At 66.7% G+C, this 85288-nt stretch carries 76 protein-coding genes and 1 pseudogene (1 of these 77 only partly in view); 35 read left to right on the top strand and 42 right to left on the bottom strand.

What is annotated here, in order from left to right; genetic code table 11:
* Positions 1 to 119: 119 nt before the first annotated feature.
* From arfA to leuS, 4 genes are all read right to left on the bottom strand, one after another.
* Positions 120 to 281, bottom strand: a complete 162-nt coding sequence (gene arfA / locus OGL92_RS13520) for an alternative ribosome rescue factor ArfA (RefSeq protein WP_263144210.1) — start codon at positions 279 to 281, stop codon at positions 120 to 122.
* A 79-nt stretch (positions 282 to 360) separates the two neighbouring features.
* Positions 361 to 1401 carry a DNA polymerase III subunit delta gene (gene holA / locus OGL92_RS13515; RefSeq protein WP_263144209.1) on the bottom strand — a complete coding sequence of 347 codons (1041 nt, stop codon included), beginning with the start codon at positions 1399 to 1401 and terminating at the stop codon, positions 361 to 363.
* Positions 1402 to 1441: 40 nt separating this feature from the next.
* Positions 1442 to 2053 carry an LPS assembly lipoprotein LptE gene (gene lptE, locus OGL92_RS13510; protein ID WP_263144208.1) on the bottom strand — a complete coding sequence of 204 codons (612 nt, stop codon included), beginning with the start codon at positions 2051 to 2053 and terminating at the stop codon, positions 1442 to 1444.
* A gap of 88 nt (positions 2054 to 2141) precedes the next feature.
* Positions 2142 to 4763, bottom strand: coding sequence for a leucine--tRNA ligase (gene leuS / locus OGL92_RS13505; protein ID WP_263144206.1), 2622 nt, complete (start codon positions 4761 to 4763; stop codon positions 2142 to 2144).
* 189 nt (positions 4764 to 4952) lie between these two features.
* Here leuS and OGL92_RS13500 point away from each other — a divergent pair.
* Both OGL92_RS13500 and OGL92_RS13495 read left to right on the top strand, forming a co-directional pair.
* A pseudogene (locus OGL92_RS13500) lies at positions 4953 to 5174 on the top strand (hypothetical protein); the annotation flags it as partial.
* A 200-nt stretch (positions 5175 to 5374) separates the two neighbouring features.
* Positions 5375 to 6133, top strand: coding sequence for a YdcF family protein (locus tag OGL92_RS13495; RefSeq protein WP_263144204.1), 759 nt, complete (start codon positions 5375 to 5377; stop codon positions 6131 to 6133).
* Positions 6134 to 6151: 18 nt separating this feature from the next.
* Here OGL92_RS13495 and lnt read toward each other — a convergent pair whose 3' ends face one another.
* The 5 genes from lnt to miaB form a co-directional block, all read right to left on the bottom strand.
* Positions 6152 to 7672 (bottom strand): apolipoprotein N-acyltransferase, encoded by a 1521-nt coding sequence (gene lnt / locus OGL92_RS13490; RefSeq protein ID WP_263144203.1) that lies wholly within the window; start codon positions 7670 to 7672, stop codon positions 6152 to 6154.
* Between the two features lie 120 nt (positions 7673 to 7792).
* Positions 7793 to 8635: an HlyC/CorC family transporter gene (locus OGL92_RS13485; RefSeq protein ID WP_263144201.1), complete on the bottom strand. Its 843-nt coding sequence runs from the start codon at positions 8633 to 8635 to the stop codon at positions 7793 to 7795.
* A 92-nt stretch (positions 8636 to 8727) separates the two neighbouring features.
* Entirely contained in the window at positions 8728 to 9189 is a 462-nt protein-coding gene (ybeY, locus tag OGL92_RS13480) for an rRNA maturation RNase YbeY (protein ID WP_263144200.1), read from the bottom strand.
* Positions 9182 to 10213 (bottom strand): PhoH family protein, encoded by a 1032-nt coding sequence (locus OGL92_RS13475; protein WP_263144199.1) that lies wholly within the window; start codon positions 10211 to 10213, stop codon positions 9182 to 9184. The genes ybeY and OGL92_RS13475 overlap by 8 nt, the downstream gene beginning before the upstream one ends.
* 100 nt (positions 10214 to 10313) lie before the next feature.
* Complete coding sequence (gene miaB / locus OGL92_RS13470) at positions 10314 to 11654, bottom strand: tRNA (N6-isopentenyl adenosine(37)-C2)-methylthiotransferase MiaB (protein ID WP_263144198.1); 1341 nt, start codon at positions 11652 to 11654, stop codon at positions 10314 to 10316.
* 215 nt (positions 11655 to 11869) lie between these two features.
* Here miaB and OGL92_RS13465 point away from each other — a divergent pair, with 215 nt between their 5' ends.
* A complete protein-coding gene (locus tag OGL92_RS13465) occupies positions 11870 to 12199 on the top strand; it encodes a DUF1820 family protein (RefSeq protein WP_263144197.1) in 330 nt (109 codons plus the stop codon).
* Between the two features lie 211 nt (positions 12200 to 12410).
* Here the strand turns inward: OGL92_RS13465 and OGL92_RS13460 are convergent, their stop codons facing one another.
* From OGL92_RS13460 to OGL92_RS13445, 4 genes are all read right to left on the bottom strand, one after another.
* Positions 12411 to 12953, bottom strand: a complete 543-nt coding sequence (locus OGL92_RS13460; RefSeq protein WP_263144195.1) for a tetratricopeptide repeat protein — start codon at positions 12951 to 12953, stop codon at positions 12411 to 12413.
* A gap of 261 nt (positions 12954 to 13214) precedes the next feature.
* Complete coding sequence (gene hemL / locus OGL92_RS13455; RefSeq protein ID WP_263144193.1) at positions 13215 to 14501, bottom strand: glutamate-1-semialdehyde 2,1-aminomutase; 1287 nt, start codon at positions 14499 to 14501, stop codon at positions 13215 to 13217.
* Between the two features lie 76 nt (positions 14502 to 14577).
* Positions 14578 to 15207, bottom strand: coding sequence for a thiamine phosphate synthase (thiE, locus tag OGL92_RS13450; RefSeq protein WP_263144192.1), 630 nt, complete (start codon positions 15205 to 15207; stop codon positions 14578 to 14580).
* 10 nt (positions 15208 to 15217) lie between these two features.
* Complete coding sequence (locus OGL92_RS13445; protein ID WP_263144190.1) at positions 15218 to 16015, bottom strand: hydroxymethylpyrimidine/phosphomethylpyrimidine kinase; 798 nt, start codon at positions 16013 to 16015, stop codon at positions 15218 to 15220.
* Between the two features lie 296 nt (positions 16016 to 16311).
* Here OGL92_RS13445 and OGL92_RS13440 point away from each other — a divergent pair, with 296 nt between their 5' ends.
* From OGL92_RS13440 to OGL92_RS13430, 3 genes are all read left to right on the top strand, one after another.
* Positions 16312 to 16965 carry a TetR/AcrR family transcriptional regulator gene (locus OGL92_RS13440; RefSeq protein WP_263144188.1) on the top strand — a complete coding sequence of 218 codons (654 nt, stop codon included), beginning with the start codon at positions 16312 to 16314 and terminating at the stop codon, positions 16963 to 16965.
* On the top strand, positions 16962 to 18632 hold the full coding sequence (locus OGL92_RS13435; RefSeq protein WP_263144186.1) for an acyl-CoA dehydrogenase family protein: 1671 nt from the start codon (positions 16962 to 16964) through the stop codon (positions 18630 to 18632). The genes OGL92_RS13440 and OGL92_RS13435 overlap by 4 nt, the downstream gene beginning before the upstream one ends.
* A 570-nt stretch (positions 18633 to 19202) precedes the next feature.
* Positions 19203 to 20162, top strand: coding sequence for a hypothetical protein (locus OGL92_RS13430; RefSeq protein WP_263144184.1), 960 nt, complete (start codon positions 19203 to 19205; stop codon positions 20160 to 20162).
* A 1-nt stretch (position 20163) separates the two neighbouring features.
* Here the strand turns inward: OGL92_RS13430 and OGL92_RS13425 are convergent, their stop codons facing one another.
* Positions 20164 to 21123 carry a threonine dehydratase gene (locus tag OGL92_RS13425; protein WP_263144182.1) on the bottom strand — a complete coding sequence of 320 codons (960 nt, stop codon included), beginning with the start codon at positions 21121 to 21123 and terminating at the stop codon, positions 20164 to 20166.
* 113 nt (positions 21124 to 21236) lie between these two features.
* Between OGL92_RS13425 and OGL92_RS13420 the strand changes: the two genes are divergently transcribed.
* Together OGL92_RS13420 and amn are read left to right on the top strand one after the other, a co-directional pair.
* On the top strand, positions 21237 to 22622 hold the full coding sequence (locus tag OGL92_RS13420; RefSeq protein ID WP_263144180.1) for a PLP-dependent aminotransferase family protein: 1386 nt from the start codon (positions 21237 to 21239) through the stop codon (positions 22620 to 22622).
* 26 nt (positions 22623 to 22648) lie between these two features.
* A complete protein-coding gene (amn, locus tag OGL92_RS13415; RefSeq protein ID WP_263144178.1) occupies positions 22649 to 24124 on the top strand; it encodes an AMP nucleosidase in 1476 nt (491 codons plus the stop codon).
* A gap of 97 nt (positions 24125 to 24221) precedes the next feature.
* Here amn and OGL92_RS13410 read toward each other — a convergent pair whose 3' ends face one another.
* On the bottom strand, positions 24222 to 25274 hold the full coding sequence (locus tag OGL92_RS13410) for an MBL fold metallo-hydrolase (protein WP_263144177.1): 1053 nt from the start codon (positions 25272 to 25274) through the stop codon (positions 24222 to 24224).
* An 80-nt stretch (positions 25275 to 25354) separates the two neighbouring features.
* On the opposite strand from OGL92_RS13410, the gene OGL92_RS13405 reads away from it, so the two are divergent.
* The gene (locus OGL92_RS13405) at positions 25355 to 25993 is read left to right on the top strand and encodes a pseudouridine synthase (RefSeq protein WP_263144175.1); all 639 of its coding nucleotides are present in this window, start codon (positions 25355 to 25357) and stop codon (positions 25991 to 25993) included.
* A gap of 29 nt (positions 25994 to 26022) precedes the next feature.
* On the opposite strand, the gene OGL92_RS13400 is transcribed toward OGL92_RS13405, so the two are convergent.
* The 3 genes from OGL92_RS13400 to OGL92_RS13390 form a co-directional block, all read right to left on the bottom strand.
* Positions 26023 to 26415: a globin gene (locus OGL92_RS13400; protein ID WP_263144173.1), complete on the bottom strand. Its 393-nt coding sequence runs from the start codon at positions 26413 to 26415 to the stop codon at positions 26023 to 26025.
* Between the two features lie 97 nt (positions 26416 to 26512).
* A complete protein-coding gene (locus OGL92_RS13395; protein ID WP_263144171.1) occupies positions 26513 to 26716 on the bottom strand; it encodes a DUF2788 domain-containing protein in 204 nt (67 codons plus the stop codon).
* 170 nt (positions 26717 to 26886) lie between these two features.
* Positions 26887 to 27366, bottom strand: coding sequence for an Lrp/AsnC family transcriptional regulator (locus OGL92_RS13390; protein WP_263144169.1), 480 nt, complete (start codon positions 27364 to 27366; stop codon positions 26887 to 26889).
* A 600-nt stretch (positions 27367 to 27966) separates the two neighbouring features.
* Between OGL92_RS13390 and OGL92_RS13385 the strand changes: the two genes are divergently transcribed.
* Entirely contained in the window at positions 27967 to 29376 is a 1410-nt protein-coding gene (locus tag OGL92_RS13385) for a PLP-dependent aminotransferase family protein (protein ID WP_263144167.1), read from the top strand.
* An 81-nt stretch (positions 29377 to 29457) separates the two neighbouring features.
* Here OGL92_RS13385 and panB read toward each other — a convergent pair whose 3' ends face one another.
* The 9 genes from panB to OGL92_RS13340 all read right to left on the bottom strand — a co-directional run bounded on the left by panB (position 29458) and on the right by OGL92_RS13340 (position 39377).
* Complete coding sequence (gene panB, locus OGL92_RS13380; RefSeq protein ID WP_263144165.1) at positions 29458 to 30321, bottom strand: 3-methyl-2-oxobutanoate hydroxymethyltransferase; 864 nt, start codon at positions 30319 to 30321, stop codon at positions 29458 to 29460.
* 64 nt (positions 30322 to 30385) lie between these two features.
* Positions 30386 to 31639 carry an ATP-grasp domain-containing protein gene (locus OGL92_RS13375; protein ID WP_263144164.1) on the bottom strand — a complete coding sequence of 418 codons (1254 nt, stop codon included), beginning with the start codon at positions 31637 to 31639 and terminating at the stop codon, positions 30386 to 30388.
* Complete coding sequence (locus tag OGL92_RS13370; RefSeq protein WP_263144163.1) at positions 31620 to 32879, bottom strand: methylaspartate mutase; 1260 nt, start codon at positions 32877 to 32879, stop codon at positions 31620 to 31622. Before OGL92_RS13370 ends, OGL92_RS13375 begins: the two co-directional genes overlap by 20 nt.
* 2 nt (positions 32880 to 32881) lie before the next feature.
* Positions 32882 to 34384 carry a hypothetical protein gene (locus OGL92_RS13365; protein ID WP_263144162.1) on the bottom strand — a complete coding sequence of 501 codons (1503 nt, stop codon included), beginning with the start codon at positions 34382 to 34384 and terminating at the stop codon, positions 32882 to 32884.
* On the bottom strand, positions 34381 to 35616 hold the full coding sequence (locus OGL92_RS13360) for an ATP-grasp domain-containing protein (RefSeq protein WP_263144161.1): 1236 nt from the start codon (positions 35614 to 35616) through the stop codon (positions 34381 to 34383). The genes OGL92_RS13365 and OGL92_RS13360 overlap by 4 nt, the downstream gene beginning before the upstream one ends.
* Positions 35617 to 35657: 41 nt before the next feature.
* Positions 35658 to 36113, bottom strand: a complete 456-nt coding sequence (locus tag OGL92_RS13355; protein ID WP_263144160.1) for a cobalamin-dependent protein — start codon at positions 36111 to 36113, stop codon at positions 35658 to 35660.
* Positions 36110 to 37330 carry an MFS transporter gene (locus OGL92_RS13350; protein ID WP_263144158.1) on the bottom strand — a complete coding sequence of 407 codons (1221 nt, stop codon included), beginning with the start codon at positions 37328 to 37330 and terminating at the stop codon, positions 36110 to 36112. The genes OGL92_RS13355 and OGL92_RS13350 overlap by 4 nt, the downstream gene beginning before the upstream one ends.
* Complete coding sequence (locus OGL92_RS13345) at positions 37323 to 38387, bottom strand: LLM class flavin-dependent oxidoreductase (RefSeq protein ID WP_263144156.1); 1065 nt, start codon at positions 38385 to 38387, stop codon at positions 37323 to 37325. Before OGL92_RS13345 ends, OGL92_RS13350 begins: the two co-directional genes overlap by 8 nt.
* A gap of 60 nt (positions 38388 to 38447) precedes the next feature.
* On the bottom strand, positions 38448 to 39377 hold the full coding sequence (locus tag OGL92_RS13340) for an asparagine synthetase A (protein ID WP_263144155.1): 930 nt from the start codon (positions 39375 to 39377) through the stop codon (positions 38448 to 38450).
* A gap of 254 nt (positions 39378 to 39631) precedes the next feature.
* Here OGL92_RS13340 and OGL92_RS13335 point away from each other — a divergent pair, with 254 nt between their 5' ends.
* On the top strand, positions 39632 to 40945 hold the full coding sequence (locus tag OGL92_RS13335; protein ID WP_263144153.1) for an MFS transporter: 1314 nt from the start codon (positions 39632 to 39634) through the stop codon (positions 40943 to 40945).
* A gap of 22 nt (positions 40946 to 40967) precedes the next feature.
* Here the strand turns inward: OGL92_RS13335 and OGL92_RS13330 are convergent, their stop codons facing one another.
* Together OGL92_RS13330 and OGL92_RS13325 are read right to left on the bottom strand one after the other, a co-directional pair.
* Positions 40968 to 41864, bottom strand: coding sequence for a cation diffusion facilitator family transporter (locus OGL92_RS13330; RefSeq protein ID WP_263144151.1), 897 nt, complete (start codon positions 41862 to 41864; stop codon positions 40968 to 40970).
* 22 nt (positions 41865 to 41886) lie between these two features.
* Positions 41887 to 42303 carry a polyribonucleotide nucleotidyltransferase gene (locus tag OGL92_RS13325; RefSeq protein WP_263144149.1) on the bottom strand — a complete coding sequence of 139 codons (417 nt, stop codon included), beginning with the start codon at positions 42301 to 42303 and terminating at the stop codon, positions 41887 to 41889.
* A 374-nt stretch (positions 42304 to 42677) separates the two neighbouring features.
* On the opposite strand from OGL92_RS13325, the gene OGL92_RS13320 reads away from it, so the two are divergent.
* The 9 genes from OGL92_RS13320 (at position 42678) to hrpB (ending at position 58398) form a co-directional block, all read left to right on the top strand.
* Positions 42678 to 47915, top strand: a complete 5238-nt coding sequence (locus OGL92_RS13320) for an IPTL-CTERM sorting domain-containing protein (protein ID WP_263144147.1) — start codon at positions 42678 to 42680, stop codon at positions 47913 to 47915.
* Positions 47915 to 51118, top strand: coding sequence for a transglutaminase-like domain-containing protein (locus OGL92_RS13315; protein ID WP_263144146.1), 3204 nt, complete (start codon positions 47915 to 47917; stop codon positions 51116 to 51118). The genes OGL92_RS13320 and OGL92_RS13315 overlap by 1 nt, the downstream gene beginning before the upstream one ends.
* Positions 51115 to 51582 carry a hypothetical protein gene (locus OGL92_RS13310; RefSeq protein WP_263144145.1) on the top strand — a complete coding sequence of 156 codons (468 nt, stop codon included), beginning with the start codon at positions 51115 to 51117 and terminating at the stop codon, positions 51580 to 51582. Before OGL92_RS13315 ends, OGL92_RS13310 begins: the two co-directional genes overlap by 4 nt.
* A 913-nt stretch (positions 51583 to 52495) precedes the next feature.
* A complete protein-coding gene (locus OGL92_RS13305; RefSeq protein ID WP_263144143.1) occupies positions 52496 to 52762 on the top strand; it encodes a hypothetical protein in 267 nt (88 codons plus the stop codon).
* Between the two features lie 25 nt (positions 52763 to 52787).
* Positions 52788 to 53258 (top strand): hypothetical protein, encoded by a 471-nt coding sequence (locus tag OGL92_RS13300; protein WP_263144141.1) that lies wholly within the window; start codon positions 52788 to 52790, stop codon positions 53256 to 53258.
* 469 nt (positions 53259 to 53727) lie between these two features.
* A complete protein-coding gene (locus OGL92_RS13295) occupies positions 53728 to 54189 on the top strand; it encodes a hypothetical protein (RefSeq protein WP_263144140.1) in 462 nt (153 codons plus the stop codon).
* 343 nt (positions 54190 to 54532) lie between these two features.
* Complete coding sequence (gene xrtH, locus OGL92_RS13290) at positions 54533 to 55036, top strand: exosortase H (RefSeq protein ID WP_263144138.1); 504 nt, start codon at positions 54533 to 54535, stop codon at positions 55034 to 55036.
* Positions 55020 to 55613 carry an exosortase H-associated membrane protein gene (locus tag OGL92_RS13285; protein WP_263144136.1) on the top strand — a complete coding sequence of 198 codons (594 nt, stop codon included), beginning with the start codon at positions 55020 to 55022 and terminating at the stop codon, positions 55611 to 55613. Before xrtH ends, OGL92_RS13285 begins: the two co-directional genes overlap by 17 nt.
* A gap of 250 nt (positions 55614 to 55863) precedes the next feature.
* On the top strand, positions 55864 to 58398 hold the full coding sequence (gene hrpB / locus OGL92_RS13280; protein WP_263144135.1) for an ATP-dependent helicase HrpB: 2535 nt from the start codon (positions 55864 to 55866) through the stop codon (positions 58396 to 58398).
* Between the two features lie 22 nt (positions 58399 to 58420).
* Here the strand turns inward: hrpB and OGL92_RS13275 are convergent, their stop codons facing one another.
* The 3 genes from OGL92_RS13275 to OGL92_RS13265 all read right to left on the bottom strand — a co-directional run bounded on the left by OGL92_RS13275 (position 58421) and on the right by OGL92_RS13265 (position 60868).
* Positions 58421 to 59503 carry an endonuclease/exonuclease/phosphatase family protein gene (locus OGL92_RS13275; RefSeq protein WP_263144134.1) on the bottom strand — a complete coding sequence of 361 codons (1083 nt, stop codon included), beginning with the start codon at positions 59501 to 59503 and terminating at the stop codon, positions 58421 to 58423.
* 72 nt (positions 59504 to 59575) lie between these two features.
* Positions 59576 to 60241, bottom strand: coding sequence for a hypothetical protein (locus OGL92_RS13270; protein WP_263144133.1), 666 nt, complete (start codon positions 60239 to 60241; stop codon positions 59576 to 59578).
* 72 nt (positions 60242 to 60313) lie between these two features.
* Positions 60314 to 60868, bottom strand: a complete 555-nt coding sequence (locus OGL92_RS13265) for a cysteine hydrolase family protein (protein ID WP_263144132.1) — start codon at positions 60866 to 60868, stop codon at positions 60314 to 60316.
* Positions 60869 to 60948: 80 nt separating this feature from the next.
* On the opposite strand from OGL92_RS13265, the gene OGL92_RS13260 reads away from it, so the two are divergent.
* Positions 60949 to 61662 (top strand): DUF2076 domain-containing protein, encoded by a 714-nt coding sequence (locus tag OGL92_RS13260; RefSeq protein ID WP_263144130.1) that lies wholly within the window; start codon positions 60949 to 60951, stop codon positions 61660 to 61662.
* A gap of 70 nt (positions 61663 to 61732) precedes the next feature.
* Complete coding sequence (locus OGL92_RS13255; RefSeq protein WP_263144129.1) at positions 61733 to 62212, top strand: NYN domain-containing protein; 480 nt, start codon at positions 61733 to 61735, stop codon at positions 62210 to 62212.
* A 15-nt stretch (positions 62213 to 62227) separates the two neighbouring features.
* Here the strand turns inward: OGL92_RS13255 and OGL92_RS13250 are convergent, their stop codons facing one another.
* On the bottom strand, positions 62228 to 62593 hold the full coding sequence (locus OGL92_RS13250) for a helix-turn-helix domain-containing protein (RefSeq protein ID WP_263144128.1): 366 nt from the start codon (positions 62591 to 62593) through the stop codon (positions 62228 to 62230).
* 97 nt (positions 62594 to 62690) lie between these two features.
* On the opposite strand from OGL92_RS13250, the gene OGL92_RS13245 reads away from it, so the two are divergent.
* The gene (locus OGL92_RS13245) at positions 62691 to 63446 is read left to right on the top strand and encodes an SDR family oxidoreductase (RefSeq protein WP_263144126.1); all 756 of its coding nucleotides are present in this window, start codon (positions 62691 to 62693) and stop codon (positions 63444 to 63446) included.
* 2 nt (positions 63447 to 63448) lie between these two features.
* On the opposite strand, the gene OGL92_RS13240 is transcribed toward OGL92_RS13245, so the two are convergent.
* On the bottom strand, positions 63449 to 63907 hold the full coding sequence (locus OGL92_RS13240; protein ID WP_263144125.1) for an Lrp/AsnC family transcriptional regulator: 459 nt from the start codon (positions 63905 to 63907) through the stop codon (positions 63449 to 63451).
* Positions 63908 to 64065: 158 nt separating this feature from the next.
* On the opposite strand from OGL92_RS13240, the gene yedA reads away from it, so the two are divergent.
* Both yedA and OGL92_RS13230 read left to right on the top strand, forming a co-directional pair.
* Entirely contained in the window at positions 64066 to 65043 is a 978-nt protein-coding gene (gene yedA / locus OGL92_RS13235; protein ID WP_263144123.1) for a drug/metabolite exporter YedA, read from the top strand.
* Between the two features lie 34 nt (positions 65044 to 65077).
* Positions 65078 to 66403, top strand: coding sequence for a DEAD/DEAH box helicase (locus OGL92_RS13230; protein WP_263144122.1), 1326 nt, complete (start codon positions 65078 to 65080; stop codon positions 66401 to 66403).
* Between the two features lie 24 nt (positions 66404 to 66427).
* On the opposite strand, the gene OGL92_RS13225 is transcribed toward OGL92_RS13230, so the two are convergent.
* The 6 genes from OGL92_RS13225 to OGL92_RS13200 all read right to left on the bottom strand — a co-directional run bounded on the left by OGL92_RS13225 (position 66428) and on the right by OGL92_RS13200 (position 72235).
* Positions 66428 to 67771, bottom strand: coding sequence for a CSLREA domain-containing protein (locus OGL92_RS13225; protein ID WP_263144120.1), 1344 nt, complete (start codon positions 67769 to 67771; stop codon positions 66428 to 66430).
* Positions 67772 to 68009: 238 nt separating this feature from the next.
* Positions 68010 to 68468: a PAS domain-containing protein gene (locus tag OGL92_RS13220; protein WP_263144119.1), complete on the bottom strand. Its 459-nt coding sequence runs from the start codon at positions 68466 to 68468 to the stop codon at positions 68010 to 68012.
* Between the two features lie 12 nt (positions 68469 to 68480).
* Entirely contained in the window at positions 68481 to 69494 is a 1014-nt protein-coding gene (locus OGL92_RS13215; protein ID WP_263144117.1) for a response regulator, read from the bottom strand.
* 164 nt (positions 69495 to 69658) lie between these two features.
* Entirely contained in the window at positions 69659 to 70963 is a 1305-nt protein-coding gene (locus tag OGL92_RS13210) for a TIGR03862 family flavoprotein (protein WP_263144116.1), read from the bottom strand.
* A gap of 66 nt (positions 70964 to 71029) precedes the next feature.
* Positions 71030 to 71200, bottom strand: a complete 171-nt coding sequence (locus OGL92_RS13205) for a PSPA7_2676 family Cys-rich small protein (protein WP_263144113.1) — start codon at positions 71198 to 71200, stop codon at positions 71030 to 71032.
* Positions 71201 to 71305: 105 nt separating this feature from the next.
* Positions 71306 to 72235, bottom strand: coding sequence for a histone deacetylase (locus OGL92_RS13200; RefSeq protein ID WP_263144112.1), 930 nt, complete (start codon positions 72233 to 72235; stop codon positions 71306 to 71308).
* 190 nt (positions 72236 to 72425) lie between these two features.
* On the opposite strand from OGL92_RS13200, the gene OGL92_RS13195 reads away from it, so the two are divergent.
* The 10 genes from OGL92_RS13195 (at position 72426) to OGL92_RS13150 (ending at position 82294) form a co-directional block, all read left to right on the top strand.
* The gene (locus tag OGL92_RS13195; RefSeq protein WP_263144110.1) at positions 72426 to 72986 is read left to right on the top strand and encodes a GNAT family N-acetyltransferase; all 561 of its coding nucleotides are present in this window, start codon (positions 72426 to 72428) and stop codon (positions 72984 to 72986) included.
* Complete coding sequence (locus OGL92_RS13190) at positions 72983 to 74593, top strand: SagB/ThcOx family dehydrogenase (RefSeq protein WP_263144109.1); 1611 nt, start codon at positions 72983 to 72985, stop codon at positions 74591 to 74593. The genes OGL92_RS13195 and OGL92_RS13190 overlap by 4 nt, the downstream gene beginning before the upstream one ends.
* Before the next feature lie 36 nt (positions 74594 to 74629).
* A complete protein-coding gene (tesB, locus tag OGL92_RS13185) occupies positions 74630 to 75499 on the top strand; it encodes an acyl-CoA thioesterase II (RefSeq protein WP_263144107.1) in 870 nt (289 codons plus the stop codon).
* A 244-nt stretch (positions 75500 to 75743) separates the two neighbouring features.
* Positions 75744 to 76277, top strand: coding sequence for a spore coat U domain-containing protein (locus tag OGL92_RS13180; protein ID WP_263144106.1), 534 nt, complete (start codon positions 75744 to 75746; stop codon positions 76275 to 76277).
* Between the two features lie 92 nt (positions 76278 to 76369).
* On the top strand, positions 76370 to 76894 hold the full coding sequence (locus OGL92_RS13175; protein ID WP_263144105.1) for a spore coat U domain-containing protein: 525 nt from the start codon (positions 76370 to 76372) through the stop codon (positions 76892 to 76894).
* A 101-nt stretch (positions 76895 to 76995) separates the two neighbouring features.
* On the top strand, positions 76996 to 77502 hold the full coding sequence (locus OGL92_RS13170; protein WP_263144104.1) for a spore coat U domain-containing protein: 507 nt from the start codon (positions 76996 to 76998) through the stop codon (positions 77500 to 77502).
* A 43-nt stretch (positions 77503 to 77545) separates the two neighbouring features.
* On the top strand, positions 77546 to 78292 hold the full coding sequence (locus OGL92_RS13165) for a molecular chaperone (protein WP_263144103.1): 747 nt from the start codon (positions 77546 to 77548) through the stop codon (positions 78290 to 78292).
* A 74-nt stretch (positions 78293 to 78366) separates the two neighbouring features.
* The gene (locus tag OGL92_RS13160; protein ID WP_263144102.1) at positions 78367 to 80667 is read left to right on the top strand and encodes a fimbria/pilus outer membrane usher protein; all 2301 of its coding nucleotides are present in this window, start codon (positions 78367 to 78369) and stop codon (positions 80665 to 80667) included.
* A complete protein-coding gene (locus tag OGL92_RS13155) occupies positions 80664 to 81641 on the top strand; it encodes a spore coat protein U domain-containing protein (protein WP_263144100.1) in 978 nt (325 codons plus the stop codon). The genes OGL92_RS13160 and OGL92_RS13155 overlap by 4 nt, the downstream gene beginning before the upstream one ends.
* A 59-nt stretch (positions 81642 to 81700) precedes the next feature.
* Complete coding sequence (locus OGL92_RS13150) at positions 81701 to 82294, top strand: HAD family hydrolase (protein WP_263144099.1); 594 nt, start codon at positions 81701 to 81703, stop codon at positions 82292 to 82294.
* 105 nt (positions 82295 to 82399) lie between these two features.
* Here the strand turns inward: OGL92_RS13150 and OGL92_RS13145 are convergent, their stop codons facing one another.
* Together OGL92_RS13145 and OGL92_RS13140 are read right to left on the bottom strand one after the other, a co-directional pair.
* Positions 82400 to 84706: a hypothetical protein gene (locus OGL92_RS13145; protein ID WP_263144098.1), complete on the bottom strand. Its 2307-nt coding sequence runs from the start codon at positions 84704 to 84706 to the stop codon at positions 82400 to 82402.
* A 51-nt stretch (positions 84707 to 84757) separates the two neighbouring features.
* Positions 84758 to 85288 carry the 3' portion of an ATP-binding protein gene (locus OGL92_RS13140; RefSeq protein WP_263144097.1) on the bottom strand. It continues 1347 nt past the right edge of the window, so 531 of the gene's 1878 nt are visible here — the last part of the coding sequence; the start codon falls outside the window, past its right edge; its stop codon occupies positions 84758 to 84760.

Here is an 85288-nt window from a genome sequence, read left to right as displayed (position 1 = left end):
CTCAACAACAGGGTGGAACCGGCGATCAACCCACGCAGGGCCAGGCCGGGTATTTCAACGTCGAACATGACGGATGTCTCTGGCGAACAGACCGAGACCTTATCACGGCAGGGCCTTTCTTAGGCGGCCAGAACGACCGAAGCCTCCCAGTTGGAGGACGGGGAGGCTTCTCGGCGGTAGCTGCCTTTGCCTTTTCGGGGCTTTTCCCGTCGGCAGCGGAACAGCGGTTGGGCGATCAGGGATTTGGCCTTGTTCGGGCCTTTTTTCGTGGATTTGGCCATGGACCTGCCTCGAGTGGGGTTGAGGAGGGCGAATCTTCGAGCAAAAGCCCGGCGCTGTCGAGAGCCTGGCCGGCGATCTTCAGCTTTCCGCCGGCAACGAGAGGCGCTGGCCGGCAGCGAGCAGGCAAAGGCGTGCCAGCGACGTCCAGGCGGAGCCGGGAGCCTGGCCCTTGATCTGTGCGTCGATGCGCTGGGCGTCCATCAGCAGTTGGTTCCAGCGGGAGGCGGGATGACGTTGCAAGGCACGGCTCATCAACGGCCGGCGCTTGTCCCAGACCGGCGGGCGGGCCGCCGAGAAGGCCTTTTCCAAGGGCACGCCGTGGGCGAACTGTTGCGCCAGCGAGGCCAGCAGGCGCAGTTCCCGGGCGAGGGCCCAGAGGATCACCGGGGTTTCCACGCCCTCGCCGCGCAGGCCTTCGAGCATGCGCAGGGCATGGGCCGCCTCGCCGTTGAGCACGGAATCGATCAGGCCGAAGACGTCGAAGCGCGCGCTGTCGGCCACCGCCGCCTGCACGGTGGTGACGTCGATCTGGTCGCCGCTGGCGAGCAGCTTGAGTTTTTCGATTTCCTGGGCGGCCGCCAGCAAGTTGCCCTCCACCCGCGCGGCGATCAGGTCCACCGCCTCCGGGCTCGCGGCAAGCCCGGCCTGGGCCAGGCGCTGGCGAATCCATTGGGGGAGTTGGACGGCATCCACCGGCCAGATCTGGATGAACTGCGCCTGGTTGCCGTCGATGAGCGCCTTGGCCCATTTGGTCTTCTGGGTGCTGCCGTCCAGCTTCGGCAGGCTCAGCAGCAGCAGGGTATCTTCCGGCGGCCGGGCCAGGTATTCGAGGAGCGCCGCCGAGCCCTTGTCGCCGGGCTTGCCGGAGGGCAGGCGCAGTTCCAGCAGGCGCTTGTCGGCGAACAGCGACAGGCTGGCGCCGGCCTCGTGCAATTGGCCCCAGTCGAAATTGGCCTCGGCGCTGAACACCTGGCGTTCGCCGAAGGCCTGGGCGCGGGCGGCGGCGCGGATGGCGTCGCAGGCTTCCTGGCAGAGCAGCGGATCGTCGCCGCTGACCGCATACACCGGCGCGAGACTGCCCTGGAGGTGCTTGGCCAGTTGGGCGGGGGAGAGTTTCATCGGCGGGAAGCGCGGGGGCCGGTCGCCCGGCCCCGTGGGCTCACTGAATCTTCAGCGGCAGTTTGAGCGGCGGCTGCTGCGGCTGTTCTTCCTGGCTGCGGCGCTGCGCTTCGAGGGCATCGGCCTCGGCCTTCGCCTTGGCTTCCGCGGTGCGCTGGCGTTCTTCCAGTTGCTCCGGCGTGATCAGTTGCAGGCGCAGGACCATCTGCTGCACCAAGTCGCGACGCATTTCCTCGCGAAGCTGGGCGGCTTCCTGGTCGGAACCGATCAGGTTGTTCTCGTCGTGGACGTAGACCTTCTGCACGTCGACCTGGTCCTGCATCAGCAACAGGTTGTCGCTGCTGCGGATCTCGTAGTTCAGCTTGGTGTTCAGCTCGTACTCGGCGCTACGGGCAGCACCGGTGTAGCTGGCGGTGCGGCGGGTTTCCTGCTCGCGGACCAGCAGCAGTTTGTAGGGCGCGCCGGCGTGCACCTTGACGTGGTTGCTCTTCAGCAGGTGGCGCAGCTGGCGCACGGTGTCGCCGTAGGCGTTGCGCGCCTCCAGGTCGATTTCCTTCAGCGCGAAGTCCACGTCGCCGGTGCCGCGCAACTGGAAGCCGCAGGCGCTCAGCAGAATGGCCAGGCCCATGACCAGCAGATTCCGTTTCATCATGTTCGTTATCCCCTCAAAGCCACTCGGGCACGGGCCGGGAGCCCGCGCCGCGCGAAGATTCGCCGGCCGGTGGCGGCCGGCCGCAGTGTCAGTTTGCGACTATGTTGACCAGCTTGCCCGGTACCACGATCACCTTGCGGATGCTCAGGCCTTCGGTGAAGCGCAGCACGTTCTCGTTTTCCCGCGCGGTGGCCTCCACCGCTTCGCGGCTGGCGTCGGCCGGCACATCGATGTGCCCGCGCAGCTTGCCGTTGACCTGGACCACCAGGCGCAGGCTGTCCTGGACCAGCGCGGACTCGTCCACCGTCGGCCAGTGGGCGTCGATCACCGTGCCGGTGTGGCCGAGGCGCTCCCACAGGCTGTGGCTGATGTGGGGGGTGATCGGCGCGAGCAGCAGGCTCACGGTCTCCAGGCCTTCCTGCAGCAGCACGCGGTCCAGCGCGCTGTCCTGCGGGGCTTTTTCCAGCACGTTCATCAGGGTCATCACCTGGGCGATGGCGGTGTTGAACTTGTGGTGCAGGCCGATATCCTGGCTGGCCTGGCGGATCGCTAGGTGGATCGCGCGGCGCACGTCCTTCTGGGCATCGCTGAGGCCGGCCTTCTGTTCTTCGCTGAGCATGCGCGTCTGCGGCAGGCCGCCGCTGACGTGGCTGTGGGCCAGGCGCCAGACGCGGCGGAGGAAGCGGCTGGCGCCCTCGACGCCGGAGTCGGACCATTCCAGGCTCATGTCCGGCGGCGAGGCGAACATCATGAACAGGCGGCAGGTGTCGGCGCCGTACTGGTCGATCATCGCCTGGGGATCGACCCCGTTGTTCTTCGACTTGGACATCTTCTCGATGCCGCCGATTTCCACCGGCAGGCCATCGGCCTTGAGGCGCGCGCCGATCACCTTGGCCTTGGCGTCCCGCTCGATCTCGACGTCGGCCGGGTTGAACCAGTCCTTGCTGCCGTTGGGCTGGGTGCGGTAGTAGGTCTCGGCTACCACCATGCCCTGGGTCAGCAGGTTGTCGAAAGGCTCGTCGGAGTCGATCAGGCCCTGGTCGCGCATCAGCTTGTGGAAGAAGCGCGCGTAGAGCAGGTGGAGGATGGCGTGCTCGATGCCGCCGATGTACTGGTCCACCGGCAGCCAGTAGTTGGCCTCTTCCTTGTTCAGCATGCCGCCGGTGAAGTTCGGCGAGGCGTAGCGGGCGAAATACCAGGAGGACTCGACGAAGGTGTCCATGGTGTCGGTTTCGCGACGCGCCGGCTTGCCGGTGCGCGGGTCGGTGGTCTCGTAGAACGAGGGCAGGCGGGCCAGCGGGCTGCCGGCGCCGTCCGGCACCACGTCTTCCGGCAGGATCACCGGCAGCAGGTCGGCGGGGACCGGGATGTCGTCGCCGTCTTCGCTGTGGATGATCGGGATCGGGCAGCCCCAGTAGCGCTGGCGGCTGATGCCCCAGTCGCGCAGGCGGAACTGGATGCGCGATTTGCCGAGGCCTTTCTTCAGCAGGGCGACTTCGATGGCGTCGAAGGCGCCGGCGAAGTCCAGCCCGTCGAACTCGCCCGAGTTGATCAGGGTGCCGTGCTCGCCGTAGACGTCCATCCAGGGCGCGGGCGTCTCGTCGCCGGCGGAGGTGCGTACCACCGGCTTGACCGGCAGGTCGTACTTGAGCGCGAACTCGAAGTCGCGGGCGTCGTGGGCGGGGACCGCCATGACCGCGCCGTCGCCGTAGTGCATCAGCACGTAGTTGGCGACCCACACCGGCAGTTTCTCGCCGGTCAGCGGGTGCTCGACCTTCAGCGCGGTGGGGATGCCTTTCTTTTCCTGGGTGGCGATGTCCGCCTCGGCGACGCCGCCGCGCTTGCATTCGTCGATGAAGGCCTGCAGGCGGGCGTCGCTCTTCGCCGCGAGGGTCGCCAGCGGGTGCTCGGCGGCCACCGCGACGTAGGTGGCGCCCATCAGGGTGTCGGGGCGGGTGGTGAAGACCTTCAGCGCGCCGGCCTCGCCGATGCTGGCGACGTCGTAGGGGAAACTGACTTCCATGCCGCGCGATTTGCCGATCCAGTTGCGCTGCATGGTCTTCACCTGCTCGGGCCAGCCGGGCAGGTTGTCGAGGCTACTCAAGAGCTCTTCCGCGTAGGCGGTGATCTTGAAGTAGTACATGGGGATTTCGCGCTTCTCGATCAGCGCGCCGGAGCGCCAGCCGCGGCCGTCGATGACCTGCTCGTTGGCCAGCACGGTCTGGTCCACCGGGTCCCAGTTAACCGTGCCGTTCTTGCGGTAGATGATGCCTTTCTCGAACAGCTGGGTGAACAGCCACTGCTCCCAGCGATAGTAGTCCGGCTTGCAGGTGGTGACTTCGCGCGTCCAGTCGATGGCCAGGCCGAGGCTCTTCAACTGGTTCTTCATGTACTCGATGTTTTCGTAGGTCCACTTCGCCGGTGCGACCTTGTTCTTCATCGCGGCGTTTTCCGCCGGCATGCCGAACGCGTCCCAGCCCATGGGTTGCAGCACGTTCTTGCCGAGCATGCGCTGGTAGCGGGCGATGACGTCGCCGATGGTGTAGTTGCGCACGTGCCCCATGTGCAGCTTGCCGCTGGGATAGGGGAACATCGACAGGCAGTAGAACTTTTCCTTGCCGGGTTTCATGGTGGCCAGGAAGGACTGGTTCCGCTCCCAGAAGGATTGCGCGGCGGCTTCGATTTCGCGGGGCTGATACTGTTCGTGCATGGCTACTGGCGCTGGAAAATGAGGGCTTACGGGAAGCGCCGTAGCATACATGACCCCCCTCCGCTGAGGGAAACCCTGATTGTCCGGCGCCCGCGCGGCGAACGCCGTTTGTCGCGGCCGTCAGGTCCGGCGGCGAGGGGACGCTAAGCTTTCCGCATCCGGCCGATCCGGGGCCGACCGAGGTGACCGATGAATGACTCGCGTTGTGCGGGAGCGGGAACGGGTTTGTACGAACGGCTGTTGCGGCGGGTGGTCCTCGCCCTCGACGAGGCGGACACGGCGGGGTGGTTGCGCGACGAGCACCCCGCCGAACTGGAACTCAAGGGACTCAGCCTGGCCGAGCTCGGCCTGATTCGCGCCTATCTGAAGCAGGACACGAGCTGGTTGCGGGGCTGGCAGGATGCGGCCGAGGCAACCGCCCGTGGCGACTCCCGAAAGTCTCCCTCGCCGAACGCGGCGCGGCTGGCCCTGCCGGTGCTGCGCCCGGTCGCGTCACCCCGGTCTCGCTGAGCCCTCTTCCCCGCGCAGGGATGCGCGATCCCGATGCTGCATGTCTGGTTGTCCGTGGCCTGCCGCTGCCTTAGGCTGCGGGCACGTCCGGAGGTGCCACCATGCCGTTTCGCTATATCTTCAAACAACTATTGATGCCGCCCGGCTGCCTGTTGCTGCTTCTGCTGCTCGCCTGCTGGTGGCACCGGCGGCGGCCCCGGCTGGCCGCCGGCTGCTTCGTCGTCGGTTTCGCCGGGTTGTTGCTGATGAGCCTGCCCGCGGTGGTCGAGCACGCGGCGCGCGCCCTGGAACGCGAGCCCGCACTGGCCAGCGCGGAACTGGGGCGGTTGTCCGAACGTGCGCAGGCCATCGTGGTGCTCGGCGCCGGCCGTGAGCGAGACGCCGCCTGGGATACGCCACAGCCCGGCCTGATGGCCAACGAACGGCTGCGCTACGCCGCGCGCCTGGCCCGGGCCAGCGGCCTTCCGCTGTTGACTTCGGGTGGCTTGCACTACGGCCAGCCGCCCAGCGAGGCGGCGATCATGGCCGACAGCCTGCGGGACGACTATGGGGTGGCGGTGCGCTGGCAGGAAGGCCACAGCCGCACGACCTGGGAAAATGCCGTGGACTCGGCGCGGCTGCTCGCCGCCGAGGGGGTGACCCGGGTGGTGCTGGTCACCCAGGCCTGGCACATGCCGCGCGCCCGCTGGTGCTTCGAGCAACAGGGCTTGCAGGTGGTCGGCGCCCCGGTCGGCGCGCTCGGCCTCGCCACCGCGCGGCCCTTGGGCGGCTGGCTGCCGGAAAGCCGCGCCATGTGGCAAAACGGTGTGCTGCTCAACGAGGCGGCCGGCCTGCTGCTCTATCCGCTGATCTATCCTTGAGGCCCGAGGCTCCTGGGTTCAGATCATCTTGCTGAAGCGGCTGGCCAGCCGCGCCCAGAGCAGCAGCACGGCGCAGAGAATCGCCAGGGGCCAGGAGCGCCAGTGCAGGTAGGGCGTCAGCCCTTGCATGGGCTGCACCTCGCCGTACAGCACGGCCGGCTGGAACTGCGGAATCTGCGCGGTGATGCGGCCCTGGGGATCGATCAGCGCGGTGACGCCGTTGTTGGTCGCGCGGATCATCCAGCGGCCGGCTTCCAGGGCGCGCATCTGGGCCATTTGCAGGTGCTGCAAGGGGCCGATGGAGGTGCCGAACCAGGTGTCGTTGCTGATCGTCAGCAGCATGTCGCTCTGCGCCGCCAGGGACGCGGCGAACTCCGGGTAGACCACCTCGTAGCAGATGTAGGGTGCCAGCTTGTAACCCCGCGCCTCGAGTAGCGGCTGATCCGCCGGCCCGCGGGCGAAGTCCGACATGGGCAGGTCGAAGAAGGCGATCAGGCCGCGCAGCAGGTCCTGCAAGGGCACGTATTCGCCGAACGGCACCAGCTTCTGTTTCAGGTAGTCGCCGCTGCCCCGGCCGACCACGGTGATGCCGTTGTAATAGCGTTTCTCGCCGTTGGCCTGGATCTGGCGCACCGGCACCCCGGTGATCAGCGCCGCCTGGCGGTCCTTGGCGAAGGCATCCATTTCCCGCAGGTAGGGTTCGGCAAAATCCTTGAGGATCGGCACCGCGGTTTCCGGCCAGACGATCAGGTCGGCCGGGCGGCTCGAACGGGTCATGTCGCGGTACAGCGCCAGTTGTGCGTTGAGGTGCTCGGGGTCCCATTTCATCTGCTGGGCGACGTTGCCCTGGATGGCCGCGACGCGCAGGGTCTCGCCCTTCGGCTGGGTCCAGGCGTGTCCCCGCAGCAGCGGGCCGGCGATCCAGGGCGCGGCCAGCAATAGGATCGCCAGCCCCAGGAATGCCTTGCGCGCGCGCAGCCGCGGCAGGTTGACCAGCAGCGCGGCGCTCGACGCCAGGGCGAAGGACACCAGCCAGACCCCACCCAGCGGCACAAGCCCGGCCAGCGGCCCTTGTTGCTGGCTGTAGCCGGCGTAGAGCCAGGGGAAACCGGTGAGGAACCAACCGCGGAAGGCCTCCTGCAACAGCCACAGCGCGGCGAAGGCCAGGGCGTCGGCGAGCGGCGCCTCGCTGCGGCGCAGCCAGCGCGCCCAGAGCCAGGCGGGCAGGGCGAAGAACAGCGCGACCCCGGCGCAGAACCCGCCGGTGAGGAACGCCGCCAGGGGAACCGGTGCCGCACCGTAGTCGTGGATGCTGACGTAGATCCAGCTGGTGCCGGCGATGAACAGGCCGAAGCCGTAGCACCAGCCTCGGGCCAGGGCGCCCCGGGGCGCCAGTTCGCGCAGGCCGAGATAGAACAGCGCCAGCGACACCAGTGCCAGGGGCCAGACGTCGAAGGGCGCCAGCGTCAAGGGGGTCAGGGCACCGGCGAACAGGGCAATCAGGTTGCCCGGCCAGCCTGGACGGGTGATCCAGCGCATCGAAAGTCCTCGGAGGGGAAAAGGCGTCGGCAAGGGTACAGGGAGCCCGCGGCGGCGCGCCACACGCGCGAGCGCCGGTCGCCCGGCGCGGCGGCTTGCCGGGCGGACCGATGCGGGCGGTCAGCGCGAGAGCGGGGTGAGGCGCAGCAGGTGCACGCGGCGGCTGTCGGCGTTGAGCACGCGGAAGCGGAAGTCGCCGATTTCGGTGGTCTCGTTGCGTTTCGGCAGGTGGCCGAAGGAGCCCATCACCAGGCCGCCGACGGTGTCGAAATCGTCTTCGGAGAAGTGGGTCTCGAAGAATTCGTTGAAGGCGTCCACCGGGGTCAGCGCCTTGACGATGAAGTCGCCGCTGGGCAGCGGCTTGATGTAGCTGTCTTCCTCGACGTCGTGCTCGTCCTCGATGTCACCGACGATCTGCTCGAGCACGTCCTCAATGGTCACCAGGCCGGCGACGCCGCCGTATTCGTCGATGACGATGGCCATGTGGTTGTGGTTGGCGCGGAATTCCCGCAGCAGCACGTTCAGGCGTTTCGATTCGGGCACGAAGGTGGCCGGGCGCAGCATGTCCTTGAGGTTGAAAACCGCCTCGTCATGCTGCTTGAGCAGCAGCGGCAGCAGGTCCTTGGCCAGCAGTACGCCGATCACGTCGTCCAGGCTTTCGCCGACCACCGGGTAGCGCGAGTGGGCGGCGTCGATGATCGCCGGCAGGAATTCCTGGGGTGTCTGGCAGGCCTTGATGCTGATCAGTTGCGAGCGGGGCACCATGATGTCGCGCACCTGCAGGTCGGCGACCTGGATGGCGCCCTCGACGATGGCCAGCGCCTCGCTGTCGAGCAGTTTGTTCTGGTGCGCTTCGCGGAGCAGCTCCAGCAGTTCCTGGCGGTTCTTCGGCTCGTGGGCGAAGGCCTGGGTGAGTTTGCCCAGCCAGGACTTCTGCCCGCTGCTCGATCGATCTTCGCTCATGCTTGTTACTCGATGTTCCTTTGCGTGTGTGTATCGGGTCGGAAGCGCGGGCGGTGGCACCGCCGGCTGTCCGGAAGAAAACCTGATCGTGGTCAGTAGGGATCGGGATGGCCCAGTTCGGCGAGCAATTGTCGTTCCAGTTCTTCCATTTCCTCGGCCTCGGCGTCTTCCAGGTGGTCGTAGCCGAGCAGGTGCAGGCAGCCGTGGATCACCAGGTGCGCCCAGTGCGCCTGCACCGGCTTGCCCTGTTCCTCGGCCTCGCGGACCACCACCGGGGCGCAGATCACCAGGTCGCCGAGCAAGGGGATGTCCAGCAACGGCTCGCCGTTCGGCCCGTCCGGGATATCGGCGGGAAAGGACAGCACGTTAGTGGCGTAATCCTTGTGCCGCCAGGTGTGATTCAGGGAACGGCCTTCCTCTTCGTCCACCAGGCGGATGGTCAGCTCGGAATCGGCGCTGCGCTGACGCAGCGCCAGCTCGCACCAGCGCCGGAAATCCTCTTCGCCAGGCAGGTCGCTGGCCTGGCTGGCGTTCTGCAGGTCGAGTTCAAGCATCGTCGTCGAGCGCACCGGGGTCGTTGTCCGCGGGCCGCGCCTTGGGAGCGGTCTGCGCCTGCTGGCGCGCCTCGAAGCGGTCATAGGCCTCGACGATGCGCTGCACCAGGGGATGGCGCACCACGTCCTTCGAGAGGAAGTGGGTGAAGCCGATGCCCGGCACGTCCTTGAGCACGTCGATCACGTGGGTGAGGCCGGACTTGGTGCCGCGCGGCAGGTCGACCTGGGTGATGTCCCCGGTGATCACCGCCGTGGAACCGAAGCCGATGCGGGTGAGGAACATCTTCATCTGTTCGAGGGTGGTGTTCTGGCTCTCGTCGAGAATGATGAAGCTGTTGTTCAGGGTGCGTCCGCGCATGTAGGCGAGGGGCGCCACTTCGATGACCTGGCGTTCGATCAGCTTGGCCACCTGCTCGAAGCCGAGCATTTCGTAGAGGGCGTCGTAGAGCGGGCGCAGGTAGGGGTCGATCTTCTGCGACAGGTCGCCGGGGAGGAAGCCGAGCTTCTCGCCCGCTTCCACCGCCGGGCGCACCAGCAGGATGCGCCGCACCTGTTCGCGTTCCAGCGCGTCCACCGCGCAGGCCACCGCCAGGTAGGTCTTGCCGGTGCCGGCCGGGCCGATGCCGAAATTGATGTCGTGGTCGAAGATCGACTTCACGTAGCGCTGCTGATTGGCGCCGCGCGGCCGGATCATGCCCTTGCGCGTGCGCAGGCCGATGCCCACCTCGGTTTGCGCCGCGACCAGGTCTTCCATGCCGGATTCCTGCAGGAACAGGTGCACCAGGTCGGGCGTCAGCTCGGTGGCCTCGGTTTCACGGTACAGGCGTCGCAGCAGGTTTTCCGCGGCCAGGGTGCGCGCCGCGTCGCCGACCAGTTCGAACTGGTTGCCACGGTTGCGGATTTCGATGGCCAGGCGTTGCTCGATGAGGCGCAGGTGCGCGTCGAGTTGCCCGCTGAGGTTGGCGAAGCGCTGCGCTTCGAAGGGTTCGAGGGTGAAGCGATGGAGGTCTGAGGGTGCGTTCAATGTCGTAGGAAATATCCGTTCGAGGGGGACAGGCTACATGCTCGGGGGCGCCAGCGACAAGCCGCGCGCGGCGCGGCCCGTCGGCGGTGCCCGCGGCGGTTCAGTGCAGCGTCGCTTCGATCAGCGTGCCACGCAAGGAGTGGGGCAGCGCAGCGTCGATGTGCACGTCGACGAACTGGCCGATCAGCCGCGGATTGGCGCTGTGGAAATTGACGATGCGGTTGTTCTCGGTGCGGCCCTGGAGCATGCCCGGGTCCTTCTTGGAGAAGTCGCTCACCAGGATGCGCTGGGTGCTGCCGACCATCCGTCGGCTGATCTCGAAGCCTTGCTGATGGATGCGCGCCTGGAGGATCTGCAGGCGCTGCTTCTTCTGCTCGTCGCTCATCTCGTCGGGCAGGTCGGCCGCCGGGGTGCCCGGGCGGGCGCTGTAGACGAAGGAGTAGGAGAAGTCGAAGCCGACGTCCTCCACCAGCTTCATGGTCTGCTCGAAATCCTTCTCGGTCTCGCCGGGGAAGCCGACGATGAAGTCCGAGCTGATGCAGATGTCCGGCACCGCGGCGCGCAGCTTGCGGATCCGCGACTTGTATTCCAGCGCCGTGTGGTTGCGCTTCATCGCCGCGAGGATGCGGTCCGAGCCGGCCTGCACCGGCAGATGGACGAACTTCACCAGTTCCGGCACCTCGGCATGGGCGGCGATCAGGGCGTCGGAGAATTCCAGCGGGTGCGAGGTGGTGTAGCGGATGCGGTCGATGCCCTCCACCGCGGCGACCACCCGGATCAGCTCGGCGAAGTCGGCGATGCGGCCGTCATGGGTGACGCCGCGGTAGCCGTTGACGTTCTGCCCGAGCAGGGTCACTTCGCGCACGCCGTGGTCGGCCAGGTGGATCACCTCGGCGAGCACGTCGTCGAACGGGCGGCTGACTTCCTCGCCGCGGGTGTAGGGCACCACGCAGAAGCTGCAATATTTGCTGCAGCCTTCCATCACCGACACGAAGGCGCTGGGGCCGTCGACCCGCGGCTCCGGCAGGCGGTCGAACTTCTCGATCTCGGGGAAGGAAATGTCCACCTGGGGCGCGCCGGTGGCCCGTGCGGCATCGATCATTTCCGGCAGGCGGTGCAGGGTCTGCGGCCCGAACACCACGTCCACGTAGGGTGCGCGGTCGCGGATGGCGGCGCCTTCCTGGCTCGCCACGCAGCCGCCGACGCCGATCACCAGGCCAGGGTTGGACAGCTTCAGCTCGCGCCAGCGGCCCAGTTGCGAAAACACCTTGTCCTGGGCCTTCTCGCGGATCGAGCAGGTATTCAGCAGGATCACGTCGGCTTCGGCCGGATTTTCCGTGACCTCCAACGCCTCGTGCTCGCCGAGCAGATCGACCATGCGCGACGAGTCGTACTCGTTCATCTGGCAGCCGTGGGTTTCGATGTAGAGCTTCTTGGACATGGGTACGTCGGGCTGGTTAAAAAATGACCGGGGATTATAGGGCGTTAGGCGGTGCGGGAAAAGCGCTTCGGGCACCCGTCGGTGCCTTCGATCGACCCGCGCGGCGCCCGGACCGGCCAAGGGCGGCACCCGCGTCCCGACCGGGCGAATCCCGTCTTTCGAAGGCCGTGCTATGCTTCGCGCCCTTCTTTTCCAGACAACCCCACCGGCCGTTCATGAGCAAGCGCGAAGCCCCGATCTACAAGGTGATTTTTCTCAACCAGGGCCAGGTGTACGAGATGTACGCCAAGCAGATCTACCAAAGCGATCTGTGGGGTTTCCTCGAGGTGGAGGAGTTCGTCTTCGGCGAACGCACCCAGGTGGTGGTCGATCCCAGCGAGGAAAAGCTCAAGGCCCAGTTCGAAGGCGTGGTGCGCAGCTTCGTGCCGATGCACGCGATCATCCGCATCGACGAAGTGGAGCGCTTGGGTATCCCGAAGATCAGCGAAGCCAAGGGCGGCGGCAGCAACGTGATGCCCTTCCCCATGCCGATGCCGGAGAAGTAAGGGCGCGGGTTTCGGGTTCGACCCGTCGGGTCGGTCGGGGCGGCGGCGCCGGTTGTGGCGGAGTGAGCGTCCGCCTCCCGTGCACGCCCCGCGTCGCCGGTTCGATTCTGTCGACATGGGTGCGCCGACGTTCCAAGCTCGCCGGTCAAGCGTTGGTCCAGGATGAGTTCGAGCGATTCCGGCGATGGCACGCGGCGGGCGGTTTGCCCGCTCAGGGCAGCGGAGCGAAAGGCGAGCCGCCGTCGGCGGTCTGCAAGTCCAGCAGGTAGTTGCGGAAAATCTGCCCCAGCACCTGGGTGGCGATTTCCAGCTCATCGCGACGCATCTGCGCGGCGACCAAGTCCGCGGTATCCATCGCGTCTTCCGAGCCGTTCACCGCGGCCATCTTCAGCACGATGTACGCCTGCACGTTGTTGGCCGGTACGCCCTCGCCGCGAAAGAACATGTTGCCCAGGCGCTGCTGCGCATCGGCATGGCCCTGCAACGAGGCCTGCTCGAACCAGTTGAGCGCCTGCTGCAGGTCGCGCGGAATGAGCTTGCCCTCGTAGAAGAACTGGCCCAGTTCGAACTGCGCTTCGCTGTCGCCGGCGTGGGCGGCTTGCTGGCAGGCGGAAAGCGCGTCGGGCAGGTCCTCGGGCTGGGTATTCAACGTGCAGCGGCCGGTCGAGGGGATGAGCAGCGAATTGCCGCCCGCCAGGGCGACCAGCGGCAGCAGGAGAAAGGTTGCGCAGAGGATTCGACCAGCGCGGTGCATGAAGCGCCTCCAGAACGAGGCGGGTTCGGAGAACCCGGCCGGCGAGAAAAAGCCGACGTTCAATTATGGGTCAAGCCGGCGCGGCCTTTCAAAAACTTTACGTGGTATCACGAAACTTTTTTCCAGGTGCCCCGCCGGCCTCTCTCTATTGGGAGGCCCATGCGGCTGCCGAGGTTTCCGCCGATGAGACGGACGGTGCCTGGCAAAGGTTTTTCCAGAGGCGGAACGCCCGCCGGAGCAGGGCGTCCCATGGCCTCAGGCTCAGGCCGCGAGGGCGGCGAAGGCGCGCTCGGCGGCCTTGAAGGTGATCTCCAGCTCTTTCTCGCCGTGGGCGATGGAGGTGAAACCCGCCTCGAAGGCGCTCGGCGCCAGGTACACGCCGCCTTCCAGCATCAGGTGGAAGAAGCGCTTGAAGCGCTCCGCGTCGCTGGCCATCACGTCCTGGAAGGTGACGATATCGTCGGCGCCGCTGAAGTAGAGGCCGAACATGCCCCCGGCCTGGGTGGTGACGAAGGGCACGCCGGCGGCATCGGCGCGGTCCTGCAGGCCTTGCAGCAGGCGCGTGGTGAAGTCGCTCAGTTCGGCGTGGAAGCCCGGACGGCCGATCAGCTCCAGGGTGGCCAGGCCGGCGGCCATGGCCAGCGGGTTGCCCGACAGGGTGCCGGCCTGGTAGACCGGCCCGAGTGGGGCGATGCACGCCATGATTTCGCGCTTGCCGCCGAAGCAGCCGACCGGCATGCCGCCGCCGATGATCTTGCCGAAGGTCGACAGGTCCGGCGTCACGCCGTAATGCGCCTGGGCGCCGCCGAGGGCGACGCGGAAGCCGGTCATCACCTCGTCGAAGATCAGCACCACGCCGTGCTTGTCGCACTGGGCGCGCAGGCCTTCGAGGAAGCCGGGCGCCGGCGGCACGCAGTTCATGTTGCCGGCCACCGGCTCGACGATGATGCAGGCGACGTCCTGGCCGACCTGATCGAGCAGGTGGGCCACGGCTTCGCTGTCGTTGAACGGCAGGGTCAGGGTGTGCTTGGCGAAGGCTTCCGGCACGCCGGGGGAGCTGGGCACGCCCAGGGTCAGGGCGCCGGAGCCGGCTTTCACCAGCAGGCTGTCCGAGTGACCGTGGTAGCAGCCCTCGAACTTGATGATGCTGTCGCGGCCGGTGTAGCCGCGCGCCAGGCGAATCGCGCTCATGGTCGCCTCGGTGCCGGAGCTGACCATGCGCACCATCTCCATCGACGGCACGATCGCGCAGACGCGCTCGGCCATCCGCGTTTCCATTTCGGTCGGCGCACCGTAGGAAAGGCCGTGCTCGAGCTGCCGGCGCACCGCGTCGATGACGTCGGGGTGGCTGTGGCCAAGGATCATCGGGCCCCAGGACCCGACGTAGTCGACGTAGCGCTTGTCGTCTTCGTCGACCACGTAGGCGCCGGCGGCATGCTTGAAGAACAGCGGCGTGCCGCCGACGCTCTTGAAGGCGCGAACCGGCGAGTTGACGCCGCCGGGGATGTGTTTCTGGGCATTGGCGAATAGGGTTTCGGAACGGGACATGGCGGCCTCTCGTAACGGTGGGACGAAGCGGTTCGTCCTCGGACTGGCGGGTCGGGCGGGTCGGCCGCCCATGGATTCAGGGTGTTTCGAACAGGGCGCTGAACGCGTGGGCGCGGCGTTCGACCTCATCGGCGTCGGCGGCGGAGAACAGCGCGTGGACCACCGCCACCAGGCTGGCGCCGCGGGCGATCAAGCCGGGCGCGGTGTCCAGGGTCACGCCGCCGATGGCGACGATCGGCAGGGCGAAGCGCGCCCGCGCTTCCTCCAGCAGTTCGAGGGTCGCCGCCGGCGCGCCGGGCTTGGTCGCGGAATCGAAGAAGCGGCCGAAGGCGATGTAGCTGGCGCCCTCGCGGATCGCCTGCTCGGCCAGGCCCGGCTGGGCATGGCAGGTGGCGCCGATGATCGCCTTGCGGCCGAGCAGCGCGCGTGCCGCGGCCAGCGAGCCGTCGCTCTGGCCCAGGTGCACGCCGACGCCCAGGCGCGCGGCCAACTCGGCGTCGTCGTTGATGATCAGTTGCGCCCCGTGACGCTCGCAGCGTTCGCGCAGGGCTTCGGCTTCGCGCAGGCGACGCGCGTCGTCGTGGCTCTTGTCGCGGTATTGCACGAGGCGCGCCCCGCCGCGCAGCGCCGCCTCGACGTAGGGCAGCAGGCGGCCGTCGGCGAGCAACAGGCTGTCGGTGATCGCGTAGAGGCCGCGCAACTTCATCGGCGACCGCTCACGCGCAGAAATCCAGCGGCAGGCGCCGTGGGACGAACTGGCCGCGGCCGGGCCGTTCGGCGTCGCGCAGGGTGCGCCAGGTGTAGTCGAGGGCGCTGCGCACCGCGCTGTCCAGGCGCTCGCCCAGGGCCAGGCGGCCGGCCAAGGTGCTCGCCAGGGTGCAGCCGGAGCCGTGGTAGCTGCCCGGCAGGCGCTGGCAGGTGAAGACCTGACGTGCGCCGTCGCGGCTGTACAGGCGGTTGTGGACTTCCGCCTCGTCGCCGTGGCCGCCGGTGATCAGCAGGTGCTCGACGAACGGCAGCAGCTTCTCCGCGCACTGGTCGGCGCTGCCTTCGGGCAGTTCGGCCAGCAGGCGCGCTTCCGGCAGGTTCGGTGTGGCCAGGGTGGCGCGCGGCAACAGGCGCTCGCGCATGGCGTAGCCCACCTCGTTCTTGCCCAAGGCGCCGCCGCCCCCGGCGCGCAGCACCGGGTCGCAGACCAAGGGCACGCCGGGCAACAGCGCCATGATCTCGAGGACGGTATCGACCATTTCCACCGAGCCGAGCATGCCCAGCTTGACCGCGGCGACCGGCAGGTCGGCGATGATCGCATGGGCCTGGGCGAGCACCCAGTCGCGGTCGAGCACGCGGAAGTCGCTGACGTCGACGGTGTCCTGCACGGTGAGGGCGGTGATCGCCGGCGCCGCGTGGCAACCCTGGGCGAGCAGGGCTTCGATATCCGCTTGCAGCCCGGCGCCGCCGCTGGGGTCGTGGCCGGACAGGCAAAGCACTACGGGACGGGAGCTTGGTGTATTCATGGGCGGCGAGCTTACCATTTATTCGTCGCGGCGCAGCCGTCCGGGGCGTCGCGGGCGGCGGCTCGGACGTCCCTGGCCGGCGTCCGCGTCACCGCCGCCTTCGGTGGGGCGTCCTTGCTCCTGGCGCGAGCCGGCATGGCCCGCGACCCTCTGCCGCGTCGGGGCCTTCCCCGGTGGGTGGCCTGCGTGCGTGCCCGAGGGTGGCGCGCGATCGCCCCGGCCTTTGACCGATCCGTCGCTTTCGCCAAGGTCTGAATGCTGGTTCACTGCTGCAAGCAATGAATCGGGATTCAGCCATGGCTTATCGGATCACCGCCGAACGTCTCGACCGCGACCAGGCCCAGCGCGAGCGGATTCTGGCGTGCGCGGCGCAGCGGGTCGGCGAGGGCGGCTTCGCCGCGCTGACCATGCAGGGGCTGGCGGAAGCCGCCGGCATCGCCACCGGCAGCCTGTATCGCCATTTCGCCGGCAAGGGCGCGTTGGCGGCGGAAGTCTTCGCCCGCGCCAGCCAGCGCGAGGTCGAGGCCTTGGCGGCCTGCCTGGGGGCGCCGGGCGATCCCCGGGCGCGCCTGGCATCCGGCCTGGCGCAGTTCGCCGGGCGTGCCTGGCATCGCCGGCGCCTGGCGTTCGCGCTGATCGCCGAGCCGGTCGACCCGGAAGTCGACGAGCAGCGCCTACGCTACCGCGAAGCCTATGCCGGATTGTTCGTCGAGTTGCTCGAGGAGGGCCGCGCCCAGGGCGTGTTCGATCCCGGGCCGATCCCGCTGGTGGCCGCCTGCCTGGTGGGCGCCATCGCCGAAGCCCTGGTCGGGCCGCTGTCGCCGCCGGCGCGCGCCTCGGCCGATGCCCCCTGCTCCGCGCCGACGCTGGAAAGCGTCAGCGCCGCGCTCGTCACCTTTTGCCTGCGCGCCGTCGGCGCCCGTCCACTCGCACCGGAGACCTCGCCATGAACCCGTCCGCCTTCGCCGAGACGCCCGCCGTCCTGGCCGAAACCCACGAAGTCACCAACCAGGTGCCGCCCCTCGACGGCGCCAACCTGTACCGCCTCGACCTGCCCTTGCAGGAGTGGCTGCGTCGCTTCGACGGCGGCTGGGCCGAGGATCGCCTCGACCGGTACGGCGCGCTGGCGGGCGGCCCCTTGATGGCCGCGGGCTTTCTCGCCAACGAGAACAAGCCGGTGTTCCACAGCCACGATCGCTACGGCCACCGGCTCGACCTGGTGACGTTCCATCCGGCCTATCACCAGCTGATGAGCACGGCCATCGAGCATGGCATTCCCTCGATGCCCTGGACCGACCCGCGCGCCGGCGCCCACGTCGCCCGCGCCGGGCTCAGCTACCTGCACAGCCAGGCCGAGGCCGGCAGCGGATGCCCGCTGACCATGACCTTCGCCAGCGTGCCGGCGCTGCGCCTGCAACCGGAGGTGGCCGAAAAGTGGCTGCCGAAGATCCTCGCCACCGCGTACGACCCGCGCAACCTGCCGATCGAGCAAAAGGCCGGCGCCACCATCGGCATGGCGATGACCGAGAAACAGGGCGGCACCGACGTCCGTGCCAACACCACCCGTGCCCATCCGGTGGGCCAGCCCGGACCCGGCCAGGCCTACGAGCTGGTCGGCCACAAATGGTTCTGCTCGGCGCCGATGTGCGACGCCTTTCTCACCCTGGCCTACACCGACAAGGGCCTGACCTGCTTCCTGCTGCCGCGCCACCGGCCGGACGGCACGCGCAACGCCTTCTACATCCAGCGCCTGAAGAACAAGCTGGGCAATTGGTCGAACGCCTCCAGCGAGGTGGAGTACCGCGGCGCCCTGGCCTGGATGGTCGGCGAAGAGGGGCGCGGGGTGCCGACCATCATCGAGATGGTCGCGTTGACCCGCTTCGATTGCATGATCGGCTCCAGTGCGCTGATGCGTCAGGCCCTGACCCAGGCGGCGCACCATTGCGCCCACCGGCGGGTCGGCGGGCGCGTGCTGGCCGAGCAGCCGTTGATGCAGAACGTGCTGGCCGACCTGGCGCTGGAGAGCGAGGCGGCGCTGGCCCTGTCGCTGCGCATGGGCCGCGCGCTGGATCGCGCCCATGACGAGCAGGAAGCCCGGTTCGCCCGGCTGGTCACCGCCGTCGGCAAGTATTGGATCTGCAAGCGCGCGCCGGCGATGATCAACGAGGCCGCCGAATGCCTCGGCGGCGCCGGCTACGTGGAAGACGGCATCCTGCCGCGGCTGTACCGCGAGGCGCCGGTCAACTCCACCTGGGAAGGTTCGGGCAACGTGCAATGCCTCGACGTGCTGCGTGCGCTGTCCAAGGAGCCCGGGGTGCTCGACGCCCTGTTCGCCGAGCTGGGCGACGGGCATGGCGACGCGCGGTTGGCCGCGCACATCGGCAACCTCAAGGCCGCGTTCCGCGACACCGCCGACATCCAGTACCGCGCGCGTCAACTCACCGAGGACGTGGCCCTGGCCCTGCAGGCCAAGCTGCTGCTGGAGGCCGGCAACGCCACGGTGTCCGACGCCTTCATCGCCAGCCGCCTGGGCGCGGGCGGGCACGCCTTCGGCACCTTGCCACGGGGCCTCGACGTCGAAGCCTTGGTCACCCGGGCGTCGCCGCAGGTGCACTAGCGCCGGAAGTGGCCGTGGGCGGATGCGCTCCCCGCGTCCGCAGGGGGATGGCGCTCTTTTCAGGCACCGGTGCGTGGAAGGTGGAAGAAAAGAGCGTCTTCCACCCTACGGCTGAGCGACGTTGCCCTGGACTTCGTCATGAATCAAAGGCCGGAGCGCAGAGCTGCATGGGCGCGCCGACCTCCATACCAACGTAGGGTGGATGACGCTTTTCTCATCCACCGATGCGCGGTCGAGGTGGAAGATAAAGGCGTCTTCCACCCTACGATTCCGGCTTTCCGGTGGGGGTACGCAGAGGGAAGGGTTTCTGCCTTTCGTCCCCAGGGTCGCTTGCTGCCGGGGGATCGGTTGCCGCAAGGGGTACGTCGGGACTCCTGACCCCGGGAAGCAGGCGACAGGCTGAATGCCGCCCGTTGGCGGTGCCGAGGCCGGCGTCGGGCGGGCTCAAGCGGATGAGCCCGACGCCCACCCCTGGGAAACACCGGCTCCGCGGGCGTCGATTCTCCGGCTCAAGTTCTCCGTGGCTGCGGTCGATAGCCTGTGACTCATCTTCTTGCAGGGACGGATGCCATGACTCAGTCGATAGCTTTCGGCACCGGCGTTTCCGCCGCGCTTCGTGTGGCGGTGCGCGTCAGCGGGACCACCCCCCCGGCGTCCGCCGACGACAGCGCCCGGGCCGACCCCGAAACGCCTTCCTTCAGTGTGACCATCAGCCAATACGCGCGCGACCGGATGAAAGCCATCCAGACCGCCACCGCTGCCCTGAAGGCCCGTACCGAGCAACTCGGCGAGGAGCGCAAGGCCGCCGCGCGCCAGCGCATCGAGAACGTGAAGCAACGCATCGAATTGCTGAAGAAGCTGGCGGTGGGGCTGGGGCCGAAGGCGGCCAAGAGCCTGCTCAACCAGATCCGCCAGTTGGCCCACGAGATCGGCCAGGCCGCGTCGGTGTTGAGGGAGTCTTCCGGTAGCGCGACCGGTGGAAGCGCCGTATCGACCCCGGACCTCGGGTCGCAGGATTCATCCAGCGCCGCGAGCCCGGGAACCGCGGGCCTGGCGGAGGGCGGAATGGCTTCGGCGAGTGAACCCGTCGTCGAGGCCGCGCCGCCGGTCGACGCGGCGGCCACCGAGCCCACCGGCAGCGAGCCGGCGGAAGCCGCTGGCGGCGCGGAGGCGGCCGCGGCCCAGGGCGAGGCCGAAGCGGCCGGCGCGCAGCTCGACGCGCAGGAAAAGGACGAGGGCGGCTCCGCATCGGCAACCTTCGCGGCCGCGCCGGGCGGCCAGGCGCAGCGCCAGCAGGACGGCGAACTGATCAAGGATGCGGTGCGCAAGCTGCGGCAACTGCTGGCGATGGTGAAGGCGCAACTGCCCGACGACGAAGAGAGCCGCAAGACCCTCAAGCAGGTCAATGCCCTGCTGAAGGCGAGCGAAGCCCAGGCCACCGCCCTGCAGGTGGGCGACGGCGCGGCGGCTCTGGGCGGCGTCGGCGTCAACCTGGGGGCGGTGGGCAGCACCCTGTCCGTCAGCGTCTGACTCAATCCCCGGCGGCGAGGATCGCCGCCAGCGCCTGGCGGTCGATGTTCGCCCCGCTGAGCACCACCGCCACCCGTTCCCCGGCGTTCCGTCCACGCTCCTGCATCAGCGCCGCCAGGGCCACGGCGCCGGCGCCTTCCGCCAGGTTGTGGGTGTCCTCGTGAAGCACGCGGATCGCCTGGCGGATCTCCTCGTCGTCGACCCGCAGGATGCGCGCCGCGCCGTCCCTGATCAGCGCCAGCGCCTCGTCCTGGGGAACCCGACAGGCCACGCCGTCGGCGAAGGTGTCCGCGCGGTCGGTGCAGACCGCCCGACCCTGCTCGAAGCTCTGTGCGTAGGCATCGGCGCCGCGCGCCACCACCCCGACGATCTCGGTGTCGAGGCCGAGCAGGTCGCGGGTGCGGATCAGCCCGCAGATCCCCGAGCCGAGGCCGATCGGCACGTAGACCCGGCGCAGGTCGGGCACCGCCTCGAACAACTCCAGGGCATAGGTGGCCACGCCGCGGACCAGGTCCGCGTGCAGCGCCGGCACCAGGTGCAGGCCGCGCGCCTCGGCCAGGCGTATCGCCGCCTCGCGGACTTCGTCGAAGTCGCGGCCCTGCTCGATCACTTCCGCGCCGAAGGCGCGCATTGCCGCGTTCTTCTCCCGCGCGTTGCCCTGCGGCACCAGGATGTGGATCGGCAGGCCGGCCCGGCGCGCCGCCAGCGCCAGGCTCTGCCCGTGATTGCCGCGGGTCGCGGTCACCAGGCCGCGCACTGAGGGTTCGCGGCGCAGCAGTTCGTCCAGGTAGACCAGCCCGCCGCGGACCTTGAAAGCACCGGTCGGGGTGTGGTTCTCGTGCTTGACCCAGACCTCGCAGCCGAGCCGCTCGGCCAGCAGCGGCCAGGCCAGTTGCGGGGTGGGCGCGACAGTCGGGCGGATCAGGTCGGCGGCGCGGCGCAGGGCGGGGAGATCGAACATCGGTGTGGCCTCGGAGGTGGGATGAACCGATGCTAAAAGGCGCGCATTGCATGGGTAAATCGCTATATTGCATGGCCTGCAATATCGATTGAGCCCGCCCCTGGAGCCTTGCCGTGTGGATACCCGAACTGCCGGAGAGCGGCCTGCCCACCTACCTCGCACTGGTCGAGGCGATCGCTCGCGCCATCCGCAGCGGCGAACTGAAGGCCGGCGACCGCCTGCCGCCGCAACGGCGCCTGGCCTGGCGACTGGGGATCAACCCGAGCACCACGCTGCAGGCCTACCGCGAGGCGGCGCGCCGGCACCTGGTGTCGGGAGAGGTGGGCCGCGGCACCTACGTGCTGGCCGGCAGCCAGGAGGCGACCCTGTTCCTGCTCAAGCAGGCGCCGGCGGACCTGCCGGGCCATGCGCCCCTCGACCTGTCGACCAACGTGCCGGTGCTGGACCCCGCTAACCGCGACCTCGACGCCAGCCTGGAGAACCTGCGCGCGCACGGCGGGCTGGCCGCCCTGCAAGGCTATGCCTCGGCGGCGCAGGTGGCCCGCGGCCGCCTCGCCGGCAGCCAGTGGTTGCGCGGGCGCGGGCTGGAGCTTGCGCACAGCCGGGTGCGGCTCTGCGCGGGCGCCCAGCAAGGGGTCTTCGCCGCGTTGCTGGCGCTCTGCGAGGCGGGCGAGCCGGTCCTGGTGGAAGCCTTCACCTCGCCGGGGATCAAGGCGGCGTCGCGGCAATTGCGCCTGCCGCTGCACGGCATCCCGCTCGACGCCCGCGGCATCCTGCCCGAGGCCCTCGACCGGCTGGCGCGCGCCACCGCCGCGCGGGTGGTGGTGCTTACGCCCTGCTTGCAGAACCCCACCGGGGCGAGCATGGACGCCGCGCGCCGCGCCGAGATCGCCGCGGTGGCGCGACGCCACGGGCTGTGGGTGATCGAGGACGACGTCTATGGCGGCCTGGGCGAGCAGCCGCCCCTGGCCGAGGCCCTGCCGGAACGCTGCCTGCTGGTCACCAGCCTGTCGAAAAGCGTCGCGCCGAGCCTGCGCCTGGGCTTCCTCGCCGGCCCCCTGGAACTCCTCGAACGCATCGACCGCGAGGCCCAGGCGACCAACTGGGCGGTCTCGCCGCTGTGCCTGGCGATCGGCTGCGAGTGGGTCGAGGAGGGCGTCGCCCTGCGCCGCCTGGCCTGGCAGCGCGAGGAACTGGCCCGCCGCTGGCGCCTGGCGCGCACGGCGCTGGGCACGCGGATGCCCGCCGGGCGAACCCCGGCGCCGCACCTTTGGCTGACCGGCGCGGGGCTGTTCGAGGCCTGCCGGGCGGCCGGCGTGGAAAGCGTTCCGGCCGAAGTGTTCGCGGTGGCCCACACGCCCGTCGACGGGGTGCGCATCAGCCTGGCCGCGGCGCCCAGCCAGGCCGACCTCAAGCGCGCGCTGGACGGCATCGCCCGCCACTGGCCGCCCGCGGATCTTCCTGGCGCTACCCTTGTCACCGACGAGCAGGCAAGATGAACCGGCCCCCCAGACAGGATGACGTTATGAGTTTCTACCCCGACGACGACTTCATCGTCGCCACCAGCGCCGAGGAGGCCGTCGACCGCCTCGGCGAATTGCACCGCCAGGCCACCGCTGCGCTGAGCCAGGCGCTCAAGCGCTACCTGAAGGACCGCGTGGTTCCCAGCGAGCAACAACGCGCGCTGTTCCGCTACCCGCTGCTGCGCATCGGTTACCACTGGCAGGGCGAAGTGCCCACCACCACCCGCGCCTACGCGAAGATCCAGGTGCCGGGCAACTACAGCGTCACCGTCACCCATCCGGATGCCTTCCGCCCCTACCTGCTGGAACAACTGCGACCGCTGATGAGCGACTTCACCCTGCGGGTGGAGGTCGGCCCCAGCGAGCAGAACATCCCCTATCCCTACGTGGTGGAACAGGGCGACGAACTGGCCGGCTCCGGGGTGACCGCCGCCGAGCTGGCGCGGGTGTTCCCCAGCACCGACCTGTCCGCCGCCTCCGACGGGGTGGCCGACGGCCTCTACGAGTGGGAGAACGCCGACCCGATGCCGCTGGCGCTGTTCGACGCCGCGCGGGTCGATTTCTCCCTGCGCCGCCTGGTGCACTACACCGGCAGCGACTGGCGCCACGTGCAGCCCTGGATCCTGCTGACCAACTACCACCGCTACGTCGACCAGTTCATCCGCCACGGCCTGGAGCAACTGCGCGACGACCCGCGCTTCGTGCGCATGGTGCTGCCGGGCAACGTGATCATCGAGCGTGGCACCCCCGAGGAGGACGCCCAGGCGGTGGCCGACGCGGTGGTCTGGCACCGCTACCAGATGCCGGCCTATCACCTGATCGCCGCCGACGGCCACGGGGTGACCCTGGTGAACATCGGCGTCGGTCCGTCCAACGCGAAGAACATCACCGACCACCTGGCCGTGCTGCGCCCGCACTGCTGGCTGATGATCGGCCACTGCGGCGGCCTGCGGCAGTCGCAGACCATCGGCGACTACGTGCTGGCCCACGCCTACATGCGCCGCGACGGCATCCTCGACCGCGTGGTGCCGCCGCACATCCCGATCCCGGCGCTGGCGGAGGTGCAGCAGGCATTGCAGGAAGCCGCCGCCCAGGTCACCGGCGAGAAGGGCGAGGCGCTCAAGCGGCGCCTGCGCACCGGCACCGTGCTCACCTACGACGACCGCAACTGGGAGCTGCGCTGGGCCCAGGAACGCCCGCTGATCAACCTGGCGCGGGCGGTGGCGGTGGACATGGAAAGCGGCACCATCGCCGCCCAGGGCTATCGGCTGCGGGTTCCCTACGGCACCCTGCTGTGCGTCTCGGATAAGCCGCTGCACAGCGAGATCAAGCTGCCCGGCGCCGCCGGCGCCTTCTACGAGCGCGCGGTGACCCAGCACCTGCACATCGGCATCACCGCCCTCGACCTGCTGCGCACCCAACTCGACTCGCTGCATTCGCGCAAGCTGCGCAGCTTCGACGAGCCGCCGTTCCGCTAGGGCTTGCCCCGCCGGGCGCGCGCGGGGTCGGCGAGTCGCCAGCCAGCCACCCACTCGCCCGCCCGCCCTCGGCCCGCAGGCGTCGCTCCGGCGTCGGCTACTCGGTTGCGCGGACGAGGGGGTCTATCTCCCAGCAGTCGCCCGGCTGCGGCACGCGAAAGCGGCTTTCCTCGACCTGGCGTGCGCGCAGCGCGGCGGTCAGCTCGCTGAGCGGGGCGAACTGGTCCTCGTCGGCGAGGTTGAAGGTGCCGAAGTGGATCGCCATGCTGCAGCGCGACTCCAGTTGCAGGTGCGCCTGCACCGCGTCGTCCGGGTTCATGTGGTTGTCGCGCATGAACCAGCGCGGCGCATAGGCGCCGATCGGCAGGGCGGCGAAGCGCAGCGGGCCGAAGCGCTGGCGGATCAGCGCGAATTCCGGGCCCAGGCCGCTGTCGCCGGGGAACAGCAGCGGGCCGGCGGCGGAGTCGAGGACGAAACCCAGCCACAGGCTGCGGTTGACGTCGCCGCGGGTGCGCGAGGACCAGTGCTGGGCCGGCACCGCGTGCAGGCTGAGCGCTCCGTTGAGCGGCAGCGCCTGCCACCAGTCCAGCTCGGCGATGCGGGCGAACCCGCACTGGCGGATCAGCGCGGCGTTGCCCAGGCCGGTGACCACCTGCGCCAGCGGGAAACGCTCGGCGAGCCGGCGCAGGCTGGGCAGGTCGAGGTGGTCGTAGTGGTTGTGGCTGACCAGGATGACGTCGATCGCCGGCAGGCGCTCGAGGCTTACCCCGGGTGCGTGGTAGCGCTTCGGCCCGAGGAAGGCGAACGGACTGGCGCGTTCCGACCACAATGGGTCGGTGAGGATGTTCAGGCCCTGATGCTGGATCAGCAGGGTGGCGTGGTTGACGTAGGTGACGCGCAGGGCGTCGCCCGGCACCCGCGCCGGAATCTCCCGTTCCACTGCCGCCGGCTGGATCGCCCAGGGCTGCTGTTTCTCGCGGTTCAGCCGCCATTTCAGGACCTGGCGCAGGTCCTTGTGGGGCGTCGGGTGCAGGTTGTGGAAGCGGCGGCCGTCGAAATGATCGCTGGGCGGACCCTGGTAGCCGTCGGGCCCCAGGCCGAGCAGGTTCAACAGGTCGATCAACCAGGTGGGTCGCAGGACGCGGGACATGCGCTGTTCTCTTGCGGGAGGGATGGCGCACACCCTAGCATGCCGCCTCCGGCCGTTCCGTCGCCAAGCCATTTCCAGCCATGTCACGTCCACCCCGCCCGCCCGCGCGTCCCTCCGCTCCGCGACGCGCGCCCGCCGCGTCGCGCCGCCCGGCCCAGGCCGCGCCCCGCGAACCGCGCCTGCTGGTGTTCAACAAACCCTTCGACGTGCTGACCCAGTTCAGCGGCGGCGAGGGCCGCGCCACGCTCAAGGACTTCATCGCGGTGGCCGGCGTGTATCCGGCCGGGCGCCTGGACCGCGACAGCGAGGGCCTGCTGCTGCTCACCGACGACGGGCGATTGCAGGCGCGCATCGCCGACCCCCGGCACAAGCTGGCGAAGACCTATTGGGTGCAGGTGGAGGGCGAGCCGGACGCCGAGGCCTTGCAACGGCTGCGCGACGGCGTGCTGCTGAACGACGGCCCGACCCTGCCGGCCGAGGTGCGCCGGCTGGAGGAGCCGGCGCTGTGGCCGCGCGATCCGCCGGTGCGCTTCCGCAAGAGCGTGCCCACCGCCTGGCTGGAACTGACCATTCGCGAAGGCCGCAACCGCCAGGTACGGCGCATGACCGCCGCGGTGGGCTTGCCGACCCTGCGCCTGGTGCGGGTGCGCATCGGGCCCTGGGCGCTGGAAGGGCTGGCGCCGGGCGAATGGCGGGAAGTGCCGGCCCGGCTCGACTGAAGGACGCCGCGTCGGCGGCGCCCTGGGCCTCAGTAGGACGCCTTGATCACGTTGATGCCCTTGACCAGCACCTCGCGCCAGGCGGCACGGGTGTCGCCGTCGAACTGCTTGTCGTGTTCGCCGATGGTCAGCAGCAGCGCATCCATCCACAGGTCGTAGAGCTCCGGGCGGATGTCCAGGGCGTCTCGGGCATGGCTGCAACCCAGGGCGCGCAGCTTGGTGTCGGGCATGCCGCGGGCGTACATCACCAGGTTGAGGATGCCCTGGCGCAGCAACAGCTTCTGCGCCTGCATGTCGGTGTTGAGGAATTTCTCACGGATGAGCGGCGAGCTGGCGAGGAAGTGGCGGTAGAAGCTATCGAAGAATTCGGGGCTGGCACAGCACCGTCCATAGCTTTGCATGACGCGATCGGTAGCGTTCATGGGGTGGATCTCCTGAGTGAAAATAGGCCCGCCCGCGAAACACCGCAGGGGTGTCGCGGAAAAGCACGGAGTAGAGACGCGGGTCGGCGGTGTGGCGTTACAGCCCTTCGAGGCTACCGATCACCAGCGACTTGATGACGAAGCCGAGCACCCCCAGGCCGAGGGCGAGAAACAGAATCATGGTGCCGAAACGGCCGGCGTTGGACTTCTTCGCCAGGTCCCAGACGATGAACGCCATGAACAACACCAGGCCGGCGATCAGGCCGGTCATCATCAACTCTTCGAACATCTCGGGACTCATCGTCAACCTCGTGGGACAGCACGATTCGGGCCCGGCACGGGCCACGCGGAGATGCCGTGGACGGGGCGCTTATTGTTCGAGCGCGGGGCTCTTGTAGGGGTTCCACGCGGGGGCACGGCAAGGCGGCGGCGATTATACGCGATGCGTCGCCGCGCGGTCCGCTTCGGCCTTCAGTCGTGCAGGTGGGTGAGCGGCAGCTCGGTGCTGGCGATCACCTGGTTCAGCACGAAGCTGGAGCGCACGCTGGTGACGCCCTCGATGCGGGTCAGGTGGCCGAGCAGGAACTGCTGGTAGTGCTCCATGTCCGGCACCACCACCTTCAACTGGTAATCGGCGTCGATCCCGGTCACCAGGCAGCATTCGAGCACCTCGGGGCAGGCCTGGATCACCGACTGGAAATGCTCGAAGCGGTCCGGCGTGTGCCGGTCCATGCCGATCAGCACGTAGGCGGTGAGGGTCAGGCCGAGCTTCTTTCGGTCCAGCAGGGCCACCTGGCGAAGGATGTAGCCGTCGTCTTCCAGTTGCCGCACGCGACGCGAGCAGGGCGAGGGCGACAGGCCGATGCGCTCGGCGAGTTCCTGGTTGGAAATCCGTGCGTCCTTCTGCAGTTCGGCGAGGATGCGCCGGTCATAGCGGTCGAGCTTTTCCATCTGGCGGGCTTCTTTGGCGTTGCATTGCCGGGGATTATCGATTCATAGGATAAAATTGCGCAAGCGATGCTTTGGTGGGCAATTTTAGCAATCATCGGTCGGGTCGGCGGCGGTAAGCTTGTTTCCAGTTTCATGGCCCGGACGTTGAGTCCATCCGACCCGCCCAATCAGGTGCGTCGGCGCCGGCGGTCCCACCGGGCCGCGCCAGGCCCCCGGGTCCGTACCGCCCAATCAGGTGGACGACGAAAGCGGCGACACGATCGTCAGTACCGGACGAAATTCCCGAGGGAGGTCAGCGCTGGCCTCCCTTTTTCTTTGCCCGCGAAACGACCGGAAGGCAGCGGGCGGTGCGGCCACGGCCGCGCGTGACCCGCGCCGCTCGCGCGCGGCTGTCGCCAGGGTCGTGGGCGCCCCTCCGCGCTGAAGGAAAAGAGTCGCCGCCCACTGCGCCGGTTCGCGCCAGTCGCCCCGCCAGAGCCTCCGGTCGTGGATGGGGCGAGGGGACGGCGCGCGGCCGCTCGCCTTTTCTTTTGCCGAACATCCCTGTAGAACTCCCCGAAATTCGGCAGGTAGCCATCATCGGAGAGGGGATTTCCCGGAGTGAGCAAGGGCACAACGGAAGGGGCCGCATTCGCCTACCAGGCGGTGTATCGCTATCTCGTCGAGTTGATCGAGACGGGCCGGCCGGGCAGCGAGCAGAAGTTGCCTTCTTTGCGCCAACTGGCCACCCGGCTGAATGTCTCGGTATCCACCGTGAAGTACGCCTACTCGCTGCTGGAGGACGAAGGCCGCCTCTACGCGAAACCCAAGTCCGGCTACTTCGCCGTGGCCGTCAACACCCCCGCCCTCAGCGAAGGCTCCCCCGACCTGCTCGACGATGTGTTCGCCAACGCGCGCCAGCCGGGCATGCTGGCCCTGAGCAGCGACGCGCCTTCGATGCTGCTGTCGCTGGAGAACCCGCTGCTGATGATGGAGCGGGAGCTGGCGCGGCAGTACCCGCGTCCCCAGGCGCCGCTGTACCAGCCGTTCGGCGAGAGCGAGCTGCGCGGCGTGCTGGCCGACCGCTACACCCTGTCCACCGAGCGCTACTGGCAGGCCGAAGACGTTTACATCGGCTCCGACCTGCGCAGCGTGCTGGAGCTCACCCTCGCCGCCTTCGGCCTGGCGGGCAGCGTGGCGCTGGTGGAGTCGCCCTGTTCCTGGGCCACCCTGCGCCAACTGCAGGCGGTGGGCATCCGGGTGATCGAGTTGCCCCTGGGCGACGACGGCCGGTTCGACCTGCAACGCCTGGAAGACCTGCTGCGCCGCGAGCCGATCCGCCTAGCGGTGCTGTCCTCGGCGGTGAGCGTGCCCCACGGCAGCCTGATGCCTGAGGCGGACAAGGCCCTGCTGGCCCGCTGGCTGGGCGAGCGCGGCATCTGGCTGTTCGAGAACGACAGCTACGGCGAGTTCTGCTTCACCCCGTCGCCGCCGCGCTACCGCGACCACGCCGACCCCGAGCGCCTGCTGGTGTTTTCCACCTTCGACAAGATCATCGGTTCGGAGGCGCCCTACGGCTATCTGCTGTGCCGGCGCTTCGGCAGCGCCTTCCGCCATCAATTCCTCGGCCGCGCCTTCCGCTTGCCGCCGATCCGCCAGAAAGCCATCGCCCGGCTGTTCACCTCCGGCCGCATCGACCAGCACATCGCCCTGCTGCGGGCCATGTTGCTGGAGCGCATGCAGCGCATGGGCAGCCTGTTGCAGCAGACCACCGAGGGCCAACTGCGCCTGGTGACGCCCCGCGGCGGCGCCACCTTCTGGGCCGAGGCGATACGGCCGGTGGACATGCGCCGGGTGTTCGAGCGGCTGCTGGCGCAGCGCATCGTCATCGCCCCGGGGGAAATCTTCAGCTTGGACGGCTCCTACCGGCAGCACCTGCGGCTGAGCTATACCATCGACTGGAGCAAGGACATCCGCGCCGCGCTGCAAGCCATGGCCCAGGCGCTGGCCGACGAATCGCGGGAGCCCTGAGGCGTCCCGCGACCCGCATGCGCCGCCGGGGCGGCGCGTTCGTCCGCCCCTGCGACCTCGGCAGAGGCGGGCACGCGGCGGTCAGCGCGCCTTGGCCGGGCGCTTTTCGCTGTTGACCGGCGCGGGCGAGGGCAGCCCGTAGCAATGCCGCGCCTCGGGGAAGGCGCCCTCGCGGACGTCGTCGGCATAGCGTTCCACTGCGTCGCGGATCACCGCGGCGACGTCGGCGTAGACCTTGACGAAGCGCGGCAGGTGTCCGCCGCCGAGGCCCAGCATGTCCTCGGTCACCAGCACCTGGCCATCGCAGCCCGGCGAGGCGCCGATACCGATGGTGGGCATCGGCGAGGCGGCGGTGAGGGCGCGCGCCAGGGGTTCGGCCAGCCCTTCCAGGAGCAGGCTGAAGGCCCCGGCCTCGAGGTGGGCGTGGGCGTCCTCCTGGATGGTCCGCGCCGCCGCCTCGGTCAGGCCCTGGGCCTTGAAGCCACCCATCAGGTTCAGGTACTGCGGCATCAGGCCGACGTGGGCCATCACCGGAATACCGCGCTCCACCAGGAATCGCACGGTACCCGCCAGGGCCTTGCCGCCCTCCAGCTTGACCGCGTCGCACCCGCTGCGGGCGAGCATCTGCGCGCAGTGCCGGTAGGCCAGCTCGGGGGACTCCTGGTAGCTGCCGAACGGCATGTCGGCGACCACGCAGGCGAGCCGCGTGTTGTCCACCACGGCACGGGTATGGGCGACCATCTCCTCCAGGCTCAGGTCGAGGGTGGAGGCCCGCCCATAGGCGACCATGGCCGTGGAGTCGCCGACGATGATCAGGTCGACGAAGGGGTCCATCAATTGCGCCATCGGTTTGGAGTAGGCCGTCAGCGAAACGATCTTGCGCTGGCCTTTCATGGCCACCAGTTGCGGGACAGTCAATCGTGTGTTGCGCGCATGCACGCTCATGGCTTCGCTCCTCTGCGGGACGATGGATAGCCCCGCATGTGCGGGGTTCGGAAGGACGCCGCCGTTACAGCGTGGCGGCCTCCCAGTCTCGGTAGGCGCGGTAGTCCGCGGCGATTCGGGTAGGGTCCGGATGGACCAGGAAGACCGCTCCGGGCGAGCTGTTCAGGTCCACCGTGGGAACCCCGGCGGCGCCTTCGGCGAGGCGGAAGCGCGCGCTCTGGAAACTCTCCAGGCTTTCCAGCCGGGCGCTCACCGCGGCCCGGGGGAAGGCGCCGCCGCGATGGGCGATCAGGTTCAGGCAGCGCGCCTGGCGCAGCACCCGGTAGCGACGGGGCGTCGCTTCCAGGCGCGGCGGGTCCAGGTAGCAGGCGCAGGTGAGGGCCACCTGGTCGTTGCCGGTGGCGGCCTGCAAGGCATCCGGATTGGCCAGCCCGGACAGGCGCGCGCCGGTTTCCAGCAGGCGCGGCCCGGCGGCGGTGAGGATCAGCTCGGTGTGGGCCGGCCCGTAGGCGATGCCGAGGGCGTCCAGCACCCCTTCGGCGTAGTCGAGCAGGGCCGGCAGCTCGGCGGCGTCGGCCGGCTGCAGGTCCTCGTAGTCGTAGATCTTGCGGCCGTCGGCGCTGAGCGTCTTGCGGCACTTCCAGACGTCGCTGATCCAGTGCCGGCCGGCATGGCTGACGCTGTTGATCACGTACTCGTCGCCCTCCAGGTAGTCCTGCAGCAGCACCGCCGAGTTGGCGCGCATCATCAGGTTGGTGGCGCCGAGGATGCGCTCGACGGCGGCCTTCACCTGGGCGGCGTCCTGGCAAATGAACACGTTGTCCGAGCCGGCGCTGTCCAGCGGCTTGACCACCACCCTGGCGCCCTGGCGCGCGGCGAACCAGGCGAGGGCCTCGGCGGCCGACTCGGTGCGCAGTTGCCCGGCCACCGGCAGGCCCGCCGCGGCGACCCGCTCGGCCATCAGCGCCTTGTCGCGGCGCGCGGTCGACAGCGCCGGGTCGTTGCCCAACAGCCCCAGCCCGGCGGCCAGGCGGTCGGCGAGCTCGACGCCGAATTCGCTGCCGGTCAGCACCGCCGCGGGCGCGTGGGCGGCGAGCCGCGCGATCAGCGGCTGCACGCCGCCGTCCGCCAGCGTGTAGTGGGCGGCGAACAGGTGGCGCGGGCAACTGGCGGCGAAGGCCGCCGGCATGTCGTCGCGCGAGCGCACGTGCAGCAGCGGGCGGCGCGTGGCCAGGGCCTGGGCGAGCAGCGCGCCGGTGGAGAAGGCGTCCACCAGCACCAGCGGGGCGGCGTTCGGCTCAGTGCAAGGGTTGGTCATAGCGGCTCACCGTGTAGTGCAACATCTGGAACAGTTCCGCCGAGCGGATGCCCGGGCCCTGGCTGGACAGGCCGCTGCTGCGCGGCAGCGGCAGGCCGCCGACGTTGCCCCAACGCAGCGCGCCTTCGCCGTCGATGCGGGTGGTGGCGCGGCCGGGGTTGTCGGCGTGCAGGCAGAAGGGGATGTCCAGCAGGCCTCGGGCGAAGGCGCGGGTCAGGGCCTCGCCGAGGTCGGCGTGCAGGTCGAGGACGGTGTCCACCAGCCGGCGCGCCTCGAAGAGGATCTCCTCGTAGTAGCCGGTCGCGGCGGGTTCGGCATCCCGCGCGGTTTCGCCGGCGACCCGCGCGGCCATCTCCAGCGCTTCCAGGTTGTCCGCCACCGAGGGGATCTGCCGCGACTCGGCGATGGTCTTGACGATCAGCCGCTCGCAGCCGGCCTTGCGTGCCAGCCGCGCGCTGTCGCAGATCAGCGCGCGGGCGCCGTGGAGGGTGGCGGGGAACACGCCCATGTAGGAATACACCACCACGTGCCAATGGCCGTCGCCCAGGTATTCCCCGGCCAGTTCGCGCAGGGCGCGCAGCGCGCCCAGGTCCTGGGCCATGGAGGTGCCCTGGGCGTAGCTGAGAGACACGCTGCGCACTCCGTAGCGGTGGAAGAACAACCCTTCCAGCAACGCCATGGCGATCAGCAGCGAGGGCGGGCAGAGCTGGCCCAGCAGGCAGCCGCCGAAGCTTTCGATGTGGGCGGAGGCGCTGGCGTCGGCGAACAGCCGGCAGCTCTCCGCCCAGGCCTCGACGGCGCGGGCCAGGGGCAGCCGGCTGTAAGGCATGCAATAGGACACCGGGCCGCCTTCGGTGGCGTCCAGGCCGAGTTCGGCGATGCGCTGGAACACCCGTTGGGGCTGCGCGGTGCCGTGGCGTACCTGGATCGGGAAGTCCGCGCCGTAGAGGCCATCGAGCATCCCGCGGATCGCCTCGACGGAGTGGCTGACGATCGGGAAGCCATTCAGCGGCTGGCCCTCCGCCAGGCAGCGCAGGGCGCTGGCGTAGTCGCCGACGCGGGTATAGCTGTCCAGGGTAATGGTGCCGATGGCCTTGCAGGGGAGCGCGGCCACCGCGTCCAGTCCCGCGCGCATGGCCGGCAGCGCGCCGAAGCCCATGCGCGGCTGCACCACCAACTCATCGCGTAGCCGGGCGCGCTCGATGAAGCGCTGGAAATGGCCGCCATCGCTCGTCCGCATGCCTAGCGCCCCGAGACCATTTCCACCAGGGTTTCGCCGGTGCGGGGGTCGTAGCGGGCGATGCGGCCCTTGTGCGGGTCGCCGGCGCGTACCCGGGCGATCAGCGTGGCGTCGCTGTCGAAGTCGATCCGCTCATGGGCATACAGGCTGCGCAGGGCCTCCAGCGGCAGCCCGCTGACGTCCGCCAGCCAGGCGGCGGCCGCCGGGTGGTCGTCGGCACCGGCGAGCAGGGCATGCAGGTCCGCCAGGTCGGCCAGGCGCTGCGGATGGCAGGCGGCGAGGAACGCGGACAGTTCGCGTCCGGCGTCGACGAAGGGGGCGAACTGCATGCAGGCCAGTTGCATCTCGTCCAGGCCGAAGGCCTCTTCGGCGAAGCCTGCGGCCAGGGCGCGGCGCGCCTCGATCCCGGCCGGGCTGGAGTAGGCGGCCATCGCCAGGTCGATCAGGCGCTGGGGGATTTCCTTCTTGCGCATCAGCGCCAGGGCCAGCTCCAGGTACTCGCGGATGCCCTCGTGGTAGTGCCGGCCCTGCACGTATTGCGCCTTGAGGCCGCGGAAATGCGCCATCAACATGGGGTTGGCGCAATCCGACTCGGTGAAGCTGAAGGCCAGTTCCTCGAAGCGGAAGCCGAGGAACTCGGTGAGCAGCTCCCAGTGGTCCTCGACCCGATAGCTGACCAGGTCGTAGATGCTGACGAAGTCCGGGTCGGCGACCTCGCTGCCGCAGGCGACGCGGCGTTCCGCCCGTTCGACGGCGAAGCCCTCGCCGAACAGTTCGACGAAGTAGCTCTGCGCCACGCCGTCGAGGGCTTGCAGCAGGCCGCGGAAGCCCTGGCGCCGGCAGTCCTCGACGTCCAGGCCGAGGCGTTGGGCCAGGCGCATGATCCAGGTGAAATAGTGCTTCTGCTCCTTGCGCGAATCGCCGGTGACCACCGCGTCGACTCCGCCCTGCCACCAGGCGGCGCGCCCGTAGAAGTCGGCTACCGCCAGGTTGCAGCTGTTGCAGAAGGTCGGCCGGCCATCGCCGGCGGTGCGATGGCCGTTCATCAGCACGTCGAAGCGGTTCATCGCGCGCACCGCCTCGGGGAACGGCAGGTGACGCTCGAACGGGCGGATCTCGCGATGATCCACCACCAGCATCTCCACCCGCGGGTCGTGGTACAGGGCCAGCGCGCGGTAGACCCGGTCGATGTTCGCCATCACCGCGTCGGGCACCCCGGCGTGGCGCATGTTGGCGATGCGCAGGCGGAAGGTGCGGCCGTGGCGTTCGGCCAGGTGCAGTTGCACGGCGCGCATGAAAGCGACGGTGTAGGAACTGTCCTTGCCGCCGCCGTAGGCCACCATCAGCTTGTAGTCGGCCAGGCGTTCCAGCCCGCCGGCGGCGGCCAGCAGGCGTTCGCCGAGGATCTCCAGGGCGTCCAGTTCGACCGGTTTGAAGTAGGCGCGCAGGCTGTCCAGCAGTGCGGCATCCGGCGCGCGGGCCGGCGAGGGGGCAGCGAGGTTCATAGCGGTTCGGCCCTGAAATGGAAGCTGTGCATGGCGTGGCGGATGTCCCGTTCGACGTCGGCTTCGTCGCCGACGAAGATGAAACGCCCGCTGTGCAGGGCGTCGTAGCTGCCGCCGGCCTCGAGGACCTCCCCGGGCAACGGCAGCAGTTCGCGCCACAGGGTCGGCAGGCGCCCGCGCAGGGACTGCGCTTCCAGCACCCGGCAGGGCAACCGGGCGGGTTTCGGGATCACCAGCCAGCCGCCGCTGGGGTCGCCCTGGCGTTGCGGCAGCGGCGGGTTTTCCCCGGCCAGGCGGCGCAGCCAGTGTTCGTAGAGGTTGACCCCGAACACCTTGTTCAGCAGGTGCGGCACCTCGCTGCCGCCGACCCGCGCGCCGATCTCCAGGAACACCGGCGAGCCGTCCGGGCGCAGGAAGATTTCCAGGTGGAAGGCGGTATTGCACAGCGCCAGCGCGCGCAGGCACCGCTCGCTGAAGGCCTCGATGCGCTCGCGCAGCGGCGAAGCCTGGAGCATCACCGAGCCCAGGGGTTCGGCGCGGGCGAAGTCCAGGCAACTGTTCAGGTAGCGCGACACCACCTGGAAGGGCACCTCGCCCTCGGCGTCGGTGAAACCATCGATGTGGTAGACCTGCCCCTCGATGAAGGCTTCGATTTCGTAGCGCGCCAGGTCCACTTCGCCGAGCAGGCGGGCCAGGGCCTCGGCGTCTTCCACCTTCACCACGCCGATGCTCGCCGCGCCGTCCACCGGCTTGACGATCAACGGGTAGCCCACCTCCTCGGCGAAGCGCAGCCCCTGTTCGGCGGAGGTGCAGCGGGCGAAGCGCGGCACCGGGATGCCGTGTTCCTGGAGCACTTCCTTCATCCGCGCCTTGTCGCGGTAGACCGCCACCTCCGCCGGGCCATGGCCGGGGATGTCCAGCGCCTCACGGACCCGCGCGGCGATCTCCAGGGTGAATTCCGACAGCGCGACCAGGCGATCCACCGGGCCGACCCGCTCGACGATCTCGGCCACCGCGTCGCGCAGCGACTCGAAGCGGTTGACGTCGTCGACTTGCACCCGATGGGCGATGCGGTCCGGTGCGGCGAGCACGCCGTCGGCGCCCGGGCCGTCGACCACGTAGCTGACGCGGTGGCGGTCGTGGTCGATGAAGTCTTCGTAGCGGGTCAGTTCGTTGTCCCAGCGGCGTCCGTCATGGAAGCGCGGCCAGCGATTGACGATGACGATATGCATCGAGGCGATCCTTTGCGAAGGGGGGAGGAGCGAGCGGAAGCTCAGCCCCAGGTCTGGGCGGTGGCGACGGTGAGCGCGGGGTGCGCCTGGGCCCCGCGCAGGGTGTCGAGGAAGCGGCCGAAGGCTTCGATGGCGTCGGGCCCGACGAACACCTCGGTGAAGCCCGCGGCGACCAGTTCCTGCTGCACCGCCAGGGTGCCTTCCTCGGAGGTGGTGAGCTTGCCGCCGATCACGCAGGGCAGGTCGGGGTGCAGTCGGCGTACCTGGCGGATCAGCGCCTTGCCCTGGGCGTAGCCGTGGCCGTTGACGCTGCTGATCACCAGCAGGTTCGGACGGCCGCGGTCGAGGGCGGCGAGCACGTCGTCCACCGGGGTGCAACTGCCGAGGTTCTTCACCGCGAAGCCGTGCTCCGCCAGCCAGAGCTGCAGGTAGACCAGGTTCCACATGTGCGAGTCGGATTCGACCGTCGCGATCACACACTGGGGCGTTACCGTCATTGCGGAATCTCCATAGCCGGGGAAGGACGATCCAACGCGACGCGGAAGCGTCGGGTGGTCAGGCAGAACAACAGGGCGCCGGGCACCGTGAGCAACAGCGCCAGGCTCAGCACCAGCGGCTGCACGCCGTAGCGGTGGCCGATGCTGGCGGTGAGCAGGCCGCCGAGCGGATAGGAGAGCAGGTTGACCAGGTAGAAGGGGCCCATCACCTTGCCCAGGTGATCCGGGGCGATGGCCTTGATCCGCTGGGTGCGGTTGAACACGTTGAACAGCGCGCCGCCGCCCATCGCCAGCAGGAAACTCAGCGCATACGCCAGTACGCCGCTGGCCAGCCCCATGCTGATCAGGCCCAGGCACAGCAGGCCGAAACCCAGCGCGCCGAGGCGATAGATCGACATCCAGGCGAGCAGGCGCGGGACCAGGATGAAATTCAGCAGGCCGAGGGCGCCGGCACCGGCGTTCATCAGGCCGAAGGCGCCGTCGGCGGCGCCGAACAGGCCGGTGATCATGAAGGCGTTGGCGCTGAGTACCGCGGCGAAGGCCAGGTTGATGGTGAAATTGAGCAGCGCCAGGCTCAGCACCGGCGGGTTGTCCAGCAGCAGGCGCCAGCCCAGGGCGAGGTCGTGCAGCACGCCGGCGGCCCGGCTGGTCGAGGGTGCGTTGGGCAGGCCGCGCCAGCACAGCGCGGCCGAGGCGAAGGCGAGCAGGGCGAAGCCCAGCAGCGCCAGCTTGCCGGTGTACACCGCGAGCAGGGCCGCCAGCGCCGGGCCCAGGGCCATCGCCAGCAACTCCATGTTCTGCACCAGGGACTGGCAGCGCGCCAGTTGCGCGCCGGCGATCAGCGGCACGCTCTTCTCCACCGCCATGCGCACCGGCGCCATCAGCAGCGACAGCAGCACCGCGTTGACGATCAGCGCGTAGACCGTCCATTCCGGGCGCCACAGGCTGACTCCCAGGGTCAGCGCCAGACAGGCGGCGCGGGCGGCGTTCGCCCGGCGGAACAACAGGCGCCCGCCGAAACGGTCGGCGAGCAGCCCGGCGAAGGGATAGGCGAGCAGGGCGGGCAACCACTCCAGGGCGAAGGCCACGCCGGAATAACTGACGTTGCCGCTGCTCTGGAAGATCATCAGGGGTACCGCGAACAGCACCGTCTGTTCCGCCAGCAGGGCGCACAGCAGGCCGGCGCCGAAGCGCCGCAACACCCGCGCGTCAGCCATGTTCGGCGGCTTCCAGGGCGCGCAGGCGCGGCAGCACGTGCTGGCAGAAGCGGCGCATTTCGTCGCGGGTCGGCCAGCCGGAGAAAATGAACTCGCTGACCCCGGCCTTCTTGTAGGCGAACAGGTAGTCGGCGACTTCCTGATAGTTGCCCACCACGCAGAGCGCCGGGCCGCCGCGATAGGCCACCGCGCCGGACCAGAGCATCGGCGACAGCCAGTCGTGCTCGGCCTTGTCGGCGAGGCGGAAGGAGGTCTTCACCGCCTCCGAGTCGCAGCGGCCGACGAACTGGCGCACCCACTCGCGGTGCTGTTCGTCCGGGTTCTCCATCATCGCCTCGACGTCCGCCAGCGCTTCCTCGCGGGTCTCGCGGGCGAGGATGTGCATGCGGATGCCCACCGCGCAGCCGCCTTCGAGCACCGGGGCGCTGGCGGCGGCGATGCCTTCGGGGGTGTCGCCGTAGCGCAGCCAGCAATCGCTGTGCTGCACGGCGATGCGCTGGGCGATCTCGGAGGCGCCGCTCAGGTAGATGCGCGGCCGGCCGCCGTCTTTGAACGGCAGGCCGAGTTGCGCCTGCTCGATGCGGTAATGCTCACCGTGGTGGGTCAGCGGCGTTTCGCCTTTCCAGAAGCGATGGAGGATGTCGAGGAACTCGGAGGTGCGTTCGTAGCGACCGTCATGGCCAACGAAATCGCCGTAGTAGGCCTGCTCGTCCGGCGAGATGCCGGCCACTAGATTCAGCGCGATGCGCTTGTCGGACATCCAGGAAATCGTGTTGACGATCTGGGTGAACAGCGTGGGCGGCAACAGGCCGGGGCGGTAGGCGAGGATGAAGTTGACCCGCTCGGTCTCGCGCACCAGGGCGCCGATCATCGGCAGCGGGTCGGGCATGTGGTAGCTGATGCCCATCAGCAGCGAATCGATGCCCAGGGCCTCGGCTTCCTGAGCGAAATCGACGATGCCGGCGAAGTCGAGCGCGCCGGTGTTGTACTTTTCCGATGCTTTCTGCTGGCCGCTGTCCAGCGGCGAGCACCAGTGGATGCGCAGGGGGGCTGCCATGGCGATATCTCCGGCGCGCGTCCGCCGCGCAGGTACGCGGCAGAGGCACGGGGTGGCCGATCAGAACAGGAAGGAGGTGCCGACGCTGCGGTCGAACAGGGAGACGTCGCGGATCCGGCGTTTGCCGCAGATGAACTTGAGCAGGCGCTCGATGCCCAGGCCGCCGCCGGCGCTGGCCGGCAGCAGGCCGCGGCGGGCGACTTCGAGGTAGTTGGCGAAGGGCGCCTTGTCCATCGACAGCTCGTCCATGCGGTAGAGGATCTGCTGGTACTCGAATTCCCGCTCCGCCCCCGACAGCGCCTCGCCGTAGCCCTCGGGATAGATCAGGTCGTAGTTGTTGTAGGCGCCGCGCAGGCCGGGGGTCTCACGGTCGTAGAACTCGCGGCGGTAGTTGGTCACGAAGAAGGGCGTGCGTGCCTGCGCCGACATGATCTTCTCGAAGTCGTCGCCGTGCTCGGCGCGCAGCTCGTCCGAGCTGTAGATCGGGAAGGCCTCGTCGTAGCGCGGCAGGGTGCGGCCCAATTGCTGGAGCTCGGCGGCGCAATCGCGCTCGACGGTGGCGAACACGTGCTTCACCAGGCCTTCGATCAGGGCCATGACTTCATGCATGGTGCCGTCGCGTACTTCGAAGTCGAATTGGGAGAATTCCAGCAAGTGGTTCTCCGAATCCTTGATCTCGGCTTTTTCCAGGCGAATGTTCGGAGCGACGATAAAAATCCGCTCATGGCCTTTTGCGGTCAATGCCAGTTGTTTATGGAAGATCATGCTGGCGGTGAGTTTCAGGCGCCGCTCTTCATAGTGGATTTCCGCGGGATATACCGCGTGATTCAACGGATCGGTGATGGGCGACATCAGAATCGGCATCAACTGTTTGAAGCCGCGTTGCAGAAGGTGCTGTTGCAATGCTTGCAGGACATGACCGCGGACGGTGGCGATCGCCTCGACGTCGGAATGGCGAAAATCGTCGAAACAGCCTTGAAGTTCTTCCATGATGCGCTCAACCCTGAGTTTGGAGAGGGGCCCAATTATTCGCCTTGGCAAACAAAACTCAATGTACAGATTTTCACTAAAAAGCAACCCAGATGGCTGTTCCAAGGCGTCCGGCCTACACGTCGCATTTTCCTTTGTTATTCTGCCAGGCCGCGTTTAGGAGCAACTTGCAAGTACGCGGAAAGGGTTCCATGCCGCGAATGCGTGGCGTGCGGGCGCACACTCTTCGATCCATGAGTGCTTAGGGTTCTTTTATGACTGCAAATACTCGATCGCGACCTGTCCGTCTGGCGCTGGACGATCACAAGACCCTGGGGCTGGCGGCGCTGGGCGGCGCACTGGAAATCTACGATTTCATCATCTTCGTGTTCTTCGCCCTGACCCTGAGCAAGTTGTTCTTCCCACCGGAAATGCCGGAATGGCTGCGCCTGTTGCAGAGCTTCGGCATCTTCGTCACCGGTTACCTCGCCCGTCCCCTGGGCGGCATCTTCATGGCGCACTTCGCCGATCGCCTTGGACGCAAGCGGGTGTTCAGCCTGAGCATCCTGCTGATGGCGCTGCCCTGCCTACTGATCGGCCTGATGCCTACCTACGCGCAGATCGGCTACCTGGCGCCGCTGGCGCTGCTGGCCATGCGTATCCTGCAAGGCGCGGCGGTGGGTGGCGAGGTGCCCAGCGCCTGGGTGTTCGTCGCCGAGCACGCGCCGGCCGGTCACCGCGGCTACGCCCTGGGCGTCCTGCAGGCCGGGCTGACCTTCGGCTACCTGCTGGGCGCGCTCACCGCGACCCTGCTGTCGCGCCTGTTCAGCCCGGCGGAAATCCTCGACTATGCCTGGCGCATCCCCTTCCTGCTGGGCGGTGTGTTCGGGGTGGTCGGTGTCTGGTTGCGCCGCTGGCTGAACGAAACCCCGGTATTCATCGCCCTGCGCGACCGTCGCGAAGCGGTCGCCGAATTCCCCCTGCGGGCGGTGCTCCGCGCCCATCGTCACCGTCTGTTGCCGGCGGCCTTGCTCACCTGCGTGCTGACCTCGGCGGTGGTGGTGCTGGTGGTGGTGACGCCCACGGTGATGCAGCAGCGCTTCGGCCTGCCGGCCGAGCGCGCCTTCCGCCTCAGTGCCCTGGGCATCGTCTTCCTGAACATCGGCTGCGTGATCGCCGGGCATATCGCCGACCGCATCGGCGCCTGGCGCGCGGTGGCGCTCTACAGCCTGTTGCTGGCGCCGGGCGTGGCCGTGCTCTACGCCAGCCTGATCGCCGAATCGGCCTGGCTCGGGATCGCCTATGCGGTCGCCGGCCTGGCCTGTGGCGTGGTCGGGGTGGTGCCCTCGGTGATGGTCGGCCTGTTCCCGGCGGAGATGCGCGTTTCGGGGATTTCCTTCACCTACAACATCGCCTACGCGCTCTGGGCGAGCACCACGCCGCTGGCGCTGATCGCCCTGATGCCCTGGAGCCCTTGGGTCTGCGTGGGCTATTGCGTGGTGATGGGGGCGGTGGGCCTGCTCACCGCCCTGGTCTACGGTCGCCAGGGCGCGGCGGCCACCGACGCGCCCCTGGTGTCGCTGCACTGAAGGCGCCGCGGGCGGGCCGCGCTCAGCCCCGGAGCTCCGGGCGCACCGCCCCGTGCGGATCGGCGTGTACCAGGACTTCCGCGCGCGGGTAAGCGGCGCGGATCGCCGCGGCGGCGCGTTCGCCGAGGGCGTGGGCCTGCAACAGCGGCATCTCGTCCGGCAGTTCCAGGTGGAGCTGGACGAACCAGTGGCTACCGGACATCCGCGTGCGCAGGTCGTGGGCGCCGAGCACGCCGGGCACCTGGCGGGCCAGGGCGAGCATGGCGTCGCTGACGTCGGTGGGCAGTTCCTGGTCCATCAGCACCGAGAACGACTCGCGGGTGATCGACAGGGCGCTGTAGAGGATGTAGCCGGCGATGCCCAGGCCGAACAAGGCATCGGTGTGCGGCCAGCCGAAACCGGCCAGCGACAGCGCGAGCAGGATGCCGGCGTTGAGCAGCAGGTCGGAGCGATAGTGCAGCGAGTCGGCGCGTACCGCAGTGGAGCCGGTCGCCCGCACTACGTGGCGCTGGAACAGCAACAGCGCGCCGGTCGCCAGCAACGACAGCAGGATCACCGCGATACCCGCGCCGGCCGCCACCAGCGGCTGCGGATGCAGCAGGCGATCCACCGCCTGCATGGCGATCAACACCGCACTCACCCCGATGAACAGTGCCTGGCCCAGGCCGGCCATGGCCTCGGCCTTGCCGTGGCCATAGCGGTGGTCGCGGTCCGCCGGGCGCAGGGAGTAATGCACGGCCAGCAGGTTGAGCAGGGAGGCGGCGCCATCCAGCAGCGAATCGGTGAGCCCGGCCAGCAGGCTCACCGAGCCGCTCATCCACCAGGCGATGCCCTTCGCCAGCGCCAGGCCCAGCGCCACCGCCAGCGCGGCGCGGGTGGCCAGGCGCATCAGCCGGCCGGGATCGCTGGTCAGGCTCATGCCGCGCCGCCCCGGGCGGGCATCAGGCCGCCGGGCGCAGGCCGTAGGCGGCCAGTTGCTGCGAGCTGCCGGTGTGCTGGATCAGGCGTGGGTCGTCCAGCGGCAGGCTGTGGCCGGTTTCCTGCTGGATGATCGCCTTGAGCTTGGCGTTGTCCACCCGGCCATCGGCGCCGATGGCGTCGTGCAGGGTTTCCGGGGCCATCGAATACTTGCCGTCGGGCAGGTAGATGGCGCCGGTGGTGAAGTCGACGGCGAAGGCGATCAGGCCGGGCAGCACGTAGAACAGCAGGCCGATGGCATCCAGGCCGCCGACCAGCGGATCGATCCGGCCTTCGATCTGCCCGCGCCGATCGGGGAAGAACAGCGAGCCGCAAGCGGCGAGTTGGGTGAGCAGGGCAACGGCGAGGACGCCGCCGACGACGCGGTTAGCTGTGCGCATTGAGCACCTCCTGGGAAAATGGGCGCCACTATAACAGTGGCCCTGGGACAGTTCTTCGCTGCTACTCAGACTGCCACCGGGTCCGCGGGGTTCGCCGCGCGTGAGCGCCCTGTGCCCGGGTGTCATCCCGGGCCTCGTAATCCGCAGCGTCTAGGTTGGGGAGCCGTCAAGGTGCGATGCTTTTGCTGGCCCATGGCTATCTGGGCGGAATTATCCAACGGAAGGTAGGGCGAATGGGCGCTTGGGATGGATAGTCCTATGTTTAGTTCCTTTTACCCAAAAAAGCGGCTTTTTAGTCAAGACATGCACTGGTTCCCGGTCGCGTTTGAATAAACGTGTATAAGGCGCGTACTTTTATGCGCCGGACATCAGGGATGACCAAAAAGTTCCGTTTCATTCTTCATTTTCTTTATTCATTCAATATTGTGGGATTTTGTTCAGCCGTAATGGCTCTTCAAGCGCCGATGCGCAGGTTTTCTCCTGGTGCCTTGTACTGTGGCCTGATGCTGATAGTGTCGACGTCTTGGTCCATCTCGTCGTCCGCTCAAACCTTAAAGGTCGCCACCGATAAGGGATTGTCCTGGATACGGGGCCAGGTACAGGCGGATGGCACCATAGCCAATGAGGCGCAATCGCGGGCGCTGCCTCCCCAGCTCTATGGCGAAACACTCGCTACCCTTAATTCTCTCGGTGCGGCGTTGCCTGCCTCCCTGCAAACCCGTCTAGAGGCATCCTCCGGGTCATACACCGAATTGCTGGCACGTAGAGCTTTGGCTCGGCAGGATGCGCAGCTGGATGACGGTCTGGTGTTGGCTGCTCTATTGACATTGCAAAACGTCGACGGTGGTTTTGGCGCTGCCGCCGGTTATGCCAGCAACGTGTTGGACACCGCTTGGGCACTCAAGGGGTTGGCTGCCTCCAGGCAAAACGATAGTGATCCAGCGAAAAAAGCTCGTACCTGGCTAATGGCTGCCCAAAGCCCCGACGGGCGTTGGTCATTGGCGACCGATAGCGATGATCTGCTGGCCACCGCTATTGCCACCGATGCGCTATGGCGTCATCGCCAGGTGGGCCAAGTGCAGGCTCCGTTGGAGAAGGCGCGGCAATGGCTGCTTGCCCAACGCAACTCCAGCGGCACGTGGTCCGGTACCGAGCGGAGCGCACAGGCCCTTTTGGCGATATTGCCCAGCTTGTCCGATGTGAGCAGCGTTCAGCCCGCGATCAGTGGTCTGCTGTCGGATCAATCCGCCAACGGGAGCTGGGCCAGCGATGCGTACTTGACTGCCTTGGCCTTGCGAGTGCTCGGCCAAGCCAGTCAGCCCTCGCCCAATCCAGACTTGTCTAGCCTGGCCGGACGTATCATCGATGCCACTTCAGGCTTGCCCGTGACAGGCGCGCGTATCGTTCTTCAACGCGCTCAGCGTCAAGTCTTGAGTGATGGGCATGGGAGCTTTGAATTCGCCCATCTACAACCCGGTGCCGAGGACGTACAGATCGTTGCAACGGGTTACCGCGCGCTCAATTCCAACCTGAATATCCAGAGGGGACAGCACCTTGCGCTGGGTGACCTGCGCTTGATTTCAGGGGGCGGCAACGATGTGGTGCTCTCGGGAAGTGCGCGTTACACCGACAGCAGCGGCAATTCTTATCCTGCCAGCAGTGCCTTGATCAAAGTTGGCGCCTTGGAGACTCGCACTGATGCCAGCGGCTTCTACCGCTTGGCAGGTATTCCCGCTGGCCCCGTCTATGTTCAGGCCAGTTACTCCAGTTATCCCTTAGTTGCGGCGCAGCTGAGTGCGCCCGCGGGACAAGCAGTGGCGTTCGATCCGCTGTTCAAGGCGACTCCGCCCATCCGGGGCAGTCGTGTCACGGTGACAGTGACCGAGGCCATGAATGGCGCGCCACTGGCGTCCACCAACGTCAAGCTCAATGCTTATTCGACTTACACCAACGCCCAAGGGCAAGTCATCTACACCACCGGCTTGGCGCTGGGGAAAAATACCCTGGAAGTCGAGAGATCGGGTTATGAGCGTGTGCTGATCTCCTTCGAGGCCTACGAGAACCAAGACATCGCTATACCGGTGGTCCTCAAGGCGGTCAAGGGCAACCAGACCGTTTTACGTGGCAAAGTCATTGATCAGGCGACCCAAATGCCGCTGGCCGCAGTAGCGGTCAATGTTCTCGCCGCTGGCCTGTCGACCCAGACCGATGCCCGCGGTGAATACGAGTTGGCCAGTAGCGCCCTGGCCGGCAGCCGGAGTGTGTCGTTTGAAAAGGGCGGCTTCGAGACATTCACGACTACGATCACCATCGGCGCCAACCTGACCAACCTGTTCGAAGTGCGGCTCAAAGCCAAGAGTGCGCTACAGCCTAATGCCAGCCTCGCGGTAAATGTATTGGACCGAGCGACCAACAAGCCGATCGTGGGCGCTGAGGTGGTGTTGAGCGGCAGCAATCAGCAGATCGTGAGAACAGATGCGGGCGGCGCGGTCTCCGTCGATGCACTCAACCTGGGCGAAACGCGGGTACAGATCAATGCACCTGGCTACGAATCGGTGTTCGCCGCATTCGACGTCAAGCCCGGCCAGCCTTACCAGTTGCCCGTAGAGTTGCTGGCTGAACAGAACGCCCAGCCCGGCGTGTACGGGTACGTCATCGATGCGGTCAGTCGCCAACCGCTGGCCGGTGTCCCCGTGACCCTCAGCGGCGCTCATGGGGCGTCTATGGTGACTGATGCCAAAGGCCGCTATGCCTTCGCCGACGTCACCCAAGGCGCCATGGCGCTGAATATCCAGCACCCTGGTTACCAGCGCTTCGACTACGCGTTCACCTTGACCGGTACCTTTGAGGTCAACGCGGCGCTTACCCCGGACTGGCAGGATGCAACCGCACAATGGGAGGTATTCGGCAATCTGGTAGACGCCGATTCCCTAGAGCCGATTGCCGGTGCCGATCTGTTGCTCGAGGAGGTCATTCCTGGTTCGGCCGTGGTGGCCCAGCAGAATGCCGCCAGCCTGCAAAAGGGCGACTTCCTCTTCGAGCACTTGACCGAAAAAGATGCGCGCCTGCTGATTCGCATGACCGGTTACGACACGACCCTACTGCCCTTCGTGCGGGAGAAAGGGCTGTCGCAGAACCTCGGTACCGTCAAGCTGAAGAAGAGCTACAACGCGGCCTTGCCGGACCTAATGCTCGCCAATCCCGACCGTTCTAGTCTGGTGATGGATCCCGACACCTTCATCGCCAACGGCCGGCTCTCCGTGCAGGTGCGCAACAACAGTAATTATGATGCCGCTGGTTTCAACGTGACGGCCTTCATAGATACTAACGGCAACCAGTTATGGGACGAGGGCGTCGATCAGGCCTTGTCCGTCAGGCGTGTCGATGGCTTGTTGCAGCAGCAAGAACAAGCCCTGGACTTCGATCTCGTACAGGCACGCCTGCCGTTCCGCGATGCGCCTATCTACCTGACGATCGACAGTGGTCTGGAAGTCATCGAGAACATTGAGGGCAACAATACCCTGCGCGTCTCGGTGTCGTGCAGTGGAGGCGGTGGTGGGGTACAGGACGTAGCGGTGTGCATCGACACCTCCGGCAGTGTTGCTCACCTATACGACCTTGAAATGGACGGTGTGATCAAGGCGGTGGAAAATCCCAATATCATTCCTCATGACGGCTCGGTGCGTTTCACCTTGGGCACCGACTGGGAAATGTACTACGGCGGCAACGACCGGCAGTTCACCCCCCTGCACCAGGCACAAGTGGTCGAACCGGCAACGCTGCCTGGCTTGATCAGCGACCTCAAAACCAAACGCAATTCGGGTGGCTACAGCTCGGGGCCCAAGTGCGCCCTGAAACTGTCCGAGTACCTCAATCGACTCGGTACCCAGGGCACCAGCAAGACCCTGATTCTGGTAGGCGACGGCTATTGGGAAGGTATCGCCGCGACGCAGGCTCAGCTGCCGTTGACGGTGGCCAACGGCGTCGATCGTATCGACGTGATCGGCGTTGGCAGTGTCTCCCTGCCGGAACTGGAAGAGAATGCCTGGCCCAAACCGGTCAACGGCCGGCTCGGTGGCAAGGTTACGGTTGCCAATACCTCGGGTGAGGTAGCTGCGGCCATGGCCCGCGCCCTGGGTGATTCGGTGCAGTCGATCGACCTGACCCTGGGCAACTTGCAATTGCTCGACCAGGGTGCTGGCCAACCGGTGCGCTTGAGCGTACGGGTCGGCAACGCGGGCAGCCTGTCCACCGACACCCAGGTCCGCTTCTACCAAGGGGGCCAACTGCTGGGTGAGGTGCCTGTGCCAGCCTTGAGAACCGGTGAATACCGTGACCTGAGCCTGGCTTCGGTGAAACTGGTCGGCGATGAACCGGTCCGTGCGGTACTCGATGAAACGCGTATCAACGCCGAGTGCAATCGTGCCAACAACAGTCAGTCCATCTCGCCCGCCGCGGCGAATCGATTGGCTAGCCTCAGCCTGCTGAGCGACCAGGCGGCTTACCTGCCCCAAACGGCAATCCGTTTCGAGTCCATTGCGCGCAACCTGGGTCAGTACCCCGCGAACCTGCGGCTGCATCTGTCGGTTGTCGACGCCCAGAATCAGGAAGTGACGAGTTTCCCCCTGCGCGATCTTGGGTCCCTGGGTTCCAACTTGAGTAGCAGCCAGTACCAGGCCTGGAATAGCGGGCAGGTGACTGCAGGCAACTATCGGGTGGTGGGACGTTTGCTCGATCAGACTGAGCAACGGGTGGCCGAGGCCCACGCTGACTTCAGCATCTTGGCCGTGGCGCCGGGGCAACCAGCGGCAGCGCTAAGATTGTCGACCGATCGAGCCGAGTACCTCGCGGACGACCGGGTCCAGCTGGAAAGCTTGACGCGCAATTTGGCCAGCAATCGTGCCATCAGCCGTGCCCAGCTGATACTTGATGTGCATGATCCAGACAACAATCGAGTGTTCAGTCACACCGAAGCTTTGACTGAGATCGCTTCTGGCGGGCTCCTACCATTCGACATTCCGCAGCGATTGAGTAATGCCTCCTTAGGCGGTTATCGCGTGGAGGCGGTGTTGGTGGATGAGAGCAATCGGGTACTGGCCCAAGCGAGCGCGTTGTACCACGTCGTTCGTCAGCGAGGCCCATTGCAAAATGCGCTGTCAGGCTCTGTCGATCTGGCGCATACGACCGTTCAGCCCGGTGATCCGCAGCACCGCATCGACCAATTGCGTAATGACGGCAGCATGAGCTTGTCGAGCCTGCGGGTGGCGCGAGTGCTGGTGCGCGACAGCGACAGCCAGGAAATCAGCCGGGTGGAAGAGACCTTGAATATCGCCGCTGGGGCGCAAAAGCAATGGCCGGCGCTGGGGATTGCCACAACATCATTGAAGGCCGATACCTATATTGCTGCCTTGCTGGTGGAAGAGGCCGGCAGTTGGCGCGCATTGAGCGTGCAGACCTTCTTGGTGCAAGGGACGCCGTCGGGCGCTCCCGCATCGATCCCGACACTGGGTGAGTGGGCCCTGGCCGCATTGGCACTGCTGATGGTGACGATCGGCTTCTGGGCGCAACGCCGTAATTCCACTATCTCTGACGATTTCAAGGGCGCACGCTGATGAAACGGACATTCTTGAGTGCCCTGGTGGGCGGGGTATTTCATGCCCAGGGTTGGTTCAGTCGTGAGTCCGTATCAACGCAGCCGATGCTGCCTCGCGCTCGTTCCAAGGCTGCGGCTGGACGTGCCTACAGTCCGTTTTTGCGGAAAGTGTCCGCTTTGCTGGTACTCAGCATCGCCAATATGACCTGCTTGCCCTTGGCCCAGGCGCTGGAGTATCAGCGTAACCAAGAAGTTGCCGTGAGCCCGGACGCTGGCGAGCGTTACGGGGCTTTTCTTTCCCAACTCAAGGATCGGCTGTCGGCAGGTGGCAACCCTTCTGTTCGCCAACTGGGGTCGCAAAAACATGAAGGGCCTGGCGATGTGGAAAGCCTGGACCGATTGCAGCAGGACATGGAGGCCGAATGGAAGCAACTCAAGGCAACGTGGCGCGAAGCTGGGGTGGCGTCCGCTGTATTCGATGAGCAGGAGCGGCTGGAAGTCCGTTTCCGTGAGCAGCATCGAGCACTTCGCGATCGCCTGAAGGCAGCGAATACCGCGTCTGGAAAAGCGGAGTTGAAGCGCTTCGCCCAAGAACAAATCGCTGAGCCGACACATCTTCCTGTCGACCTGAACAACCTTCCATGGCAAGTCGAACAAAACCGGGTGAGGGCTCCCTTGACCGACGCAGCAGCGTTGAATCGATTGTTGACCGAGGCTAATGGACGAGCGGACGTCCAAAAAGCGACTGCTGAGAACTCAATCAACACCGTGCCAATGCCGATGGCAAAAAATGCCATTCCTGGAGAATTGGCGCAGACTCTGGACGCGCCCCACACCGAAGCGATCAAGGCTCTGGCCGTGCAGTTGGGTAAGAATCCACATACGATCTACCAGTGGGTGCACGATAATATTCGCTTCTTCCCTAGTTACGGCAGCGTCCAGGGTGCCCAGGATACTCTTGATAAAAAGAGTGGTAATGCCTTTGACCAAGCCAGCCTGTTGATTGCCTTGCTCCGGAGCGCAGGTGTGCCTGCGCGTTACGTCTATGGCACGGTGGATATCCCCGCGGAGCAAGTGATGAACTGGGTCGGTGGGGTTAAAAACGCTGAAGCGGCTCAACAAATACTGGGGCAGGGGGGGATTCCGAATATCGGCGTGACCTCGGGCGGGAGGATCGCACTGATCCGTATGGAACATGTGTGGGTCGAGGCCTACGTGCAATACCAGCCTCACCGCGGGGCCAAGCATATTGGCGGACAAAACCAGGGAGATACCTGGGTACCTATGGACGCCAGTTTTAAACAATACGATTTTGTACCAGGCGTCGACTTGGACAAGGCCATTACTTTCGACGGTAATTCGTTTGCCCAAGTCGTCCGGAACGGTGCGGTGGTGAATGAGCAAGAGGGCTGGGTCCAGAACCTTGACTATCCGGCCATCAAAGCTGAGTTGAAAGCCTATCAGCGTCAGCTGGAGAGCCACCTGGAATCTCAAAACAATAATAAGTCTCTTGTAGTCAATGCGTTGGGTCAGAAAAACACTCGTGTTAGTACGCTTCCTTTCATTGCGGGCTCCCTGCCCTATAGCGTAAAGGTGACGGCTGAACGATATACGGAAATCCCAGAAAACTTTCGGCATAAATTTCGTTATCAAATTTTCGAAAGTGACCGCGAGCGCGCGATGGACGGCGCTCCCGTTCTGGATTTTCAAATGCCTACGGTAATGCTTGCTGGTAAGAAAGCCACCATAGCCTGGGTTGCTGCGGATGAGGCCAATGAGCAAGCTATTGAGGCATTATTACCTGTTGGCAAGAGCGGTCAATCACTTAAAGTCGAGGACATACCTAGCGGCTTGCCGGCTAGTATTTTGCTCAAGGCGCAATTACGTATTGAGGGAGAAGTCAAAGCGGAGAGCCCGGCCATGCGTACAGGGGCGGAGCCGGTCGGAGCCGGAGGCTTTACTCGATACTCTAACCTTGGTCAGTGGGATGAAACTACTGACCAATTGGTTGTCGGCCAACAGTCAGCTCTCGGTCTCTCGATCCAGGGTATCTCCGCAGCTCAACTGGAAAATTTGAACCGGCGTATAAAAAATACAAAGTCAAAGCTTGAATCCGCTCTGGGCGGCCCGGAGCTATGGAAAGAGATTGGTGGTGAGCAATTAACAGGTGACGCATTGACCGCTACGCTCTGGGGATATTTCGCTGCTGTTGAAGCTAATGGTGAAGTATCACGCGAAGCGGCTGGAATGATCGACTTGCCTGGCATGAGTTTTGGTCTGTTTCATGCCCAAGCGCAACCCAATAAGCTATGGGGTACAATCATCAATGGCGTGAAGTTCAAAGGGCTGAATATGGATATCGGCCATCTGCGCTCAATCCGCTGGAGCAAAGACAACAATCGGAATACCTGGATTCTCTATAACCGCATCCGTGGGCAAGTCGCGAGCTCTTTTGAACATAGCACACCCGAGCAATTCTGGATCGACCGTAGCAAATGTCGTTACAGTGACATGGAAAATCAGGTTCAGAATCCTGCACTGGCTCCATGTGTGGAGGGGGTTAGTGCGGTCAAAGCATTAGCCATCGCTGTGCAGGAAGGTCAGAAAATTTATACTTTGACCTCTCGAAACGCTCATGCAACATTATCTAAATTGAATATCAGTAGCTCTGTAGCTGCAGAAATTCGCGCCGCCATCGATGCCGATAAGGAAGTCACCATCCATGAACGCGCTATCACCGCGCATGGCTGGAATGGCTTTGGCTATTTGATCATTGACCCTGAAACGGGTACTGGGGCTTATCTTATAGAAGGAAAGGGGAATGGGGGGCAGCTAGAGGTGATTAATGGCGGGTTAGCTGGGCTAGTTGACGCGTTGACGCAAAAGTTAAGGAATCCTAACTCAGTTAACGGCCCGTTGGATGAATTGCAGCGATCCTACTGGATAAAACACATCGCTTTTGTTGCTAGTGCTGCAGTCTTTTTGGTGGGTGTCATAAATATTCTAAACGACGATTCGCTATCGCCAATGCAAAAAGCTAAGCAAATAGCGGCGTCTTTGACGATAACTTTTGTGGCGATGGAAGCTGCAGCGTATCTAGGCGCGCTTTTTATGAATCCTGCAGGTATAGTAGTGGGTGCGGCACTTGCTGTCATGGTTGGTGTTTTGCTTGCGATGTTCTTGGCTTATTTGAATCGAGAGATTGCAGAGGGTAATATATGAAGAAACGTCAGCAAGCACGCTTGATAAACATTGCGCTCGCAGGATTGCTCCTGTCTCCTATGATATTTTCACTAATTTACAGAAAGCCTATAGGAGATTGGTTGATTTCATTTTATCTTCTTTCATTTCCCTTCCTTTACTGGGTGCAGAGAGAAAATCCGGATAATGATAAAGTTTCTGTATATGGTCGCGCATTTATATTGGCATTAATTGCTTTGGGCTTTTTAAGCGGCTGGTTTTTTTTGGAAATTTTCTTAGCAAAAGTGGGGGCGGTCAAATTAAAAGTGTTTCCCTATGGTTTAGTTGTTGCGGTTGGTATGGCGGTGGCAATGGGGGTTTTGGAAAAGTTGTTCATACGGCGTTTTTTTAAAAGGCTTGAGCTGGTTCTTATATTGAACCGTGAAATGTTTCCATTTTTTTCGCTAGGATTCGCGGTGGCTTTCTTTGTTAAGGTGGTTGATTAATATAAGTTTTATTTTTTGCAGGTTTTTGCTAGCGTTTTGTAGGTTTGGCTCTGCTTGGACTACTCGTAAAGCAAGCTGGCCTCGGCGGATGATTAATATTTGATACGCATGGAGCTAGAAAGCTTCGATTTTGTACGGGCGCTTATCGGCACAAAGGGCACGGCAATAGAGGAGGTTATCTGGATGGATGCATATCGAATGGTACCAAATTTTAGTTTGGCCTTATCGCTGTCCTAGCTACTGATTCTGGAGCGACAAGCTTTAGGGAGTGGCTGCCCAACTGCTGGGACATTAAGCGCTCTTTAGAGTCGGTGGCATTTTCTTGTTAGTTTTTTTGGGCTGGCGGTGCGGCTTTAGGCGCCTGGATTTCTTTCTTGGGTGGTGGTGCCGTTAGTGGTTCGGTTAGAGCTTGTGCGAGATAGCTATATGGATGAAGTTCTAGCGTTATCAGTTCTTGTGGCCTTGTTTTCGGCCACTTTAGGGATGGCTATTGAGGGCGCCCTATAATGTGCTGACCATCGTCTGGCTGATGGCGGTTTTCGGTGGGGTGATGCTAATTTATCCTTTCAGAGGCTAGAATTAAATTTGCTCGCTTCTATATTGGTAATTACCTTAAGGCCTATTGCTGTCTTCTATGGGTGTGGAAGTTCTGTAGCTGAGCCGCAATCACCAGTGCTTTGGGCGTTGATATATGGAGGGCTATTATTGGCTATTTCTACAGCTTATCCTTTAATGCCCAGAGTTTTCAGGAGGTTTTAGTACCTCTTTTTGATCATTGACCCTGAAACGGGCACTGGGGCTTATCTTATAAAGGAAAGGGTAACGGAGGGCGGCTAGAGTTCGTGAGCGGCGGGCTTTCGTCATTGGTCGATTCACTAGAAACCCTGACGCAGTCAATGGGCCATTTGAAGAGTTGCAAAGATCCTATTGGATTAATAAGCTTGCTTTCGTTGCTAGTACGATTATTTTTGTTGTGGGTGTTATCGATATTGTGAATAATGATTCGCTATCTCCCGCGCAAAAAGTCCTTCAGATATTTTCTTCTTTAATGGTCACTCTGATAGCGGTGAAGGCAGCAACGTTTTTAGGTGCATTTTTTATGAATCCTGCAGGTATAGTGGTAGGGGCTGCATTGGCAATCATGGTTGGTGTTTGCTTACCATGCTTTTGGCTTTTGTGAATCGGGAGATTGCGGAGCTTGATATATGAATAAAAGCCAGAAGTTATGGTGGTTATATTTCCTGTTAGTAGCTTTAATGCTGCTCTTGATTTTCATATGGATTAAAATTTATGGTACTTTGGGTAGTGGATGGATAATACTGATTTCCATTTTTTGTCTCTCCTTTTTATATTGGGCTCAGAGGAGTGATCCAGATTCTGATGAGGTTCCATTCCATGGGCGCTTGCTCATTCTTGTGATGGTTGGGGTTGGGTGCTTGGTTGCATGGGTTTTTTCTAAGCTTATATTTTATATGGTGGGGGCAATTGAAATCGAACGTTACCCGTTCGGACTGGTCATCGCGCTAGGGTTATGGCTGGTCATCGGCTTTATCGAAGAGCGCTGTATACGCCGCTACTTTAAAAGGATGGTGCCGCTAATGATATTGAATCGTGGGATGTTCCCATATTTTGCACTCGGGTTTTCAATAGCGTTCGTTGCAATAGTAACCAAATAGTCGATTTGGCCGTAGTGTGAGGAGCGAGGTGCTAGCGAATTTAGTGCTAGGCAAGGAGGCTACGCTTCATGAAAAGGCAGATATAGTTATATTCTGGTTAATCTGGAGACGGGTACGGGTTGCTTATCTGCACGAAGGACACTGCAGTGGAGGAAATTATCTGGATGGGTGAGTATCGAATGGTACCAATTTTGGTTTGGTTTTATCGCTGCATTGGCTAGTGTTTCCCCTTCAATTTTCTGTTGCGTTGTTCTTTTTTTAGTGGTTTTGGCAGCCATGAACACTATGATTCTGGAGTTGCAAGCTTTAGGGAATGGTTGTTCAGCTGCCGGATATTAGGAGCCTTTAGAGTCGGCGGCACTGCTTGTTAGTTTTTGGGGGCTGGCGGTGTGGTTTTAGGTGCCTGGCTCTCTTTCTTGAGTGGTGGTGTCGTTAGTAGTTCGGTTAGAATTTTTGCGAGATAGTTAATATGGATGAGGTTCTAGCGTTATCAGTTCTTGTGGCCTTGTTTTCGGCCACTTTAGGTAGTCTTGCAGTCAGATGGCTATTGAGGGCGTCCTATAATGTGCTGACCATCGTCTGGCTGATGGCGGCTTTCGGTGGAGTGGTGCTAAGTTTCGCCTTTCAGAGGCTGGAATTAAGTTTGCTAGCCTCTATAGTGGTAGTTACCTTAATGCCAGTTGCTGCCTTCTATGGGTGTGGAAGTTCTGTAGCTGAACCGCAATCGCCAGTGCTTTGGGCGTTGATATATGGAGGACTATTATTGGCTATTTCTACAGCTTTATCCTTTAATGCCCAGAGTTTTCAGGAGGTTTTAGTACCTCTTTGGGGGGCAGAACGCTCTTTGGTAGGCATCCTGGCGGCGAGTTTGCTCATGGCAACTAATGGCTTGGTCATCTTGATCAAGTTTGGCAGAAAAATAGTCAGATAAATGGGTGATAGATAGCTTGGTTTTTTTGCTCAATTTATTTGGGTGTAGATTTCTTGTTTTAAGTAGTGCGGCTTAAAATGCTTGCTCTTGCTGGTAAGCAAAGTTAATGGTTGGTAAATTTGTGGTTGCCTATTTTACATGATTCTAGTTTTTAGTGATGGCAGGTAATAATCATGGGTTAAATAAATTTTGCCTTTGGCAGTTTTCCAATGTTGTAAGCGTTTTACAGGTTCGCGGTTTTTCTTTAGAAGGAGTTAAGGTTAAGAATGAGCAGGTTAAATTTAATCTTTGGCGGGATGCTTTTTAGCTGCCCCTGTCTTATCTAAGTTCTTACTCTCAAGCAATGAATCGTTTTTTCTTATTTTTTCTCGTGCTAGTTCTGGCATCGTTTACCTTTGAACTGACTCCGCCGGCGCAGCATGTACTGGTTTTGCCCTGGACTCGATTGCTGACCGACATTTGTGCGGGCTTGATAGGTATCTTCGATAGCGATGTGATGGCCTATGGCAAGGTGCTGCAAAGCTTCTCGCGCGGTGGTGGAGTGTCGATCGAGGCAGGTTGTAACGGCATCGAGGCCTGCATTCTATTAGGGGCTGCGATCCTGGCTTACCCGGCGCCTTGGCGGCATAAATTAATCGGCCTGCCGTTGGGCTTCGTCGCTATACAAGCGCTCAACGTACTGCGTGTGATCAGCCTGTATTACCTCTCGCTTTGGTATCAGGCTGCTTTCGAGTTCGCCCACCTGTATCTATGGCAAATTCTGATCATGCTCGATGTAGTAGTCGTCTGGTTGATCTGGGTTCGCCACTTGCCCACTCGGGATATGTCCGATGTCGCTGCTGCCTAGTCCCATCATTTGTTTTTTTCTTCGGGCCTTGGTGCTGCTCGGGCCCGTGCTGGCGCTGTGGTACTGGCTACGCGAACTGCTGGTACGGCCTGCGGCCTGGTTGGCCGAAAAAGCCATGGGCGCGTTCTTTTCCGATTGGGTAAGGGGCAGTGAACTAACTGGGGTCAGTCAGACGCTGCTGACTTCACTACAGGTTCCTCATGCGAGCGGGCGGTTGGCCGAACTGACGCCTGAGGTTCATCTGTTGACTTGCTGTTACGGCCTTCCGCTGCTGATTACCCTTCTGCTTGCTGCCCGCTGCCGAGGGTTCTGGTGGAAAGTACTGCTGGGCTTTATGGCGTTGGTGCCTTTTCAGGCGTGGAGCGTATGTCTCAGTTGGCTGGTTGCCATTGCTTTCCATGCGCGTGAAGTGACCCAGGCCACCACGAAGTTTTCTATGTTGCAGCTCAACTTGATCGGCCTGGGATATCAGGTTGGAACATTGCTATTACCGACACTGATACCCGTTTTGCTTTGGTTGCGCCTCGATCGACCCTTTATCGCCACACTGATGGATGCGCAATTGGATAAAGCATAGAGCCAAGGGCGCCTAACCCAACTTGCTAGGCGCAGGGGATATGGCATGACGCGAGTTTTACCCAAATGCTTCCCGGAACCAGGTGCCGCCTAGCAAGTCCGCTTCGGAGCCTGACGACCGCAATGACTGCTGTTTAGTCCTTCATTCATGCACTTCAGGAACTGACTTGGATCGCTCGGGGGAAATGCTTTTAGGCGATCTGTCTAGGCGGCTCGCTTTATACTGCCTCGTCAAAATAGAAGCTCCCTCCATGAAACAACTCCCCATCGACGCCATCCTCCCGGACCTGCGCGCCGCCCTTGCCGCGCGGGATGAAGCCGTACTGGAAGCGCCCCCCGGGGCGGGCAAGACCACCCGCGTGCCGCTGGCCCTGCTCGGCGAACCCTGGCTCGCCGGGCAGCGCATCCTGATGCTGGAGCCGCGCCGGCTGGCCGCCCGCGCCGCTGCCGAGCGCCTGGCCAGCGAATCCGGCGACGCCCTCGGCGAGACCGTCGGCTACCGCATCCGCCTGGAAAGCAAGGTCGGCCCGCGCACCCGTATCGAAGTGGTGACCGAGGGCATTCTCGTCCGCCGCTTGCAGGACGATCCGGCCCTGGAGGGCGTCGGCCTGGTGATCTTCGATGAATTCCACGAGCGCAGCCTGGACGCCGACCTGGCCCTGGCGCTGACCCTCGCCGGACGCGCCTTGCTGCGCGACGAACCGTCGCTGAAGGTGCTGCTGATGTCCGCCACCCTGGAGGGCGAGCGGCTGTCGTCGTTGCTCGAGGACGCGCCGGTGGTACGCAGCGAGGGCCGCATGTACCCGGTCGACATTCGCTGGGGACGGTCGCTGCAGGCCGCCGGCCCCTACGAGCGCGAGGGCCTCGAACCGCGGATGGCGCAGACCCTGCTGCAGGCCCTGGCCGACGAGCCGGGCAGCCTGCTGGCGTTCCTTCCCGGCCAGGCGGAAATCCGCCGCGTCGCCGCGTTGCTCGACGACGCCCTGGCCGCTCGCCCGGACGTGCGGGTCTGCCCGCTGCACGGCGAGCTGGACCTGGCCGCCCAGCGCGCCGCCATCGAGCCGGCACCGGCGGGCATGCGCAAGGTGGTGCTGGCCACCAACATCGCCGAAACCAGCCTGACCATCGACGGCGTGCGGGTGGTGGTGGATGCCGGCCTGGAGCGGGTCCCACGCTTCGACCCGGCGAGCGGCATGACCCGCCTGGACACCCAGCGTATCGCCCGGGCCTCGGCGACCCAGCGCGCGGGGCGGGCCGGGCGGCTCGAGCCGGGGGTGTGCTACCGGCTCTGGTCGCAGGCGCAGCACGAACACCTGCCGGCCCATGGCGCGGCGGAAATCCTCCAGGCCGACCTCGCCGGCCTGGCCCTGCAACTGGCGCGCTGGGGCGTCGCCGCGGACGAGCTGCGCTGGCTCGATCCGCCCCCGCCGGCCGCGCTGGCCCAGGCCCGCGACCTGCTGGCACGGCTCGGCGCGTTGAACGACAAGGGCGGCCTGAGCCCCCATGGCCATGCCATGGCCCGCCTGCCGACCCACCCGCGCATCGCCCACCTGTTGTTGCGCGGTCAGGCCCTCGGCCTCGGCGGCCTGGCCTGCGACCTCGCCGCGTTGCTCGGCGAGCGCGACATCCTGCGCGGCGCGGGCGATGCCGACCTGCACAACCGTCTGCTCCTGCTGGAGGGCGCGAACGCCGCCCGTGGCGCCCGGGGCGGCGTGCAGCGCGCGTGGCAACTGTCCCGGCAGTTCCGCAGCTACCTGCGCGGCCCGGTCGAGCGGGCGGTGGCCGACCCCGAACACCCGCGCTGGCTCGGCTGCCTGCTGGCCTTCGCCTACCCCGACCGGGTGGCCCGGCAACGCCGCGAGGCCGGCGCCGGCTATCGCCTGGCCAATGGCCGCGCCGCGGTGTTCGGCGAGCCGGACGCGCTGATGAAGGCACCCTGGCTGGTGATCGCCGACCTGGGCAGCCGCCAGGGCCAGCGCGAGGAACGCATCTACCTGGCCGCCGAACTGGACCCGGCCTTGTTCGAGGGACCGCTGGCCGAGCAGGTCGCCGTCCAGGACGTCCTCGACTGGGACGAACGCGAAGGCGTGCTGCGCGCCGAACGCCAGCGGCGGGTGGGCGAGCTGGTGCTGGCGCGCGAACCCTTGGCGGCGCTGGACGAGGCCAGTCGCAGCCGCGCGCTGGTGGCCCTGGTGCGGCGCAAGGGGCTCGAATTGCTGCCCTGGACCGCCGAACTGCGTCAGTGGCAGGCGCGGGTCGCGCTGCTGCGTCGGCTCGACCTGGAGCGGCAGGGCGGCAGCGAGTGGCCGGACGTCAGCGATGCGGCGCTGCTCGCGGATCTGGAGAGCTGGCTGGCGCCTTACCTAGGCAAGGTCGCCCGGCTGAGTCATTTCGCCCAACTCGACCTCTCGGCGATCCTCCAGGGCGTGCTGCCCTGGCCGCTGCCGCAGCGCCTCGATGAACTGGCGCCGAAAACCCTGGAGGTGCCGTCCGGCTCTCGCATCCGCCTGGACTACCAGGACGACCCGCCGGTGCTGGCGGTGCGGTTGCAGGAGCTGTTCGGCCTGGCCGACACCCCGCGCATCGGCGGCGGACGCCTGGGGGTGAAGCTGCACCTGCTGTCGCCGGCGCGGCGGCCAGTGCAGGTCACCCAGGACCTGGCGAGCTTCTGGCGCACCACCTACGCCGAGGTGAAGAAGGACCTCAAGGGGCGCTATCCCAAGCATTACTGGCCCGAGGATCCGCTGGTCGCCGAACCCACCGCGCGGGCCAAGCCGCGGCGCTGAGCAGCGCGGCTCCGGCGGGCCGTCAGGGATGCGCGGCGGGCAGCAGCAGGCGCGCGCTCAGCGGCAGATGGGTGGAGATGCGCAGGGTGTCGCGTTGCCTGACCTGCGCGTCCAGCCGGGTCAGCCCCGGACTGTGGAACAGGTAGTCCGAGGTGCGATCCGGCGCGCTCACCCGGGGGTCGTTGGGGAAGTGGGTGAGCCAGCGCGCCTGTTCGGCCCCGTCGGCTTCCTCCAGGGCGGGAATCATCGGGTAGCGCCCGTACAGCGGCGCCAGCGCGTCGCTCGCCGTTCCGCCGAGGATCGCCGCGAGGCGCTCGGCCTGGCCGGGCGGCGCCGCGGCCAAGTCGCCGCCGAAGATCCACGGCGTGCCGGCGGCATCCAGTTCACCGAGGGCTTCCAGGCTCTTCGCCAACTGCCGCGGCAGGGTATCGTCGCCCGGCAGCGGCGCATCCAGATGGGTGTCGAGCACCGCCAGCGAGCCGCCGCCCGCGATGGGCAGGCGCGCCACCAGCAGCGCCCGCTTCAGGCCGAACTGGCGGGCCAGGGGATCGCCATGGGCCAGCGGCAGTTGCAGCCGCTCGGCGCTGTCGATGCGGTAGCGACTGAGCACGGCGAGCTTCATGCCGACGCTGCCTAGGATGCGCGGGTGCGGCACGAAGGCGGACTTCCAGTAGAAGGCTTGCGCGGTGCAGGGGTAGAGGTCGGCGAGGCGTTCTTCCAGCAGCGCCAGTTGATCCTGGTAGTCGCTGGCCTTGGCGCCGTCGTGGAGTTCCTGGAGCAGGACCAGGTCCGGGCGTTCATCGCGCAGCACCCGCGCCGCTTCGTCCAGGGTGTGGGCCAGGTCGGCGGGCGTCGGGCGTTCGTCGGGGCCGCTGCCGTCGGCCAGGTCGTTCCAGAACAGATAGCCCTTACCGGCCAGGTATTGCAGGTTCCAAGTCATCACCTTCAGCGCCTGCCCCGCGCGCAGAGCCGGCGCCGGTGCGGCGCAATGCGACGCCGCCGGCTCGCGCTGCGCGGGGTGCCAGGTGAGCGAGTAGATCACCGCGGAAAGCGCCAGGACGACGAGCGCCAGGCCGAACGACAGGGAACGCAGGAAGCGGGGCATCGGAGGAAACGCACCGGGTGGCTCGAGGTGCCCCGAGCATAGCGGAGCCGGCGCGGGCCGCCCACGGTGGGCTCAATGGGGCGGCGCGGGCGGCCGTTCCAGTTGCATGAACAGGCGGAACAGCACCACCCCGGAGAACAACTGGAAGAAGCCGCTGATCACCGTGGTCAGCACCGCGAGCAGGGGCGCGGGATCGTCGCCCAGCCACAGGCCGAACAGCCAGTCCAGGGCCCAGACCGGCGCCAAGGCCAGGGCGATGCACAGCGCGATGGTCCAGAAGTGGCCGCGGCTGAGCAGGAAGCTGTCGCGGATCGCCGTCAGCGGCGAGTGGCCGCGCAGGGTCAGCAGGTATTCGGAAAAGCCGAGCTTCACCATCAACCAGACGCCCGGCAGCACGTAGGCGGCGAACCCCAGCATGAACAGCAGCACGTTGAGGCCGGTGAGCAACGCGAAGCGCGGCCACAGGCGCAGCGCGCCGCTCCACAGGGCCAGGGTGTGCGGATGCTCGCCGCGGCTGCGGGCGTCGAGGAACAGGATCAACGCGGCGCTGTAGAGCGGGTAGAACAGCAGGTTCGCCAGCAGCGAATAGAGCGAGGGCTCGGCCTTCGCCGTATGCGCTTCGATGAACGCCTCCAGCAGCGCCTCCAGGGTGATCAAGGGCAGGCTGAGCAGCGCGATGGCCGGCAGGTGGCGGCTGAAGAAATACCAGGAATCGCGAAGCGCGCTGAAAGCTGTCATCGGCAAGGTCACGGCGGAGGCGGGCGGCTACTGTAGCGGAAGCCGCCGGAGTGGCCAAATGCGTGTGGCCCTTCAGGGCCAGGCTGCGAGCAGCCGCTGGCTGTCGATCACCTCGGCGTATTCGCCGTGCAGGTTGGCCATCGCCATGTCGTGCACCTCATCGGCGCTGCGCGGCCGGCCGGCGTGATCGGCTTTGGCGAAGGTAAAGCAGGCGTCCGCCACCACCCAGGTCCGGAAACCCAGGCAACCGGCACTGCGGGCGGTGGCTTCCACCGAGTTCTCGCTGGCGACCCCGGCGATCGCCAGGCGCTGGATGCCGCGTACCCGCAACCAGCGCTCCAGGCCGCTGAGGGCGAAGGCATCGGGCACGTTCTTTTCCAGCACCTGCTCGCCCTCGGCGGGCCTGAACGCGGGCTGGAATTCCGCGCCCGGCTGGCCGGGGAAGAACACCGAGGCGGGGCTCAGGGACATGTGACGGACATGCACGCGCGGCCAGTCGCGCGCCCGCCAGTGGGCCAGCAGGGCGGCCAGGCGTTCCTCCGCGCCGGGGTTGTTGCGCGGCCCCAGGCGCGCTTCGCGCATGCCCTGTTGCAGGTCGATGATCAGCAGCGCGGCAGGCGTGTGCATGGCGGTCTCCACGGGGAACTTGGACCGGCCAGCTTGCTCAAACCGCCATCTTGTGTCCAATTCGCAGCGCAGGCGAGACCATGGAACCGACCGAACAAACCCTGATCGATGGCCTGTTCAACCGCTTGAAGACAGCCGAAGCGCAGGCCGCCGCACCCGATCCCCAGGCGGAAGCGCAGATCAACAGCCACCTCGCCGCACAGCCCTCGGCGCCTTACTACATGGCCCAGGTCATCCTGATCCAGGAGGCGGCGCTCAAGCGCCTCGACCAACGCGTCAAGCAACTCGAAGCCGAAGTCGCCCAGGCCCGCGCCAAGCCGAGCAGCGGCGGCTTCCTCGCCGGCCTGTTCGGCGTCGGCGGCCGCAATACGGCACCGGCACCGGCACCGGCCAGCGCCGGCAACTGGGCGAACGCCCCGGCGACGCCGCCCGGTGCGGCCTATCCGGCGCCGAATGTACCCTCGCGGGCCGGTAGCTTTCTCGGCGGCGCACTGCAGACGGCGGCGGGCGTGGCGGGCGGGGTGATGCTGGCGGACATGCTCACCGGCCTGTTCCAGCACGGGAGTCCCCAGGAGATCGTCGAAATCATCCAGCCGGCGGCCGCCCTCGAACCCAACGACCAGGACGTCAGCTTCCTCGCCGACAGCGACCTCGACACCAGCCACATGACCCCCGACCAGTTCGGTGCCCTGCCGGTCAACGACACCGACCCGGGGTACGCCGACCCGGGCTTCGGCGACGCCGACTTCAGCGACGACGCGGGCTTTTTCTCCGACGACGACACCTTCGTCTGACCGGCGCGTATGCTTCGGCGGCCGTGGGCTGCGATAATCGCCGCCCGCCTCGAGGCCACCGGAGCCCGTCTTGAAATCCATCGCCCTGTTCGCCGACGTACAGAACCTCTACTACACCGTGCGCCAGGCCTACGGCTGTCACTTCGACTATGCGGCGCTGTGGGCCCAGGTGGCGGGGCTCGGCAGGATCGCTGAGGCCTATGCTTATGCCATCGACCGGGGCGACCCGAAGCAGCAGCAGTTCCAGCAGATCCTGCGCAACCTGGGCTTCACGGTGAAGCTCAAACCCTACATCCAGCGCGCCGACGGTTCGGCCAAGGGCGACTGGGACGTGGGCATCACCCTCGACGTGCTGGAGGCGGCGGAGCGGGTGGATGCGGTGGTGCTGGCCTCCGGGGACGGCGATTTCGACCTGCTGCTGGAGCGCATCCGCCAGCGCCACGGGGTCGAGTCCTGGGTCTACGGCGTGCCCGGCCTCACCGCCCAGTCCCTGGTGCGCGCCGCCGATCATTACCAGCCGATCGAAGGCAAACTGTTGCTGCGTCACTGAACGCCAAGCGCTTCCCTAGCCGCCCGTGGCCCGCAGTTCTTCCGCGTGGGCGTCCATCCAGGCGGCCAGCGCGCTCAGGGGTTCGCGCAGGGTGGCACCCAGCGCGGTGATGCGGTACTCCACCCGCGGCGGCACCTGGGCGAACACCTGCCGCGACACCAGCCCGCGTTGCTCGAAGGCGCGCAACTGCTTGGTCAGTTCCTTCTGGGTGATGCGCCCGATCGCCCGCTGCAATTCGCTGAAGCGCACCGCATCGTCCAGCACGATCAAGCGGTAGAGAATCGGGATCGCCCATTTGCCGGCGATGATGTCGATGAACCTGAGCATCGGGCACTCCACCGACGGGCGGTCGGTAGGGCTGGTAGCCGCGAGGTTGGGCATGGGTATCTCCTGGCTCCCTGGGTATGCATAAGGTGCCTACTATACTTTGCATACTTTCGTGCGCAACCTGGGTGCCCGTCTCGACCGGAGCACCCGGATGGCTCGACTCTCAGGTAAACGCATCCTCGTCACCGGCGGCAGCGCCGGCATCGGCCTGGCCAGCGCGCGACGCTTTCTCGCCGAAGGCGCCGAAGTGGCGATCACCGGGCGCGACCCCGAAACCCTGGCCCGCACCCGCCGGCTCCTCGGCGAGGCCCTCTGGACGCTGCCGGTGGAGGCCGGCGACAGCGCCGCGCAAGGCCAACTGGCCGAGCGCCTGGGGACGCGCTGGGCGCGCCTCGACGGCGCTTTCCTCAACGCCGGCGATGTCACTCACCAACCCCTCGACGCCTGGTGCGAAGCCGACTTCGACCGGGTCCTGGCGACCAACCTGAAAGGTCCCTTCTTCCTCTTGCAACGCCTGTTGCCGTTGTTCGCCGAACCGGCCTCGGTGGTGCTCTGCGGGTCGGTCAGCGCCCATATCGGCCTGCCGGACAGCAGCGTCTACGCGGCGAGCAAGGCGGCCCTGCTGTCCCTGGCCCGCACCCTGTCGGCGGAACTGGCCGGGCGCGGCATCCGGGTCAACGGCTTGAGCCCAGGGCCGACCGAGACCGCCGCCCTCGGCAAGGTGGCGCCCGGTCCGCAGGCGACCGCCGCCTTGCGCGAGCGCATCGCCGCCCTGGTGCCGATCGGTCGCCTCGGGCGTCCCGAGGAGATCGCCGAGGCCGCGGTATTCCTGATTTCCGACGAATCCAGCTTCATGCGCGGCGCGGAGGTCCTGGTGGACGGCGGCGTGCGCTACCTGAAACGCTGAGCTCAGCCCCGGCGGCCGTTGCCGGCCTGCAGGGTGGCGGGCAGGCGCCGCTGGAACGGCGTGGAAAGGATCAGCGAGGTCTTGCTCGCGCCGTACTGGCTCAACTCGTCGATCAGTTCCTGCAACTCCTGCATCGAGCCGACCGCCGCCTGCATCAGCACGCAAGCATCGCCGGTGATCCGGTGGCACAGGGACAGCTGCGGAATCTTCGCCAGGGTATCCAGGGTTCGCTTGGAGTCGTGGTCGGCCAGGCGCAGCTCGATCACGCACTGGATCGGCAGGCCGACCTTGGCCGGGTCGACGCTGGCGTGATAACCGGTGATGACGCCATTGGTCTCCAGCTTGGCGACCCGGTCCGCCACGGCCGGGGGCGACAGGTTGACCCGGCGAGCCAGTTCGGCGAACGACGCCCTGCCGTTTTCCACCAGCGCCTCGACCAGCGCACGATCGTATTTGTCCATCGCTCAAGGCTCCGGAAAGGTTTTTAGGAAAAAAGGAAAGCTCGGTATTTTTCCATATTTTCAAAGGCAAAATACGGTTATGAGCGTGCTTGCTCCCATATTTTTAAGGGTATGCCTTGCATAGAATAGAGGTCCCTCTTCGTTCGATCGAGTATCCCATGCCTGCTCGCGGCTCTCCCCTGTTGTTGTTCGGTGCGTTCTTCTCGCTGTACGTGATCTGGGGTTCGACCTACCTGGCGATCCGCATCGGCGTGGAGTCCTGGCCGCCGCTGTTGATGGCGGGCATCCGCTTCATCATCGCCGGCGGCCTGCTGTTCGCCTGGATGCGTTGGCGCGGCGCGCCGTTGCCGACCTGGCGCGAATGGAAGGCGGCCGGCGCCGTCGGCATCCTGTTGCTCAGTTGCGGCAATGGCGGCGTGACCCTGGCCGAGCACCTGGGAGTGGCCTCCAGCGTGGCCGCCCTGGCGATCGCCACGGTGCCCTTGTTCACCCTGCTGTGCGGGCTGTTCTGGGGGCTGCGCAACACGCGCCTGGAATGGGCGGGGATCGTGCTCGGGCTGGTCGGCATCGGCCTGCTGAACCTGGGCTCCAACCTCCAGGCGAGCCCGCTCGGCGCCGCGCTGATCCTGTTCGCCGCGGCCACCTGGGCGTTCGGCTCGATGTGGAGCAAACACCTGCCGTTGCCCAAGGGGCCGATGGCCAGCGCCGTGGAAATGCTCGTCGGCGGCGTCGCCCTGTTGCTCGCCAGCGGCCTCAGCGGCGAGCGCCTGCAAGGCATGCCCACCGCGGCGGGCTGGGGCGCTCTGGCCTACCTGGTGGTGTTCGGTTCGATCATCGCGTTCAGCGCCTATATGTACCTGCTCAAGCACGTGCGGCCGGCGGCGGCCACCAGCTATGCCTACGTCAACCCGGTGGTGGCGGTGCTGCTGGGCATTTTCTTCGCCGGCGAGACCATCGGCGCCGAGGAGTGGCTGGCGATGGCGGTGATCATCAGCGCCGTGGTGTTGATCGGCTTGCCGCAATGGCGCCCGCGCGCGTCGGCACGGGAGGAGAAGGCCGGACCGGCGATCCCCGCGCTGGAGCGCGCGGCGGCCAGCGAATGCCTGGCGCCGGAAAAACCCGTCGCCAGCAGGTAGACTGGCGGCTCGTTTCCCAGCCGGTTGCCTTTCCATGACCTTCGCCGACCTCGGCCTGATCGATCCCCTGCTGCGCGCGCTCGCCGCGCTCGATTACCAGACCCCGTCGCCGGTGCAGGCGGCGGCCATTCCCGCGGTGCTCAAGGGCCGCGACCTGATGGCCGCGGCGCAGACCGGCACCGGCAAGACTGCCGGCTTCGCCCTGCCGTTGCTGCAACGGCTGAGCCTGGAAGGCCCGCCGGTGGCGAGCAACGCGGTGCGGGCGCTGGTGCTGGTGCCGACCCGCGAACTGGCCGAGCAGGTCCACGAGAGCTTTCGCAGCTATGGGCAGAACCTGCCGCTGCGCAGTTATGCGGTGTATGGCGGGGTGAGCATCAACCCGCAGATGATGAAGCTGCGCAAGGGCATCGACGTGCTGGTGGCGACGCCCGGCCGGTTGCTCGACCTGTACCGGCAGAACGCGGTGAAGTTCGGCCAGTTGCAGGCGCTGGTGCTGGACGAGGCCGACCGCATGCTCGACCTGGGCTTTTCCCGCGAGCTCGACGAACTCTTCTGCGCCTTGCCGAAGAAACGCCAGACCCTGCTGTTCTCCGCGACCTTCTCCGAGGCCATCCGCAGCCTCGCCGGCGAGCTGCTGCGCGACCCGCTGTCGGTGGAGGTCAGCCCGCGCAACGCGGCGGCGAAGAGCGTCGAGCAGTGGCTGGTGCCGGTGGACAAGAAGCGCAAGTCCGAACTCTTCCTGCACCTGCTGCGGCGCCAGCGCTGGGAGCAGGTGCTGGTGTTCGTCAAGACCCGCAAGGGCGTCGATCAATTGGTCGAGGAACTCCAGGCCGCGGGCTTCTCCGCCGACGCGATCCACGGCGACAAGCCGCAGCCGGCACGCCTGCGCGCCCTGCAGCGATTCAAGGCCGGGGAGGTGCGGATCCTGGTGGCCACGGACGTGGCGGCCCGCGGCCTGGACATCGACGACCTGCCCCAGGTGGTCAACTTCGACCTGCCCATCGTCGCCGAGGACTACGTGCATCGCATCGGCCGCACCGGGCGCGCCGGCGCCAGCGGCGAAGCGATCTCCCTGGTCTGCGCCGACGAAGTGCAATTGCTCGCCGCCATCGAGGCGTTGATCCGCCAGACCTTGCGACGGCACGAAGAAGCCGGCTTCGAGCCCGAGCACCGGGTCCCGCAGACCGATGCCAGCGGGCAGGTGCTGAAGAAACCGAAAAAACCCAAGAAGCCCAAGGACCCTGTGGCCGGCAAGGCCGGCGCCCGCCTGGGTAGTTGGGTCGACAGCGAGAAACCCAAGGTCAAGGCGGTGCGCAAGGCCCCCGCCTTCGGCCGCAAGCCGGGCGGCAAAGGCGCCTGAGCCGAAGCCCTGCGCCGCCGTGGCTCAGGGCTTGGCGCGCTCGTAGGCGCCCAGGTCGCAGACCGCCACCCCGTCGCCGTCGCCATCCCGCGGACGCATGCTGCCGCGCTGGTCCTGCACCGGGCAATTGCCGATGGCCGCATCCAGCGCCGGGCTGCGCGGACGCAGGGCGTGGGTCGGGGTCGACGCGTTGTTGTCGGCCAGCGGGTACAGCACGCTGACGAACGTCAGGCGGTCCTCGACGTTGATCTCGCCGGTGCAGTTGCCCGGGCCGCTGCCCAGCAACAGGCCGCTGGCCCGATAGCTGTAGGCGGTGCCTTCGTTCAGGCAGTTCTGCACGGTTTCGCCGGACTCGTCGTGGTTGCCGGCGATCAGGCTGTTGCGCAGGTTCAGCACGCCGCGGTTACGCACGCCGAAGCCCTCGTTGGCCGCCAGGGTGGTATTGATCACCGTGGCCTGGGCCGTGCCGCCCTGCGCGGTGTAGCGCAGGCCGTTGCTCAAGGCGTCGCCGAAATTGCCGCTGAGGGTGCTGTTGGCCAGGCTCAGCACCGCGCCGTTGTCGTTGGCGATCGCCGCGCCCTGGCCATTGACCGACACCCGGTTGCCGACGAACGAGACGCGCGCGACCTCCAGCTTGCCGCGGTTGTAGATGGCGCCGCCGAAGCCGGAATCGTCGTCGTCGGAGGTGGTGTTCTGGTCGAAGCGACTGTCGCGTACCCGCAGGTCGCCGGCGTTGTAGATGGCGCCGCCGTGGCCGAAATAGCCTTCCCCGGCGGAGGCCCGGTTGCCACGCAGGCGCGCCTGGTCGATCTCCATGTGGCCGAAGTTGGCGATGGCGCCGCCGGCGCCCGGTTCGAAGGCAGCGGAGCCGACGTTGCCGGTCAGGTCCACTAGCCGCAGGTAGGCTTCGCCGTGATTTTCCAGCGCGCCGCCGTAGAACGAGGTATGGCCTTGTTCCAGGCTCAGGCCTTCGAGGCGCAGGCGCCCGCCCGGCCGCACTTCCAGCAGGCGGTCGTGGGCGCTGCTGCTGCCGCGGATCACGCTGCGTCCGACGCCCGCGCCGAGGATGGCGACGTCGCCGGTCACGTCCAGGTCGCCGTTCAGGTTGGCGTCTTCGTCGAGGGTCGCGCCTTCCTCGTCCACCTCCGCCGGCAGGCTCAGCACATAGGTGCCGGCGGGAAGCAGGATGCGCTGGGCGCCTTTGCCACGATTGGCGGCGGTCACCGCGTCGCGCAGGGAGCAGTCGGCGTTGCAGACCCCGTCGTAGTGGTCGTCGGCGCGGGTGACGTGCCATTCCACGGTGGCTTCGGCACTGGGGAAAAAGGGGAGGGTACAGGCGACGAGAAGAGGATTGACGTAAGCGCGCATGGCGACTCCTGCCGGCCTGGGCCGGGTATGGGGGCATGGGGAGCGGATACGACGCAGCCTCCGCGATTCGTTGCGCGCGGGGTGGGCGCGCAAGGGACGGTGGGCGGCGGGACTGCTGATGGGGCCTGGACCATCCAGCGTTTTCGCTCCCGTGTCAGGAGCGTAAACGCTGCGAAGCTTTATAGCAGAATCGTACGGGCATGCACATTTAGATACCCGAACGGACTAAAGCGAGGATTCAGGCGCCTTGCTGGGCGGCGGCGAGCTGTTTCTTGTGGGTGGCGGCGGCGGTCATGTCGTAGATCACCACGCACAGGTGCTCCACCTCGCCCTGGGAGGCGGCGGCCAGGGGCAACAGGGTGACGTTCTGGTACATGAAGTCCTCCTGTCCGGTGATCGGCTGGTAGTTCTTGAAGTGCATCAGGTAGGGCCGCTGTTCCCACAGGCTGAAGGCGCGGGTGCCCAGCTGGACCACGGTGTCCACCTTGCGCCGCAGCCATTGTTCGTCGATTTCCGGGAACAGCTCGAAGAGTTTCTTGCCGTGCACGTCGTCCGGTCCCAGCCCGGAATGGTTTTCCATGAAGCTGTTCCAGACCTCGACCCGGTACTGGCGGTCCAGCACGATCACGCCGACGTCGATGCACTGCACGATGTCGAGCAGCCAGTGGACTTCTTTGATGTCGATCTGCGCGGGCATGGCGGCCACCCTCTAATTCAGCAGGTAATTGATTTTGTGGGTCAGGCGGCGGATCGAGTCCTCGGTGAACAGCAGCAACAGGTCGAAGTGGATGTGGTCGCCCTCGAGGCTGTAGCTGATTTCCACCGCCAGGGTCTTCTTCCAGCGCTTCTGGTTGAGGTGGATCAGCCGCTCGATGGAGGCGTGCTGGCCGAGCAGCATCGGATGGCCCTGGGAGAACCGCACGTCGATCTGCTCGGCGATGCCGGACAGGCAGGCGCCGATCAGGATGCTCGACAGGTCGAGCAGCATCTCCGAGGTCTCGTTGTCGTCCTTGGGCTGCCATTTCAGCAGGCGCGCCATGTCCGACACCTCGGAGTCATGGAACAGCAGCAGCGCCTCGCCGGCGATCCCGTCGCCGATGAACCCCTGGCAGGCGGCGCTGAGGCGCTGGCCGCGCTGGGCATCGCTGAGGGTCATGTGCAGTTCGCTGACCTCGAAGATATTCACCTGCGGCACCGGCAACTGCACGAACACCCCGAGCACCTTGGCCAGCAGCGCGGCGGCGCGGCCCATGGCGACGTTGGTGACCTCGCGCAGGGCATCGCGGAAGTTGACCTTCAGCGTGTCCAGCAGCGCGTCCTGGTCCTGCGTGGGCGCGGATGGCGGCGCCTCGGCCTTGGGATCGAACAGTCCGAGCTCGACCAGGGTGGCGCGGAGGATTTCCGGGTCGGCGGGTTTTTTCAGGAAGGCCAGGGCGCCGAGTTCCTTGACCCTGCGCACCGCTTCTTCCTGGACGTCGCCGGACACCACCACCACTTTCGTCTGCAAGCCTTCTTCACGCAGTGCGGCGAGGGTCTGGTAGCCGTCCAGCACCGGCATGGTGAGGTCGAGCAGCATGACCTGGCCGAGCCCCTGGCGGATCGCCTCGAGGGCTTCCTGGCCGTTGGTGGCCTGGCTGATGGTCACCGGCCATTCGGCCGGAAGCGCGCGAATCAATTGCTTGCGCGCCATGTTCGAGTCGTCGCAGACCAACAAATGAGTCACGGCTGATGGACTACCTATGCTCGTGGAAACGATTGACGGGGGCGCATGCCTGCGCCCGGACGTTGGTGGCTGGCACCGGCGGGCGGGCCGAACTCGCCGCGCCAGCTTAGCGCAAGCATAGCCGTTGCCGTCGAGTGCGCCGTGCGACCCGCGGCCGGACGGTATCAGGGCCGCGACGACTCGGGTGCCTCGCGGGTGCGGCGCAGCCAGTCCAGGGCGCCCAATCCGGCGCGGCGCCCGCTGGCGAAACAGCCGGTGAGCAGGTAGCCGCCGGTCGGCGCTTCCCAGTCGAGCATTTCCCCAGCGCAGAAGACGCCCGGCAGGTCGCGCAGCATCGACGCCTGGTCGAGCGCCTCGAAGCGCACGCCGCCGGCGCTGCTGATCGCTTCGTCCAGCGGTCGCGTCGCCACCAGGTGCACGGGCAGGGCCTTGAGCGCCTGCGCGAGCCGCGAGGGGTCCGCGAACGCCGTGGCGGGCGCCAATTCGCGCAACAGCGCGGCCTTTACTCCTTCGATGCCCACCTGGCGATGCAGGTGCTTCGCCATGGAGTGGGAACCGCGGGGCTTGGCCAGGGCGGTCCGGACCTGCTCCAGGGTGCGCTGGGGCAGCAGGTCGAGGGTGGGTTCGGCGAAGCCCTCGGCCTCTATGCGGGTGCGAATCGCCGCGGACAGGGCGTATACCAGGCTGCCTTCCAGGCCCCACTGGGTGAGTACGCATTCGCCCAGGCGCGGAGGTTCGCCAGGCAGGCTCAGGGCCACCGATTTCAGCGGCGCCCCGGCGAATCGATCGCGCAGGAACGGGCTCCAGCCGGGCACCTCGAAGCCGCAGTTGGCCGGCTTCAGCGGCGCCACCGGGACGCCCCGCGCGGCCAGCCAGGGCACCCAGGCGCCGTCCGAGCCCAGGCGTGCCCAACTGCCGCCACCGAGGGCCAGCACCAGCACGTCGGCACGCAGCCGGCGCTCGCCCTCCGGGGTGGCCATGCGCAGCGCTCCGCTCTCGTCCCAGCCGAGCCAACGATGCCGGGTGTGCAGGCGCACGCCCAGTTCGCGCAGGCGTTTCAGCCAGGCGCGCAACAGCGGCGCGGCCTTCATGTCGCGGGGGAAGACCCGCCCGGAACTGCCGACGAAGGTCTCGATGCCCAGGGCGTGCACCCATTCGCGCAGGCCGTCGGCGTCGAAGCCGTCGAGCAGGGCGGCCATCTCCTGGCGCCGCTCGCGGTAGCGGGACAGGAAGGGCTCGCGGGGTTCGGAGTGGGTGATGTTCATACCGCCGACGCCGGCCAGGAGGAACTTGCGCCCCACCGAGGGCATGCCGTCGTAGAGGTCCACGGCGACCCCGGCCCGGGCCAGCACTTCGGCGGCCATCAACCCGGCGGGCCCGCCCCCGATCAGGATCGCCCGCGCAGGGGCGTATATGTTGGCGGCCGGAGTGGCGGAAGGCAGATCGGCGGGCGGAGCGGTCGTGGTCATGGCGGGCGGCGGCGAGGGCAGGGAGGCGCATTCTAGCCGAGGGCACCCGCGCCGGCAGGTGCGCCCTCAGGACGCGTGGGCGTCGTTCGTCGCGTCGTTGGCCGCCTTGGCCATCGGCGGGCGATAGCGGTACGCGCCGCAGCGCCGGCAACACTGGTGCAGCATCACTTCTCCACCCAGGTTACAGAGCTTTCCCGCGCTCCACTGACAATTGGAAAACACACAACGGAACTCCATGGGAACCTCCTGTCTTCGCTTCTGGGAAGACCGTTTTCGGCGGCCTCATGGGGTGTGACTGCGCGTTTTTCCGAGAGGTTCAGCGCCGGACATCGCCAGGGGACTTCAGCGTCCGGCGTCCCCGTGCAGCTCGTCCCAGACGCGTTGCGCGCTGTGGTGGAGGATGCCATGGCGGCGCGCCAGGGCCTGGCGGTCGGGGTCGTAGCCGCCGCCGATCAGCCCGGCCACGGGGATGCCGCGTTGCAGGCAATGGCGCAGCACGCTGCGTTCGCGCGCGGCCAGGCCGGCATCGCTCAGGGCCAGGTAGCCGAGGGCATCGTCGCGGTGTACGTCGACCCCGGCGTCGTAGAGCACCAGGTCCGGCTGGTACAGCGGCAGCAGGTAGTTCAGCGCGTCGTCCACCACCCGCAGGTAGTCGGCGTCGCCCATGCCCGCCGGCAGGGGAATGTCCCAGTCGCTGTCGGCCTTGCGCGCGGGGTAGTTGGTCGCGCAATGCAGCGAGACGGTGATCGCCTCCGGGACTTCCGCGAGCAACCGCGCGGTGCCGTCGCCCTGGTGCACGTCGCAGTCGAAGATCAGCACCCGCTGCACCTCGCCGCTTTCCAGCAGGCAGCGGCTGACCACCGCCAAATCGTTGAAGATGCAGAAACCGGCCGGATGGTCGTAGCCGGCGTGGTGGGTGCCGCCGGCCAGGTGGCAGGCGATGCCGTGGCGCAGCGCCAGGCGCGCGGTCAGCAGCGAGCCGCCCACCGCGCGCACCGTGCGCCGGGCCAGCGCCGCGCTCCAGGGCAGGCCGAGGCGGCGCTGCTGCTCGCGGTCCAGCTCGCCGGCGAGAAAGCGTTCGATGTAGGCCGGCTGGTGGGCCAGGGCGAGGATATCCGGCGGGCAGAGGTCCGGGCGTCGCAGCGCGGCGTCGTCGGTCAGCCCGCTGTCCACCAGGTGGTCGCGCAGCAGGCGGAATTTCTCCATGGGGAAGCGGTGTTCGCCGGGGAAGGGCGGGCTGTAGTCGTCGTGGTAGATCAGCGGTACGCGCATGGTTGGCCGGGGCTGGCGTCGCGTCGAGCGACGATGGATCGAACTCGGAGGCCGTGGCCGACCTCGTACACTAGGCGCCCCGGCCACCGCGCAGCGCCTCGCCGGGCGGCCACGGCCGCCGTTCGGGGCAGCGCAATCGCCCGAGTATGGCGGCCGCCGGCGACGCCGTTCAAGTTTCGAGGACCGCCCCATGACCGAACCCATCGAATTGCATACCGAGCGCCTGCTGCTGCGCACCTGGCGCCCGGAGGACCTGCCCGCCTACATCGCCCTGTCCGCCGACCCCGAGGTGATGCACTACTTCCCCGAACCGCAGAGCGCCGCGCGCACCGAAGCGTCCTATGCGCGGATCCAGGCGCATTTCGCCGAGCACGGGTTCGGTCTCTGGGCCCTGGAGCGCAAGGACGACGGCGCCTTCATCGGTTTCACCGGCCTCGGCCACATGGGCTTCGAGGCGCATTTCAGCCCCGCGGTGGAAATCGGCTGGCGGCTGGCCCGTGCGCATTGGGGTCAGGGCTATTCCAGCGAAGCCGCGCGCGCCGCCCTGGCCTGCGGCTTCGAGCGGCTCGGCCTGGCCCAGGTCGTCGCCTACACCGCGGTGGACAACGCGCCGTCGCGTCGGGTGATGGAGGCCATCGGCATGCACCGCGACCCCGCCGATGACTTCGATCACCCGGACCTGCCCGCCGGCCATTGGCTGCGCCGCCACGTGTTGTATCGCCTGTATCGCGATGAGTGGGTGGCCCGGTGAGCGACGCCGAGGCGCGCGTGCGGGCGTATCACGCCCTGAGCAAGCACGCCCCGGCGGCCTTCGCCGAGGGTCCCGGGCAACTGGACTGGGCGAACCAGCCGGCGCCCTTCCGGCGCTATGGCGGCGCGCCGCGCCTGCCGCTGTGGCAGCGTCCGCTGGAGGAGTCGCCGGCTTACGACGCGGTGTTCGCTGGCCCGGTCGGCGCTCCCGCGCCCTTGAACCTCGCCAGCGTCTCGCAACTGCTCTACGACAGCCTGGCGCTGTCCGCCTGGAAGGAGGCCGGCGGCAGTCGCTGGGCCCTGCGGGTGAACCCCTCCTCGGGCAACCTGCACCCCACCGAGGCCTACCTGTTAATGCCGCCCGGCGCGCTGGACGAGGCCGCGCTCGTCGCCCATTACGCGGCGGACCTGCATGCCCTGGAAATCCGCGCCCGCCTGCCCGATGCGCTCGGTGCCACCCTGGGTGCGTCGTTGCCGCCCGGCGGCTGCCTGCTGGCGCTGACCGGCATCGCTTGGCGCGAGGCCTGGAAATACGGCGAGCGCGCCTACCGCTACTGCCAGCACGACCTCGGCCACGCCCTGGCCGCGCTGGCGATCGCCGCCGCGGCCCTGGGCTGGCAAACCCGCCTGCTGCGCCAACCGGCGCCCGACGAACTGGACGCCGCGCTGGGGCTGGACAGCGTCGCGGCCGGCGAGGACGAGCGAGTCGACTGCCTGCTCTGGCTGGGCCCGGTGCAACCCGGCGAGTTCGCCCTGCCGGCGGATTTCTGGACGGCGCTGGCGGCCCTCGAATACCTGGGCACGCCGAACCTATTGTCCCCCGCGCATCGCGATTGGCCGGAATTGCAGCGCGTCCAGCACCTGTGCCGGGCGCCGCGCCTGGGGCTCCGTCCCGATTGGCGGGCGCCGCCGGCCGAGACGATTCCGGCCAACCCGGGCCTGCCCCTGCGGCCGCTGCTGCATCGGCGACGCAGCGCCCAAGCCATGGACCCGACGACCGGTATCCAGGCCGAGCTGCTGTTCGCCTGGTTGCGCCGGTCGATGCCGGCGAATGCGCCGGTGCCCTTCGCCGTCACTGGCGAGCCGGCGCGGGTCGACCTGCTGCTGTTCGTCCACCGGGTGCGCGGGCTGGAACCCGGCTTGTATTGGCTGGCACGCAGCGATGGCGCGCCGCCCACCGGCCTGCGCGAGGATTTCGCCCGGGAGCGGGTCCATGCGGAGTTGCCGCTGTATCGGCTGCTGGCCGGCGAAGCCGCCGGGCTGGCGGAATTCCTCTCCTGCGGGCAGGCCATCGCCCGTGACGGATGCCTGTCGCTGGCGATGCTGGCACGCTTCGACGAAGCCCTGGCCGACGGCGCCTGGCGCTATCCGCGGTTATTCTGGGAGTGCGGGCAGATCGGCCAGGTGCTCTACCTGGAAGCCGAGGCGGCCGGCCTGTCCGGCACCGGGATCGGCTGTTATTTCGACGACGCGGTGCATGAATTGCTCGGTTTGGCCGACAGCCGCTGGCAAAGCCTTTACCATTTCACCCTGGGCCGCGCGGTCTGGGACGCCCGCCTGACGTCCCTGCCGGCCTACGCACACTTGCGCCTGCCGCCGCCCGCCTGAGCGGGGCTGCGGTCACGTCTGAATGGGGAGAGCGGTATGAGTCACGTGTTGGACGATCTGGTCGCATTGTTGAGTCTGGAGGCCATCGAGGAAAACCTTTTCCGCGGCGTCAGCCAGGACCTGGGGTTTCGCCAACTGTTCGGCGGGCAGGTGCTCGGCCAGTCGCTGTCCGCGGCCAGCCAGACGGTGGAGGAGACCCGCTCGGTGCATTCGCTGCACGGCTATTTCCTCCGCCCCGGCGACGCCGGCCTGCCGGTGGTTTACCAGGTCGACCGGGTGCGCGACGGCGGCAGCTTCACCACCCGCCGCGTCACCGCGATCCAGAAGGGCCAGCCGATCTTCACCTGCAGCGCCTCTTTCCAGCAGCACGAGGAAGGCTTCCAGCACCAGATCGCCATGCCCGACGTGCCCGGCCCGGAGAACCTGAAGTCGGAGACCGAGCTGGCCCGCGCGGTGGCGGACCGCCTGCCGGAGCGGATGCGCGAGCGCGCGGTGAGCGACAAGCCCATCGAGATCCGTGCGGTGCGAACCGAGGACCCGTTCGGCCCGGAAATCGCCGAGCCGGCCCGGTACATCTGGTTCCGCGCCGACGGGGCGTTGCCGGACATCCCGGCGATCCACAAGTACATCCTCGCCTATGCCTCGGACTTCAACCTGCTGACCACCTCGCTGCTGCCCCACGGGGTTTCCGTCTGGCAGAAGTTCATGCAGGTGGCCAGCCTCGATCACGCGCTGTGGTTCCACGGCGATCTGCGCGCCGACGAATGGCTGCTGTACGCCATGGACAGCCCATGGGCCAACAGCGGCCGGGGCTTTTCCCGCGGGAGCATTTTCAGCCGGGACGGCAGGCTGGTCGCCTCGGTCGTGCAGGAAGGCCTGATCCGCTTGCGCGAGGACTGGAAATGAGCCCGCCCGATGCAGGCGGCAATCGGTCAGCGTTTTCTGACAGTGCAAACAGGTATTTCTTGTAGGACAAAAGCCTTTCCTGGCCGTCGGCTTGGCTTACGACTATCGGCCAAAGCCTTTGGCGACAAGGGCTTGGGCGGCGATCGCCGCGTCGCGGAAAAGCCGCTGGCGGTTTGACTGAGTGGTGTGATGGCAGTTTGAACTAGTGTGAAAGCCGTAGGGTTACGAACAAAAGGAGCCTCCCGTGACTACGCTTCGCACCACTTTGTCTTTCTGCCTTTTGTTCGTCGCCGGCCAGGCGCATTCCGCGGGCCAGGTCCAGGGTCAGATGAACGTCCAGATGACCATCGGCAGCGGCTGCACCGTCACCAACGGCAGCAGCAACGGCAGCACCAACACCTTCGGTACCCTGAACTTCGGCGAGTACCCGTCCCTCGACAACATCGTCGAGGGCAGCTCGGTCGGCGCCGGCGGTGGCAGCTCCTTCGGCCTGCAATGCAGCACCGGAACCAACTACAGCGTCGCCATCGATTCCGGGCTCAATGCCTCGGGTACCCAGCGGCGCATGAGCAACGGCGGCGCCTACATCTCCTACAACCTCTACCAGGACACCGCGCGCACCGTTCCCTGGGGCAACGGCAGCAATGGCGGCAGCGTGCTGTCCGGCACCGGCAGCGGCGCCGCCCAGGAAGTGGTGGTCTACGGCCGCGTGCCGGTGCAGGCCACGCCCGCGGCGGGGACCTACCTGGACACGGTCCAGGTCACGGTCACCTGGTAGCCCGGAACAGCTAAGGGTTTTGGCGGGTTTCGGCCCGGCCTCCTTCGGGAGCGCGGGGCCGCGGCCGCCGTTTTTTTCAGACAGGACGCGCCATGGTGTCGATGACGATCAAGGGAATGTGGCCGTTGTTGCTGGCCGGCCTGGGATGGCCGGGCGCGGCCCATGCCGTCGACAAGAGCGCCACGCTCGGGGTCAACGCGCTGGTGCTGCCCTCCTGCGTGGCCGGCAGCACCGGCACGTCCAACCCCGGGCAGTTCGATACGCTGGACTTCGGGACGCATTTTTCCCTGGCCAACACGCTCAAGACCACCGGCGGAACCGGCAGCGGTGCGCTGCGGATCAATTGCGTCGCCAATGTTCCGTACCGCGTGCTGATCTCCCCGGGCAACAGCGGCAATACCACGGCGCGCAGCCTGGTCGGTCCGGGCAACGCGACCATCCTCTACAACCTCTATACCTCGGCCAGCTATGCCACGGTCTGGGACAACGTCACCGGGATCAGCGCGATGGGGACCGGGGCGAATCAGTGGTTGCCGATCTATGGCCGGGTGCCGGCCCAGAGCACCCCCACGCCGGGGATCTACACCGACACCCTGACCGTCACGGTGGTCTGGTGAGGCGCCGCGCGAGGTCCGGCTCGAAGCCGCGGGCGCCCGCCCGGTTCCGCGGGGCACGCGCGTGGCCTTGGGCCGCCGGCCTCGCCGCCGGGCTGGCGCTGGTGCCGGTCCGGGCCGACACCGGGACCAACGAGCTGAGCCTGGCCCAGAGCTTCCAGCTGCGCGCCGCCGTCGTCGCCGGCTGCCTGCTGGGGAGCGGCGCCAGCGACACGACCACCTTCGGCACGCTGTCCTTCGGCCAATTCAGCAGCCTGCCCAGCGACGTCTCCCTGAGCAGCACCCTCGGCAGCGGCTCCATCGTCATGCAATGCACGCCCGGCCTGGCGGTGAGCATCGCGCTGAACGCCGGGCTCAACGCCAGCGGCTCCATCGCCGGCGGCCGCTACCTGGCCAAGGGCAGCGAGCGGCTGCGCTATCAACTGTTCCAGGACGCGGCCTACAGCACCGTCTGGGGCGACAACAGCAACGGCGGTACGAGCATGAGCCTGACCTTCCCCGCCAGCGGCGGGACCCTGGCGTACCCCGTCTACGCCCGCTTGTTCGCCGTCGCCACGATGCCCTCGGCCGGCCTCTACAGCGACACCGTGACCGTGACCATTTCCTATTGAACAAGGACGTCGGATGAGTGGGTTGCAGGCAAGGCTCAAGGGAATGACCTGGGGGTGGCTGGCGCTGGCCGGCGTCCTCGCATGGATGGCGCGGGACGCCGTGGCGGCCAGTTCGATCCTGATCTGGCCGATCAACCCCAGCATCGAAGGCGAGCACAAGGCCGCCGCGCTCTGGCTGGAAAACCGTGGCGAGAAGCCGGTCAGCCTGCAAGTGCGCATCCTGGATTGGAGCCAGGCCCAGTACGCCGACGTCCTCGCGGCCCAGCAGGGGGTGGTCGGCAGCCCACCGGTGACCCGCGTGGAACCGGGCAAGCAGCAGATGGTGCGATTGATCCTGCGGCAACCGGTGGAGCCGGGCCGCGAGCGCGCCTATCGGATCCTGGTCGACGAAATGCTCACCCCCGAGAGCGCCGAGGATCCGCGCCTGGGCATCAAATTCCAGATGCGCTACTCGGTGCCCCTGTTCGTGGTCGGCAGCGGCGCCCAGGTCGATTTGCAGGGGTCCGGCAAGCCCGGCCTGCTGCGCCCGGAGCTGCATTACCGTTTCGCCGGCGAGGGCGGCGCGCGTTACCTGCTGCTGCGCAATGTGGGCACCGCCCACGCGCGCCTGTCGGCGGTGCGGCTGCGCCAGGGAAACGCCAGCTACGCCCTGTCCGAGGGATTGCTGGGCTATGTGCTGCCCGGCGTCGAGATGCGCTGGCCGCTGCCGCCCGAGGTGCCCGCCGGCGGAGGGGTGCTGGAGGCACGGGTCAACGACGGGGAGCAACCTCAGCCTCTGGTCGCCGACTGAGAGGCGCGGACGTGCCGGGCAGGAGCGACCGGACCGGGACCGCGTTTGGCCGACCCCGCTGGAAATGCCTGGGCTTGGCCACGTTGCTGTCCTGCTGCCTGACGACGGCGCTGGCCGGCGAACCCGAGAACGAACCGATGGAGCTGTTCCTGGAAATGGTCGTCAATCAAATGCCCACCGGCCGGGTGGTGGCGGTGAGCGCGCGCGGCGGGCGTTACTTCGTGGCCCGCGACGACCTGCGCGCCGTGGGCGTCGCCCTGGAGGGGACCGGGGACGAGGACCCGCTGGCGCTGGACCGGATCCCCGGCCTGCAAAGCCGCTACGAGGCCAGCAGCCAGCGCCTGGAACTGACCCTGCCCGCCGACTGGCTGCCGCGCCAGGAATTGGGCCGGCGCCGCGTACACGACTATCTGCCCGCGCAAAGCAGCCTCGGCGCGCTGTTCAACTACGACCTCTACTACAGCAGCACCGAACGGGGTTCGAAGAGCGCCAACGCGTTCCTCGAGCAGCGGGTGTTCGGCGGTTTCGGCGTGCTGTCCAACACCGGCACCTACCGCGAGCATTTCTCCGGCAACGGCTTCGGCGACGGTTACATTCGTTACGACACCCAGTGGAGCCAGGACGACCAGGAAAACCTCACCGCCTACACCCTCGGCGACCTGGTCACCGGTGCGCTGACCTGGAACACCTCGGTGCGCATGGGCGGGGTGCAGGTGTCCCGGGATTTCGGCCTGCGTCCCGACCTGATCACCTACCCGCTGCCGAGTTTCTCCGGCGATGCGTCGATCCCCACCACCCTCGACCTGTTCATCGACAACTCCCAGGTCAGCAGCGACACGCTCAACCCGGGGCCCTTCACCGTCAACAACGTGCCCTTCATCAGCGGCGCCGGCACCGCCACTCTGGTGACCACCGACGCCCTCGGACGCCGGGTGTCCACCCGCGTGCCGTTCTACGTCACCGATACCCTGCTGCAGCAGGGGTTGTTCGATTACTCGCTGTCGGTGGGCAAGCTGCGCCGCGAGTATGGCGTGGAGAACTTCACCTACGGCAGCGCCGCCGCCAGCGGTACCGCCCGCTACGGCTTGAACGACCGGGTGACCCTGGAAGGCCATGTCGAGGACAGCCAGGACCTGACCCTGGCCGGTCTCGGCGGCACCTTCGGCATCGGTCGCTGGGGCGTGTTCGGCACCTCCCTGACCCAGAGCCGCTCCCTGGGCGAAAGCGGGCGGCAACTGAGCCTCGGCTACAGCTACTACTCGCGGCGCTTCGGCATTGCCATGCAGCACATCGACCGCGACCCCGGCTATGTCGACCTGGGGGTCATCGGCGCCCGCGAAAGCCGCGCCAGGGCGAGCTACCTGCCCAGCAGCAGCGACCAGGCGACCTTCTCCTACAGCCCCGGCGAGCTCGGCAAGCTGAACCTCGGGACCCTCGGCGTGGGCTACTTCGAGACACGCAACCCGGTGGGTTCGCGCACCCGTCTGGTCAACCTGTCCTGGTCGCAGAACCTGTTCCGCCAGGCCAGCTTCTACCTGTCCTTCAACCGCGTGCTGGGCGGCGAGGGCTATTCGGCGCAGATGCAATTCGTGGTGCCCTTCGACCTGCACTCGACGCTGAACGTCGGCGTCGAGCGCAACCGCCGCGACGGTTTCGCCGAGCGCGTGGCCTATAGCCGCTCGGTCTCCAGCGAAGGCGGGCTGGGCTGGAACCTGGGCTACGCCGGCAGCGGCTATCGCCAGGCGGACGTCACCTGGCGCACCCGCTACGTGCAACTGCAGGGCGGCGCCTACACCGACGCCGGGCGCGCGACCCATTGGGGCGAGGCCAGCGGTTCGCTGGTGTGGATGAACGACGCGCTGTTCGCCAGCAACCGGATCTCCGACGCCTTCGTGCTGGTGGACACCGCCGGTTTCGCCGGGGTGCCGGTGCGCTTCGAGCACCAGCCGCTGGGCACCACCAATGCGAACGGCCATCTGCTGGTGCCCTGGGTGCCGTCCTACTACCGCGGCCAGTACGAGGTGGACCTGCTCGACCTGCCGGCCAACGTGCGCAGCGACGAGCTGAGCCAGTTCCTCGCGGTGCGCCAGGGCGCGGGCGCGCTGTTGAAGTTTCCCCTGCAGGCGGTGACGGCGGCGAGCATCGTGCTGATCGACAGCCGCGGCACGCCCTTGCCCCGCGGCACTCCGGTACGCGACCGGGAAAGCCGGCAGACGGCTTACGTCGGCTGGGACGGCCTGGTGTATTTCGAACACCTGCAGGCGCACAACCGCCTGGACGTGGAGCTTCCCGACGGCACGCGCTGCGCCAGTGCCTTCGACCTGGATACCCAGAGCGACCAACTCGCCCTGGTGGGCCCGCTGGTATGCCGATGAGGGCGTCCATCCGCGCCATCGCCCGCCTGGGCCTGCTGGCGGCGCTCTGGCTGGCGAGCGTCGGTGCCTGGGCGGCCTGTGCGGTGGGCAACCCGAACGTGGCGCTGGGAACGGTCAGCTCGCTGAGCATCCGCACCACCGCGCAGCAGGCCGCCGCCAGCGGGGGGCTGGCCTGCGACGGTTCGCTCAACCTGCTCACCGCGGCCTACGTGCGGGTGACCCTGGCGAGCGCCAGCACGATGCTCAGCGACGGCCAGGGTAACCAGATTCCTTTCCAGCTGTTCACCGACTCCGGCTACAGCCAGGCGCTGCAAAGCGCGCAGCCGCAGGTACTGGGGGCGATCAGCCTGATCGGCGTGGGGGGCTCGCAGAGCGCCATCGCCATGTACTTCCGCACCTCGCTCGGCGCCAACGTGCCGGCGGGCACCTATACCGCCACCATCAGCCTCAACTGGCAGTACGCGATCTGCACCGTCGGCGCGCTCAACCTGTGCGCCTGGCAGCGCAGCCCCGGCCTGACCCAGAGCTGCACCGCCGGCATCTGCGGCGCGCCGACCAACTGGGGCAGCGGCTCCCTGGCCTCGGTGACCCTGACCCTGGTGGTGACCAAGGCCTGCCTGGTCAGCAGCCTGCCGCAAGTGGATTTCGGCAGCAAAGCCCTGGTCAGCCAGTTCGGCTCGGTGACCCAGACCCTGGCGGTGATCTGCACCAACACCGAGGGCTATACGCTGGGCTTCGACAACGGCCAGAACTACCAGGCGCCCTGGCGGCGGATGCGTTATTCCAGCGCTTACCTCAGGTACCAGATCTATTACCCCGGTACGACCACGGTGTGGACCACCGCGCAAACCCAGGCGGCGATGGGTACCGGCAACCTGCAGAACTTCAATTTCCTGGTGACGGTGGACCCGACCCAGGCGAATCTGCCGGTCGGCGTCTACCTGGACAACGTCACCCTGATCATCAACTACTGAGCCGCCCCGGCGGGCCTCGCGTATGCTGGCGCGGTCTTGAACGAGGGCGAGGGGTTTCCATGCATCTGGCGGATTGCCGGCACTGGGTATTCGACATGGACGGCACGCTGACCGTGGCGGTGCACGATTTCGCGGCGATCCGCCGCGCCCTGTCGATCCCGCAGGAGGACGACATCCTGCATCACCTGGCGGCGCTGCCGGCGGCAGAGGCGGCGGACAAGCACGCCTGGCTGTTGGAACACGAGCGCGGCCTGGCCCTGGGTTCGCGGGCCGCGCCGGGGGCGGTGGAACTGGTGCGCGCACTGCATCGACGCGGCGTGCGCCTCGGCATTCTCACCCGCAACGCCCACGCGCTGGCGCTGATCACCCTGGCCGCCATCGGCCTGGATACCTGTTTCGAGGCGGCGGACGTGCTCGGCCGCGACGAGGCCCGGCCGAAGCCGGACCCGGACGGCCTGCTGGAACTGGCGCGGCGCTGGGCAGTGCCTCCGACGCGGCTGCTGATGGTCGGCGACTACCGCTTCGACCTGGAATGCGGGCGTGCCGCGGGTGCCCGCACCGCCCTGGTCAACCTGCCGAACAATCCCTGGCCGGAGCTGGTCGATTGGTACGCGGCGGATTGCGCCGCGCTGCTGGCGCGCCTCGACGCCTGATCGGCTCCGGCTTGGTTGGCAGCCATCGCGGGTCTGGGCGGCTACCGACGCTCGAATGCGTTGCCCGGATGCCTGGGTCGGGGCGCCTGAGCGCCCCGACCCGGCTCAGAGCCCGTAGCGCTCGATGGCCTCCAGGTGCGGCTGCGGATCGGCGCCGCAGTGTTCGGCCAGGCGCAGCCAGCACAGCCGATGGGGCCAGTCGCGGGTCAAGTCTTCCATGGCCTGGTGAAGCGCCAGGCTCGGCAGGCTCTCCGGGGCCGCCAGGGTGAAAAACACGCCCGGCAGGGGTTCGTCCCGCGGGTCTTCGCTGTCCTCCAGCCGGTAGTCCGGCGCGCTGTGCACCCAGAGGTTCCAGCCGCGCGCGTCCAGCGCGTCGCGCAGGCCGGCGAAGGCCTCTTCGCCGGGATGCACGCCATCGAAGAACCAGCTGGCGCCGTATTCGCCCGTTTTCAGGGTGTGTACCTGGCCATAGGTGGCGACGAAATGCTCGCGCTGCTCCGGGTCTTCCGGCGGCGCGACCAGCATCGCGGCGTCGAACACCACCCGGTCGCCGACGTGTTGCACGCGGCCGCCGCCGGCGTTTTCCAGGATCCGCGCGGTGACCGGCCCGGTGCGTTGCGCGTAGTAGTCGAGCGCCTCGCCGTTCTCGATGTAGCGGATGATGACCCAGCCCCATTCTTCCTCGACCGGGCCGCTGTCGCTGCTCAGGGTCATGCCGATGCGTTGTGCGCCTTGGCGCACCGCGTCCCAGTTCTCCGCGGCGCTGGCGGCGGTCATGTAATCCCACAGCGCGCTGCGCGCGGTGTCCTCGTGATCGCTGTGGCTCAGGTGCAGGTAGCAGTCGGCGGCCTCGGCGAAGCGCGCCTGGCGCATCAGTGCGTGAGCCAGCAGGAAGTGTGCATCGCTCAGCTCCGGCTTGACGGCGAGCACCCGGCGGCTGGCGGCCTCCAGCGCCGGCCAGTCGCCCAGGCGCTGGGCCAGCTTGGCCTGGCACCAGGCCGCGACCTGCGGCGCGCGGGCCTCGAACAGGGCGGCCAGGCGCTCGACCCCGGCCTGGTCGCCGCGCTCCAGCAGGGCATGCAGCAACTGGAAGATCACCGGTTGTTCGGAGTCGTCATGGCGTTCGGCATAGCGCCACAGCAGCTCGATGGCCTCGTCGTGGGCGGCGCAGGCCTGCAGGGCGGAGGCGGCCACCGCGAGCAGGTCGGTGTCGTCGGGGCGCCGGGCCACCGCGTGCAGCAGCCACTCGGCCTCGGTCTCCGGGTTGCGCGAGCCGCCTTCCGCGCCGCGCGCTTCCAGCCAGGCCAGCAGTTGCTCGGCCGGCACCGGTGGCGGGCTGCCGTCGGGAGCGGACTGGATCGCCGCCTCCAGTGCGTTGAGCAGGTCGTCGGCCCCGCGATCGGCGTTCAGCTTCGGCTGGTGCCGACGCGCCAGCGCCAGGGTGCGGCGGGCGGTCCAGAGGGCGCCGCGTTGCAGCGCCAGTTGCGCGCAGAGCACCCCGGTGGTGATCAGGTGGCGGTGCGCGCCATGCCGCGACAGGTGGTCGAGGGTGGCCTGCAATTCGCCGCCGAGGGTCCAGGTGTTGCGCGCCGGCATCCGTTGCAGCAGGAGATACAGGGCCTTGATCCAGGTGACGCGGTAGCGTGGCGCCACGTCGGCGAGGGGCATCAGCAGCGGCCAGGCCTCGTCGTCGCGCTCCAGCTTGGCCAGGGCCAGGGCCTTGAGCAGCTCGCGCGGCTGGCTGACGTTCTTCCACTCGGCGCCTTCCACCTTGGCTTCCATCGCCTCGATCAGTGCCAGCGCCTCCGCGTCGCGGTCGAGGGCGATGAGGATGCTCATGCGCATCTCGTGGACGCTGTCGTAGGCGCTCTCGCCGGCGGCCTCGATGTGGCGCTCCTGGCGTTCGAGAAACGCCAGCGCGTCCAGGGGACGGTCGTCGTCCAGCAGCGCTTCGGCCTGTTCGTTGCTCAGGCACTGGTAGCAGTTCCAGCTCGGATCGATCCGCGCCAGGGTTTCCTCGCACACCTCGATGCGCTCGGCGACCCAGCCGGGACCGTCGATGTTGGCGTAGCAGGACGCCAGGTCCTGGGTGACGCAGACCGCCTGCGGGCACTCGAGGGTGTCCTCGCGGTGGGCCAGCTCGAACAGCGACACGGCGTCGGCCAGGGCGCTTTCGCCTTCCAGCTTGTTGCCGACGCGGTTACGCATTTCCCAGTGACGGACGAAGACCTCCATCCAGGGATTGCCGAGGGTCTTGCACAGGGCGCGGGCTTCCGGCACCAGCGCGTCGGCCTGCTCGATTTCCAGGTCGCAGATGTGGTCGGTGAGGGTCTCGAGGGTGCGCACGCTTTCGCCCTGACCGGCCTCGATCAATTCGTCGTTGAGCTTGCCGACCCAATGCCAGATGTCCATGTTCTCTCCTCTACTTCAGGTATCTCAGGTATCTCAGGTATCTCAGGTATCTCAGGTATCTCGGGCGTCTACGGCCAGCAGGTCGTGCACCGCGACGGCCAGGTCCGCCAGGGCGCTGCCGAGTTGGCTGGCGTTCTCTTTGTCGTTATGGCTGGCCATGATCCGCTTGAACGCCCGCAGCAGGCGCGCGGCGCTGGCGGAGCGCGGGTTGCCCTGGCGATGGGCGTCGAGCAGGGCCTGGATGGCCGGGTTGTCCAGGTTGATGTACAGGCGGCTGAGCTGGGTGCTCTGGATCTTCGCGGTGAACTGCCGGGCCAGGCGCAGCGCGGCGGTGGAGATGCGCTTGTCCGCGTCGTCCTCCTCCAGGCGGCGCTTGAGCTCCGCCTCGCGGTCCGGCACCACCACCAGGGGCAGGCCCGGCGGGCTGAAGCGGGCGACGATGAGTTTCTCCTCGTCCCCCAGCAGGCTCGCCAGCCATGCCTGTTCCGCCTCGGGCAGTTCGGCCAGGTTGAACAGCTGGCGGTTGCCCTGTTCGGTGCCCAGCTCCACCAGGCGCAGGCCTTTCGCCTGGGTCCAGCGGCG

Origin of the sequence: Pseudomonas sp. RIT-PI-AD (assembly GCF_025642785.1) — a bacterium.
Taxonomy (GTDB): Bacteria; Pseudomonadota; Gammaproteobacteria; order Pseudomonadales; family Pseudomonadaceae; genus Pseudomonas_T.
Note: the sequence above shows the minus strand (reverse complement) of the source record. Positions and strands in the feature narration are given on the sequence as shown.

What these genes read in the sequence shown, in the direction of transcription:
- arfA (WP_263144210.1), bottom strand. Translation starts at nt 281, where the DNA reads ATGGCCAAATCCACGAAAAAAGGCCCGAACAAGGCCAAATCCCTGATC.
- holA (WP_263144209.1), bottom strand. Translation starts at nt 1,401, where the DNA reads ATGAAACTCTCCCCCGCCCAACTGGCCAAGCACCTCCAGGGCAGTCTC.
- lptE (WP_263144208.1), bottom strand. Translation starts at nt 2,053, where the DNA reads ATGATGAAACGGAATCTGCTGGTCATGGGCCTGGCCATTCTGCTGAGC.
- leuS (WP_263144206.1), bottom strand. Translation starts at nt 4,763, where the DNA reads ATGCACGAACAGTATCAGCCCCGCGAAATCGAAGCCGCCGCGCAATCC.
- OGL92_RS13495 (WP_263144204.1), top strand. Translation starts at nt 5,375, where the DNA reads ATGCCGTTTCGCTATATCTTCAAACAACTATTGATGCCGCCCGGCTGC.
- lnt (WP_263144203.1), bottom strand. Translation starts at nt 7,672, where the DNA reads ATGCGCTGGATCACCCGTCCAGGCTGGCCGGGCAACCTGATTGCCCTG.
- OGL92_RS13485 (WP_263144201.1), bottom strand. Translation starts at nt 8,635, where the DNA reads ATGAGCGAAGATCGATCGAGCAGCGGGCAGAAGTCCTGGCTGGGCAAA.
- ybeY (WP_263144200.1), bottom strand. Translation starts at nt 9,189, where the DNA reads ATGCTTGAACTCGACCTGCAGAACGCCAGCCAGGCCAGCGACCTGCCT.
- miaB (WP_263144198.1), bottom strand. Translation starts at nt 11,654, where the DNA reads ATGTCCAAGAAGCTCTACATCGAAACCCACGGCTGCCAGATGAACGAG.
- OGL92_RS13465 (WP_263144197.1), top strand. Translation starts at nt 11,870, where the DNA reads ATGAGCAAGCGCGAAGCCCCGATCTACAAGGTGATTTTTCTCAACCAG.
- OGL92_RS13460 (WP_263144195.1), bottom strand. Translation starts at nt 12,953, where the DNA reads ATGCACCGCGCTGGTCGAATCCTCTGCGCAACCTTTCTCCTGCTGCCG.
- hemL (WP_263144193.1), bottom strand. Translation starts at nt 14,501, where the DNA reads ATGTCCCGTTCCGAAACCCTATTCGCCAATGCCCAGAAACACATCCCC.
- thiE (WP_263144192.1), bottom strand. Translation starts at nt 15,207, where the DNA reads ATGAAGTTGCGCGGCCTCTACGCGATCACCGACAGCCTGTTGCTCGCC.
- OGL92_RS13445 (WP_263144190.1), bottom strand. Translation starts at nt 16,015, where the DNA reads ATGAATACACCAAGCTCCCGTCCCGTAGTGCTTTGCCTGTCCGGCCAC.
- OGL92_RS13440 (WP_263144188.1), top strand. Translation starts at nt 16,312, where the DNA reads ATGGCTTATCGGATCACCGCCGAACGTCTCGACCGCGACCAGGCCCAG.
- OGL92_RS13435 (WP_263144186.1), top strand. Translation starts at nt 16,962, where the DNA reads ATGAACCCGTCCGCCTTCGCCGAGACGCCCGCCGTCCTGGCCGAAACC.
- OGL92_RS13430 (WP_263144184.1), top strand. Translation starts at nt 19,203, where the DNA reads ATGACTCAGTCGATAGCTTTCGGCACCGGCGTTTCCGCCGCGCTTCGT.
- OGL92_RS13425 (WP_263144182.1), bottom strand. Translation starts at nt 21,123, where the DNA reads ATGTTCGATCTCCCCGCCCTGCGCCGCGCCGCCGACCTGATCCGCCCG.
- amn (WP_263144178.1), top strand. Translation starts at nt 22,649, where the DNA reads ATGAGTTTCTACCCCGACGACGACTTCATCGTCGCCACCAGCGCCGAG.
- OGL92_RS13410 (WP_263144177.1), bottom strand. Translation starts at nt 25,274, where the DNA reads ATGTCCCGCGTCCTGCGACCCACCTGGTTGATCGACCTGTTGAACCTG.
- OGL92_RS13405 (WP_263144175.1), top strand. Translation starts at nt 25,355, where the DNA reads ATGTCACGTCCACCCCGCCCGCCCGCGCGTCCCTCCGCTCCGCGACGC.
- OGL92_RS13400 (WP_263144173.1), bottom strand. Translation starts at nt 26,415, where the DNA reads ATGAACGCTACCGATCGCGTCATGCAAAGCTATGGACGGTGCTGTGCC.
- OGL92_RS13395 (WP_263144171.1), bottom strand. Translation starts at nt 26,716, where the DNA reads ATGAGTCCCGAGATGTTCGAAGAGTTGATGATGACCGGCCTGATCGCC.
- OGL92_RS13390 (WP_263144169.1), bottom strand. Translation starts at nt 27,366, where the DNA reads ATGGAAAAGCTCGACCGCTATGACCGGCGCATCCTCGCCGAACTGCAG.
- panB (WP_263144165.1), bottom strand. Translation starts at nt 30,321, where the DNA reads ATGAGCGTGCATGCGCGCAACACACGATTGACTGTCCCGCAACTGGTG.
- OGL92_RS13375 (WP_263144164.1), bottom strand. Translation starts at nt 31,639, where the DNA reads ATGACCAACCCTTGCACTGAGCCGAACGCCGCCCCGCTGGTGCTGGTG.
- OGL92_RS13370 (WP_263144163.1), bottom strand. Translation starts at nt 32,879, where the DNA reads ATGCGGACGAGCGATGGCGGCCATTTCCAGCGCTTCATCGAGCGCGCC.
- OGL92_RS13365 (WP_263144162.1), bottom strand. Translation starts at nt 34,384, where the DNA reads ATGAACCTCGCTGCCCCCTCGCCGGCCCGCGCGCCGGATGCCGCACTG.
- OGL92_RS13360 (WP_263144161.1), bottom strand. Translation starts at nt 35,616, where the DNA reads ATGCATATCGTCATCGTCAATCGCTGGCCGCGCTTCCATGACGGACGC.
- OGL92_RS13355 (WP_263144160.1), bottom strand. Translation starts at nt 36,113, where the DNA reads ATGACGGTAACGCCCCAGTGTGTGATCGCGACGGTCGAATCCGACTCG.
- OGL92_RS13350 (WP_263144158.1), bottom strand. Translation starts at nt 37,330, where the DNA reads ATGGCTGACGCGCGGGTGTTGCGGCGCTTCGGCGCCGGCCTGCTGTGC.
- OGL92_RS13345 (WP_263144156.1), bottom strand. Translation starts at nt 38,387, where the DNA reads ATGGCAGCCCCCCTGCGCATCCACTGGTGCTCGCCGCTGGACAGCGGC.
- OGL92_RS13340 (WP_263144155.1), bottom strand. Translation starts at nt 39,377, where the DNA reads ATGGAAGAACTTCAAGGCTGTTTCGACGATTTTCGCCATTCCGACGTC.
- OGL92_RS13335 (WP_263144153.1), top strand. Translation starts at nt 39,632, where the DNA reads ATGACTGCAAATACTCGATCGCGACCTGTCCGTCTGGCGCTGGACGAT.
- OGL92_RS13330 (WP_263144151.1), bottom strand. Translation starts at nt 41,864, where the DNA reads ATGAGCCTGACCAGCGATCCCGGCCGGCTGATGCGCCTGGCCACCCGC.
- OGL92_RS13325 (WP_263144149.1), bottom strand. Translation starts at nt 42,303, where the DNA reads ATGCGCACAGCTAACCGCGTCGTCGGCGGCGTCCTCGCCGTTGCCCTG.
- OGL92_RS13320 (WP_263144147.1), top strand. Translation starts at nt 42,678, where the DNA reads ATGACCAAAAAGTTCCGTTTCATTCTTCATTTTCTTTATTCATTCAAT.
- OGL92_RS13315 (WP_263144146.1), top strand. Translation starts at nt 47,915, where the DNA reads ATGAAACGGACATTCTTGAGTGCCCTGGTGGGCGGGGTATTTCATGCC.
- OGL92_RS13310 (WP_263144145.1), top strand. Translation starts at nt 51,115, where the DNA reads ATGAAGAAACGTCAGCAAGCACGCTTGATAAACATTGCGCTCGCAGGA.
- OGL92_RS13300 (WP_263144141.1), top strand. Translation starts at nt 52,788, where the DNA reads ATGAATAAAAGCCAGAAGTTATGGTGGTTATATTTCCTGTTAGTAGCT.
- OGL92_RS13295 (WP_263144140.1), top strand. Translation starts at nt 53,728, where the DNA reads ATGGATGAGGTTCTAGCGTTATCAGTTCTTGTGGCCTTGTTTTCGGCC.
- xrtH (WP_263144138.1), top strand. Translation starts at nt 54,533, where the DNA reads ATGAATCGTTTTTTCTTATTTTTTCTCGTGCTAGTTCTGGCATCGTTT.
- OGL92_RS13285 (WP_263144136.1), top strand. Translation starts at nt 55,020, where the DNA reads ATGTCGCTGCTGCCTAGTCCCATCATTTGTTTTTTTCTTCGGGCCTTG.
- hrpB (WP_263144135.1), top strand. Translation starts at nt 55,864, where the DNA reads ATGAAACAACTCCCCATCGACGCCATCCTCCCGGACCTGCGCGCCGCC.
- OGL92_RS13275 (WP_263144134.1), bottom strand. Translation starts at nt 59,503, where the DNA reads ATGCCCCGCTTCCTGCGTTCCCTGTCGTTCGGCCTGGCGCTCGTCGTC.
- OGL92_RS13270 (WP_263144133.1), bottom strand. Translation starts at nt 60,241, where the DNA reads ATGACAGCTTTCAGCGCGCTTCGCGATTCCTGGTATTTCTTCAGCCGC.
- OGL92_RS13265 (WP_263144132.1), bottom strand. Translation starts at nt 60,868, where the DNA reads ATGCACACGCCTGCCGCGCTGCTGATCATCGACCTGCAACAGGGCATG.
- OGL92_RS13260 (WP_263144130.1), top strand. Translation starts at nt 60,949, where the DNA reads ATGGAACCGACCGAACAAACCCTGATCGATGGCCTGTTCAACCGCTTG.
- OGL92_RS13250 (WP_263144128.1), bottom strand. Translation starts at nt 62,593, where the DNA reads ATGCCCAACCTCGCGGCTACCAGCCCTACCGACCGCCCGTCGGTGGAG.
- OGL92_RS13245 (WP_263144126.1), top strand. Translation starts at nt 62,691, where the DNA reads ATGGCTCGACTCTCAGGTAAACGCATCCTCGTCACCGGCGGCAGCGCC.
- OGL92_RS13240 (WP_263144125.1), bottom strand. Translation starts at nt 63,907, where the DNA reads ATGGACAAATACGATCGTGCGCTGGTCGAGGCGCTGGTGGAAAACGGC.
- yedA (WP_263144123.1), top strand. Translation starts at nt 64,066, where the DNA reads ATGCCTGCTCGCGGCTCTCCCCTGTTGTTGTTCGGTGCGTTCTTCTCG.
- OGL92_RS13230 (WP_263144122.1), top strand. Translation starts at nt 65,078, where the DNA reads ATGACCTTCGCCGACCTCGGCCTGATCGATCCCCTGCTGCGCGCGCTC.
- OGL92_RS13225 (WP_263144120.1), bottom strand. Translation starts at nt 67,771, where the DNA reads ATGCGCGCTTACGTCAATCCTCTTCTCGTCGCCTGTACCCTCCCCTTT.
- OGL92_RS13220 (WP_263144119.1), bottom strand. Translation starts at nt 68,468, where the DNA reads ATGCCCGCGCAGATCGACATCAAAGAAGTCCACTGGCTGCTCGACATC.
- OGL92_RS13210 (WP_263144116.1), bottom strand. Translation starts at nt 70,963, where the DNA reads ATGACCACGACCGCTCCGCCCGCCGATCTGCCTTCCGCCACTCCGGCC.
- OGL92_RS13205 (WP_263144113.1), bottom strand. Translation starts at nt 71,200, where the DNA reads ATGGAGTTCCGTTGTGTGTTTTCCAATTGTCAGTGGAGCGCGGGAAAG.
- OGL92_RS13200 (WP_263144112.1), bottom strand. Translation starts at nt 72,235, where the DNA reads ATGCGCGTACCGCTGATCTACCACGACGACTACAGCCCGCCCTTCCCC.
- OGL92_RS13195 (WP_263144110.1), top strand. Translation starts at nt 72,426, where the DNA reads ATGACCGAACCCATCGAATTGCATACCGAGCGCCTGCTGCTGCGCACC.
- tesB (WP_263144107.1), top strand. Translation starts at nt 74,630, where the DNA reads ATGAGTCACGTGTTGGACGATCTGGTCGCATTGTTGAGTCTGGAGGCC.
- OGL92_RS13175 (WP_263144105.1), top strand. Translation starts at nt 76,370, where the DNA reads ATGGTGTCGATGACGATCAAGGGAATGTGGCCGTTGTTGCTGGCCGGC.
- OGL92_RS13165 (WP_263144103.1), top strand. Translation starts at nt 77,546, where the DNA reads ATGACCTGGGGGTGGCTGGCGCTGGCCGGCGTCCTCGCATGGATGGCG.
- OGL92_RS13155 (WP_263144100.1), top strand. Translation starts at nt 80,664, where the DNA reads ATGAGGGCGTCCATCCGCGCCATCGCCCGCCTGGGCCTGCTGGCGGCG.
- OGL92_RS13150 (WP_263144099.1), top strand. Translation starts at nt 81,701, where the DNA reads ATGCATCTGGCGGATTGCCGGCACTGGGTATTCGACATGGACGGCACG.
- OGL92_RS13145 (WP_263144098.1), bottom strand. Translation starts at nt 84,706, where the DNA reads ATGGACATCTGGCATTGGGTCGGCAAGCTCAACGACGAATTGATCGAG.